96 protein-coding genes and 3 pseudogenes (2 of these 99 cut by a window edge) are annotated in these 115,343 nt (G+C 60.2%); 53 read left to right on the top strand and 46 right to left on the bottom strand.

What is annotated here, in order from left to right:
- A protein-coding gene (locus CKW21_RS23070) for an aldehyde dehydrogenase family protein (protein ID WP_095196205.1) crosses the window boundary here: on the top strand, positions 1-1,129 show its 3' portion. The gene continues 278 nt to the left of window position 1, outside the view; 1,129 of the gene's 1,407 nt are visible here — the last part of the coding sequence; the start codon falls outside the window, past its left edge; the stop codon is at positions 1,127-1,129.
- Between the two features lie 48 nt (positions 1,130-1,177).
- Here the strand turns inward: CKW21_RS23070 and CKW21_RS23065 are convergent, their stop codons facing one another.
- Both CKW21_RS23065 and CKW21_RS23060 read right to left on the bottom strand, forming a co-directional pair.
- Positions 1,178-2,479 carry an Nramp family divalent metal transporter gene (locus CKW21_RS23065; protein ID WP_095196204.1) on the bottom strand — a complete coding sequence of 434 codons (1,302 nt, stop codon included), beginning with the start codon at positions 2,477-2,479 and terminating at the stop codon, positions 1,178-1,180.
- Positions 2,480-2,784: 305 nt separating this feature from the next.
- Positions 2,785-3,645, bottom strand: coding sequence for a hypothetical protein (locus tag CKW21_RS23060; RefSeq protein WP_095196203.1), 861 nt, complete (start codon positions 3,643-3,645; stop codon positions 2,785-2,787).
- Between the two features lie 448 nt (positions 3,646-4,093).
- Between CKW21_RS23060 and CKW21_RS23055 the strand changes: the two genes are divergently transcribed.
- From CKW21_RS23055 to CKW21_RS23045, 3 genes are read left to right on the top strand one after another with little or no spacing between them, the layout of a single operon-like run.
- Positions 4,094-4,912, top strand: coding sequence for an alpha/beta fold hydrolase (locus CKW21_RS23055; RefSeq protein ID WP_256590325.1), 819 nt, complete (start codon positions 4,094-4,096; stop codon positions 4,910-4,912).
- A 40-nt stretch (positions 4,913-4,952) separates the two neighbouring features.
- Complete coding sequence (locus CKW21_RS23050) at positions 4,953-6,077, top strand: sensor histidine kinase (protein ID WP_256590323.1); 1,125 nt, start codon at positions 4,953-4,955, stop codon at positions 6,075-6,077.
- Positions 6,068-6,571 carry an HIT domain-containing protein gene (locus CKW21_RS23045; protein WP_095196201.1) on the top strand — a complete coding sequence of 168 codons (504 nt, stop codon included), beginning with the start codon at positions 6,068-6,070 and terminating at the stop codon, positions 6,569-6,571. The genes CKW21_RS23050 and CKW21_RS23045 overlap by 10 nt, the downstream gene beginning before the upstream one ends.
- 6 nt (positions 6,572-6,577) lie before the next feature.
- Here CKW21_RS23045 and CKW21_RS23040 read toward each other — a convergent pair whose 3' ends face one another.
- Complete coding sequence (locus CKW21_RS23040; protein WP_095196200.1) at positions 6,578-6,901, bottom strand: carboxymuconolactone decarboxylase family protein; 324 nt, start codon at positions 6,899-6,901, stop codon at positions 6,578-6,580.
- Between the two features lie 234 nt (positions 6,902-7,135).
- Between CKW21_RS23040 and CKW21_RS23035 the strand changes: the two genes are divergently transcribed.
- From CKW21_RS23035 to CKW21_RS23020, 4 genes are all read left to right on the top strand, one after another.
- The gene (locus tag CKW21_RS23035; protein WP_095196199.1) at positions 7,136-8,509 is read left to right on the top strand and encodes a glutamine synthetase family protein; all 1,374 of its coding nucleotides are present in this window, start codon (positions 7,136-7,138) and stop codon (positions 8,507-8,509) included.
- Between the two features lie 7 nt (positions 8,510-8,516).
- On the top strand, positions 8,517-9,914 hold the full coding sequence (locus tag CKW21_RS23030; protein ID WP_095196198.1) for an aldehyde dehydrogenase family protein: 1,398 nt from the start codon (positions 8,517-8,519) through the stop codon (positions 9,912-9,914).
- Positions 9,911-11,071 (top strand): iron-containing alcohol dehydrogenase, encoded by a 1,161-nt coding sequence (locus CKW21_RS23025; RefSeq protein ID WP_095196197.1) that lies wholly within the window; start codon positions 9,911-9,913, stop codon positions 11,069-11,071. Before CKW21_RS23030 ends, CKW21_RS23025 begins: the two co-directional genes overlap by 4 nt.
- A gap of 261 nt (positions 11,072-11,332) precedes the next feature.
- On the top strand, positions 11,333-12,889 hold the full coding sequence (locus CKW21_RS23020; RefSeq protein WP_095196196.1) for an amino acid permease: 1,557 nt from the start codon (positions 11,333-11,335) through the stop codon (positions 12,887-12,889).
- Positions 12,890-13,018: 129 nt separating this feature from the next.
- On the opposite strand, the gene CKW21_RS23015 is transcribed toward CKW21_RS23020, so the two are convergent.
- From CKW21_RS23015 to CKW21_RS22985, 7 genes are all read right to left on the bottom strand, one after another.
- Positions 13,019-14,335 carry an MFS transporter gene (locus tag CKW21_RS23015; RefSeq protein ID WP_095196195.1) on the bottom strand — a complete coding sequence of 439 codons (1,317 nt, stop codon included), beginning with the start codon at positions 14,333-14,335 and terminating at the stop codon, positions 13,019-13,021.
- Positions 14,336-14,390: 55 nt separating this feature from the next.
- Positions 14,391-15,608, bottom strand: coding sequence for a fumarylacetoacetate hydrolase family protein (locus CKW21_RS23010; protein ID WP_095196194.1), 1,218 nt, complete (start codon positions 15,606-15,608; stop codon positions 14,391-14,393).
- Between the two features lie 166 nt (positions 15,609-15,774).
- Positions 15,775-16,830, bottom strand: coding sequence for an Ldh family oxidoreductase (locus CKW21_RS23005; protein ID WP_095196193.1), 1,056 nt, complete (start codon positions 16,828-16,830; stop codon positions 15,775-15,777).
- A gap of 16 nt (positions 16,831-16,846) precedes the next feature.
- The gene (locus CKW21_RS23000) at positions 16,847-18,427 is read right to left on the bottom strand and encodes an aldehyde dehydrogenase (NADP(+)) (RefSeq protein WP_095196192.1); all 1,581 of its coding nucleotides are present in this window, start codon (positions 18,425-18,427) and stop codon (positions 16,847-16,849) included.
- A gap of 36 nt (positions 18,428-18,463) precedes the next feature.
- Positions 18,464-20,011: a UxaA family hydrolase gene (locus tag CKW21_RS22995; protein WP_095196191.1), complete on the bottom strand. Its 1,548-nt coding sequence runs from the start codon at positions 20,009-20,011 to the stop codon at positions 18,464-18,466.
- A gap of 164 nt (positions 20,012-20,175) precedes the next feature.
- Positions 20,176-21,138 carry a LysR family transcriptional regulator gene (locus tag CKW21_RS22990; protein ID WP_095196190.1) on the bottom strand — a complete coding sequence of 321 codons (963 nt, stop codon included), beginning with the start codon at positions 21,136-21,138 and terminating at the stop codon, positions 20,176-20,178.
- Between the two features lie 611 nt (positions 21,139-21,749).
- Positions 21,750-22,691 (bottom strand): LysR family transcriptional regulator, encoded by a 942-nt coding sequence (locus CKW21_RS22985; protein ID WP_095196189.1) that lies wholly within the window; start codon positions 22,689-22,691, stop codon positions 21,750-21,752.
- Positions 22,692-22,789: 98 nt separating this feature from the next.
- Between CKW21_RS22985 and CKW21_RS22980 the strand changes: the two genes are divergently transcribed.
- Positions 22,790-24,103 (top strand): L-fuconate dehydratase, encoded by a 1,314-nt coding sequence (locus CKW21_RS22980; protein WP_095196188.1) that lies wholly within the window; start codon positions 22,790-22,792, stop codon positions 24,101-24,103.
- A gap of 4 nt (positions 24,104-24,107) precedes the next feature.
- Here CKW21_RS22980 and CKW21_RS22975 read toward each other — a convergent pair whose 3' ends face one another.
- Positions 24,108-26,945: an AMP-binding protein gene (locus CKW21_RS22975; protein WP_256590322.1), complete on the bottom strand. Its 2,838-nt coding sequence runs from the start codon at positions 26,943-26,945 to the stop codon at positions 24,108-24,110.
- Between the two features lie 321 nt (positions 26,946-27,266).
- On the opposite strand from CKW21_RS22975, the gene CKW21_RS22970 reads away from it, so the two are divergent.
- The 3 genes from CKW21_RS22970 (at position 27,267) to CKW21_RS22960 (ending at position 30,376) form a co-directional block, all read left to right on the top strand.
- The gene (locus CKW21_RS22970) at positions 27,267-28,568 is read left to right on the top strand and encodes an MFS transporter (protein WP_095196187.1); all 1,302 of its coding nucleotides are present in this window, start codon (positions 27,267-27,269) and stop codon (positions 28,566-28,568) included.
- A gap of 150 nt (positions 28,569-28,718) precedes the next feature.
- A complete protein-coding gene (locus CKW21_RS22965) occupies positions 28,719-29,627 on the top strand; it encodes a universal stress protein (protein ID WP_095196186.1) in 909 nt (302 codons plus the stop codon).
- An 8-nt stretch (positions 29,628-29,635) separates the two neighbouring features.
- Positions 29,636-30,376, top strand: a complete 741-nt coding sequence (locus CKW21_RS22960) for a Mut7-C RNAse domain-containing protein (protein ID WP_095196185.1) — start codon at positions 29,636-29,638, stop codon at positions 30,374-30,376.
- A gap of 40 nt (positions 30,377-30,416) precedes the next feature.
- On the opposite strand, the gene CKW21_RS22955 is transcribed toward CKW21_RS22960, so the two are convergent.
- Positions 30,417-31,220, bottom strand: a complete 804-nt coding sequence (locus tag CKW21_RS22955) for an alpha/beta fold hydrolase (protein WP_095196184.1) — start codon at positions 31,218-31,220, stop codon at positions 30,417-30,419.
- Positions 31,221-31,495: 275 nt separating this feature from the next.
- Between CKW21_RS22955 and CKW21_RS22950 the strand changes: the two genes are divergently transcribed.
- From CKW21_RS22950 to CKW21_RS22940, 4 genes and pseudogenes are all read left to right on the top strand, one after another.
- Positions 31,496-31,786 carry a hypothetical protein gene (locus CKW21_RS22950; RefSeq protein WP_095196183.1) on the top strand — a complete coding sequence of 97 codons (291 nt, stop codon included), beginning with the start codon at positions 31,496-31,498 and terminating at the stop codon, positions 31,784-31,786.
- 232 nt (positions 31,787-32,018) lie between these two features.
- On the top strand, positions 32,019-32,192 hold the full coding sequence (locus CKW21_RS31550; protein WP_170948708.1) for a hypothetical protein: 174 nt from the start codon (positions 32,019-32,021) through the stop codon (positions 32,190-32,192).
- 118 nt (positions 32,193-32,310) lie between these two features.
- A pseudogene (locus CKW21_RS22945) lies at positions 32,311-32,793 on the top strand (DoxX family protein); the annotation flags it as partial.
- A 255-nt stretch (positions 32,794-33,048) separates the two neighbouring features.
- Positions 33,049-33,495, top strand: a complete 447-nt coding sequence (locus tag CKW21_RS22940; RefSeq protein WP_095196181.1) for a hypothetical protein — start codon at positions 33,049-33,051, stop codon at positions 33,493-33,495.
- 45 nt (positions 33,496-33,540) lie between these two features.
- On the opposite strand, the gene CKW21_RS22935 is transcribed toward CKW21_RS22940, so the two are convergent.
- Positions 33,541-34,482, bottom strand: coding sequence for a GlxA family transcriptional regulator (locus tag CKW21_RS22935; protein ID WP_095196180.1), 942 nt, complete (start codon positions 34,480-34,482; stop codon positions 33,541-33,543).
- A 226-nt stretch (positions 34,483-34,708) separates the two neighbouring features.
- On the opposite strand from CKW21_RS22935, the gene CKW21_RS22930 reads away from it, so the two are divergent.
- Positions 34,709-35,107 carry a hypothetical protein gene (locus CKW21_RS22930; protein WP_095196216.1) on the top strand — a complete coding sequence of 133 codons (399 nt, stop codon included), beginning with the start codon at positions 34,709-34,711 and terminating at the stop codon, positions 35,105-35,107.
- Between the two features lie 33 nt (positions 35,108-35,140).
- On the top strand, positions 35,141-35,461 hold the full coding sequence (locus CKW21_RS22925; RefSeq protein ID WP_256590321.1) for a hypothetical protein: 321 nt from the start codon (positions 35,141-35,143) through the stop codon (positions 35,459-35,461).
- 93 nt (positions 35,462-35,554) lie between these two features.
- On the opposite strand, the gene hchA is transcribed toward CKW21_RS22925, so the two are convergent.
- Entirely contained in the window at positions 35,555-36,433 is an 879-nt protein-coding gene (hchA, locus tag CKW21_RS22920) for a glyoxalase III HchA (protein ID WP_095196178.1), read from the bottom strand.
- A gap of 416 nt (positions 36,434-36,849) precedes the next feature.
- Here hchA and CKW21_RS22915 point away from each other — a divergent pair, with 416 nt between their 5' ends.
- Both CKW21_RS22915 and CKW21_RS22910 read left to right on the top strand, forming a co-directional pair.
- Positions 36,850-37,854 carry an SLAC1 anion channel family protein gene (locus CKW21_RS22915; RefSeq protein WP_095196177.1) on the top strand — a complete coding sequence of 335 codons (1,005 nt, stop codon included), beginning with the start codon at positions 36,850-36,852 and terminating at the stop codon, positions 37,852-37,854.
- A 263-nt stretch (positions 37,855-38,117) separates the two neighbouring features.
- Positions 38,118-39,308: pseudogene (locus CKW21_RS22910) on the top strand (patatin-like phospholipase family protein); the annotation flags it as partial.
- Positions 39,309-39,815: 507 nt separating this feature from the next.
- Here CKW21_RS22910 and CKW21_RS22905 read toward each other — a convergent pair.
- Positions 39,816-40,268, bottom strand: coding sequence for an Lrp/AsnC family transcriptional regulator (locus tag CKW21_RS22905; RefSeq protein WP_095196175.1), 453 nt, complete (start codon positions 40,266-40,268; stop codon positions 39,816-39,818).
- Between the two features lie 184 nt (positions 40,269-40,452).
- On the opposite strand from CKW21_RS22905, the gene CKW21_RS22900 reads away from it, so the two are divergent.
- Positions 40,453-41,070, top strand: coding sequence for a LysE family translocator (locus CKW21_RS22900; protein ID WP_095196174.1), 618 nt, complete (start codon positions 40,453-40,455; stop codon positions 41,068-41,070).
- Positions 41,071-41,161: 91 nt separating this feature from the next.
- Entirely contained in the window at positions 41,162-41,515 is a 354-nt protein-coding gene (locus CKW21_RS22895) for a hypothetical protein (RefSeq protein WP_095196173.1), read from the top strand.
- A 272-nt stretch (positions 41,516-41,787) separates the two neighbouring features.
- Here the strand turns inward: CKW21_RS22895 and CKW21_RS22890 are convergent, their stop codons facing one another.
- Positions 41,788-42,246 (bottom strand): VOC family protein, encoded by a 459-nt coding sequence (locus CKW21_RS22890; protein WP_095196172.1) that lies wholly within the window; start codon positions 42,244-42,246, stop codon positions 41,788-41,790.
- A gap of 59 nt (positions 42,247-42,305) precedes the next feature.
- Here CKW21_RS22890 and CKW21_RS22885 point away from each other — a divergent pair, with 59 nt between their 5' ends.
- Both CKW21_RS22885 and CKW21_RS22880 read left to right on the top strand, forming a co-directional pair.
- On the top strand, positions 42,306-42,812 hold the full coding sequence (locus CKW21_RS22885; protein WP_095196171.1) for a GNAT family N-acetyltransferase: 507 nt from the start codon (positions 42,306-42,308) through the stop codon (positions 42,810-42,812).
- A gap of 246 nt (positions 42,813-43,058) precedes the next feature.
- Positions 43,059-44,510 carry a HAMP domain-containing sensor histidine kinase gene (locus CKW21_RS22880; protein WP_095196170.1) on the top strand — a complete coding sequence of 484 codons (1,452 nt, stop codon included), beginning with the start codon at positions 43,059-43,061 and terminating at the stop codon, positions 44,508-44,510.
- Positions 44,511-44,531: 21 nt separating this feature from the next.
- On the opposite strand, the gene CKW21_RS22875 is transcribed toward CKW21_RS22880, so the two are convergent.
- Together CKW21_RS22875 and CKW21_RS22870 are read right to left on the bottom strand one after the other, a co-directional pair.
- A complete protein-coding gene (locus CKW21_RS22875; protein ID WP_095196169.1) occupies positions 44,532-46,154 on the bottom strand; it encodes a mechanosensitive ion channel family protein in 1,623 nt (540 codons plus the stop codon).
- Positions 46,155-46,264: 110 nt separating this feature from the next.
- Positions 46,265-47,296, bottom strand: coding sequence for a GlxA family transcriptional regulator (locus tag CKW21_RS22870; protein ID WP_218274053.1), 1,032 nt, complete (start codon positions 47,294-47,296; stop codon positions 46,265-46,267).
- A 117-nt stretch (positions 47,297-47,413) separates the two neighbouring features.
- Between CKW21_RS22870 and CKW21_RS22865 the strand changes: the two genes are divergently transcribed.
- The 7 genes from CKW21_RS22865 (at position 47,414) to CKW21_RS22830 (ending at position 53,978) form a co-directional block, all read left to right on the top strand.
- Positions 47,414-48,463, top strand: coding sequence for an ABC transporter substrate-binding protein (locus CKW21_RS22865; RefSeq protein WP_095196167.1), 1,050 nt, complete (start codon positions 47,414-47,416; stop codon positions 48,461-48,463).
- Between the two features lie 15 nt (positions 48,464-48,478).
- Positions 48,479-49,546 carry an ABC transporter ATP-binding protein gene (locus CKW21_RS22860; RefSeq protein ID WP_095196166.1) on the top strand — a complete coding sequence of 356 codons (1,068 nt, stop codon included), beginning with the start codon at positions 48,479-48,481 and terminating at the stop codon, positions 49,544-49,546.
- Positions 49,543-50,385 (top strand): ABC transporter permease, encoded by an 843-nt coding sequence (locus tag CKW21_RS22855; protein WP_095196165.1) that lies wholly within the window; start codon positions 49,543-49,545, stop codon positions 50,383-50,385. The genes CKW21_RS22860 and CKW21_RS22855 overlap by 4 nt, the downstream gene beginning before the upstream one ends.
- A complete protein-coding gene (locus tag CKW21_RS22850) occupies positions 50,382-51,170 on the top strand; it encodes an ABC transporter permease (RefSeq protein ID WP_095196164.1) in 789 nt (262 codons plus the stop codon). Before CKW21_RS22855 ends, CKW21_RS22850 begins: the two co-directional genes overlap by 4 nt.
- Before the next feature lie 37 nt (positions 51,171-51,207).
- On the top strand, positions 51,208-52,221 hold the full coding sequence (locus CKW21_RS22845; RefSeq protein WP_095196163.1) for a proline racemase family protein: 1,014 nt from the start codon (positions 51,208-51,210) through the stop codon (positions 52,219-52,221).
- 699 nt (positions 52,222-52,920) lie between these two features.
- On the top strand, positions 52,921-53,595 hold the full coding sequence (locus tag CKW21_RS22835) for an NADPH-dependent F420 reductase (RefSeq protein WP_095196161.1): 675 nt from the start codon (positions 52,921-52,923) through the stop codon (positions 53,593-53,595).
- A gap of 122 nt (positions 53,596-53,717) precedes the next feature.
- Positions 53,718-53,978, top strand: coding sequence for a hypothetical protein (locus CKW21_RS22830; RefSeq protein ID WP_095196160.1), 261 nt, complete (start codon positions 53,718-53,720; stop codon positions 53,976-53,978).
- Between the two features lie 42 nt (positions 53,979-54,020).
- Here the strand turns inward: CKW21_RS22830 and CKW21_RS22825 are convergent, their stop codons facing one another.
- Both CKW21_RS22825 and CKW21_RS22820 read right to left on the bottom strand, forming a co-directional pair.
- Entirely contained in the window at positions 54,021-54,671 is a 651-nt protein-coding gene (locus CKW21_RS22825) for a DUF2459 domain-containing protein (protein ID WP_095196159.1), read from the bottom strand.
- A gap of 11 nt (positions 54,672-54,682) precedes the next feature.
- Positions 54,683-55,606, bottom strand: coding sequence for a LysR substrate-binding domain-containing protein (locus CKW21_RS22820; protein ID WP_095196158.1), 924 nt, complete (start codon positions 55,604-55,606; stop codon positions 54,683-54,685).
- A gap of 514 nt (positions 55,607-56,120) precedes the next feature.
- Here CKW21_RS22820 and CKW21_RS22815 point away from each other — a divergent pair.
- A complete protein-coding gene (locus CKW21_RS22815; RefSeq protein ID WP_095196215.1) occupies positions 56,121-57,497 on the top strand; it encodes an MFS family transporter in 1,377 nt (458 codons plus the stop codon).
- A 61-nt stretch (positions 57,498-57,558) separates the two neighbouring features.
- On the opposite strand, the gene CKW21_RS22810 is transcribed toward CKW21_RS22815, so the two are convergent.
- Complete coding sequence (locus CKW21_RS22810) at positions 57,559-59,685, bottom strand: TonB-dependent siderophore receptor (RefSeq protein ID WP_095196157.1); 2,127 nt, start codon at positions 59,683-59,685, stop codon at positions 57,559-57,561.
- A gap of 329 nt (positions 59,686-60,014) precedes the next feature.
- Here CKW21_RS22810 and CKW21_RS22805 point away from each other — a divergent pair, with 329 nt between their 5' ends.
- The 9 genes from CKW21_RS22805 to CKW21_RS22765 all read left to right on the top strand — a co-directional run bounded on the left by CKW21_RS22805 (position 60,015) and on the right by CKW21_RS22765 (position 68,521).
- Positions 60,015-60,554: a thiamine pyrophosphate-binding protein gene (locus tag CKW21_RS22805; protein WP_095196156.1), complete on the top strand. Its 540-nt coding sequence runs from the start codon at positions 60,015-60,017 to the stop codon at positions 60,552-60,554.
- Positions 60,542-61,138: a thiamine pyrophosphate-dependent enzyme gene (locus CKW21_RS22800; protein ID WP_095196155.1), complete on the top strand. Its 597-nt coding sequence runs from the start codon at positions 60,542-60,544 to the stop codon at positions 61,136-61,138. Before CKW21_RS22805 ends, CKW21_RS22800 begins: the two co-directional genes overlap by 13 nt.
- Positions 61,139-61,203: 65 nt before the next feature.
- On the top strand, positions 61,204-62,367 hold the full coding sequence (locus tag CKW21_RS22795) for an acyl-CoA dehydrogenase family protein (RefSeq protein ID WP_095196154.1): 1,164 nt from the start codon (positions 61,204-61,206) through the stop codon (positions 62,365-62,367).
- Positions 62,368-62,440: 73 nt separating this feature from the next.
- The gene (locus tag CKW21_RS22790; RefSeq protein ID WP_170948707.1) at positions 62,441-63,643 is read left to right on the top strand and encodes a CaiB/BaiF CoA-transferase family protein; all 1,203 of its coding nucleotides are present in this window, start codon (positions 62,441-62,443) and stop codon (positions 63,641-63,643) included.
- A gap of 37 nt (positions 63,644-63,680) precedes the next feature.
- Positions 63,681-64,430 (top strand): electron transfer flavoprotein subunit beta/FixA family protein, encoded by a 750-nt coding sequence (locus CKW21_RS22785; protein WP_095196152.1) that lies wholly within the window; start codon positions 63,681-63,683, stop codon positions 64,428-64,430.
- The gene (locus CKW21_RS22780) at positions 64,431-65,390 is read left to right on the top strand and encodes an electron transfer flavoprotein subunit alpha/FixB family protein (RefSeq protein WP_095196151.1); all 960 of its coding nucleotides are present in this window, start codon (positions 64,431-64,433) and stop codon (positions 65,388-65,390) included. It abuts the gene before it with no gap.
- A gap of 25 nt (positions 65,391-65,415) precedes the next feature.
- On the top strand, positions 65,416-66,258 hold the full coding sequence (locus CKW21_RS22775; RefSeq protein WP_095196150.1) for a MaoC family dehydratase N-terminal domain-containing protein: 843 nt from the start codon (positions 65,416-65,418) through the stop codon (positions 66,256-66,258).
- Positions 66,255-67,070, top strand: coding sequence for a CoA ester lyase (locus CKW21_RS22770; protein ID WP_095196149.1), 816 nt, complete (start codon positions 66,255-66,257; stop codon positions 67,068-67,070). The genes CKW21_RS22775 and CKW21_RS22770 overlap by 4 nt, the downstream gene beginning before the upstream one ends.
- Before the next feature lie 59 nt (positions 67,071-67,129).
- Complete coding sequence (locus CKW21_RS22765) at positions 67,130-68,521, top strand: aldehyde dehydrogenase family protein (protein WP_095196148.1); 1,392 nt, start codon at positions 67,130-67,132, stop codon at positions 68,519-68,521.
- A gap of 39 nt (positions 68,522-68,560) precedes the next feature.
- Here the strand turns inward: CKW21_RS22765 and CKW21_RS22760 are convergent, their stop codons facing one another.
- Positions 68,561-69,517, bottom strand: a complete 957-nt coding sequence (locus CKW21_RS22760; RefSeq protein ID WP_095196147.1) for a LysR family transcriptional regulator — start codon at positions 69,515-69,517, stop codon at positions 68,561-68,563.
- 146 nt (positions 69,518-69,663) lie between these two features.
- Between CKW21_RS22760 and CKW21_RS22755 the strand changes: the two genes are divergently transcribed.
- Complete coding sequence (locus CKW21_RS22755; RefSeq protein WP_095196146.1) at positions 69,664-71,685, top strand: alkyl/aryl-sulfatase; 2,022 nt, start codon at positions 69,664-69,666, stop codon at positions 71,683-71,685.
- A gap of 365 nt (positions 71,686-72,050) precedes the next feature.
- Positions 72,051-74,306 (top strand): TonB-dependent siderophore receptor, encoded by a 2,256-nt coding sequence (locus tag CKW21_RS22750; protein ID WP_095196145.1) that lies wholly within the window; start codon positions 72,051-72,053, stop codon positions 74,304-74,306.
- Positions 74,307-74,713: 407 nt separating this feature from the next.
- On the opposite strand, the gene CKW21_RS22745 is transcribed toward CKW21_RS22750, so the two are convergent.
- The 5 genes from CKW21_RS22745 to CKW21_RS22725 form a co-directional block, all read right to left on the bottom strand.
- Entirely contained in the window at positions 74,714-75,538 is an 825-nt protein-coding gene (locus tag CKW21_RS22745) for a DUF3618 domain-containing protein (RefSeq protein ID WP_095196144.1), read from the bottom strand.
- Positions 75,535-75,963, bottom strand: coding sequence for a phage holin family protein (locus CKW21_RS22740; RefSeq protein WP_095196143.1), 429 nt, complete (start codon positions 75,961-75,963; stop codon positions 75,535-75,537). Before CKW21_RS22740 ends, CKW21_RS22745 begins: the two co-directional genes overlap by 4 nt.
- Positions 75,963-76,613 carry a hypothetical protein gene (locus tag CKW21_RS22735; protein ID WP_095196142.1) on the bottom strand — a complete coding sequence of 217 codons (651 nt, stop codon included), beginning with the start codon at positions 76,611-76,613 and terminating at the stop codon, positions 75,963-75,965. Before CKW21_RS22735 ends, CKW21_RS22740 begins: the two co-directional genes overlap by 1 nt.
- Positions 76,614-77,019: 406 nt before the next feature.
- Positions 77,020-78,138: a carboxylate-amine ligase gene (locus tag CKW21_RS22730; protein ID WP_095196141.1), complete on the bottom strand. Its 1,119-nt coding sequence runs from the start codon at positions 78,136-78,138 to the stop codon at positions 77,020-77,022.
- Positions 78,139-78,150: 12 nt separating this feature from the next.
- Positions 78,151-78,441 (bottom strand): hypothetical protein, encoded by a 291-nt coding sequence (locus CKW21_RS22725; RefSeq protein ID WP_095196140.1) that lies wholly within the window; start codon positions 78,439-78,441, stop codon positions 78,151-78,153.
- Between the two features lie 434 nt (positions 78,442-78,875).
- Between CKW21_RS22725 and CKW21_RS22720 the strand changes: the two genes are divergently transcribed.
- Positions 78,876-79,172: a DUF1652 domain-containing protein gene (locus tag CKW21_RS22720; protein ID WP_095196139.1), complete on the top strand. Its 297-nt coding sequence runs from the start codon at positions 78,876-78,878 to the stop codon at positions 79,170-79,172.
- On the opposite strand, the gene CKW21_RS22715 is transcribed toward CKW21_RS22720, so the two are convergent.
- Positions 79,129-79,362: a hypothetical protein gene (locus tag CKW21_RS22715; RefSeq protein WP_095196214.1), complete on the bottom strand. Its 234-nt coding sequence runs from the start codon at positions 79,360-79,362 to the stop codon at positions 79,129-79,131. The genes CKW21_RS22720 and CKW21_RS22715 overlap by 44 nt on opposite strands.
- A gap of 250 nt (positions 79,363-79,612) precedes the next feature.
- On the opposite strand from CKW21_RS22715, the gene CKW21_RS31185 reads away from it, so the two are divergent.
- Positions 79,613-80,026, top strand: coding sequence for a YgjV family protein (locus CKW21_RS31185; RefSeq protein ID WP_141233009.1), 414 nt, complete (start codon positions 79,613-79,615; stop codon positions 80,024-80,026).
- Positions 80,027-80,072: 46 nt separating this feature from the next.
- On the opposite strand, the gene CKW21_RS22705 is transcribed toward CKW21_RS31185, so the two are convergent.
- Positions 80,073-83,096 carry an FAD-binding and (Fe-S)-binding domain-containing protein gene (locus CKW21_RS22705; RefSeq protein WP_095196138.1) on the bottom strand — a complete coding sequence of 1,008 codons (3,024 nt, stop codon included), beginning with the start codon at positions 83,094-83,096 and terminating at the stop codon, positions 80,073-80,075.
- Positions 83,097-83,253: 157 nt separating this feature from the next.
- On the opposite strand from CKW21_RS22705, the gene CKW21_RS22700 reads away from it, so the two are divergent.
- Complete coding sequence (locus CKW21_RS22700) at positions 83,254-84,138, top strand: LysR substrate-binding domain-containing protein (protein WP_095196137.1); 885 nt, start codon at positions 83,254-83,256, stop codon at positions 84,136-84,138.
- Between the two features lie 177 nt (positions 84,139-84,315).
- Here the strand turns inward: CKW21_RS22700 and CKW21_RS22695 are convergent, their stop codons facing one another.
- The 8 genes from CKW21_RS22695 to CKW21_RS22660 form a co-directional block, all read right to left on the bottom strand.
- On the bottom strand, positions 84,316-85,860 hold the full coding sequence (locus CKW21_RS22695; RefSeq protein ID WP_095196136.1) for an amidase family protein: 1,545 nt from the start codon (positions 85,858-85,860) through the stop codon (positions 84,316-84,318).
- Positions 85,861-86,018: 158 nt separating this feature from the next.
- A complete protein-coding gene (locus tag CKW21_RS22690; protein WP_256590319.1) occupies positions 86,019-86,855 on the bottom strand; it encodes a glycine betaine ABC transporter substrate-binding protein in 837 nt (278 codons plus the stop codon).
- A 98-nt stretch (positions 86,856-86,953) separates the two neighbouring features.
- Positions 86,954-87,610, bottom strand: coding sequence for an ABC transporter permease (locus tag CKW21_RS22685; protein WP_256590318.1), 657 nt, complete (start codon positions 87,608-87,610; stop codon positions 86,954-86,956).
- A gap of 14 nt (positions 87,611-87,624) precedes the next feature.
- Positions 87,625-88,623, bottom strand: a complete 999-nt coding sequence (locus CKW21_RS22680; RefSeq protein ID WP_095196133.1) for an ABC transporter ATP-binding protein — start codon at positions 88,621-88,623, stop codon at positions 87,625-87,627.
- Positions 88,620-89,309: an ABC transporter permease gene (locus CKW21_RS22675; protein WP_095196132.1), complete on the bottom strand. Its 690-nt coding sequence runs from the start codon at positions 89,307-89,309 to the stop codon at positions 88,620-88,622. Before CKW21_RS22675 ends, CKW21_RS22680 begins: the two co-directional genes overlap by 4 nt.
- A 335-nt stretch (positions 89,310-89,644) precedes the next feature.
- Complete coding sequence (locus tag CKW21_RS22670; protein ID WP_095196131.1) at positions 89,645-90,640, bottom strand: GlxA family transcriptional regulator; 996 nt, start codon at positions 90,638-90,640, stop codon at positions 89,645-89,647.
- A gap of 166 nt (positions 90,641-90,806) precedes the next feature.
- On the bottom strand, positions 90,807-91,772 hold the full coding sequence (locus CKW21_RS22665; RefSeq protein ID WP_095196130.1) for an alpha/beta fold hydrolase: 966 nt from the start codon (positions 91,770-91,772) through the stop codon (positions 90,807-90,809).
- A gap of 35 nt (positions 91,773-91,807) precedes the next feature.
- On the bottom strand, positions 91,808-92,701 hold the full coding sequence (locus CKW21_RS22660; RefSeq protein ID WP_095196129.1) for an amidohydrolase family protein: 894 nt from the start codon (positions 92,699-92,701) through the stop codon (positions 91,808-91,810).
- Positions 92,702-93,163: 462 nt separating this feature from the next.
- Between CKW21_RS22660 and CKW21_RS22655 the strand changes: the two genes are divergently transcribed.
- Together CKW21_RS22655 and CKW21_RS22650 are read left to right on the top strand one after the other, a co-directional pair.
- Entirely contained in the window at positions 93,164-95,104 is a 1,941-nt protein-coding gene (locus CKW21_RS22655; RefSeq protein WP_095196212.1) for an acyltransferase family protein, read from the top strand.
- A gap of 326 nt (positions 95,105-95,430) precedes the next feature.
- Entirely contained in the window at positions 95,431-98,307 is a 2,877-nt protein-coding gene (locus tag CKW21_RS22650; RefSeq protein ID WP_095196128.1) for a C1 family peptidase, read from the top strand.
- A gap of 153 nt (positions 98,308-98,460) precedes the next feature.
- Here CKW21_RS22650 and CKW21_RS22645 read toward each other — a convergent pair whose 3' ends face one another.
- Together CKW21_RS22645 and CKW21_RS22640 are read right to left on the bottom strand one after the other, a co-directional pair.
- Complete coding sequence (locus CKW21_RS22645) at positions 98,461-98,991, bottom strand: carboxymuconolactone decarboxylase family protein (RefSeq protein WP_256590317.1); 531 nt, start codon at positions 98,989-98,991, stop codon at positions 98,461-98,463.
- A gap of 49 nt (positions 98,992-99,040) precedes the next feature.
- A complete protein-coding gene (locus CKW21_RS22640) occupies positions 99,041-99,658 on the bottom strand; it encodes a nitroreductase family protein (protein WP_095196126.1) in 618 nt (205 codons plus the stop codon).
- 151 nt (positions 99,659-99,809) lie between these two features.
- On the opposite strand from CKW21_RS22640, the gene CKW21_RS22635 reads away from it, so the two are divergent.
- Both CKW21_RS22635 and lldD read left to right on the top strand, forming a co-directional pair.
- On the top strand, positions 99,810-101,264 hold the full coding sequence (locus CKW21_RS22635) for a PLP-dependent aminotransferase family protein (RefSeq protein WP_095196125.1): 1,455 nt from the start codon (positions 99,810-99,812) through the stop codon (positions 101,262-101,264).
- Between the two features lie 88 nt (positions 101,265-101,352).
- Positions 101,353-102,498: an FMN-dependent L-lactate dehydrogenase LldD gene (gene lldD / locus CKW21_RS22630; protein WP_095196124.1), complete on the top strand. Its 1,146-nt coding sequence runs from the start codon at positions 101,353-101,355 to the stop codon at positions 102,496-102,498.
- Positions 102,499-102,678: 180 nt separating this feature from the next.
- On the opposite strand, the gene msrA is transcribed toward lldD, so the two are convergent.
- Genes msrA through CKW21_RS22610 form a run of 4 tightly spaced genes read right to left on the bottom strand, consistent with a single transcriptional unit; the run spans position 102,679 to position 107,184 of the window.
- Positions 102,679-103,146 carry a peptide-methionine (S)-S-oxide reductase MsrA gene (gene msrA / locus CKW21_RS22625; RefSeq protein WP_095196123.1) on the bottom strand — a complete coding sequence of 156 codons (468 nt, stop codon included), beginning with the start codon at positions 103,144-103,146 and terminating at the stop codon, positions 102,679-102,681.
- The gene (locus CKW21_RS22620; RefSeq protein WP_095196122.1) at positions 103,143-104,066 is read right to left on the bottom strand and encodes a homocysteine S-methyltransferase family protein; all 924 of its coding nucleotides are present in this window, start codon (positions 104,064-104,066) and stop codon (positions 103,143-103,145) included. The genes msrA and CKW21_RS22620 overlap by 4 nt, the downstream gene beginning before the upstream one ends.
- The gene (locus CKW21_RS22615) at positions 104,063-105,112 is read right to left on the bottom strand and encodes a glycine betaine ABC transporter substrate-binding protein (protein WP_371917537.1); all 1,050 of its coding nucleotides are present in this window, start codon (positions 105,110-105,112) and stop codon (positions 104,063-104,065) included. Before CKW21_RS22615 ends, CKW21_RS22620 begins: the two co-directional genes overlap by 4 nt.
- Positions 105,113-105,120: 8 nt before the next feature.
- Positions 105,121-107,184 (bottom strand): ATP-binding cassette domain-containing protein, encoded by a 2,064-nt coding sequence (locus tag CKW21_RS22610; RefSeq protein ID WP_371917540.1) that lies wholly within the window; start codon positions 107,182-107,184, stop codon positions 105,121-105,123.
- A gap of 263 nt (positions 107,185-107,447) precedes the next feature.
- Between CKW21_RS22610 and CKW21_RS22605 the strand changes: the two genes are divergently transcribed.
- Entirely contained in the window at positions 107,448-108,224 is a 777-nt protein-coding gene (locus CKW21_RS22605; protein ID WP_095196119.1) for a metallophosphoesterase, read from the top strand.
- Here CKW21_RS22605 and CKW21_RS22600 read toward each other — a convergent pair.
- Positions 108,217-108,990: a helix-turn-helix domain-containing protein gene (locus tag CKW21_RS22600; protein ID WP_095196118.1), complete on the bottom strand. Its 774-nt coding sequence runs from the start codon at positions 108,988-108,990 to the stop codon at positions 108,217-108,219. The genes CKW21_RS22605 and CKW21_RS22600 overlap by 8 nt on opposite strands.
- A gap of 115 nt (positions 108,991-109,105) precedes the next feature.
- On the opposite strand from CKW21_RS22600, the gene CKW21_RS22595 reads away from it, so the two are divergent.
- Together CKW21_RS22595 and CKW21_RS22585 are read left to right on the top strand one after the other, a co-directional pair.
- Entirely contained in the window at positions 109,106-110,317 is a 1,212-nt protein-coding gene (locus CKW21_RS22595; RefSeq protein ID WP_095196117.1) for an MFS transporter, read from the top strand.
- A 1,336-nt stretch (positions 110,318-111,653) separates the two neighbouring features.
- Complete coding sequence (locus tag CKW21_RS22585; protein WP_095196115.1) at positions 111,654-113,393, top strand: dipeptidase; 1,740 nt, start codon at positions 111,654-111,656, stop codon at positions 113,391-113,393.
- Positions 113,394-113,430: 37 nt separating this feature from the next.
- On the opposite strand, the pseudogene CKW21_RS22580 reads toward CKW21_RS22585, so the two are convergent.
- Together CKW21_RS22580 and CKW21_RS22575 are read right to left on the bottom strand one after the other, a co-directional pair.
- Positions 113,431-113,805: pseudogene (locus tag CKW21_RS22580) on the bottom strand (fe2+ zn2+ uptake regulation protein).
- 66 nt (positions 113,806-113,871) lie between these two features.
- Positions 113,872-115,343, bottom strand: partial view of a TonB-dependent siderophore receptor gene (locus tag CKW21_RS22575; RefSeq protein ID WP_095196114.1) — the 3' portion only. 766 nt of this gene lie beyond the right edge of the window; 1,472 of the gene's 2,238 nt are visible here — the last part of the coding sequence; its start codon lies off the right edge, out of view — the gene reads right to left on this strand; it ends in the stop codon at positions 113,872-113,874.

Below are 115,343 nucleotides of genomic sequence, written 5' to 3'. Positions count from 1 at the left end.
TGGCATCCTCAACAGCATCGAGGTGTTGCGCTCCGAGGGCGGCCATGTGATCCCCATGGGCCTGAATGCCGCTTCGGCGAACCGCGTGGCGTTCACCCAATTCGAGCCGATCGGCGTGGTCGTGGCCGTCTCCGCGTTCAACCATCCGTTCAACCTGATCGTGCACCAGGTGATACCGGCCATCGCCGTCGGCGCACCGGTGATCGTCAAGCCGGCAACCAACACCCCGCTCAGTTGCCAGACGCTGGTCGATATCCTGATCGAGGCGGGTCTGCCCCAGGGTTGGGCGCAGAGGGTGCTGCCGACCGACAATGCCATTACCGGCAAACTGGTGTCCGATCCACGGGTGGGCTTCTTCAGTTTCATCGGCTCGGCGGCGGTGGGCTGGATGTTGCGCTCAACCCTGGCACCGGGCACCCGCTGCGCGCTGGAGCACGGCGGTGCGGCGCCGGTGGTGTTGGCGGCTGATGCCGATCTTGAAGACGCACTGCCACGCATCGCCCGCGGTGGTTTCTTCCATGCCGGCCAAGTCTGTGTGAGTGTGCAACGGGTGTTCTGCCACAGCAGCATCGCCGAGCAGGTCGCCGAGCGTCTGGGCCAGCTGGGCGACGCCATGGTGGTCGGTGATCCGACCGATCCGTATACCGATGTCGGTCCATTGATCACTGAACGGGAAATGAACCGCGTGGGCCAGTGGGTCAATGAAGCTGTCGCCAGTGGCGCCCGCCTCATCTCGGGCGGTCGCACATTGGGCAACAACTGCTATGCGCCTACCGTGCTGCTGAATCCGTCCATCAATTCGAGCGTGATGCAAAAGGAAGTGTTTGGCCCGGTGGTGGCGGTATACGCCTACGATGAACTGGCAGAGGCGATCCAGTTGGCCAATGCCCTGCCCTATGCCTTCCAGGCCGCGGTATTCACACAAGACCTGGACACCGCCATGCAGTGCTACCAGGACCTGAACGCCACGGCGGTGATGGTCAACGAAAGCACCACGTTCCGCGTCGACTGGATGCCGTTCGCCGGGGCGAGTCTGTCCGGGCATGGCGTGGGCGGGATTGCGCACACCATGAAGGACATGCAGGTCGAGAAGATGATGGTCTGGCGCTCTCGGGCTGTGCGGGGTTGAAGCACCGCGGTGATCGAACACCGCGGTGGTTGAACTAGCAGCCGGATGTCAGGCGAACAGATCGACGCCCAATTGGAACGCGACCCACAGCGCCAGGCCCGTGGCGAAAAGCAGTGCGATGTTCTCAAACAGGTTGTTGCGGTATTGCTTGCCGAGCAATGACTTCTGGTTGGACATGATCAGCAAGCCCAGGGAGATGACCGGCAAGCCGATGATGTTCAGTGCACTCACACCGATGGTCAGCGTCACGAAATCCGGCATGCCCGGGAGCGACCAGATCAGCGGGGTCACCAGAATGAACAGCATGAACCACTTGTGCATCGGGTCATGGTGGAACTCTTTGCCGTAACGTTCGCGGCGCTTGGGGCTGACGTGTTGCAACGCATCGGTAATGAGCATCGGGAAAGCTGTGGTCTTGCCCGAAATACTGGCGAACAGGGTCGCGAATACGCCGATGAAAAAGACGTACCAACCGATCGGGCCAAAGAAGATTTCCAGCGCTTTGCCCAGGTCGCCCAGGGTTTTGACTTCAATGCCGTTCGGTCGCAGGATCTCCGCGCCAACGATCCAGATGGCCAGGTTGATGACGATCCCGACAAACACCGCAAACAGCAGGTCGTTACGCTGAATACGCTTGTGTTCAGGCCCGACCCAACCCTTTTGACGCATGACGTAGGGGTGAACAAAGTTGGCGATCGAACCGGCAACCGCGCCGATGACCGACACCGCGACCAGCAGTGCACCATGCACACCTTCATCGGGCGGAATGCTGAAACCGATGGTGCCTTTGACGATGCCGGCGACATCGGGACCGGACATCACGGCCAGGGCAATGAACGCCAGGGTCATGATCGCCAGCAACACCTTCATGACGCCTTCGATCATCGAATAGATATTGCGACCGACCAGCAACCAGACCGCCAGCACCACCGCCACGGAACAAAGCAGCGGATAGTCGACCTTCAGCAACATGGCCAGGGACTCGCCCGCCCCCTTGATCATGTAGGCGTTCATCAAGTGCCCCATCAGCAAGGCATAACCGAGCATGAACCAGGCAAAAACCGGATGGAGCTGGGCATAGCCTTGCAGGATCGTCATGCCCTGGTTATTGCACAGCTGGAAGCGCGCAATGATGTTGACGATCAAATATCTCAAGAGCAGAGAGACTGCCAGCACCCACATCATCGCGTAGCCGTAATTGGCTCCGGCTACCGAGGACGTGATCAGGTCACCTGCACCCAGCCAGGACAGTACGGCAATGATGCCCGGGCCAAGCAGCTTGAGTGTTCGGGCGAGACGGCTTTGGGTGGGTGCCGCAGATTGGGGAACAGCGGATGGGACGCTGGTCATAGACGGTATCTCCATTATTGTATTTTTGAGAACCGGCGCAGTCGACCATAATTGATACGACGTCGTACAACTAAAAATATGTTGAAGTATTTAAAAATGTTTCAAGGTCTGGGGTCGGTAATCTTGGCATCGTGAGGATCGCCGGCCCGGGTCCCCCCTCCTTCCCTGACTGACCGGCGTGTTGCATACCTGTGGGAGCGAGCCCTGCTCGCGAAAAACGTCCGGACAACGCGGTCATTCAGGCAGCACGCGTTATCGTTGACGACCATCGCGAGCAGAGCTCGCTCCTACAGGTATTTAATGCGTTATCGTTCGGATTGAACCACCGCCTGAAGCCTGTTCAGCAACTCACTGGACTTGTTTTCGTCCGACTCTTTCTTGTCGAACCAATTGGTGCCGTTCTGCAGAATCTCGGCCAGGATCGGGAAGTACAGTTGTTTTTTCTTCGCCAGTTCTACCGGGTCGGCGGCGGTGGCCTGGTCCAGTGCGGTCTGGATGGTCGCGCGCTGGGACAACCATTGCGGCGTTGATTTCTCTTCGGGACTCATGTTGTCCAGGAAGTTCAGGGCCGCCTTGGCGCGACCGACCGGGTCGTTGGCGAACGGATCTCGCCAATTCTTCTTTTGATCCTCCGGCCCGACGTAGTAACCGGTGGCCAGTTGCGCCTGCTGGCGCATCAGGTCTTGCGCCGCGGTCTGCTCTTCCTTGGTGAACGTGCCGCCTTCGTTGGTGGCGACGGCGTACAGCGAACGTCGATCCAGATCGCCCATCAGCGCATTGCGATCCTGAATGCTGTTGTCGTACGGCTTACCGCTGTCCTTCATCAGCGCGTATTTTTCATCCATGCGCTTGCGGGCATCGATGGCAACGTCGGCAAAGGTCTTGTCCCTGGAACTGGAAATCGCCCCGGGTTTGGCGACACCCAGAATAAGCGCGTCGGCGTTCATCCCCGGCCGCACCGGAAAATACGGCGCGTTGCTGGCGATCGAATCACTGTAATCGGTGGCCGTGCCGGACAAACTCACCGAATCCTCATTCTGCGTTTTGTCCGTCGGCTGATCGCTGTCGGCGACATTGCCCCTGCCATCGGCACCCCTGGTGTTGGCGGCAGAGGAATAGGCGGCGATCAAGGCGCTGGATGAGGACGAGGATGAGTTGACGTTCATGATTCTTCCTTGTTGTGAGGCTGGGGGGTCGGCAAACCGCTGCCTAATCTACTGCCGTTGGTCCTGTAAATAAACCATCGTCTGTGAGAGCGAGCGTGCTCGCTCTCACAGGGGATCTGTGTATCGCGTCTATACCAAAGCGTTAATGGCAGACACCCATGTCTGGTGGTCAGCGCGCGTCTTTGTCCATAAATTCCCCACGACAAGGGAATCGGTGCCGTCGCCGGACTGAGTGCCCTGGACCGCGCCAAGCGCTAACCACAGCACGCACATGAGTATTGAAAAAATGACTGATGAGACAAGCGGAACCACCCGTCGCGCCTTGATGACCAGCGGTGCCATGGTAGCCGCGGCACTGGCCGTGACGGTCCCGGCGCTGGCAGCACAGCAGTCACCCGCGGCCACGCCTGCGGTTGGCAAGACCAGCGGCAAGGGCAAAGGCTCGGGCATGATCACAGTCAAGGACGGCACGCGAATTTTCTACAAGGACTGGGGCAGCGGACAACCGATCGTATTCCACCATGGCTGGCCGCTGTCCAGCGACGACTGGGATACGCAAATGCTGTTTTTCCTCAGCCAGGGCTTCCGCGTCATCGCCCATGATCGCCGTGGTCACGGTCGCTCGACCCAAACCGCCAGCGGCAACGAAATGGACACTTACGCCGCCGACGTCGCCGAGCTGATGGCGTACCTCGACATCAGGAATGCCGTGCATGTCGGCCACTCCACCGGTGGCGGTGAAGTGGCCCGCTATGTAGCCAAACATGGCCGGGGTCGCGTAGCCAAAGCGGTGCTGATCGGGGCCGTGCCGCCGATCATGCTGCGCACCACGAACAATCCGGGAGGCCTGCCTCTGGAAGTCTTCGACGGTTTGCGAAAAGCCGTGGCCGACAATCGCGCACAGTTTTACCGGGATTTTCCCACCGGGCCGTTCTATGGCTTCAATCGCACCAACGCCCATGTCTCCGAAGCCGTCATCGACAACTGGTGGCGCCAGGGCATGAACGGTGGGATCAAGGCGCAGTACGACTGCATCAAAGCCTTCTCGGAAACCGACTTCACCGATAACCTGAAGAACATCGATGTGCCGACCCTGGTACTGCACGGCGAAGACGACCAGATCGTACCGATCGCCGACTCGGCACACTTGTCGATCAAGCTGCTCAAGCATGGCACGCTGAAAACCTATCCCGGCCTGCCCCACGGCATGTGCACCACCCATGCCGAGGTCATTAACCGCGACCTTCTGGCGTTCATCAAGGGTTGACCTTGTTATCGCGACGCGACCCAATCGCAGGTACCGGATCATGGTGAACGTCATGTCCGGCGCCTTGCGTTCCAGAGCCAAGTGCCTGGGACTGTGGGCAACCACGCTCGCGATTTTCGTCGTCGACACCCTCACAGAACTGGATATCGCGGTGGCGGTCCTGTACGTCCTGGTCATCATGATCGCCATGGGCTCATGCTCCATTGGCGGTTTGCGCCGGGTTGCCCTGACTTGCGGTGCGCTGACACTGGCGGGCTTCTTCCTGTCCCACCTCGATCATCCATTCAGCACCGCCCTGGCGCGTTGCCTGGTCAGCTTGACGGCGATCGGCATGGCGACCTGGCTGGCCTTGAAGAACCGGCGTACCAGTGATGAATTACAGGAACAATTGAGCTTGTTAGCCCATACACATGATGTCGAAGCGCAGTTGCATCGCGCGCAAATCGAACTGGCGCACATCAGCCGAAATACCACCCTGGGCGAGATGGCAGCCTCCATCGCCCACGAGGTGAATCAGCCGCTGGCCGCGATCACCTCCAGTGCCGAAGCGGCCCACCGCTGGCTCGATCGCCCGTTACCCGACCTCGATGAAGCCCGTGCCGCCATTCACCGGGCAGCCAGCAATGCACGTCGGGCGAGCGAGGTCATCAGGCGAATTCGCGACCTTACCCGCAAAAGCGATTCGCACTACGAAGAACTGGATCTAGAATCGGTAGTAGCAGACTCACTTGCCCTGCTTGACCGGGAAATCCAGAGCCATCAGGTGCAATTGTCGCGCAAGGTCGAAAGCTGTTCGCCCAAGGTGTCGGGCGATCGAATCCAGCTCCAGCAGGTGGTGATCAACCTGATCATGAACAGCCTGCAGGCCATGATTGGCCACAAGGATTTGCCCAGGGAGCTGCACGTGCGCATTCATGCGAAAGAGAGTCTTGCGGTGGTGGAGGTGCACGATAACGGCCCAGGGATTGACCAAAAACACCTTGCGTTGCTGTTTGATGCGTTTTTCACGACCAAAGAAGAGGGTATGGGAATCGGTTTATCCATCTGCCGCTCAATAATAGAGTTGCATGGTGGACGCATCTGGGCAGACAGTCAGCCAAACGGCGGCGCGACTTTCTCATTCTCCCTACCCGCTTCGACAACGGACACCCAACGATGGACATAGCACCACGCTTCATCATCCATGAAACCACTCACTGGATACTCAATCATCACATGTCGTCCAAGCTCCCGGGCTATCTGGTGCTGGGGACGAGGCACCCTGTCCGTTCATTGTCCGACCTTCCCGACAACGCACTGGGCGAGATGGGGACTCTGCTCGCCCGAGTCCAGAAAACCATGCAATCGGAGCTGCAACCGAAGTGGCTCTACATCAGCCGATTCGGCCATGACCCACGCTTCCCCATCCATTTCCACTTCATCCCGGTGTATCACTGGGTCGAGGATCTGTTCTGCCAGGATGAGCGGTACCGGGTGCTGAAGAACTTCGGCGCGGGTGTCGACGCTCATACCTTGACCGATGGCGCGGAATTGACCCTGTTCATCTGGCGCGAATTTGGCGAGAGCCCGGAGCCACCCAGCATTCAGGGGCCTTCGATCGAGCAGATTATCGAGCAATTGCGGGTGGCGTTCAGGCAGGAGAATCGAATCACCTGCTGAAGGTCGTTACAGCCCCTCCCCCATCACATCGTCCGCCCAACTGATCGCCGCTACCACCGTCGGGAAACCGATGGTGCTGGTCAGCGAAATCAGTGCGTGACGGATCTGCTCCGGCGTGGCACCGGCCTCCAGTGCCCGTCGGGTATGGCTGTGCACGGCGCCTTCGGAGCGGATGGCCGCCGCGGCGCCGAGCTGGATCAACTGGACCATCTTTTCTTTCAAGGGCCCGGCATGACGTACCGCCGTCCCCAGGGCCTCCACCGCGTCCAGATAATTCGGGTACTGACCTTTGAGGTTTCCGTAGGTTTTGTACGCTCTTTTCTTCGCCATTTTCGTTCCTCCGCAAGCCTGCACCGGCCGGCGCCCGTGGGCACTTTCCCGGTCCCGTTCTGCCCGACCCGCAAGGCCTCGATGCGCGAAAACTTGCGAAAAGCGACAGTAGGCTAAGCTTAGTGCAGCTTATTGCTCACGATGCTCGCATCTGCAGGTTTTGGGTGGTTTCTGGAGAGCGTCTGCAACAGCTATTTCAGACAGGCCCACACAAATTGCGCAGGACTTGCCGTGATGCCCGAGCCTTTCCTCAGTTTTGACGAACTCAAGCGTGCCGCCGCTTCCGGCGAAATCGATACAGTCCTGGTGTGCATGGTCGACATGCAGGGGCGATTGGTCGGCAAGCGATTCCAGGTCGAGTTTTTCATCGACAGCGGCCATGAAGAAACCCACTGCTGCAACTACCTGTTGGCCGACGACATCGACATGGAGCCGGTGCCGGGCTACGCCGCCGCCAGCTGGAGCAAGGGCTACGGCGACTTTGTCCTCAAACCCGACATGCGCACCTTGCGCAAGGTGCCCTGGCTTGAGTGCACGGCCCTGGTGCTGTGCGATGTACTCGACCATCACCATCGCCGGGACTTGCCCCACAGTCCGAGGGCGATCCTGAAAAAACAGGTCGAGCGCCTGCGTGAACGTGGCTACACCGGCATGTTCGCCTCGGAACTGGAGTTCTACCTGTTCGACGAGAGTTACGAGGCCATTCACAAGCGCAATTACCACAAGCCGAAAACCGCCGGTCACTACATCGAGGACTACAACATCCTGCAGACCACCCGCGAAGAGCCGGTGCTGCGGGCGATCCGCAAGCATCTGCAGGCCAGCGGCATCCCGGTGGAGAACTCCAAGGGCGAATGGGGGCCGGGCCAGGAAGAGATCAACATCCGCTACGCCGATGCCATGACCATGGCCGACCACCACGTCATCATCAAGCATGCCTGCAAGGAGATCGCGCAACTGCAAGGCAAGGCGATCACCTTCATGGCCAAGTGGCGATACGACGCCGCCGGTTCCAGCAGCCATATCCACAATTCGCTGTGGGACAAAAACGCAAAAAAGCCGCTGTTTTTCGACGCCAAGGCCGAGTTCGGCATGTCGAAACTGATGCGTTCCTGGGTGGCCGGACAGCTCAAGTACGCCAACGACATCACCTGTTTTCTCGCGCCCTATATCAACTCCTACAAGCGCTTCCAGGCCGGCACCTTCGCCCCGACCCGCGCGGTGTGGAGCCGCGACAACCGCACCGCCGGCTTCCGTTTGTGCGCCGAAGAAAGCAAGTCGATCCGCATTGAATGCCGCATTGGCGGCGCCGACCTCAACCCCTATCTGGCCTTCGCCGCGCTGATCGCCGCGGGGCTGGCGGGGATCGACGAAAAGCTCAGCCTCGACCCGCCTTACGAGGGCGATGCCTACGTCGACGAGCACTTGCCCGAAGTGTCCAAGACCCTGCGTGATGCCTGCGCCGCGCTCAAGGGTTCAAGCATGTTGCGCGAGGCGTTCGGTGATGAAGTCATCGACCACTACGTGCACACCGCCGAGTGGGAACAGAAAGAGTACGACCGGCGGATCACCGATTGGGAACTGCAGCGCGGCTTCGAGCGCTACTGAGAGCACCATGACCTCGACGATTCAACTCATTTCTCCGGTCGATGGCCGGGTCTACGCCGAACGCCCTTGTGCCGATGCGGCCCAGCTCGACAAGGCACTTGAGGCGGCCGCAACCGCCCAGGCGCAATGGAAACGCCGACCACTGGGCGAACGCGCGGCTTTTTGCAATGCCGCAGCGGACGCGATGCTGGCCATGAAGGATGAAATAGCCCCGGAACTGGCTTGGCAGATGGGCCGCCCGGTGCGCTATGGCACCGGTGAACTGCGTGGTTTTGACGAACGTGCGCGGCACATGATCGCCATTGCGCCTGAGGCATTGGCCGCCGTCGAACCGGCGCCCATCTACGGTTTTCGCCGGCATATCAAACGCGAACCGCTGGGCACGGTGCTGGTGATCGCCCCGTGGAACTACCCCTATCTGACCGCCGTCAACACGATCATTCCGGCGCTGATGGCCGGCAACAGCGTCATCCTCAAGCACGCTTCGCAAACGCTGCTGGTGGGCGAACGTTTCGCCGAGGCCTTTCGCCGCGCCCATCTGCCTGAAGGGCTGTTTCAGAACCTGGTACTCGACCATGAGCAGACGGGCAGAATCATTGCTTCTGCGCGCGTACAGCAGGTGAATTTCACCGGTTCGGTGGGCGGCGGCAGAACCATGGAAAGCGCTGCCACCGGACGCTTTCTCGGCATGGGCCTGGAACTCGGCGGCAAGGATCCGGCTTACGTTCGCGCCGACGCCAACCTCGAGCACGCGGTGGAAAACCTGGTGGACGGCAGCTTCTTCAACTCCGGGCAGAGCTGCTGCGCGGTGGAGCGCATCTATGTCGATCAAGGCCTCTACCCGGCGTTTGTCGAGCGTTTCGCCGCCCTCACCCGCCAGTACGTGTTGGGCAACCCGCTGGACGAAGCCACCACCCTCGGTCCGCTGGTGAGTCCGCAGGCTGCTGATTTTGTCCGTGACCAGATCGCCGCCGCACTGAGCCAGGGCGCCAAGGCACTGATCGGTCCACAAGACTTTGCCGCTGATGTACCGGGCAGCGCCTACCTCGCACCACAAGTGTTGGTCGACGTGACCCATCAAATGTCGGTCATGCGCGATGAAAGCTTCGGCCCGGTGGTCGGCATCATGCCGGTGACCAGCGATGAGGAAGCCATCGCCTTGATGAACGACAGTGAGTTCGGGCTCAGCGCCTCGATCTGGACCCGGGATCTCGCCGCCGCCGAACGCCTGGGCAACGAGATCGAGACCGGCACCGTGTTCATGAATCGCTGCGATTACCTCGACCCGGCCCTGGCCTGGACCGGCGTGAAGAACAGCGGGCGCGGCGTGACGCTGTCGCGTCTGGGTTACGAACACCTGACCCGAGCCAAATCCTTCCATTTGCGCCACGAGATTGAGCCATGAGCCTGACGGGAAACTGGAACTACCCCACGAGCATTCGCTTCGGTGTCGGCCGCATCAGCGAACTGGCCGAGGTCTGTCGCAACCAGGGTATCCAGCGACCGCTGCTGGTGACCGACAGTGGCCTGGCGCGCGCACCGATCACCACCGCGGCGCTGGATGCCTTGCGCAACGCGGGGCTGGGCGCAGCGCTGTTTTGCGACCTCAAACCCAACCCGGTCGAAGCCAACCTGGCCGGCGGGCTCGAGGCCTGGCGCGCGGGCAACCATGACGGTGTGGTGGCCTTTGGCGGCGGCAGTGGCCTGGACATGGGCAAGCTCATTGCGTTCATGAGCGGACAGACCCGGCCGGTGTGGGATTTCGAGGACATCGGCGACTACTGGACCCGTGCCGATGAAAGCCGCATCGCCCCGGTCATCGCGGTGCCGACCACTGCCGGCACCGGCTCCGAAGTGGGCCGCGCGGCGGTGATCATCGACGATCGCACCCACACCAAACGCATCATCTTCCACCCGAAAATGATGCCACGGGTGGTCATCAGCGATCCGGCCCTGACCGTCGGCATGCCGGCAAAAGTCACTGCCGGAACCGGCATGGATGCGTTATCGCACTGCCTGGAATCGTACTGTGCTCCCGGGTTTCATCCCATGGCCGATGGCATCGCGGTCGAGGGCATGCGCCTGGTAGCCAATGCACTGGTGCGCGCGGTGCACACCCCGTCCGACCTCGATGCGCGCGGGCAGATGCTCGCCGCCGCGGCGATGGGCGCCACCGCTTTCCAGAAAGGCCTGGGCGGCATGCACGCCCTGGCGCATCCGATCGGCGCGCTGTACGACACCCACCACGGCATGACCAACGCCACCCTGATGCCCTATGTCCTGAAATTCAATCGCCCGGCCATCGAGGAACGCATCACGCGCCTGGCGGCTTACTTGCATCTGCCCTCCCCGGGCTTCGACAGCTTCCTGGCCTTCGTCCTCAAATTGCGCAAGGACATCGCCGTGCCGCATACGCTGTTTGAACTGGGGGTGGATGACAAGCAGGCAGACCTGATCGCCGACATGGCGATTGTCGACCCGTCCGCCGGTGGCAACCCGCTGCCGCTGACCCGGGCCGGCGTGGCGGAAATATTCGAAGCGGCGTATCACGGCCGCTTGTAGAACCGCGATGATTACATTGTGGCGAGGGGATTTATCCCCGTTGGGTTGCGAAGCGACCCCAAAAAAATGGGACTGCTGCGCAGTCCAACGGGGATAAATCCCCTCGCCACAAGTATGTGCCCGGGCTAATGGACTGGCATCAGGATTAGTCCGGGCAAGTTTCACCGGTTGGAAACAGGAGCAGTACGACAAGGGGTTGAAGGCCAGGCCGTCCGGGCGTCCCGGATGGATGCGTATCAAAACCTGAAGGGGCACACAACGATGAACCCAGCAAGCCAGCCCGGCACCGACGCGCACGACGAGGACGTCAAGGTGCTGCACAGCATGGGCTATGCCCAGCAGCTCTCGCGACGAATGGGCGTTTTTTCCAACTTCGCGATTTCCTTTTCGATCATCTGCATCCTCTCCGGCGGCATCAACTCACTCGCCCAGGGCACCTCCGGCGCGGGCGGTGCCTCGATCGGCATCGGCTGGCCGATCGGCTGCCTGATATCCGGGGTGTTCGCCCTGGCCATGGCGCAGATCTCCTCGGCCTACCCCACCGCCGGCGGGCTGTATCACTGGGGCTCGATCCTCGGCAACCGGTTCACCGGCTGGCTCACGGCCTGGTTCAACCTGCTGGGGCTGGTGACAGTGCTCGGTGCGATCAACGTCGGCACCTATTACTTCTTTTTCGGTGCCTTCGGGCCGACGCTGGGCATGGAAGACACCACCACGACACGGGTGATTTTCCTGGCGATCCTCACCGGTCTCCAGGCCCTTTGTAACCACTTGGGGATCGGCCTGACCGCGAAACTCACCGACTTCTCCGGCTATCTGATCTTCGCCACGGCACTGGCGCTGACCGTGGTCTGCCTGATTTCGGCCCCCAGTTACGAGTTCTCCCGGCTGGTGACCTTCGGCAACTATTCCGGCGAGGCCGGCGGCAGCGTCTGGCCCCAGGTCTCCAACGGCTGGATCTTCATGCTCGGCCTGCTGTTGCCGATCTACACCATCACCGGCTACGACGCCTCCGCGCATACGTCCGAGGAAACCCGCAATGCCGCCATGTCGGTGCCACGCGGGATGGTCATGTCGGTGGTCTGGTCGCTGCTGTTCGGCTGGGTCATGCTCAGCGCCTTCGTGCTGATGCTGCCGAGCATGGACGAAGCGGCCAAGCAAGGCTGGAGCGTGTTTTTCTGGGCCATGAACACCCAGGTGAACCCGTTGCTCAAAGACGCGTTGTTCGTGGCGATTTTCGTCTCGCAGGTGCTCTGCGGCCTGGCCACCGTGACCTCGGTTTCACGCATGATCTTCGCGTTTTCCCGCGATGGCGGCCTGCCGTGTTCCAAGGCACTGGCCTCGGTTTCGCCGACCTTTCGCAGCCCGGTGGCGGCCATCTGGACCGGCGCCACGCTGGCGGTATTGTTTGTGTGGGGATCGTCCGTGATATCGATCGGTGAAACGCCGGTCTACACCATCGTGGTGTCCTGCACGGTGATCTTCCTGTTCTTCTCGTTCGTCATTCCCATCGTGCTGGGCCTGTTTGCCTACGGCACCTCGAAATGGCCGACCATGGGCCCCTGGAACATGGGGCGCTTCTGGTACACGGTGTTTGCCCTGCTCTCGGTGTTGTCGATGGTGATCATCTTCGTGATCGGCATTCAGCCACCGAACGATTGGGCGTTGTACATCACCATCGGCTTCCTGGTGTTGACGGCGATTGTCTGGTTCGGGTTTGAGGCCCGGCGCTTCCAGGGGCCGCCGGTGGGGGACATGATTGTCAAGCGCCAGGCCGATATTGCAGCGGCCGAGGCGGCTTTGGAGAAGCGCTCTTGAGGCGATTGCGCCTGTAGGAGCGAAGCTTGCTCGCGAAAAACGCTGGACAACGCATTCATTCAGACTGCACGCGTTATCGTTGACGTCCATCGCGAGCAGAGCTCGCTCCTACAGGTGTTTGTACATCCCTTACTCAGTCACGCCAACGATGTGCTCAGGCGCAGGCTCGGCACTGCCGATCGGCGCGTTGAGCAGCAGGAAGTACGCCAGGGCCGAGCACAGCGCCACCACCGCACTGATCATGAACGCGGTGTTGAACGAACCCGAGTACTGGATGCTGAAGCCGGTGACGATCGGTGCGACGGAGCCGGCGATGTAGCCGCCGAAGTTCTGGATCGATCCGAACGAGGCGACCCGGCGGCTGTCGACGATGGTGTTGACGATCATCCAGGCCGTGGCGCTGGCCATGTTGATGCTGAACAGCGCCAGGCACAGCAGGATGATGCAACCGGTCAGGCCGCTGACATACGACAGCGGCAAGGTGAACAGCGCCGCCAGCACCAGGCCGGTGATCACGCCGAACTTGCGGCTGGCCAGGATGCTCATGCCACGGCGTACCAGCATGTCGCAGAAGCGCCCGGCGACAATGGTGCCCACCGCGCCGAAGCCATAGGCCAGCGACACCAGCCATGCGGTCTTGTACAGGTTCATGCCGTGCTCGCGCTCGAAGTAACCGGGCAGCCAGGTCAGGTGCAGCCACAGCATGTAGATCACGCCCATGAAGCCCAGGACCGCACCCCAGGTGCTGCGGTGCTTGAACAGGTCGAGCCAGCCGGCGAAGTACGACACCTTCGGTGCCTGCGGATCGGCCGCTTGCACGTGCGCTGTCTTTTCGGTCGGCAAGGGTTTGCCTTCAGCCGCGAGTTCGGCCAGGTACTGCGCCTTGCTCTTGTAGAAGGTCAACCAGCACAGGGCCAGGACGATGCCGATCACACCGGTGATGATGAACATGCCACGCCAGCCGAAGTTGACCATGAACAGGGTCAGCAAGGGCGGCGCCAGGCATGGGCCCAGACAGGTCGACGACCAGACGATGCCGGTCGGCGTACCGCGCTCGTTGGCATCGAACCATTCGGACAGGGCCTTGGCCGCCGAGGGGAACATCGGCGCCTCGCCAATCCCCAGCAGCACGCGCAGGCCCATGAAGCCGGCGAAGCTGTTGACCATGCCGAACGCCGACTGCGCCACCGACCAGGCCATCAACGAGGCACCCAGGGCGATCTTGCTGCCCAGGCGGTCGATGATCAGGCCCATCGGCAACTGCGCAAAGGCGTAGGCAATGGAGAACGCCGACAACAGAATGCCCATCTGCGAAGGGCTGATCATCATGTCCTTCTGAATCGAAGTATTGGCGATCGACAGCGCACTACGGTCCAGGTAATTGACGATGCCGATCAATAGCAGGAAGACAACGGTGATGCTTTGATACTTCTTCAGTTTGTTCATCTGGTGGCCTTTATTATTGTTATTGCAGCGGTTTCAATGCCGGGAGAAACAAAAATCAGGGTTGGCGCGCCGTCACCGCCGCTTCGAGCAGACCGCGCCGGCTCAGGCTGTCGAGCAGCGAGCGCAGGCCGAAGTCCCATTGCGGCGCCTGGTCGCTGGTGGTCACACGGTTGCACAAGGTACCCAGCTGCGGGTTGCTGATCGCCACCACATCGCCCAATTTGTGGGTGAAACCGCTGCCCGGCTGGTCGCGATCCTGCTTGGGGGCGAACAGGGTACCGAGAAACAGCACCAGGCCGTCGGGATATTGATGGTTTTCATTGAGCGTCTGCTGGACCAGGTCAGCCGGGTCGCGGCTGATCTGGCTCATCGAACTGCGGCCTTCGAGGATGAAACCGTCCTGGCCTTCGACACGCAGATCCACTTGCGCGCTACGCACGTCATCCAGGCTGAAGGTCTCGTCGAACAAGCGCAGCAACGGCCCCAGCGAAGTGGAGGCGTTGTTGTCCTTGGCCTTGGACAGCAGCAAGGCACTGCGCCCTTCGAAGTCACGCAGGTTGACGTCGTTGCCGAGCATGGCGCCTTGAATAGTGCCGTTGCTCGACACCGCCAGCACCACTTCCGGCTCCGGGTTGTTCCAGCTCGACTTGGGATGAATGCCGATGTCGGCACCGTGACCGACCGCCGACAGCGGCTGGGCCTTGGTGAAGATTTCAGCGTCCGGGCCGATGCCCACTTCCAGATACTGCGACCACAGGCCCTGCTCTACCAGGACCTTGCGCAAGGCTTCGGCCTGGGCCGAGCCCGGGACGATTTGCGACAGGTCGGCACCGATGCGGCTGGCCAGGGTGTCGCGGATCGCGTCGGCCTTGGCCGGATCACCCTTGGCCTGCTCTTCCACCACACGCTCCAGCAAACTGGCAGCGAAGGTCACGCCAGCGGCCTTGACCGCCTGCAGGTCGATCGGCGCGAGCAACCATGGCAGGTTCTCGTCGCGCCGGCTCGGGTCGCTGTTGTCCAGCAGCGCGGGCAATTCGATCAAGGCCTCGGCCAAGGGCAAGGCACGCAAGTACGCCACCGGGTCAGCCACTTCAAGCAAGGCCGAGACGGTCGCCACATGGGCGCTGATATCGTACGCGGCACCGTCTTTGACCAGTACCACGGCGGGCCCCTGGCCGGGCAGCCAGACGCGTCCGACCCAACTGCCGGTGTTGAAAACGGCGGCATTTTTGCTCAGTTGCAGGGGTGCCCGGGTTTTCGATTCGTTGGTCATGTCTGCACTCTTGTTGTCGTTGTATGTCATGTCGGTACTCGCGCTCGCGACCTGTAGGAGCGAGCTTGATCGCGATGGACTTGAGGGCGCCGCGTCTAATCAGGACGCCAGCGTTATCGTTGACCTCCATCGCGAGCGAGCTCGCTCCTACAGGGGTATAAGGGCGTTAAGAAAGGGCTGGCAATTGCAACTGCCCGGCAGTCTTGTTGAGCTCATCGACCACCTTCGGCGCCAGGCTCACGCCTTCGCGCAGGGCCTGCTCACGCAGCTTCAGGCCGGCCTGGCCAGGCAAGCGCACCGGGCGCTCAGGGTCGACCGGCCGACTTGCCAGGATCAGTTTGCTCAGGAACGAGCTTTCGTCGGTGAAGGCCTCCAGACCGCCGAAGAAACGCGGGTCGATCACCACCGCCGTGGCCGAGGCGCCCCATTGGTCCGGGGCGTCCTTGCGTCCGTGGCCGGCCAGGCCCGAGGTCAGCGCCTCGACCAGAATTGCCAGGGCAAAGCCCTTGTGGCCGAAGGCCTGGCCACCCAAGGGCAGAATGCTGCCCGGCGGTGTGGTGAAGAAGTCGGCCGGGTCGTCGCTCAACCGGCCCTCATTGCTCATCAGCACCGGGTGCGGCAGCGTGCTGCCGGCATCGCGGCACTGGCCGACCAGGCCCAGGGTCACGGTGGACATGCTGACATCCAGCAGGATCGGCTCGCCCCGGGTCGGGATGCCGGCGGCAATCGGGTTGGGCGTATAGATCGGATCGATTCCGCCGTGGGCGCACACCAGCCCCGCCGATGGGTCCGAGGAATACACCATGGCCACCAGGCCACGATCCGTGAAGGGCTTCAGATAAGCAGCCAGACAACCGATGTGCGAGGCTCGGCGCACCACGGCGATACCGATGCCCTGCTGTGTGGCACCTTGCGCCGCGCTGTCCAGCGCCCGGCTGACACAATAAGGGCCGAGCACATAGTGGCCATCGAACAGCGATGAAATGCCGCTATCGGAAACCTGTTCGAGCATCCCGGCACGGGCCTTGACCTGTCCTGTGAGCATGCCGCCGATATAGCGGCTCACCAGATTGAGGCCGTGGGTACGATGACCCAGCAGCTCACCTTCGAGCAGTACCCGGGTCACCGCCTGGGCGACCTCGGTGTCGGCCCCGGCTTTTTCGAACAGTTGCTCGACGAACGTGGTGAGCGTTTGTGCGTCGTAGCGTTTGGCTTCAGTCATGCTTGTTGCTCCGTGATCAATTCAACGCCGCTGTACTGTGCTTGCCATCGACCAGGCGCTGTATGCCCAGTGGATTGGCGTTCTTCAAGGCATCGGGCAACAACGCATCGGGCACGTTCTGGTAGCACACCGGACGCAGGAAGCGATCGATCGCCAAAGTGCCGACCGACGTGCCGCGGGCATCCGAGGTGGCCGGGTACGGGCCGCCGTGGACCATGGCATCGCACACCTCGACACCGGTCGGGTAGCCGTTGAGCAGCACGCGACCGACCTTCACCTCCAGCACCCCGAACAGTTGACTGAAGGCGATGAGGTCATCGTTGTCGGCCAGCAACGTGGCCGTAAGTTGACCGCGCAAGGCGCCGACAGCGCGCAACAACTCAGCCTCGTCCGCCGCCTGGACCACTACCGTGCAAGGGCCGAAGACCTCTTCCTGCAGCAGCTCGTCCTGGTCCAGCAACAGGCTGATATCGGCCTCGAACAGCTGCGGCTGCGCCTGGTTCCCCTTCTGCGCCAGACCGCTCAAGTGTTTGATGCGCGGGTGACCCAGCAAGGCCTGCAAGCCTTTGCCGTAGCTGTTCAAGGTGCCGGCATTGAGCATGGTCTGCGGCGCCTGCTCGGCCATGTGCCCGGTCAGGCGCTCGATGAAACTGCTGAACGCCGGCGAGCGAATACCCAATACAAGACCCGGGTTGGTGCAGAACTGGCCACAGCCCTGCACCACCGAGGCGGTCAGTTCCCTGGCCAGCTGCGCGCCACGATTGGCCAGCGCCTGTGGCAAGACCAGCACCGGGTTGATGCTCGACATCTCGGCGAACACCGGGATCGGTTGCGGCCTGGCCGCCGCCATGTCGCACAGGGCACGGCCGCCCTTGAGCGAGCCGGTAAAGCCCACGGCCTGGATGCCCGGGTGTTTGACCAGTGCCTCGCCAACGCCGGCACCGAAAATCATGTTGAACACGCCAACCGGCATGCCGGTGCGTTCGGCGGCGCGGATCAGCGCTTCGGCCACCTGCTCCGCCGTGGCCATGTGGCCGCTGTGCGCCTTGAACACCACCGGGCAACCGGCGGCCAGGGCGGCAGCGGTGTCACCGCCGGCGGTAGAGAACGCCAGGGGAAAGTTGCTGGCACCGAACACCGCCACCGGACCGACCCCGATACGATACTGACGCAAGTCCGGGCGCGGTAATGGCGAGCGATCCGGCAGGGCCTGATCAATGCGCGCACCATAGAAATCACCACGACGCAGCACCCGGGCGAACAAACGCATCTGGCCGCTGGTACGCCCGCGCTCTCCCTGGATGCGAGCGCTCGGCAATGCCGTTTCCCGGCAGGTCAAGGCGATGAAATCCTCGCCCAGGCCGTCGAGTTCGTCGGCGATGGCTTCCAGAAATTCCGCCCGGCGTACCGCCGGCAGGTTGCGAAACAGCGGGAACGCCGTACTCGCCGCCGCTACCGCATGGTCAACTTCGGCCAGGGTGGCCTGATGAAAAGCGCCCGGCAGGCGTTCGCCGGTATGGGCGTCGACGCTGTAGACCAGGGTGTCGCCCAGCGCACTGCGCTGGCCCGCGACAAAGTTATGTCCGGAAACTTGCATGTCATTTTCGCCTTGTGAAGGTTGCAGGGCTGTCAATCAGGTCACGGCACCGATCTGCCAGGGCACGAACTCGTTCTGTCCGTACCCGTGTTGTTCGCTCTTGCTGAGCTCGCCGGAAGCGATGCGCAGCATCTGTTCGAAGATGTAGGCGCCGCGTTCTTCAATGCTGGTGGAACCGTCGGCGATGCCGCCGCAGTTCACGTCCATGTCTTCTTCCTGGTGCTCGAACACCCGGTTGTTGGTCGCCAGCTTGATCGAAGGCACCGGCGCACAGCCGTAGGCCGAACCCCGGCCCGTGGTGAAGGCGATCAGGTTGGCACCGCCGGCGACTTGCCCCGTGGCCGAGACCGGGTCGTACCCCGGGGTGTCCATGAACACCAGGCCCTTGGCCCGAACCGCTTCAGCGTACTGGTACACATCCACCAGGTTGCTGGAGCCGGCCTTGGCCACCGCGCCCAGGGATTTCTCGAGGATGGTGGTCAGGCCACCGGCCTTGTTGCCGGCCGAGGGGTTGTTGTTCAGTTCGGCGTTCATGCGCTGGCAGTAGTCTTCCCACCAGTGGATGCGCGCGATGAGTTTTTCCCCCACCTCGCGGCTCACCGCGCGGCGCGTCAGCAAATGTTCGGCGCCATAGATCTCCGGGGTTTCCGAGAGGATTGCGGTGCCACCGGCCGCCACCAGGCGGTCAACGGCATTGCCCAGCGCCGGGTTGGCGGTGATGCCTGAGTAACCGTCCGAGCCACCGCATTGCAGACCGACGATCAAGTGGCGGGCGCTGACCGGCTCGCGCTGCACCCGGTTGGCCTGGGGCAACAATGCCTTGACCTGCTCGATACCGCTGGCGATGGTTTTCGAGGTGCCGCCCGCGCCCTGGATGGTGAAGGCACGCAACTGGTCGCTGGCCTGCAGACCCTGGGTCTCGAGCAGGCTCTCGATCTGGTTGGTTTCACAGCCCAGGCCGATGATCAGCACCGCAGCGAAATTAGGGTGTACGGCGTAGCCGCCGAGGGTGCGGCGCAACAGGCCCAAGGCCTCGCCGCCGGGGTCCACTGCGCAGCCGGCGCCGTGGGTCAGCGCCACCACGCCATCGATATTCGGGAAGGCCGCCAGCGCCTCGGGGTGGATATCCCGGCGAAAGTGATCGGCCACGGCCCGGGCCACGGTCGCCGAGCAGTTCACCGAGGTGAGAATGCCGACGTAGTTGCGGGTCGCGACACGGCCATCGGCACGCACGATGCCCTGGAACACGGCTTCGGTACTCGGCGTGGCGTGGGCATCGACGCCAAAGGCGTAGTCACGGGCAAAGTCGCCCATCTCCACATTGTGCACATGCACGTGATCGCCGGCTTCGATAGGTTGCGAAGCAAAACCGATGATTTGTCCATAACGGCGCAGGGGCTGGCCCTGCTCGACGCGTTGGGTCGCGACTTTGTGCCCGGAAGGAATCGGCTGGCGCACAGTGATCGCCTCGGCTTCCAGGCCAAGCCCCTCAGGCAGGGCCTGCCGTGCAATCACTACGTTGTCCAGGGGATTGAGACGGATCACGGCAGGGTCGCCGGTCCGGGTTCTGGCAATCAGTTGCATGGGACCTCACAGGGCAGTACGGCTGACTTCTTGTTATGGCGTCGCCCGTTGCGTGACGGGCGAATCTGCGACAACTGTAGGGAGCCGGCGTCAACATTCCCAATGAGATGATCCGATCAATCGATAACCTGACGTTATCGAATTGGCTTATCGAGTGGCTCTAATCAATCGTTCGCCCTACCCTCTTCCCGGCGCTGCCGCGCGAAATCGAGCAGGATCCCGGCGAATTCCAGGGCTGAACCGGTGAGCGGCTCGTCCTTGCGGGTGATGATGCCGTACTCCAGCGCCGCCAGGCGCAGCGGGGTCTGCAGCTCCCTGAGCTGGCCACTGTCCAGCTGCGCCGCCACCATGGACCTGGGCAGCATCGCGATCATCGGCCCTGATTGCAGCAGTTGCAGGAACATCTGCATCGAGATGGTATCGACGCTGTCTGCCGGCGACGCGATACCGGCGGCCTTGAACGCCAGCTCCAGGCGATCGCGAATCGGCGTCCCCACCGGGTACAGCACCCACGGCCACTGGCCCAGCGCCTCAAGCGGCGTACTGTCCAGCGCGTTCAGCGGATGGCGGCTGTTGACCACCAGGCTGAAGGGCTCAGGCTCCAGCGGCTGGAAGTCGAAGACCTGGCGGTAACGCTCTTCGGTAAAACGGCCGATCATCAGGTCGAGCTTTTTTTGTTCAAGCATGTCCAGCAGGTGATCGCTGGACTGCTCCACCACTTCAATCGACAACAACGGACTGCGCGCCTTGATCGCGGCAATGGCCTGGGGCAGCACTACCGAGGTTGCCGCAAAAATCCCGCCCACCTTGAGAAATCCATGGCCGCCCTTGCGCAGCCGGTTGACCTGATCGACGAACGTGTGGGAATCGGCCAGCGCCCCCTGCGCATAACGCACCACGTACTCGCCAAGCTCCGTGGGCGGCATGCTGCGCGGCAGGCGCTGGAACAGGGCAAAACCGAATTGCTCCTCCAGGTCACGCAGCATTTTGCTCAAGGCGGGCTGGCTGAGGTTCATCTGCAGGGCGGTGGCGTGCATGTTGCGCGTGCGTGCCAGGGTGTCGATCAGCACCAGGTGCTTGAAGCGCACCCAGTTGCAGAAGCTGGAATGGGTAATGTCCGACGGCATCGGAGGTAGTGCCTCTTCTTTTGGTGGTGTTCATGATCCAGTGTACATATCCATTGCTGCGGCAACGGCCACTAATGGTTCCGCTCTTTCATCAGCCGGACACTTGGAAGAGCCTGTAGGAGCTAAGCTTGCTCGAGGGGGCGGGCATCGCGCAAAACCGAAGCGAGGCGGCCTGACAGCCGACCTCATTTCGGCCCGGTCCGCGATCCTCTGTGGGAGCGAGCCTGCTCGCGAAGACGGAGTTTCAGACGAAGACTATTTGACTGTCACACCGCCTTCGCGAGCAGGCTCGCTCCCACAGTGGGTCGGCGTACACCCACTGCATTTCACCACTCATCAGGCCAAGCGTTAGCTCGCCTTCAGCTTTTGATTTTGATCCACCCGCCCCTTCCGCGATCCTCTGTGGGAGCGAGCCTGCTCGCGAAGACGGAGTTTCAGACGAAGACTATTTGACTGTCACACCGCCTTCGCGAGCAGGCTCGCTCCCACAGTGGGTCGGCGTACACCCACTGCATTTCACCACTCATCAGGCCAAGCGTTAGCTCGCCTTCAGCTTTTGATCTTGATCCACCCGCCCCTCGGGAGGCTGAGCGCAGGTATTCATCCGGGGATTATTCAGCGATCGGACCTGAACACTCGCGCAAATACCGCAACAGCCTCTCCAACGCCACCGACCTCGGTCGCGAACGCAAGGTCAGCAGGCCAATGTTGACCATCGAAATCGGTAGCTCGACCGGCAGGATCGCAACCATCCCGTAGCCCGCATAATGTTCGGCCACGTCATTGGGTACCACCGCGATCATGTCCGACGCTTCAAGCATCGCCGTGGTCGCGAGAATCGAAGCGGTTTCGACGATGTCCAGCGACTGCACCATGCCGCCGGCTTGCAGGGCACTTTCCACCCGGCGGCGCATGGGGCTGCCAATGGGGTGCAGGATCCAGGTCAAGGTGACCAGGTCGGCCAACTGCAATGGCGAGTCACCCGCCAACGGATGGCCGGCCCGGCCGATCACGCGCATCTGCTCGCCGTTGTCGAACAGCTCGATGTCCAGGTCCTGGCTGTCGCTCTGGTCCGGCAGCCGCCCCAGCACCACATCGAGATCGCCGCGCAGCAAGGCCGGCAGCAAGGTATCGCTGGTACCGACCTCAATGGAAATCCGCACCTTGGGGTGATCGCGCTTGTACGCCAGCACCGCCGTGGTCAGCAGCCGGGGCACCGGCCCCATCACGCTGCCGACCCGCACCAGGCCCATGGCCCCGCGCGCCAGTTCGGCGATCTGCGCCTGGGCATGCTCGAACTCATGCAACGCGCCCTGGGCGTAACGAATCATCACCTCGCCATACAGCGTCGGCTGCATGCCCCGTGGCAAGCGCTCGAACAGGCGCACGCCAAGACGCTCCTCCAGTTGCTGCAACAGCAGGCTGGCGGCCGGTTGCGTGGTGTGCATCGCCGTGGCTGCCCGCCGCAGGTTGCCGAACTCCCCCAGGGCATTGAGCAAGGTGATCTGTCGGCTGGAGATTTTCAGGGTGCCGAGGTTGCGGGGCTGCGACATATCAAATCCGATATACCTGCTTAGGGAATCGCGATTATGCCTGTATCGCTCGGCGACCTACAGTCGAGTCTCCAACGGTTTACCGAGAACAAGAATCCATGAGCATTCGAATCACTTACCTGAGCGTGCGCGACATTCGCTTCCCCACGTCCCTGTCCCTGGACGGCTCCGATGCGATGAACAGCGCACCGGATTACTCCGCGTCCTATGTCGTGCTGCACACTGACACCCCGGCCCTGGAAGGCCATGGCCTGACCTTCACCATCGGCCGCGGCAACGAAATCTGCGTGGCCGCCGTGCAATCCCTGGCACCGATGGTGGTCGGCCTGACCCTGGAAGAAATCGTCGCCGACATGGGCGCCTTCTGGCACAACATCACCGTGGGCGACAGCCAATTGCGCTGGCTGGGACCGGAAAAAGGCGTAATCCACCTGGCCACCGCGGCCATCGTCAACGCCGTCTGGGACCTGTGGGCCAAGCACGAAGGCAAGCCGGTGTGGAAGCTGTTGGCCGACATGACGCCGGAACAATTGGTGCGCTGCCTGGACTTCAGCTACGTCACCGACGTCCTCACTCCCGAGGAAGCCATCACCCTGCTGCGCCGCCAGGTGTCGGGCAAGGCCCAACGCGAGGCGCACATGCTGCGCGAAGGCTACCCCGGCTACACCACCGCGCCGGGCTGGCTCGGCTACAGCGAAGAAAAAATGCGTCAACTGGCCCGCGAAGCGGTTGCGGATGGCTGGACCCACATCAAGCAGAAAATCGGCGCCAACCTGGAAGAAGACATCCGCCGCGCCACGATCCTGCGCGAAGAAATCGGCTGGGAACGCACCCTGATGATGGACGCCAACCAGGTCTGGGACGTCGAAGAAGCCGTCGCCAACATGCGCCGCCTGGCAGCGTTCGAACCCCTGTGGATCGAAGAGCCGACCAGCCCCGACGACATCCTCGGCCATGCCAGCATCCGCCGGCGCATCGCCCCGATCGGCGTCGCCACCGGCGAGCATTGCCACAACCGGGTGATGTTCAAGCAGATGTTCCAGGCCGGCGCGCTGGACTTCTGCCAGCTGGACGCGGCACGCCTGGGTGGTCTCAACGAAGTGCTGATCGTGCTGCTGATGGCGGCTAAATTCGACGTGCCGGTCTGCCCCCATGGCGGAGGTGTCGGTTTGTGCGAGTACGTGCAACATATCGCCCTGTTCGATTACATCGCCGTCTCGGCTTCGCTGCACAACCGGGTACTCGAATACGTCGACCACCTGCACGAGCATTTCCTCGACCCGGTGGTGATCCGCCGCGGCCGCTACATGCCGCCGCAACGTCCGGGCTACAGCATCGAAATGAGCACTGAAACCCTGGAGCGTTACCCGTTTCCCGACGGCCCGGTGTGGGTCGATATCGCAGCCCGGTAGTCGCCTAACCTGCGCGCTGGGCGCGTTCCGATTCATCCAGGTGCTCCAGCAGCACCGCTATCGTCGCGTCCCGCAACTTGATGGCCGCCATCCAGTCCGGCCCTTGCGCCAACAGCGCAGGGCCGATGTTGACGTGGATTGCACCGTGGCGTGGGAACCACTGACCGTCGCGCAACACCTTGCGCGTGCCGCCAATGGCGACCGGCACCAGCGGCACGCCGACACGGGCGGCGAGCACGAAAGCACCCATGTGGAATGTCCGCAAGCCTGGCTCGCGGGTGAAGGTTCCCTCAGGGAAGAACACCAGCGGCTGGCCGGCTTGCAACACCTCGGCCAGGGACTCGGTGTCTGCGGCGCTGCGCTGCAGATCGAAACGTTCGACGAAGCAGGCACCGAGCTTGCGCAGGAACCGGCCGGCGATCCACTGGCCAGCCAATTCGCGCTTGGCCACGAAGCTGAACTGCGGTGGCAGGGCTGCGCTGAGAATGACGCCATCGAGGTAGCTGGCATGGTTGGCGGCCAGCACGCTCACCCCGGACGCAGGCAGGCGTTCCAGCCCCGCGACACTGAGCGGTATACCCGCCAAGCGCAGGAACAGCCGGGCAGCCGCTCGAGTGAAGCTGCGGCACCAACGCTGTTGCGGCAGGATCGCGACACCGAGCCAGGTCAATGGTGTGACCAGCCAGAACAGCAGCCAGATGTAAGCGGCATACAGCGCCGCGCGGCAGGTCCGCCAGCTGCGGCCGAGATGGGCGCGCACGGCCTGCACCACCAGGCGCAGCAACTGGCGCCACACGGCCAGGTGCGGCCGCCCCACTTCGCCGCGCTCATACAGTTCGCGACTGGCCGCACGGCGAATCTTCCCGCTGGAGGTCTTCAGCACGCTATGCGGTGGCGCCAGAACGATATCGTCGGGCGACACACCGGTGAGGTCGACCACGATGCGGTTGACCTCCTGCTGCAACTGTTGCCGGGCAGCCGCTTCCTTTTCGAGGCTTTCGGCCAACACCACCAGGCGTTCGGTACCGGTGGCCGGGTCCGGACTGCCGAACACCGCGATGCAGCCTTTGCGCAGACCGGGCAAATTGCCGACCGCCGCTTCGACATCGTAGGGGTAGATGTTGCGTCCGGCACGAATGATCAGGTCCTTGGCGCGACCGGTCAGGTAGACCTCACCGCCCGCCATGTAGGCAAAATCGAGCGAGTCCATCCAGCCATCGCGCAGCACCCGGCGGGTTTCTTCGGGGTTACGGTAGTAGCCACGGGTGGTGGACGGTCCACTGAATTGCAGGTGACCTTCGCTGCGCTCGGGGAGTTCGCCCCCGCGCCCATCGACGATTCGAATCTGGTGACCCGGCAACGGCCGGCCGCTGGAAACAAAACATAACGTCGCGCCGGTGTCCGCTTCGGCGGGCAATGCATTGCCTCTGGCCTGGAACGCCTCTCGCTGTACCCGGTCGATCAGCGGCCCCCGGCCCAAGGGCGGAAACGCTACGCCCAACGTGGCCTCAGCCAACCCATAGACGGGTGCCAGCGCAGTGGGCGCCAGGCCGTAGCGAGCGAAACGTTCGGCGAAGCGTTGCAAGGTCTGCGGGTTGACCGGTTCGGCACCGTTGAAGGCCAGGCGCCAACTGCTCAGGTCCAGGCCCTTGAGGTCATCGTCAGCCAGTTTGTTCAGGCACAGTTCATAGGCGAAGTTGGGCGCTGCCGACATCGTGCCGCGGTAACGGTCCATGGCCCATAGCCAACGCGCCGGCCGTGCGAGGAAAGCCAGCGGCGACATCAGCACCAGGTTGTAGCCGTAATACAGGCTGCCCAGCCAGGCACCGATCAACCCCATGTCGTGGTACATGGGCAGCCAGCTGACGAACACGTCCTGCGGTCCCACCTTCAGCGTCCTGCCCATGGCGCGCAGATTGGCCAGCAGGTTGGCGTGGCTGACCATCACCCCTTTGGGCTGGCCAGTACTGCCCGAGGTGTACTGCAGGAAAGCGATGTCATCCGTTCGCCGCGGCGGTGTGATGCACTCGCCCCCCTCCTCCGTCAGATCGGCCACGCTGGCAATGCGGGTCAGGCTGGGGACCTGCGGCAGGAGCAGCCGGGCGAGCAGCTTCGCTTGCGTCACGGTGATCAGCACTTTGGCCTCGGCGTTACACAGGATGCCGGCCTGGCGGCGCAAGTGATCCTCGATCTGCGACAGGCGCAGCGGTGGGTAGATGGGCACCGGCACCCCACCGGCCAACAGGATGCCGAAAAAGCCATGGAGAAAGTCGCGGCTGGTGGGCAGCATCAGGGCCACGGTCTGACCGGCGTGCAAGCCACTGCGTTGCAGCCCTGCGGCAACGGCCAGGGCGCCCTGGTGCAAGGCGCCATAGCTGACCTCTTCCTGTTGGTCCCCTTCACCGAGCAGGCGCACGTGCAGATGCTGTGGCTGATGGCGCACATGCCACTCCAGTACCTCGATCAAGGTCCGCGCGGCGTCGGGCGTCTGCCCGGTGGCTGCCAGGATTTCGCTGGAGGCGCTGGAGGGCAATGGACTGACGGCTTCAGCGCCCTGTCTGCTGTGCAGCACACGCAGTATGTCTTGGGGGGTGTCAGCCGAGGCGAACAGGTTTTCTGGCAGGTGCACACCGAACGCGTGCTCGATACGTGACCAGAGCTCGACCCGAGCCAGGCTGTCCAGGCCCAGATCCCGATCCAGCACGCTGTGCAAGGTGATTTGCAAACCTTCTGCTGCCTGCGGGCGCAACTCGGCCACGGTGCGTCGGACAATTTCGAGCAGCTTTTGCGCGTCCCCATCGAAACGGGGCTCGGCGCGGGTTTCTGGAAGCGGACGAGACATCGACGGCCCCTCACGACAGGACACTCGGTGTGTAAATCCTTACCCACGACCATTATGCGCCTATGGCGGCGACTGGGAATGCCGTCCTGCAGCGCTCGCGGGATGGCTGGGCCAGGGCTAGGCTCATTACCAGTCAGCCGATCAACTGTGGCGAGGGAGCTTGCTCCCGCTCGGCCGCGAAGCGGTCGTAAAGTCTGCTCAAGCGGCGTGCCAGGCAGAACCGGCTTGCAGATTTCAGGGCCGCTGCGCGACCCAACGGGAGCAAGCTCCCTCGCCACAGGGTGTGCTATTCATCTGAATTGCGCTTAAAGAGAGACCGCCATGTCAGCCAGCCTTGCCCCCGGAGTGACACGCCGAGAAATCTGGGCCTGGGCGATGTTCGATTTCGCCAACTCCGGCTACACGACTGTCGTGATCACCGCCGTGTTCAATGCCTACTTTGTCGCGGTGGTTGCCCAGGGCGCAGCCTGGGGTACGCTGGCCTGGACCAGCGCCACCGCCCTCTCCTATGTCCTGATCATCCTGACCGCGCCGCTGATCGGCGCCTACGCCGACGCCTTCGCCTGCAAGAAACGCCTGCTGCTGTTCAGCACGATCGGTTGCGTCATCTTTACCGCTGGACTGGCACTGGCCGGACCGGGAGAGCTCGGCGTGGCGATCCTGTTCATCGTGCTATCGAACTTCTGCTTCGGCAGCGGCGAGAACCTGATTGCCGCCTTCCTGCCCCAACTCGCCCGTGCGGATGCGTTGGGCAAGGTGTCCGGCTGGGGCTGGGGGTGGGGCTATATCGGCGGCCTGGTCAGCCTGGGCGCCTGCCTGGCCTTTGTCAGCTGGGCCCAGGCGCAGGGCCAGACGGCGGCGCAATTCGTGCCGGTGTGCATGCTGATTACCGCGGTCCTGTTTGCCCTGGCCAGCGTACCGACCTTCCTGTTCTTGCGTGAACGCAGCCAGCCGCAGCCAGGCAGCGACAAACCTATTGCGAAAGCGGCGCTGGCGCGCTTCGCGCAGACGCTGCGTGAAGCGGAGCACTATCGCGACTTGCTGCGCTTTCTTGCCTGCACCGTCTGCTACCAGGCCGGCATCTCGGCGGTGATCACCCTGGCAGCCATCTATGCCAATCAGGTCATGGGCTTCAGTACACAGGACACGTTGCTGCTGATCTTCGTGGTGAATATCACGGCCTCCATTGGTGCCGTACTGTTCGGTTGGCTGCAGGATCGCCTCGGCCATCGCGCCACGCTGGCGCTGACACTGCTGGGCTGGCTCGGCATGGTCGGTCTGGTCTGGGTGGCGCACGGTCCCGGGCTGTTCTGGCTGGCAGCGAACCTCGCCGGTCTGTGCATGGGCGCCAGCCAATCGGCTGGACGGGCGATCGTCGGCCTGCTCGCGCCACCGACGCGGCTGGCGGAATTTTTCGGCCTCTGGGGGCTGGCGGTCAAACTGTCGGCCATCCTCGGTCCCATGACGTACGGTCTGACAAGTTGGCTGTCCGGCGGCGATCACCGCCTGGCCATGCTGATTACCGGCAGCTATTTCGTGATCGGCCTGCTGATCCTGGCCGGCGTCGACCTCGAGCGCGGACGACAGGCAGCTGTCGGCGGTACCGGGCGTCTCGAACAGTGAGGGCGACTATCAGGGCGACGTCCCGCGCGCGTTCACTGAATGCAGGCGTATATTGGTGGTGACGATCCGGGAAGTTGAGGCGCCAGGCGCTCGCCAATGGCGGGGCGAACAAGAGAACCAACCGATAACCCACAATGCTGGAGGTGCGACATGAGCCAATATCAACGCCTCTTTCTGATTGCCGGTCCTGCCATGCGCCACACGCCGGCGCTGGAGCGGGCCGTCGCACTGGCCAAAGCCACTGGCGCAGTGCTGCATATCGCGGTATTTATCGAAGACGCCGACATCTTGGGATTGATGAGCGGAAACAAGAAGTTTCGCGAGATCTGCCAGCAAGAGAACCAGAAGTGGCTGCAGGATGAAGCCCAGCTGATACGCGGCAATGGCGTTACGGTGACCACCGAAGTGGTATTGGCTCGGGACGTACTGAAGGAAATCCTTCAGCATGTAAAGGACTTGCAACCGGACCTGGTGATCAAGGACGTACACCACGAATCAACACTCAAACGCGTATTCGTCACCCCTCTGGATTGGCATCTGGTACGCGATTGCCCGGTTGCTGTTCATCTGGTCAGCGAAGTCAGGTGTCCACTGCCACGGGTGGTCGTGGCGGCAGTGGATCTGTCGCACCCGGAGCACCAGATCACTGACCTCAACGATCGCATCATCCTGGCGGCGAAGAGGATGGCATCGCAGTGCAACGCAGAGCTGCACCTGCTGCACGCCTTCGATCCATCGCAAACCCATATCTCCGACGCCGGCGCCGGTGCGGTGACGATGCCAGGCTTCAGCGCCGACGTGCGTCGGGCACTGCACAAGTCCTTCAATACGCTGGCTGACAGCTGTCACGTACCCTCTGAACGACAACACTTCATTGAAGGGTCGCCAGCCAAAGTGATGTCCGACTTCGCAGCCCACAGCCGGGCCGATGTGTTCATCATGGGAGATACCCATCGAAAAGGCCTGCACAAGCTGCTTGGCAGTACGACAGAGCACGTGCTCTACAAGGTGCCCTGCAATGTCCTGGCAATAAAGGGGCAAGTCGATCAGTTGGGATAGCCTGAAGCATGACAAGTGCAACTTTCCGCTTCTACGAGGAGCTCAACGATTTCCTGCCGCCCGAACGGCGGCGGCAGTCCTTCACCTGCGAGTGCGCGCAAGGGGCGACGGTCAAGCACATGATCGAGGCGCTCGGAGTACCGCACACGGAGGTCGAACTGGTGCTGCTCAACGGCGAGTCGGTGGGCTTCGGGCGGGTGATCTTCGACGATGACCGGCTGGCGGTGTATCCCAAGTTCGAAACGCTGGACATCAGCCCGCAGCTCAAGGTTCGTGCGCACCCGCTACGGGTGCTGCGCTTCGTCGCTGATGCGCACCTTGGCGGGCTGGCCAGCCTGCTGCGCATGAGTGGCTTCGACACCCTCTATGATAATGGCTTCGAGGATGGCGAGATCGCCGAGATCGCTGCGCAGCAAGGACGCATCGTATTGACCCGCGACCGCGAACTGCTCAAGCGCCGCATCATCAGCCACGGCTGTTACGTGCATGCCCTCAAACCGTCACTGCAACTGCGCGAACTGTACGAGCGCCTCGACCTGGCGCGCAGCGCGCGGCCCTTCAGCCTGTGCCTTCATTGCAACCTGGCGCTGCACGAAATCAGCCCGGAACTGGCCCGGCCGCTGGTACCGCCACGGGTTGGCGCCCTCTATTCGCACTTCCTGCGCTGCGACGGCTGCCAACGGATTTACTGGGAGGGTTCGCACTGGCGCGGCATGTGTGCCCTGCTGGCACCTTTACTGGACCGATAGCGCAGCGCGGGTCGAATAAATGGCCCGGTGTAGTCATTCATCAATGGCTGATATGAAGCAGGCGGCCGACCGCATCCAGCACCACATCGGGGGCCTCTCGATGGGGGACATGATGACAATTTTCCAGTATCAGGTATTCCCCGGACACCTTCGCCAGCCTGGCGATACGCATGGGATGCAGCACGGACCCGTACTCGTCTTGCTCACCATGAATCGCCAGCAGTGGGCAGTGAATCGAGTCAACGGTGTCTTCAATCGTCCAGCCGCTGAATGCCTGCGACAACCAGGTCTGCGTCCAGGCTGACAGCACCCAGGGCGCTTTATCACCATGATATTTTTCAAGACGCTCCCTTTGCCCCGGCGCCTCGAACTGCGCCTTGGCGTCTCGAATACCGCGCAGCGTTTGCTCTTCAACGAACGCTTGTGCCGAGACGGTGATCAATGCAACGCAGCTCTGCGGGTACAGGGCGGCGCAGCACGTAGCCATCGCGCCGCCCACACTATGGCCCATGGCGACAAACCGATCGAATTGCAATTGGGCCCTGACCAGCGCGAAGAAACGCTCGGCTTCGTCACGGATGAAATCCATGGGCAGACTCTCCGGGTACGGGTCCGACTGCCCGAAGCCGAGCCGGTCATAGGCAATCACCTCGCGCCCTGTGGTCTGACAAAGTCGTTCAGGAAAGTCGCGCCACAATTCGACGCACCCAAGGGAATCATGAAAAAGAATGATCGGCGGTTTTGCCTGGCTGTGTTCCACGCCCGCCGGAAACCAGCGTCGAGTAAACAGTCGCCCATGGGGCGTATCGATCCAAAGCGACTCGGTACAGACAAACGATGACATTGGAATCCTCAGCTGATCATTGATGCGAATAAGAGAAAACGAAGTGCTGCGGTCGCGAGGACAGCGATCAGCATGCAGTCTGGCGCGCGCCCGGCACGAGCGCAACCGGGGTTAATCCAGCAGCCATCGGCCGAACGCAGCCGACGGTCGTTGCATTTCGCGAGTCGCCGGCCTGTGGCTAAGCTTAATAAATCGGGACGAACTGAAACCTGAGTGATACCGGCCATCAGTGGACCTGGACCGGCATCAAGGCGGTGTTCCCAAAGGAGACGACTATGTACGCGGTGATAAGAACCTACCTGGGTACTGGCGCAAAGCAGCTTTTCGAGCTGTTGGAAGAGCGCGGGACCGACGTCGAAGCTGCCCTGCGGACAGTGCCGGGCCTTGTCAGCTACACCCTGCTCAATACCGGTGATGGTGGTACGTCGATAACCGTTTGCACGGACAAGGCCGGCAGCGATGCGAGCTTGAAAGTCGCACGTGAGTGGATTCAGAAAAACGCATCGAATATCCGAGCGAACCCGCCGATCGTGACGGAAGGTCCGGTCATTGTGCAGATCAAATAGCGCGTCCTCGGGATTGAGCTCACGACGCTGTCGCTGACCAGGGTTTTGTCTCGACAAGTAGAAATCGGCCCATGGCTGCCGGTGCGAGCCGGCAGAAAACGGGCAGATTCAAAGACCTGAATTTTGCCCATGTGACGGCGCAAAAGGAGGTATATACGTCATTTAGGTCGAAAGCCTTTTTGCGTAGATTTATTCCTGAGCCCGGTACCCCCGCCGGTTAAAGGAAACTGCCATGAACACCCGCATCCACCAAGGTTCCGCGCTGGCTGGTCGCGCGCGGGAAGAGATTGTCACCCTCCCGGCGCCGGCTGAGCTGGATCACTGGACTACGTTCGAAAACGCGCGCAAGGCGCGCTCACCGCAGCTGTCCCGCTCTGTCCCGGCACTGCGATATCTCGAAGCCTGATTGAGGGCTTCTCCCTCTACGAACCTTACAAACAGCGGCACGAATGACATTCCAGCGACGCGTTTAGTCGTTGGCATGGCCCTTCGTAACAGGGCGCGCATTGCCCGAGGAAAAGCAGATGTCGAACCGAAACCAACACGTCGAGCAGTCGCTGACATCCCGTATTGATGTTGTCGGGCTTTGGTTGGCGCCCTTTGGGCTGCGCCTTTTGCTCGCATGGGAATTCTTCGAAGCCGGACTTGAGAAGCTGCAAGGGGCGAACTGGTTCGCCGACCTTGGCGACAAGTTCCCGATGCCGTTCTCGTTGCTGAGCTCGAATATCAATTGGACCCTGGCAACCTGGTTCGAACTGGTCGGCAGCCTCGCTTTACTGCTCGGCTTGGGCACCCGCTTTTTCGCACTGTCGCTGTGGGTGCTGACAATAGTGGCCACCTACACCATTCACTGGCCGTCGGATTGGTCGAGCTTGAGCGCGCTTTGGCAGGGCTACGCAATCAGCAACGACGGCTACGGCAACTACAAGCTGCCGTTGATCTACCTTGTGATGCTTTTGCCGCTCATCCTCAATGGATCCGGTCGCCTGAGCCTCGATCATCTCATCGACGTCCTCCGCGACTCGGCAAGCAGGCGCTCTGCCGGTCCGAGCGCCTGGGGGCTTGTGCTCCTGACGTTGGGGATGACGGTTTCGATTCTGTTGCCATGGGTGGGAGGAACGTTGGCGGGCATCGCAATGATCCTGCTGGCTCTTCCCCGCAGACCTGGCTTCGTTCACATGCCGCTTTCCAAATCTTGATTTGCTACTGCATTTGGCAGTGCTACCCAGCGGCTTCGCCGCACCCCACCTGGAGAAAATGTAATGTCTGATACAACCATCCGTAACAAGCGTATTGGTCTGATGAGCGTCGCGCTGGCCGGGATCGTTCTGAGTGGATCGGCTTTTGCCGTACAACAATTGCCGCAAGGCTACACGCTTGCCGCGGCGCACACTGCCGCTGAGGGCAAGTGTGGTGAAGGTAAGTGCGGTGGCACGGAGTCCCGGTCACAGGCCAAGACTTCCGAAGGAAAGTGCGGTGAAGGCCAATGCGGTGATGCAATCTTCAATGAGATCGATACTGATGATGATGCGCGAATCTCGCGCGCCGAGTTCCTCAAGGTTGAGCCGAAGGGGCAAGCCGTGTTCGCGAAGAAGGACACCAACACGGACGGCTACATTGATGAAATGGAGTCGTACCTGAGCGTCAAGGCGGCCTATAACGAGAACGGCAAGGAACTGCCCAATGGCCTGTTCTCTACCAAGGAGTGAGCCATGCGCCCCCGCTTTACGCGGGGGCGTTTTTTTTAGTCCTTCCTAAGCTTGCGCCAAACGCGCATTGCGTCGCAGAACCTGCGGGGGCTGCCCGAATGCACGCAAGAATGCGCGGCGCATTCGCTCTGTATCGATAAAACCGGTTTCGCAGGCGACTTCGTCCATTGAATGACGGCTCTGCTCTACCATCACCCTCGCTGCTTCCAAACGAAGGTGTTCGACCGCTTTGGCGGGCGATTGTCCGGTTTCGGCTCGAAACGCTCGACTGAACTGCCTTGGACTCAGATGGGCTGCCGTTGCCAGTTCTTCTACTGTAAGGGGGGCGCACAGGTTCTGGCGGGCGTGTGTCAATGCACGCTGGATGCGATCGGATTTGGCGTCCAACTCCAACAGCGCCGAGTGCTGAGACTGTCCGCCGCCACGTCGATGATAGACGACCAGGTCTTGGGCAACCTTGCGGGACAGTTCCGGGCCGAAATCCTTCTCAATCATGCCAAGCGCCAAGTCTATGCTGGCGCTCATCCCGGCAGAGGTCCAGATAGGTCCGTCGATGATGAAAATTCGATCGTCTTCTACGTGTGCTTTCGGAAACTGTTTCTGAAGATCGCGCGCATGAAACCAGTGCGTGGTGACGCGTCGACCATCAAGCAATCCCGCTTCACCCAGTATAAAGGCCCCGGTGCAGACCGATGCGATGCGCCGTGTGGACTCGGATGCCTTACGCAGTTGAATGATCAAGTCAGCCGGAGAGGGGGTCGGATCCATCCAGCCAGTGACGATCAGCGTATCCACATTGCTGCTCGACAGCGGACTCGTCTCAACAGGCGCACCAAACGAGTTGGGAACACCGCCACCGTTCTGCGAGAGGAGTCGGATGCCATACAACGGCTCATCCGCCGCACCGTTAGCGAGTTCAAATGCGGAAACTGCCGCCAAACCCATGATTTGGAAGCCGTGCGGCAGAACAAAGCCAATCGTGATCATAGGACAAACCTCCGTGGCCTGACACGAGCTATACGGGCATTTCAGGCCATCGTCAATCTGCTTGCATCGCACTCGGCATCAGTTATTTAAGCAGCGGCTCCCTAGAACTTTTCTCTATTTATCGGTCTATGTGGATAGGCACATCCGCCCGGTAAGCGCGACCTCACAGGCTTCCCGCAGCCAGATGGCCACACGCCCAATTGTCAATCAGAGGTTGTTTTCGCTCATGAAAATCCTTGACCCACGGATGGTGCTCTTCGGCCTGTTCGCGTTCGCGGCATTGGGCTCGGCATCAGCCACACAGATGAAGACCTCAACCCCTGCTTTAACAACAGAAGTCACAGCCGTTCAGGCGCCTGTCCAGGCCGCCGGCAACCCTTGGCCGACCCTGAGCAGCATGGCCGACAACCAGTCGGGCCCGTTGCTTGCCCATGACGACCGATACTGGCATGACGGTCGTTGGCACGATCGTCGGGACAATTGGCGCCGAGACGACTGGCGTCGAGACCAGTGGCGTAGAGAGCAAGCCCGCCGGGAAGCTGAACGCCGTCGTGATTGGGAGCGCCACCATGATCGGGCCATGCGCCACCGCTACGAGCACGATCATCGCTACTACCGTCGCTAGTGAGGCGTCACGAGGCTAGTCAGAGGTACCGAGATGAATGTGAGACTCATGCTCGCCAGGTGGGTGATGGTTGCGATTGGCTCAGTCTTGTTGATGCCAGCGTCGGCGGATTATCGGCGAGGCGGACACGAGGGTGGCGAGTGGAAGGACGAGTACCGGGACGGGCCATGCAACGTAAAGATCGAGTCCAAGGACGACGAATACAAGGAAGAGATCAAATGCCCGAATGGTCGCGGCGCCACCTGGCGTCGTGGCGAGTGGAAAGACGAGTTTTGGGAGCGTGGGTGCAAGGTCAAAATCGAAGCCAAGCGAGATGAGTATAAAAAAGAGGTCAAGTGTGATCGCGGTAATTGACCTGGGTGCCAGATCTGGCACCCAGTGACGACCTTGTCCCTCTGTGCAGCCGGCGCCCAGGCAGCACCAAGATTGCCTGGGCCAAAGCGGGGATCATTGCCCCGCAGTCTCTTTCAACAGTGCAGCCGCCGCCAGCTTACCTAACGCGTTACCCGCCAACGGGCTGTCGCCGGTCAGCATCTTGCGGTCCTGATGGACCGCACCGGAGATGTCCTTGTTGATGATCTCAATCCCCAGTGCTGTCAATTGCTCACCGAACTTCCAGGTCAGGTGACCCGGCATGTAGCCGATGTCGGGCGTCTTGGCGTCGAGGTCGTCGGGGAACGCGCAGATCTTGTAACCGTTGAAGATGCAAGAGTCTTTGTTTGCCCCCCTCCCCGCCGCAAGCAACGCCGCCGGTCCGTGGCACAACGAGATCACAAACTTGTCCTTGGCGACCGCCCACTCAAGCACCTTCTTCACATCGGCACTCTGGGGTAAACCAATCAATGCGCCGTGGCCACCCGGGATGAAAACACCGATGTAGTCGGAGTCATCGCCCAGTGCCTTGTCGGCAACCTCAGCCAGTTTCATGGGTTGCTTGAATTGATCGCGATATTTGGCGTACAGCCCCTTCACCTCCGCATCTTCAGATGGCATCGCCCAGAACTCGAACTTGACGGGGTTACCCGACAACGTTGCGATGTCGAACGCGAATCCGGCTTTGTCCAGGTGGTACATGGGCAGCAACGTTTCCACAGGATGGTTTCCTGTCGAGAACATCGTGCCGTTGTCGGTCAACAGGTAACGCTCATCCGCCCCGATCACCAGCACCTTCCAGCGCCCGCCTCTGTAAGGATCGGGATAGTCGGCGCCACTGAGATCGGACGTTGGAGAAGTGAACTGGCTGAGTGAATAGGGCGAGGGGAAAAACGCATTGTCCTCGGCTGGATCCTCGGTTGGACGCTTGTCGTCGACTTGTGTATTGGTCATGACTGACTCCCTCGTGCTGGGCGAATACGGAAGGCATTCCAGAGGTTGTCATACCAGCAGCAATACGGGTTTTCCCTCACTCGAACAGGCTGCCGGCACCACTCTGGCTTCAACGTCAGACCAAAAGTCTAGTCCAACAGAAATCGGGTTGGCCGAATCCGACCAGCAGCCTCAACTGCTCGGATTGATGGCCATCCTTCTGCCACCGACTACTCGATCAACTGGCCACTGACTGACTTTACGATCGTCAGATTGACTGTGGTTTGTGCCGACCTCCGCTGCCAGGAGAGTAAAATTCACGCATGTCCGTCCTCGTCGAATCATTGGCTGAATATGTCGCCACAAGACTATATCAGCCACTGGCTGTTGGGCTGAAAATAGCCCCGACAGCAAATTCAGTCAAACGGGAGCCCGTCATGAACACTGCATATCCCCCCACCGTCGCTGCAGTTCAATCGGTACCTGCCTGCACGACCTCCATCAAAAACCTGCCCATCAATTTGTTTGGTTCGGTCATGGGCTTGGCCGGGCTTGGTCTGGCCTGGCGCTTGAGTGATCAGTATTACGGCATCGGCGGCATGTTGGGTGAAGCGATTGGCGCACTGGCCGGACTGATATTCGTGCTGCTGACCCTGGGTTACCTGACCAAGTGGGTAAAACATCCTGAAGCGGTCCGGGCGGATTTCAACCACCCGATCATCAGCAACTTCTTCGGCACCGTCACTATTGCTCTGCTGTTGCTTTCGGCGGTGGCAACGCCCCACCACCCGGTGCTCGGACAGGCATTGTGGATACTGGGTAGCGTATTGACTGTATTACTCGCCGGCCTGGTTGTTTTCCGCCTTTTCTCCGGCAGTCAGGATCCAATGAATGCCGTACCCGCCTGGTTGATTCCAGGAGTCGCCACCCTCGATATCGCCGTCACAGGCGCGCATATGCCCATGGCCTGGGCCGCTGAGTTCAACCTGTTTGCCCTCGCCGTGGGTGCGGTAGTGGCGCTGGTTTTCTTCTCGCAGATTTTTTCGAGATTGGTGCATCAACCCGCCATGGCCAAAGGCATGGTGCCTTCGTTGATGGTCTTGATTGCACCGTTTGAAGTCGGTTTCCTGGCATACACCAATGTGTTCGGTGAAATCGACCAGTTTGCCAGTGTGTTGTTCTACTTCGGCCTGTTCCTGTTCGTGGTTTTGAGCTTCAAAGTGTTCCGTCGCGATGTGCCTTTTGCCCCATCGTGGTGGGCAATCAGCTTCCCTATCGCAGCCCTGAGCAATGCGGCGCTGAAATACGCATACGCTCACCAGGACAATACACTGCTGATGGTCATCGCGGCGGTGATCCTGCTGTTCCTCACGGTGGCGCTGACCGTGTTATTGGTGAAAACCCTGATCAGTCTGTTCAGCGGAAGGCTGTTGGCGGGTTGACCTTTTACCTCCCTTTGGCGAGCCTTTATCGGCTCGCTTTTTTTTGCCATTAAAGGTCTTGTCGGATGGCCGGTTTTCGTCTGGTACCTGGAACGCGACCCATACGTTTTTTTATCCTGTAAAGGAGCGCAGAATGAGCTGCCTGGCGTTCGAATTGACGCGTCGCAATTGGCTGGCGTGAGTCATCCCGGGCACCATGGGTAAGGCTTTCTCGCGGACGATGAGCGCGCCTGCCGTCGACTGCAGGGGCCGGAGGAGGCGTTTTGAAATCATTCCCGCTCAGACCTGGCGCCTCAACCCTGGACATGTTGCTTCAAGCGTGGCTGCCGCGCCGTGACGCTGTTCCGCCAACCTTGACGGAAAAAGCCGTCATTCCAGGCATTCCCGATGCTCGCTACAGGCTGGATCACGACCTGACTCCGTTCATTCAGGATGCGGTTCTGTCCAACAAACGTGAGAGCGAGGTGCTTGCCAGGGCCGGGATGCCGAACGATATCCTGCCGCTGGCAAGCATGCTGGCAATCTCGGGCGGCGGCGATGCCGGCGCATTTGCAGCGGGACTCATAGCCGGGTGGACCACCCATGGGACTCGCCCCCTGTTCAAGGTCGTCACGGGCATCAGCGCGGGCGCCCTGGTCGCCCCTTTCGCGTACCTGGGGTCGGAGTACGACGGCGTGATTCGGTATGTCTCCAACGCAATCGGACCCAAAGACATTTTCCATTCGCGAAGCGTGCTGACCCGTCTTGCCAGCGACGGTATAGCGGACAGCAAGCCGCTGTCGCGACTCATCGCAAAATACGTCACTGCGCAGATTCTTGCGGCGATTGCCGCGCAATACGCCAAAGGACGAATTCTGCTGATCGGCACCACTGACCTTGATTCAGGGCGGCCAGTCACCTGGAACATGGGCGCCATTGCCGCCAGCAAAGCACCGGGCGCGCTCGACCTCTTTCGCAACATCATGCTCGCGTCCATGAGTATTCCCGGGGCTGTCTCACCCGTCATGATCGATGTGGACGTTGACGGCGAACAGTTCCAGGAAATGCACGTGGACGGCGGGGTCATCACTCAAGTGTTTCTTTATCCGCCCAGCACTGTGATTGCGCTGAGCAAAGCCACCGGCGCACCTTTGCGACTCGAACGTCATTTCTATGTCATTCGTAATGGAACACTGGAGCCGCAGTGGTCGGGGACCAAGCGCCGTACATTGAGCATCGGCGGTCGAGCCATCAGTGCTTTGATTCAAACCCAGGGAATCAGCGACCTGGAGCGAATCTACCGCATGGCGCAGCAGGATGGAGCGGATTTCAATCTTGCGTACATCGGCTCCGACTTTTCCTGTGCGCACAGTCGCAAATTCGATGGCGAGTACATGAAGCGTTTATTCGATTACGCCTTTCAACTCAGCGCGAAAGGTTATCCGTGGCATAAATCGCCGCCCTCGGAAAACACTCAACGACCAAACACCCGCTGATCGATTGAGCCAGTCTGTTGCATCGACCGGTGGAGTCCCCTGCCAAATGCGCACATCCAGATAGCAAATCTCAAAAAGGCCGCACCCTGAGGTCACCCGCTTGCCGAGCAACGTGGCCAAGGGCGGGCGGCTCGCTCGCCCCTTCTGAAGTTCGGATAGACAAGGGTGCCGGTCAGATCAATGCAACCAGCCAGGGAAGCACGCCTGCGACTATGCAAATCCGAGGAATGACAGGACAACTGCAATGACCACGACCAACCCAATGATGTAGATGATGTTGTTCAAGGTATTCACCTCTCTGTCTGAAGGAGCGCGATGCGATGGCACTGTTGCGCACTATTCTTGCCTCGCTATTTGAATCGACCACAACGAAGCTCAATAGCTCCTTCGTTTATGGGTGGGCCAGGCCTTTGTTTTTCGCGAAGTGCACAAATCGGCCAAAAACCAAAGATCTTTGGCGAGGGAGCTCGCTCCCGCCCACACCTGTCACAAAGGAAGCGGCCTGTCCTGTATGACCCGTTTCATCACCAGGGTTGAGGTCAGCCGCTGCACGTTAGGCAGTGTCGATAAACGCTCATCATAGAGTCGTTGAAACGCAGGCAGATCCTGGGCAACGACGTGCAACAGGTAATCCGGCTCCCCGAACAACCGCTGGGCATCGACCACTTGCGGGATATCAATGAGCGCCGTTTCGAACGCCTCGACAGCTTGCCGGTCACCTTCACGAAGCGTGGCAAATACCATGGCGGAAAAGTTCAGGCCCAATGCACCGGGATCGAGTAGCGCGCGATAGCCCAGCAATACGCCGGCTTCTTCCAGTGCGCGTACGCGCCGATGGCACGGCGAGAGGCTCAAGCCTACGCGCTCGGCAAGCTCGGTCACCGAAAGACGGCCATCCTTTTGCAGTTCAGCAAGAATCTTTCGATCAGTCCTGTCCAAGTAGAAATATCTCCCTATTTTTGACCAAGCAACGATTATCTTTAAAAGTAAATTCTAACCTTTTTTCATTAATCTTCCCCTCACCATTAACGACCGGACGTCCTTCAACAAGAGGACGAAGGTCCTGGCTTTCGAGGCGGATGATGAATAAAGCGTTTTGTGAACGGCTGACACAGGTGGCGCCATGACCCTCAGTGTTTTTACTGCGTTCTGGGGGGTGTCGATTCTGTTTGTCATCACGCCCGGGGCCGATTGGGCGTACGCCATATCGGCGGGCTTGAAGCATCGAGTCGTGGTGCCTGCCGTGGGCGGATTGTTATCCGGACATTTGCTGGTCACGATGGTGGTTGCCGGCGGTGTGGGTACACTGATCGCCGGCCATCCGGTAATCATGTCGGTACTCACCGTGGCCGGCGCGGGCTATCTGCTTTGGCTGGGCGCCAATATGCTTGCGCGCCCTTCCACCCCTCGTGCGGATGAAATCCAGGTGTCCGGTTCATGGGTGCGCTGGGCGTTCAGGGGGCTTTGCGTCAGCGGGCTCAATCCCAAAGTGTTCCTGCTGTTCCTGGCGCTCTTGCCTCAATTTGCCGACGCTACCGCGCCCTGGCCTGTACCGATGCAGATGATTGCGCTCGGCCTGGTCCACACGTTCAGCTGCGGCGTGATCTACCTGCTGGTCGGATTCGGTTCGCAAGCTGTGCTTCGGGCACGCCCTGGTGCCGCTCGACGGGTCAGCCGTTTCTCGGGAGCCGTCATGATCGTCATTGCGCTGGTGCTGTTGATTGAGCAGCTGCGTGGTTAATCCTCCGTAACCACAAAGCCCGCGGATTTCCGGTTTTGCGGCTAAGGTCAATGCAAGATACCGACTCAAGCAGTCCACTGTCTGCACCCAATTGAGCATTGAAAGAAACCTGAACTTCACCACCAAGGGCACGCTCGTGAACAATGTGAAATTGATGCTGGTGCTTGCCTGCGCAGCCGCTGCGGGCTGCAACGCAAGTCAGGAACAAGAAGTAAAGCTGAACTGCAAATACAGCCGTGTGACTACCGTGGAAAAAGCAGGCACCAAGACCACGGTTCAAGAGTGTTTGCCAGACCCCGCCGAAACGCTTGCCTTGCTTGAACAGGCAGAAGCGAAAAAGCAGCCGACGCTTGAGGAGATGGCCCCCGAACCTCTGTGTGTACAAGAAGTTAACGGGGAAACGCAGATACTTCCGCTGGCTGAATGTGAAAATGATGCTCCCTGAGCAGAGGAAGTCATATCGCCCTTAAGAGGTGTCCGGTCAGTCGACATCGACGTGGAATGTGCCGGCCTCTTCGCGGTCCGCTCCCACAGCTTTTGTGCAGATTGCATTTTGCGTGAACGACACAAATCCTGTGGGAGCGCGGCTTGCCCGCGAAGGCGTCAGGTCAGTCGACATCAATGTTGAATGTGCCGCCCTCTTCGCGAGCAAGTCGAATCGTCGCACCGCCGCTCCCACGGTTTTTTGGCTGCCGCCATCGCGAGCAAGCTTTGCTCCTACAAGGAGAACGCAGCCTCGACAAACGCCTCCAGCGCCTTGTCTTCCAGGATCTCGATAGAAAAGTGCCCGAAGCGCTTGGGCAACCAAATGATACGTGCCCCGGACGGGGATTGCAGGTTCGCGCGGGCTAATGGCTTGCCGTTTTCGTCCTCAGGCTGAACACCGGCGAGTATCAATTCGTCATAGGCCTTCTCGATGTCCGGTGTCGAGTAGCAGTGACGGTAAATCATGCCCTCGCCCGCGCTGTCCATCAGTTCCTTCAGGTTCCCCGCCAACGGTTGTACCAACATGAAACGCTCTTGACCGACCAGCGCAATCGCGTAGCGTACGTGCAGGCCACCGCGCTCCCACACAAGTGTTTTGGAGATCCTGGCTTTCAGGATCTGCGCGTAGTACGCACAAGCTTCGTCGAGGTTTTTCACCAGTACATCTACGTGACTGAACTTCAGCTCCATTGCATGCCTCCTGCCGAAACGGCGACCATGGTAACCACGCCCCCTCAAGAAAAATCAACATGACCATCACGATCCGCCATGAAAAACCCGCCGACATCGACACCATCGCGCGACTGACCAAAGCGGCGTTCGAAAACGCAGAACATTCAAGTCACACTGAACACTTCATCGTCGATGCGCTGCGACGCGCCAATCAACTGAGCGTCTCTTCAGTCGCGCTGGAAAACGCCGCAATCGTCGGCCATGTGGCGATTTCCCCCGTCACCCTTTCGTCTGGCGCAACCGGGTGGTACGGCCTCGGGCCGATCTCGGTGTGGCCGGAGCATCAGGGCCGGGGCATCGGCTCGATGTTGATGAACGCCGCATTGACCGACTTGCAACGCCTTGGCGCTGCGGGCTGCGTCGTGCTGGGCGAACCTGGCTACTATGGTCGTTTCGGATTCAAGGCTCATCCGGGCCTTGAGCTGCCCGGTGTTCCAGCCGAGTACTTTCAGGCGACTGCCTTTGCGAGTGAGCTTCCCGTCGGCATCGTCAAGTACCACGAGGCTTTTGACGCCAGCGAGTAAACCAGGCAAACGAGCCGACACCCCAATTCCCCACAAATGGGTCTTGCTACCCGTTTCCTGCAACTGCCTGCTGTGCTTGCGGATAGGCCATGAAATTGCCCTGCATCGCTCAAGCACCCGGTCTATCGGCCACAACCCGGATCGTCGTCAAACCCTTGGCATAGAGAATGCTACTTGTTCATCCACGCACCATTGGGCGGTTGAAGCTGCGACAACAAGATCAGCAGCACACCTGGGGCAATCCCTATGCACGCCACTGCCGCATTGTTCCGACGCTTGCGCCGAAGAACGGCTGACTCGATTGCACCCACCCGGCAATTCAATCTCATGCGCTGGTTTTCGGTGGTCAGTTTCCTGCTCATTGGCGTGATTGCTTTTGGGCTCGGCTCCGTGTCAACGCGGTTCCTGGTCACCGAAAGTCTCGAACGCGATGCGCTGATGTCCGCGCAATTCATCCAGACCATCGCCAAAGGCGAGATACGCCATCACGGACTGGCCGGCCTGCAGATCGCAGCGCCTGTGCAACACGCACAAGATGAGGCGCTGTCAAAAAACGGACAGCGTGTCAGATCCGAGTTCCTGGATTACCTTTCACGCCTCCCGGATTCGCTCCTGATCTCTATCTACTCTCCCCTGCGGACGGTGGTCTGGTCGACCAACCCGCAACTGGTGGGAAAGCACATTTTGAATGACGAGCTTGAAGAGGCATTCAACGCCAAGGATCGGGTTTCAACCAAATACAACGAGGTGGATAAGGACCGCAAGGAGCAGAAATTTTTTCGCGCCCCCAAAATGTTCTTCGTCGAGAGTTACATCCCGATTGTGGATGACGGCGGGAACATCCAGGCGGTGGTTGAAATTTACCGGGAGCCGCTCGACCTGATTGCAAGCCTCAATCGCGGACACTGGATCATCTGGCTGTCGACGATGGGCGGCCTGCTGTTTTACTTCGGGGTTTATTGGATAGCCCGACGCGCATCAATTGTGCTGGCCTTGCAAGAGGATCAGGTTGTTGCCAACAAGACCTACGGTGGCCTGGTCGAAATGTCCACGGCGGTTGCCCATAGCCTTCGCAACCCCCTGGCCTGCATTCGCTCAAGCGCAGAGTTGGCCAGAGACATGGACGGCCAACCCGCGCGGAAGAACATCGACGATATCGTCAGTCAGGTGGATCGGATGTCGCGGTGGGTGCATGAGTTACTGCTGTGTTTGAGCCCGATCCGTGGCGAGGTCGAACTGGTGGAGCCGATGGCAATGGTGCAGGCCACACTCAACGGCTTCAGCCAGCAGCTGGCTCAATCAAGAATCCAGGTCGAGTTCAACAATGAACCGACGCCAAGGATCATCAGTAATCCGCTGTTGCTTTCGCAGATTCTCAAGAGTGTCGTTGCCAATGCCATAGAGGCGATGCCGGCAGGCGGGCGGTTAACCTTCCAGGCCAACGTGGACCAAGCCCATCAATGGTTGCATCTCACCATTGCGGACACCGGGGATGGAACGTCACGGCAACAAGAAATGATGGCATTCAAATCCTTCTACACCACCCGGCAAGGCCGGCTGGGTATAGGGCTGACCATGGTGAAGCAGATCATGCAAAGCTTTGGCGGAGAAGCGAGCCTGACAAACCATGAACAACAGGGTGCGGCAGTGCAATTGAGTTTCAGGGTCCTGGATAGAAGAGCCGGCGCATTGCACTGACCTTGCAGAACATTCCGCGTTTCAACGCTGTCGCACCTCCCCGGGTGCCTGGGCCGGTGCCGTGAACCATTGGTCTCTGGGCACGCGCTTTTCTTCTTCGGGATCGCCCAGGTAGTGCGGCGACATGATCTGCACGCCGTATTCGTTGAAGACGTCCTGGATATTGGCGTGCAGCATGCTCAGCAGCACGGCGCGGGGCCGGGGTTGGCTGGGGATGGCCTGCGCCACCAGGCGATACTCGGGATAAAAATCCGACAGCGCGGTCTGGAACACTTGCGCCGGTGGATCTTCGAGCACGCCCGGTGTACGCCTGGCGGCTTCCAGCAACATGGCCTCGACCTGACGCCATGGTGTGTCGTAGCCGATGGTCACCACCGTATCCACCACATAGCCCGGGCCTTGCACCGTGCGGGAATAGTTCTTGGTCACCGTGCCGGTGATCATCGAATTGGGCAAGGTCAGCACTTCCCCCAGGCCGGTGCGGATGCTGGTGGTGAACATGCCCAGTTCGGTCACCGTGCCTTCGTATTCGCCGATGCGCACGAACTCACCGGGGCGCAAGGTTCGGGTGTACGTCAGGATCAACCCGGCGGCCGCCTGCCCTACCACGCTGGTGGCCCCCAGCGAAATCATCAGGCCGATCAACACGGACAAGCCTTTGAAGGCATCGGTGCCCGCTCCGGGCAGATACGGATACGCCATGGCCAGCGCAAACAGCCAGATCGCCAGCGACGTCAGGCGCTGGGTAGGCTGCAGGGTTTCAATGTTCAGCCAGCTGAAGGTGCCCGGTGTCGCCATGCGCCTGAGCACACGCCGACTGAACGCCGTCGCACCACGGGCGATGAAGAAAATCGCCACGGCCACACCCAGCCCGGGGATGGCGCCGACGATGGCCTGAAACAGGTAGCTGGCCACCTCGAACAGGTAATTGTTGAGGCTTTCCCCCCAGGGCCGGGTGTAGGGAAACCGCGACAGGACAAATCCCAACCATTCATAGGTGAGCAGCAGCAAGACCAGCCAGCGCAGCAGCCAGAACAAGCGGATGACCAAGGGGTACAGGTAATTGGCTTCAATGACCTGGACCCGCCCCACTTTCAACGCCCGGGTGTGGCGATCCATCAACTCGGGCAGCCGCTTGAGCAATCGGCGTCGCAGATATGCCACGCCCCAGAGCAGCGCAAAATACACAGCCGTGGCGATGGCCGCCGTACCGAGCGAGCGAAGAATCAATTGCAGGTTGCGCGCTTCCCGGGTTTCAGCCACCACCTGACGCAGCTTTTGCGCCGCGCCCTCCGCGGCCTGCTGGACAGAGGCGTAGGCAAGGCTGTCGACATCCTGGGGCGCCACGATAAAGGCACGCCGGGTGCCCAACAGCACCAGATAACTGTCGTGGATCGGGTCAAGGGTGACGACAGGCTCGTCAGACTCATCCAGGGCTTCACCGATCACTGCTTTGGCCCGCTTGACCCGCGAAGCCGGTGTTTCGCCCAGGACCGTGGCGCGGAACACCATGATGCTGCGATTGGCCACTTTCAATTCGACGGCATCTTGCGCCGACTCCACGGCGTCCCCGGCCCATAGCTGCATTGACCAGAACACACCGAAAACGACCATCAACAAGGCAGGCAACCTGCTGCTCCGCATGTGTCAGTTCCTTACGCCACAGGTTGGGGACAGGGTTCAGAACGCAGCGTAGTCCAGCGATGCAAGGTTGTCAGATGGCCGTTACTGGATAAAGGGTGATGGGCACGCAATCACTCTGTCCGCTCCAGGCGCTGGTACTCCCGCGGACATACGCCAAACCGGGCGCGAAACTCGCGGGAGAAATGAGCGCCGTCGGAGAAGCCACAGTCCATGGCGATCTGGGTGATGCTGCTGTGGCTGTTTACCAGCAGCCAGCCGCCGTACTCGACCCGCAGCGAGCGCTGGAATTCCATGGGTGAAAGCCCCAGCGACTGCTGGAATGCCCGTGTCAGCTGGCGCCGCCCGAGCCCGACATAACGCGCGATGGCATCCAGGGTCGGCAGGCTGTCCATGCGCTGCTCGATATAATGCGCGGCCTGCCGCACGCGCTCATCCTTGATGTCTGCCAGGTTGGCGTAGAAGTGCGCCTGGGGCTGACGTCCCTGGCGAATACCCTGCAGCATCATGTGCCGCACCGCCTGCTGGGCTTTTTCCCGTCCGCAATGCCGGGCCACCAGGTACAACCCCAGGTCGATGGCTGCCGTCGAGCCGGCGCAGGTGATCAGATCGCCCTCATCGATGAACAGGTGATCCACCGCCGCCGGGGTCTTGGGAAAACGCGCCCGAAACGCATCCAGCACATTCCAGTGCACGCACACCGACCGACTACCGACCACATCCGCCTGCGCCAGGGCGAACGTGCCGGTGCAGATGCCCAGCAACCGCGTGCGACTCTTCGCTACGCGCTGCAGCCAGTCGCGAAAATGGGCCGGCAGATGGGTGTTGAGATAGTCGTTGCCACCGCAGATGGCCACGTAATCGAACGCGTCCAGGTCTTGCGCCAGGCCTCCGGACACCTCCAGGGCGATCCCGGCGCTGGAGGTTCGCGGCAAACCGTCGACGCTCATCACACGCCACGCCGTATGGATCTGCCGACTGCCACCCCCCAGGTCGGCGGACAAGCGCAACACATCGATAAAACCGGAAAACGCCGCCAGCGTGAATTGATCCAGCAGGACCAGCCCCACTGACAGCTGCGGACGGTTTCCCGCCCCGAGTCCGGGGGAGTCAGGCAGATGGCATTCGCGGTGTATCTGAGTCATTTTTGGCATGACCTAACTATTCAACTTTAAGACCCTGAAGTGCAAGCGCTCGCCTCAACGATACGAGCAAGATGCAGGCAAGGGGAAAAAGTCCAACAACGCCCCAGAGGACACACGATGAAACTGAAGACAGGTAAGAAAATCACCGTCGCTCTTTTAGTTACCGGCTGCATATCCTCACAGGCCGCCCTGGCTGAACAGCAAAAGCTGACCGTTGCGTTGTATGGCGGTAACTGGGGTGAAGCCTTCCTCAAATGTGTTGCAGAACCTTTCACGAAAGCAACCGGCATCGCCGTTGCACCGGAGGTCGGCACCTCGACCACCACCCTGGCCAAACTCCAGCAACAGAAGTCCAGCCCGACCATTGATGTGGCCTGGATGGACGGAGGCATCAGTGAAATGGCCTATGCCGCCGGCGTCGTCGCCGATCTTGATCCCGCAGCCATTACGAACCTCAAGAACGTGCAGGAAAAAGCCGTATACACCAAAGATGGCCACACTTTCGCCGTCAGCAGCGGCTTCTACTCCCTTGGCCTGACCTACAACACCAAGGAAATCAAAGAGGCGCCCGCCAGCTGGAAAGATCTGTGGAAGCCGGAATATGCCGGCGCCATCGCCCTGCCCTCGCCCGCCAACTCTTCCGGGGTGCCGTTCGTGTTTTTCATGGCGGACGTCTGGGGTATCGACCGGGCCAACCTGGAGCAGGTCTACACCAAGCTGGGCGCGCTGGACACCGCACTGTTCTTCGATAGTTCGGGTGCCGCGACCAATGCCTTTCAGAGTGGCGAAGCGATCATTGGCGCGCATTTCAACGTGGGTGCCTGGGACCTGATCGACAAGGGCGCCCCCATTGGTTTCACCATTCCCAAGGAAGGCGCCTGGGCCACCGATGCACGCCTGCACCTGATCAAGGGGGCGAAAAACAGCAAGGCCGGCGAGCAGTTCATCAACACCGCGCTGACCAGGGAAGCCGCATCCTGCCTGGCCGGCAAGCTGTACCTGGGCCCGGCGGTCAAGGATGTCGAGGTGGCGCAAGACGTGGCCCGCAAGCTGCCATGGGGCGTGGGCGGTTCGATCGAGAGTCTGCGGCTGTTCGACTGGAGCCAGATCAACGCGCAACGCGCCAGCGTTACCAACGACTGGAACCGCAAAGTCACCGCCAACTAGCTCAAGAGGTCTGCAATGTCAGTTTTGTTGAGCATCGACAGCGTCTGTAAAAACTTCGGGCCGTTCCAGGCGCTGGACAACATTCAGCTGGACATCGAGCAGGGCGAATTCATCGTGCTGCTCGGCCCCAGCGGTTGTGGCAAGACCACTTTGCTGCGTTCGATCGCCGGTTTCATGCAGCCCGATTCCGGCACCATCGCCATCGACGGCCAGGATGTGAGTCGTTTGCCGCCTTACCGTCGGCCCCTCAATACCGTGTTCCAGAACTACGCGCTGTTTCCGCACATGACCGTCCTGGAAAACGTCGCCTACGGACCGCGACGCCAGGGTGTCAATCGCACCGAAGCACGGCTCAAGGCCCGGGAAGCCTTGGCGATGGTCGGCCTCGAAGCCCTGGAAGACCGTTATCCGCGCGGCATGTCCGGTGGACAGCAGCAGCGCGTGGCCCTGGCTCGCGCCATCGTCAACCAACCGAAACTGCTGCTGCTCGACGAGCCGCTCTCGGCGCTGGACATGAAACTGCGCAAGCGCATGCAGCTTGAACTCAAGCATCTGCAGGCCAAGCTGGGCATTGCATTCATCTTCGTCACCCACGATCAGGAAGAGGCGATGACCATCGCCGACCGCATCGTGGTGATGAATGCCGGACGCATCGAACAGGTCGGGACCAGCAGCGAGATTTACAGTAAACCCGCTTCGCGTTTCGTCGCGGACTTCATCGGCGAGGCCAACCTGATCGGCTATCAGGCCAACGATAACGGCGAAATTCGCCTGGCGATCCGGCATGAACCGATCTCACGCATTGAAAAAAACCTGTTGCCGCGCGGAGTGGCCGTGCTGCGCCCCGAGCATGTGCAGGTGCTTGATGCATCAGCTCCGGAAATTACCGGTTGCCATGAAATCCGCGGCACTGTGACCGATGTCGTCAGTGTCGGCAGCCACACCCTGGTCCATTCCATGATCGACGGGCAGCCCATCGTGGCGCGCACCATGGGCTTGCCCCGGGCCGAGCTGATCGCCGGCAGCGCCGTGCGCCTGGGCTTCAATCCCGAGCATCTGCACCTGATCGGAGAGTCGGTATGAAACGCACGGCGCTCGCTCCGTGGCTGATGCTCTTCGCCGCCCTGGCCTTCTTCACGGCGTTCTTTCTCGCGCCTTTCGCGGTGGTGATCTTCGCCAGCCTGACCCAGAGCGCGGATCAAACCTTCACCCTGGATCACTACATCCGGGTGCTGGGTGACCAGTACCACTGGGATGTGATTCTGGTGACGTTCCGAATCGCCGCGCTGACCACCCTGATCTCATTGCTGCTCGGTTATCCGCTGGCCTGGTATCTGGTGCGCGTCGTGAAATGGCGTGCCTGGCGCCGAGCCTGCGTCATCCTGTTGGTCGTGCCGATGTTCACCAGCAACATCGTCCGCTCGTTCGGCTGGATGGTCCTGCTGGGCCGCAAGGGCCTGGTCAACCAGAGCCTGCTGGAGACCGGCCTGATCGATACGCCGGTACGTTTCCTGGGCACCGAACTCGGGATCCTGATCGGCATGGTGTATATCCTGCTGCCGTTCATTGTGCTCGCGGCCGGCAATGCCCTGGCCCAAGTCGACCCGGCCTACGAACAGGCATCCGGTGACCTGGGTGCCAGCCCCCGCGCCACGTTTTTCCATGTGGTGCTGCCGCTGACCATGCCCGGCATCATTTCCGGTTCGATCATGGTGTTCACACTGGCGGCAAGCGCCTACGTCACCCCGGCGCTGCTCTCCGGAGGACGGATTTCCGTGCTCTCGATGCTGATCTTCCAGCAATACAGTTCGGTCTTCGACTTCAACTATGGCGGGGCGCTGAGCGTCGTGCTGCTGATCTTTACCCTGGTAATGGTCGGGCTTGCCGGGCGTGTCGGGAATATCCGGGGGAACAACCCATGATCACTCAACTGTTGGTCAGGCTGGTGGCCTGGGCCGTGCTGGGCTACCTGCTGCTGCCCCTGGTCGTCATTCTTGGCGTCTCCGTGACCGCCACCTCTTTCCTGGCATTCCCGCCCCAGGGCTGGACGCTGGACTGGTACGCCAAAATGCTCAGCGACCCAAGCTATGTCGCGTCCTTTGCCACCAGCACCGTGCTGGCCCTGGTCGCCACCTTTGTCGCGGTGCTGCTCAGCGTGCCGGCGGCCCTGGCGATGGCCCGCTACGACTTCCCCGGCAAAGGCACGATCCTCGCCGCCCTGACTTCACCGCTGGTGTTTCCGCACATCGTGCTCGGCGCGGCGCTCTTGCAGTTCGGCGGCTACTTCGGATTGACCCGCAGCTTCCTGGCGTTGCTGATCGGCCACACCATCATCATCTCGCCTTTCGTCCTGCGTTCGGTGCTGTCGATGCTGACGCCCGAGCAACGCGCCCTGGAAGAAGCGTCGAGCGATCTGGGCGGCACACCCTGGGCCACGTTCTTCCTGGTGGTGCTGCCACAGATCCGGCCGGGGCTCGTGACCGGGTCGATCTTTGCCTTCATCTCGTCATGGATCAACGTGGAGCTGTCGATCTTCAACACCACGCCGGACCTCAACACCATACCGGTCAAGCTCTTCAACTACGTGCAGTACACCGTCGACCCGACCATTGCCGCCGCCTCCGGGGCCACCATCATCGTCGTCGTTGTCGCCGTGATCATTCTGGACCTGTGCATCGGTCTCGACCTTTTGTCAGAACGCAAATAACCCTCTCTCATACATCCCGTAAGCCAGGAGTTCCGTCATGCGCATGCAAGACACGTTCGATGTCATCTACACCCATACCGAAGGCGAACCACTGTGCATCGTCCACAGCGGCATTCCCTACCCCGCCGGCTCCAGCATTCTGGCCAAGCGTGCCTTTCTCGAGCAGAACTATGACTGGCTGCGCAAGGCGTTGATGCAGGAACCGCGCGGGCACAAAGACATGTTCGGGGTTTTCCTCACCCCGCCTTCAAGCAGTGAGTTCGACGCCGGGCTGATCTACATGGACGGCAGCGTGTACTCGCACATGTGCGGCCATGGCACGATCGCCGTGAGCATGGCCATGGTCGCCCTCGGCCTGGTGCCGCGCGGTGAAAACGGCATCACCAAAATCCGCTTTGAAACCACCGCCGGCCTGGTCGTGGCCGAAGTGGCGTCGGAAGGTGACACCGTGCTCTGGACCCGCTTCGAAAACGTGCCGGCCTACGTTGCCGCCCAGGACATCCCGATCCATCTGCCGGGCTATGGCGACCTCAAGGCGGACCTGGTCTGGGGCGGCAACTACTTCGGCATCGTCGACCTGACCCACTGCGACTTGCGCATCAGCCCGGACAACGGCAGCGAACTGTCGCGCCTTGGCCTGCTGGCCCGTGACCAGATCAACAAACAACTGAAGATCCAGCACCCCACCGAGGCCCATATCAACGACCTCAACTTCATCACCTTCTGGCACCCGGCGACCATCGAAGGCGCGTTCTACAAAAACGTCCACGTCTTCAGCGCCGGCCAGCTCGACCGCTCCCCCGGTGGCACGGGCACCAGCGCGATGATGGCCATGTTCGAAGCCCGGGGAAAACTGGGCCTGAACCAGCCCATTCTGTCCGAAGGCCTGTTGGGCAGCGGCACCTTCGAAGGCTGCCTGCTGGGCGAAGTCGACCTCAACGGCACCCGCGCAGTGCGGCCGACCGTCAAGGGCACGGCCAGCATCCTGGGCACTTCGCGCTGGGTGATCGAGCGCAACGACCCGGTCGGAGCTGGCTTCGTCGTCAACTGACACCCTCCTCCCACGCCAGAACCGTAACACTGCCCTGTGGGAGCGAGCCTGCTCGCGAAAAACGTCCAGACAACGCGGTCAGTCAGACAGCCCGGGCCATCGTTCACGTCCATCGCGGGCAAGCCACGCTCCCACAGGTTCGCGCAGATCCCTGTGGGAGCGAGCCTGCTTGCGAAAAACGTCCAGACGACGCGGTCAGTCAGACAGCCCGCGCCATCGTTCACGTCCATCGCGGGCAAGCATCGCTCCCAAAGGTTTGGCGTAGGTCCCTGTGGGAGCGAGCCTGCTCGCGAAAAACGTCCAGACAACGCGGTCAGTCAGACAACCCGGGCCATCGTTCACGTCCATCGCGGGCAAGCCACGCTCCCACAGGTTCGCGCAGATCCCTGTGGGAGCGAGCCTGCTTGCGAAAAACGTCCAGACGACGCGGTCAGTCAGACAGCCCGCGCCATCGTTCACGTCCATCGCGAGCAAGCATCGCTCCCAAAGGTTTGGCGTAGGTCCCTGTGGGAGCGAGCCTGCTCGCGAAAAACGTCCAGACAACGCGGTCAGTCAGACAGCCCGCGCCATCGTTCACGTCCATCGCGAGCAAGCATCGCACCTACGGGGAATCGGATAAGCGTGCCCCCCAACTTTCGTTTATGCGCAGCCTCTACTACGGTGGTTAAGGGACCGCTTTCCCACACAGGAGCGCTGCGCATGTCCAGAATCCTCTTTTTGATCTTTGCCGCCATGGTGCTGTGCACCAGCCCGGCCATGGCGGACACCCTCAAGATCAGCGTGATCGGTGCCGGCAAGGTCGGCGGTACGCTGGGCACCCTTTGGGCGAAAGCCGGGCACGCGGTGATGTTTTCCTCACGCCACCCCGAGGCGCTGACAGGCCTGGTCAACGCCGCCGGTCCCAACGCGCGGGCGGGCTCCGTAAGCGATGCCGCGACATGGGGCGATGTGATCGTGTTGAGTGTTCCCTACGGCGCCATGCCGGAGCTGTCCGAACAGCTCAAAGGCAAGCTCGACGGCAAGGTACTGTTCAGCACCAGCAACCCGTTCAGCGGCCGCGACGGTGACGTCGGGCGCAAGGCGCTGGAGGCAGGCGTCGCCCTGGCAGACCGGCAGTATCTGCCCGGGGTGCACCTGGCGCGGGCGTTCAACGCCGTAGGCTATGCCGCCATGAAAGACCAGTCCGGCCAAAACAAGGCAATTCCGCTTTTCGCCGACGATACCCAGGCTCGGGAAATGGGTGCGCGGTTGGTGCGCGACGCAGGTTTCGTGCCGGTGCTGTTCCCGCTGGCGCGAGCCCATGAAGGTCTGCCGGGCGGCCCGCTCAGCGGCCTTTGGAGCGAGGCCGAACTCAAGCGCAAGCTGGATCCTTAGCGAGCATCGCCGAATTATTGAGCACTGGAAAATGACAGCTAAGCTTCCTTCTATTGTCGGGCTTATCGAGCAGATTGCATTTTGCTTCGATCGCCCTTCACATCAGTCTCGGAGGGGAGCCCATGAAACGCATCGTCACGCTCATCGCGATCTCTTTGCTGACCACTGCTTGTCAGAGCACAAATGACGGCATCACCCGGCTGGACAATTGTGTCTGCTACAAATCGCCCGAGGGGCAACATCTGCAGGCATCGCAAATAGCCTGGAAAGACCCCGATACGTTGCAGAAACAATTCTCGCATTGCGTTTGCCGAGCCCTGGTCGACCTGAAGGAGGTCGATGACCCCAGCAAATTGTTCGTGCCCGGAACCCAAATAAAATAATGCGTACGACGATCACTGCCGTCTGAGAAACTTCAACACAGGCTACCGACTGGCCATGCAGGTCGCACCACCTGCTGTCGCCCGGCGTAGCTGCGACATGACGTTCCCCGCCGTAATCACCGATGCAGGCGACATTGGGCAGCTGCTCGCGGCCAGCGCTTCTGCGACCCAGGTATTGCAGGTATGGGACAGCGAATAGCTACCCTCGGCCTGGTAGAACCGGCTCTCTTCATACAGGCCAGGCCCGAGCGCCGCCAAAGTACCCGCCGCCGAGTGGGTGAAGGTCTTGGCCAAGAAGGCCAGCAGTCGCCGGTAACCGTCCTCCGTCACCCGCACCTCGATGACCTCGCTTGCGGCGAAACGCCGTTTGGGGTCGCCGTCAATCCTGACCACATGCAGCACGGTGCCCGTCGACCTGAACAAAGCCCGCAGGGCGAGGCCCAAGGTGGCCTGTGGGGCTCGGTAAAAGTCCTCGTCCCCCCAGCCGAACTCAATGAAGTCGCCGTCGCCGAACGCTTCGGCCAGGGCGGGAAGCACTTGAAGCACATCGGCGCGCGTAATCACCAACCCGGTATGCAGGCCATGATTCACGACATAGAAAGACCGCCAATCGCCACCCTCGCCCCTCGGCGGGTCGGGTGTGGTAGCGCAGCCGAACAGCATCAGGATCAGGACCAGCACGACAATGCGCATGCACAAGGTCCTCAGAGCATATGCCCAGCCCAGATCTTGCGATCGACCAGATCGGCCGCAATCTCGATGAATGCCTCACCGACGAATTTCGCCGCAGGGCTGACCCGCCTGTCGGCGGGAAACACCTGGACCAGTTTGCGCATGGGAACCGGATCGACCAGAGGGGCTGCCGATAGCACGCCGGATTCGACTTGCGCATAGATCGATGCCAGGGGCAGCGCGGTCAAACCGAAGCCGTTGCGAACCAGATCGATCATCGCCCCGAAAGAGTCCGCTTCAACACTGGTCTTGAGCTTGATCCCGACTTCACGGGCGCAGTCGTCGAGGATCGTGCGCAGGCTGTGGCGCGTGCTGGGCAATACGAGTGGCTGCTCGGCCAAGGACTCGAAGGACACTGGCCTATCGAGCCGCAGGTCGGCACTGGCGGGACCGACCAGCAGCAGGTTTTCCATCATCACCGGCAGGATTCGCAGGGTGTGCAGGGGTTGCGGATCGTAGGAAATGGCCAGTTCCAGCTCACCGCGCTGAACCCAGTCCAGCAGATACCCGCTGAAAGCCGAAGAGAACCGGATGGCGAGATTGGGATGCGCTTCCTTGATTTTGCGCACCAATGGGACCGTGACAATTTCCGCCACCGTCGGTGTGGTGCCGATAACGACTGTCCCGCGAAAGGAAGACTTTCCCCCCACCACGGAGCTTCGAATGGACTCCATTTCTTCCATGATTCGAGTGGCGTGTGCCAGTACCTCTCGACCGGCATCGGTGATTTCCATGCCCCGACCGTGTCGGTCAAACAGATAGGTGCCGAGCTCTTTCTCCAGCAATCGGATTTGTCGACTGAGGGCCGGTTGCGCAATGTGCAGCCGGTCGGAGGCCTTGCTGAGACTGCCAAGTTCGGCAACGTGAATCAGGGTCTTGAGTTGAACGACATCCATTACCAGGCCAGTCAGAGTCGGGCTCGGCGCGATATGCGTCGAAGGGTAGGGGGAGTGTAAACGCATTCACGCATTCAAGACTCGGCTGCGGGCCACGCGTCATGCGGTTCGAGGCCTTATGAGAGCGTGGTAACCCCGCGCGGGCCGGGGTTGCGGGGCGAGCTATAAAATTTAGGTATATCAGTTAGGCTGGCCTGCGGCTTATTACCTTCGACAGTCTGCGGTAGCTTGCAATCAACGTCGTCGCCCAGGGCGAACGACTCATTACAAGAATAAGATACGAGGGCTTCCGCCATGTTCTGCAATGCGTCTCTCTACCCGGCTTGTCCGATTTTTTCAGACCTCAAAGTGTCGGCGTCTCAAGCGCACCCTCCCAGCGCCCTCACCTCGGATGACCAGGTCATCGACGGGTTCACATTCCTGCGTTAAGCACATCAACCCATCGAGCCAGCAACGTCGCAAGCACCCGGGTGTGCTCTTCGTATCGCCTCGCCTTGAATAAAGGGTGAACACCATGTCCAGATCCCTCACAGACCCAAACGACCTCATCGCCGAAGACGCTGCGGCGAAAAGTCCCAATCGTGTCAAAGCCATCATGGGTGCCTGCTCGGGCAACCTGGTGGAATGGTATGACTTCTTCATTTATGCCTATACCGCCATCTATTTCGCCGCTTCGTTTTTCCCCAAGGGCGACACCACCAGCCAACTGCTCGCCACCGCCGGCGTTTTCGCCGTGGGCTTTTTCATGCGTCCCCTCGGTGGCTGGATTTTCGGCTGGATTGCCGATACTCGCGGTCGCAAGGTCTCGATGATTATCTCGGTGTTCATGATGTGCGCCGGTTCACTGCTGATCGCGGTCATGCCGACCTACGAGACGATCGGAGTTGCTGCCCCCGTGATGCTCGTGATCGCCCGATTGATTCAAGGACTGTCTGTCGGTGCGGAGTACGGCACCGGGGCCACCTACATCAGCGAAATCGCGACACCCGGCCGCCGCTGCTTTTATGGGTCGTTCCAATACTTCACCATCATTGCCGGCCAGCTGCTGGCCTTGATGACCGTGGTCATTCTTCAGCAAACCCTGACGGGCGAGGAGTTGCGCGAATGGGGCTGGAGGATTCCTTTCTTCATCGGCGCCCTGAGTTCGATTGTTGTGGTGTATCTGCGTCGTGCCATGCATGAAACCGCCAACAAGAAAGACATGAACCGCAAAGACGCCGGCTCCTTGCGCGGCATGTTCAAGCATAAACGTGCCGTCGCCCTGGTGGTGGCGTTCACCATCGGCGGGTCGCTCTACTTCTATACCTTCACCACGTACATGCAGAAATTCCTGGTGATCTCGGCAGGGATCAGCCCGGAAACGGTGAGTTTCATCATGACCGCGGCACTGGTCGGTTTCATGTTCTGCCAGCCGCTCTTCGGCTTGCTCGCCGACCGTATCGGGATCAAGGCACACATGCTGATGTTCTCCGGGTTGGCCATGCTGCTGGTGATCCCCCTGCTTTACTCGTTGCAATCGGTCAGCAGTCCGTTCATGGCGTTCCTGCTGGTGTTTGGCGGCCTGGCCATTGCGTCGCTCTACACCCCGATTGCCGGGATCGTCAAAGCTGAACTGTTCCCGCCTGCCGTACGCGCATTGGGTGTGGGATTTCCGTATGCCGTGGGCAATGCGGCTTTCGGCGGCACTGCTGAATACGTGGCATTGTCACTACGGTCACAGGGCATCGAGGAGTATTTCTTCTTTTACGTCGCAGCGGTCGTGACTGTGACCTTCATCGCCGCGATTCTCATGCCGAACCTGTCGCGGTATGGCTATATCAGTGGCTCCGGCGAGGTGGAAGAACGCACCGGTTTGAAGGGATGTGCCAGGTCGCAGGCGGCAAGAGTCTGATGGGTTGAGTATCAATAGCTGAACGCAAAGGGCCCATGAAGATTCATGGGCCCTTTTGCTATTACAGCGTGTAGGAAAACCCGACCTGGACAGTTCTCGGCGCGCCCGGGTAGGCATAGACATTACCGAAGGCTCCCTCCTCGTAGTCACGGTCGAACACGTTCTTCACATCGAGATTGAGCCTGAGCTTGTCATTGACCTTGTAGAAGCCCAGCAGATCGACGACGGTGTAACTGCCCATGGAAAACGCTGTGTTGGCGGTCTGGCCCGCTCGCTCATCGACGTATTTCCCCCCCACGCCCAACCCCAGCCCTTTCAGATGGCCGTCCTGGAATTCATAAACGTTGAGCAGACTGAAGCTGTTTTTCGGAATGTTCATCAGCCGGGTGCCCGACTGGATGACGTTGTCCTGGGTGACCTCGGCGTCGACATAGGCATAGCCGCCAATCACCCGCCACTGCGGGGTGACGTTGCCTGCCACGTTCAGATCAAAACCACGGCTGCGGACCTCGCCAGCTGCCACGCTGAACGTGGAGTCCACGGGGTCGGTGGTCAGGACGTTGCGTTTTTCAATCTGGTAGATCGCCGCGTCAACACTCAGCTGACGGTCAAGAGCTTCCCACTTGATACCCATCTCATAGGACTTGCCCTTTTCCGGATCAAAGCCGCCACCCTGACGGCTGGCCCCGGAATTGGGTTTGAATGAGCGCGCGGTATCGGCATACACCGCCACAGTATCGGTCAGGTCATACAGCACGCCGAGACGCGGCGTCACCGCATTGTCGCTCGCCTCCCAGCTTTTGCCACCCGGCACAAAGGTTTCATAGTCATGCTCGAAGCGCTCGAAACGGGCACCGGCCAAGACCTTCAAACGCTCAGTCAACGCCACTTGATCCTGGACGAAGGCCGCATAAGTCTTGAGGTTTTCCTTGTCGTGGGTCGGCGTGCGGGTCAGCGCCGGGCGAGGCTGGCCATACACCGGGTCGAAAATATCGATCGGGTAGGCACTGACCGCGCCACTGGAGCGCTGGATGATGGACGTGTAGTCGTAATCCTCGTACTCGATACCGGTCAACAAGGTGTGATCGAAACCTCCGGTGGAGAAATGTCCGGTGAGGTTCAGTTGCGTGTCCTTGTCCGTCCACTCCAGTTTGCGATAGTTGAAGTTGCGGCCCAGGGTGCGCCCGTCGGCAGCGACGCCATTGGCTTCAACGGCATTGCCCTGCAAAGTGCCGTCCAGCCACTGGAAACCACCGCCCAGTGTCCAGTTGTCGTTCAGGAAGTGTTCGAACCGCAGTTGGGCCATGTTGTTGTCGTTGTGCAACTTGCCGACATCTTTTTCACCGAAAAATGTGTCACGCGACGCGGTGCCAATCTGATTCGGATAGCGCGTCACACCCCGATCCAGCGGGTGATTGTTGCGCATGAAATCACCTTCGAAGATCACCTTGGTGTCATCAGTGACTTGCCAGGACAGAACCGGCGTCACGCCGTAGCGTTCGGTTTCAACATGATCGCGGAAGGTATCGCCACCCTCGCCCACCACGTTCAAGCGATACGCCAGACGCCCCTCTTCGTCGAGCGGGCCGGAGGCATCCAGCGTGCCGCGCTTCATGCCCTGGTCATTGAACTGACTGCCCACCGTGACCGTGCGCTGTGCCAGCGGCTGCTTGGAGACGACATTGAACGTGCCGCCAGGATCACCCCGGCCATACAGCGTCGTCGCGGGGCCGCGCAGCACTTCCAGCCGCTCGATGGTGTTTGCGTCGGGCATGTTCGGATAACCGCGATTGATCGGAAAACCATTGCGGTAAAACTCGCCGGTGGTAAATCCACGCACCGTGAAGGTGGTCAGTCCCTGCCCGCCGAAGTTGTTGGCCCGTCCTACCCCACCGGCGTAGTCGAGCGCGTCCTGAAGGCGAGTGGCGGCAATGTCCTCGACCACATCCTTGGTCACCACGCTGATGGACTGCGGCGTTTCATGAATCGAGGTGTCGGTACGGGTGGCGCTGGCAGAACGCGTTGCCCGGTAGCCCTTCACCGGCCCTTGGGCCGTTTCATATTCCGACGTGCCGACGATGTCGGTGGCTTGCAACTCCAGACTCTGCTTTTGCGCAGTCGCTTGTTCAGCCCATGACAATGGGGAAAACGCCTGCACGACACAGATTGAAAGCAGAGTTCGACGCACGGGGGTAAAACCTTTACGAATAAGCCAAATGGGACGGCATAACTGCCATGGATTTGCGCCGCATGGTATACCGCATGTTTAGCTTTTGATACGTATTCTCATTTGATCTTGCGTTATTTTTTCCTCCCGTCCTGGTTGGACGCTGCAATCCGAGCTGCGATGCCCGTTCCCATACAACGTGGCTATCGAAGCCGAGCGTTTGCCGGCGAAACCTCAGCCAAGCCATACAAAATGGGCATATCTCAAAGACAAAAACGGTAGTCGTCGTAAGCCTCCAGCACTCCCAGAATGTGTGAAAACACAAAAGCAGCACTGCTTGGGAGATGGGCATGTCAACAGAAGCTGAACAAACCGTGGGACAGGATTGGCAGGAGGACGTGTTCCGCGTGCTCAAGGCCCACAACGTCAAACACGTGGTCTTCGTACCGGATGCCGGCCACTCGGCAGCGATTCGCATGTCGTATGCCGACCCCGACATCAAGGCCGTCGTCCTCACCACCGAAGAAGAAGGCATCGGCTACCTGGCAGGTGCCTGGTTGGGCGGTGAACGCGGCGCCCTGTTGATGCAATCCAGCGGGGTCGGTAACTGCATCAACACCCTCGCCTTGCAAGTCTGTGCCGGTTTTCCGCTGTTGATGGTGGTCACCCTGCGCGGAGACTGGGCCGAGTTCAACGCCTGGCAAAACCCGATGGGCCAGGCCACCGAAGCCTCGCTGAATCTGATGAAGGTCATGACCTGGCGCGCGGATGCCCCTGAAGACGTCGCGCCGCTGCTGCACGGTGCCGCGACGATGGCGTTCAACGGTGATTCGTCCACTGCCCTGCTGCTCGGTCAGCGCCTGATTGGAGAAAAGAAATGGGTCAAGTAAGCGCAAACCACAGCTTGTGCCGCCGTGAAGTGGTCAAGACCTTGCTGGCCGACCGCAAGGACGTGCTGGTCGTGACCGGGCTGGGCTCGGCGTCCTATGACGTCATGGCCGCCGGTGACAATGACTTGAACTACTACCTCTGGGCCGCCATGGGCAGTGCCATCACCGTTGGTTTGGGCCTGGCCAATGCTCAACCGGACAAGTCGGTAGTGGTCGTCACGGGTGACGGCGAGTTGCTGATGGGTTTTGGTGCGCTGGCCACTGTGGCACTGCAAAAACCCGCCAACCTGACCATTGCCGTGCTCGATAACGGTCACTTCGGCGAAACGGGCATGCAAGTCAGCCACGCGGGCTTCGGCATTTCCCTGGACCAGGTCGCCAAGACCTGTGGTTTCAGCTGGACCGATGAAATCCGTGACATGGACGGCGTACACAACTTGCGCGAGCGCTTCGCCACTCGCGACGGCGTGAAGCTGGCGACGATCAAGATCAAGGCCGAGAACCCGCCACGGGTGCTGCCGCCACGTGACGGCCACTACATCAAGAATCGCTTTCGCGCCGCATTGGGTTTCAACCCGATCTGATCACCCCTGGCCGGACTTCGTCACGCAGGGCCGATGCCGTGCGTGACGCGTCGAGGAGAATAATAATGACTGACCACCACTCTGAAGAACTCAATGCCATCCGCGAGGGCGTGCGCGCCCTGTGCGCCGAATTCGATGCCGCCTACTGGCGCAGGATCGACGAAGAAAAAGGCTTCCCGGAATCCTTCGTCAAAGCCCTGACCGACGCCGGCTGGCTGGCGGCGATGATACCCACCGAATACGGTGGCTCCGGCCTGGGGCTGGCTGAAGCCTCGGTGATTCTCGAAGAGGTCAACCGTTGCGGCGGAAATTCAGGCACCGTCCACGGGCAGATGTACAATATGTTCACCCTGTTGCGTAACGGTAGCGAGGCACAGAAAAGCTACTACCTGCCGAAACTGGCCAGCGGTGAGTTGCGCCTGCAATCGATGGGCGTGACCGAGCCCACCACCGGCACCGACACCACCAAGATCAAGACCACCGCCATCAAGCGCGGCGACAAATACGTGATCAACGGCCAAAAGGTGTGGATCTCGCGCGTCCAGCATTCCGACCTGATGATCCTGCTGGCGCGTACTACGCCACTGGCCGAGGTGACGAAGAAATCCGAAGGCATGTCGATTTTCCTGGTGGATCTGCGTGAAGCCATCGGCAACGGCCTGACCGTGCAACCGATCGCCAACATGGTCAATCACGAGACCAATGAGCTGTTCTTCGACAACCTGGAGATTCCGGCGGACAGCTTGATTGGCGAGGAAGGCAAAGGCTTTCGCTACATCCTCGATGGCCTGAATGCCGAGCGCACGCTGATCGCCGCCGAATGCATCGGCGATGGTCGCTGGTTCATCGAAAAGTCCGCCGCCTATGCCCGTGATCGCGTGGTGTTCGGCCGCCCCATCGGGCAGAACCAGGGCGTACAGTTTCCGATTGCCGAAGCGCACATCGAGATCGAAGCGGCCGACCTGATGCGCTGGCGTGCCTGCGAGGAATACGACAGCGGGATCAACGCCGGCGCCAGCGCCAACATGGCCAAGTACCTGGCGGCGAAAGCTTCGTGGGAAGCGGCCAATGCCTGCCTGCAAACCCACGGTGGATTTGGTTTTGCCTGTGAGTACGACGTTGAGCGCAAATTCCGCGAAACCCGGCTGTATCAGGTCGCGCCGATCTCCACCAACCTGATCCTGTCGTACGTCGCCGAACACCTGCTCGAGCTGCCGCGCTCCTTCTGAGTGATCACTGCAAAGTCCGGTGCGACGGCTTCGGTCGACGCATCGGGAAGCCATGACAAAAGAGATAACAATCATGAGCCAGCCCAAAGACATTCGTCCCCTCGACGGCATCACCGTGGTCAGTCTCGAACACGCCATCGCTGCTCCGTTCTGTACCCGTCAACTGGCCGACCTCGGTGCCCGGGTGATCAAGGTCGAACGTCCGGGCGTCGGCGATTTTGCCCGAGGCTACGATCAACGCGTCAACGGCCTGGCCTCGCATTTCGTCTGGACCAATCGTTCGAAAGAAAGCCTGACCCTCGATTTGAAACAGGAGCCCGCCACCGACGTCCTGGACAGTCTGTTGGCCACCGCCGATGTGCTGGTGCAGAACCTGGCACCGGGTGCGGCCGCACGGATGGGCCTGTCGTTCGAGGTCCTGCACCAGCGATTTCCGCAACTCATTGTGTGTGACATTTCAGGCTATGGCGTGGGTGGTCCCTATGAAAAAAAGAAAGCCTACGATCTGTTGATTCAGAGCGAAGGCGGATTTCTCTCGGTGACCGGTGGCTCGGGCGAATCAGAAATGGCCAAGGCCGGGTGCTCGATCGCCGACATAGCCGCCGGCATGTACGCTTACACCGGCATCCTGTCCGCACTGCTGTTGCGTGGACGCACCGGCGAAGGCAGCCACATCGATGTATCGATGCTCGAAAGCCTGGTCGAGTGGATGAACTATCCGATGTACTACGCCTACGAGGGCGCGCCGCCCCCCCCTCGTGCCGGCGCCGCCCACGCCACGATTTACCCTTACGGCCCCTTCCCGATCGGCGACGGCACGACCGTGATGCTTGGTCTGCAGAATGAGCGCGAATGGCAGCTGTTCTGCGAGCACGTGCTGTTGATGCCCGAACTGGCCAGGGACGAGCGCTTTTCTGCCAATTTCAAACGCGTCGAAAACCGTCATGCACTGCGGGATTTGATCGTCGAGTCCTTCGCCGCCCTGGACTTCGATGCCGTGATCGCTCGACTGGATCACGCGCAGATTGCCAACGCCCGGGTCAATGACATGCAAGGGGTTTGGGAGCATCCGCAACTCAAGGCCCGTAACCGCTGGCGGCAAGTCGAGACATCCACCGGTACCGTGCCGAGCCTCATACCGCCGGGCAACAACAGCGCTTTCGAGCCGCGAATGGACGCCGTGCCAGGCCTTGGCCAACACACCGATCAGGTACTCAGAGAACTGGGATTGTCCGCAGGGCGCATCGAAGCAATGCGTGCTGCTGGCGCTATCTGACGGCACCCATCAATGACTTCAGAGTGAAGACTCCCCAATGAAGATCCTCGTAGCTGTGAAACGCGTGGTCGACTACAACGTCAAGGTCCGCGTCAAGGCGGACAACTCCGGCGTCGACCTCGCCAACGTCAAGATGTCGATGAACCCGTTCTGCGAAATCGCCGTGGAAGAGGCGGTCCGTCTCAAGGAACAAGGCATTGCCACCGAGGTTGTGGTGGTCACTGTGGGCCCGTCCACCGCCCAAGAGCAACTGCGCACCGCGCTGGCTCTGGGTGCCGACCGCGCCATCCTCGTCGAATCCGCCGAAGATCTGACTTCCCTGGCCGTTGCCAAACTGTTGAAAGCTGTTGTCGACAAGGAACAGCCTCTGCTGGTGATCCTGGGCAAGCAAGCCATCGACAGCGACAACAACCAGACGGGTCAGATGCTTGCTGCATTGAGCGGTTACGGTCAGGGCACGTTTGCTTCGAAAGTCGAAATCAGCGGCGACAAGGTTGCCGTGACTCGCGAAATCGACGGCGGCGCACAGACGGTTTCCCTGAAACTGCCGGCCATCGTCACCACCGACCTGCGTTTGAACGAGCCGCGCTACGCGTCCCTGCCAAACATCATGAAAGCCAAGAAGAAGCCTCTCGAAGTAGTGACTGCGGACGCTTTGGGCGTTTCCACTGCCTCCACCAACACAACCCTGGAAGTCGAAGCGCCTGCTGCACGCAGCGCGGGTATCAAGGTCAAGTCGGTGGCTGAGCTGGTCGAGAAACTCAAGAACGAAGCGAAGGTGATCTGAATGCCAATCCTGGTTATTGCTGACTATTCAACCGACCGGCAGGACAACAAAGTGCTGGCCCCGGCCACGCTGAACACCGTGGCTGCCGCTGCCAAAATCGGCGGCGACATCCACGTTCTGGTTGCTGGCCAGGGCGCTGGCGCCGTGGCTGAAGCCGCTGCGAAAATCGCTGGCGTGAGCAAGGTCCTGTCCGCTGACAATGCCGCTTACGCGCATCAGCTGCCGGAAAACGTTGCGCCACTGGTTGCTGCTCTCGTTCAAGAAGCAGGGGCTGCGGGTTACAGCCACATCCTGGCTGCCGCCACGTCCAATGGCAAAAACATCCTGCCACGCGTTGCCGCGCAGCTGGACGTTGACCAGATCTCCGAGATCATCTCGGTAGAAAGCGCTGACACCTTCAAGCGTCCGATCTATGCCGGTAACGCCATCGCTACCGTTCAATCGAACGCTGCGGTCAAAGTGATCACCGTGCGTGCCACCGGTTTCGACCCGGTTGCCGCAGAAGGTGGTTCAGCTGCCGTTGAAGCCGTTGCTGCTGCTCACGACGCGGGTACTTCCAGCTTCGTCTTTGAGGCGCTGGCCAAATCTGATCGTCCGGAATTGACCGCTGCCAAGATCGTCGTTTCCGGCGGCCGTGGCATGCAGAACGGCGACAACTTCAAACACCTGTACGCCCTGGCCGACAAGCTGGGCGCTGCCGTCGGTGCTTCGCGCGCCGCGGTCGACGCAGGTTTCGTACCCAACGACATGCAGGTCGGCCAGACCGGCAAGATCGTTGCGCCACAGCTGTACATCGCCGTCGGTATCTCCGGCGCGATCCAGCACCTGGCCGGCATGAAAGACTCCAAAGTGATCGTGGCGATCAACAAGGACGAAGAGGCGCCGATCTTCCAGGTGGCCGATTACGGCCTGGTGGCGGACCTGTTTGAAGCGATTCCAGAAATGGCCGCCCTGGCCTGACCACTGACCGACGGGAGCGATGACTATGAGCAATTCCGATTTTTCAGCCTGGATTGGACGTCGCCAGGAAAGCCAGGACCGGATCAGTTTCACCCTGGTCAAACGCATCGCCGCGACGTTTGGCGAGCCGGCACCACAACCCGGAGAACCGCTGCCGCCTTTGTGGCACTGGGCTTTTTTTCAGGAACCGGTCACTGCCGAGGAGTTGGGTCCGGACGGTCACCCGGCGCTCGGGGGATTCCTGCCTCCAGCCCACAATCGCAATCGCATGTGGGCGGGCAGCCGAATCGATTTTTACCAACCGTTGAAGGTGGAAGCTGACGTGACCTGTGTCTCGACCATTCTCAACGTCGAAGAAAAGCACGGTCGTACTGGCTCCTTGCTGTTTGTCACGGTTCGCCATGAGTACTTCCAGGACGGCCAGCGCGTTCTGCAAGACGAACAGGACATCGTCTATCGAGAACCCACCCCGCCTAAATCGAACAGCACCGAAGCGCCGCCGCAAAGCCAATGGCAGGCGCGGGTCGAACCCTCCCCGACCCTGCTGTTTCGCTATTCCGCCGTCACCTTCAACGGCCATCGAATTCACTACGACTGGCCCTACGTCACCGAGGCCGAAGGCTATCCGGGACTGGTGGTGCATGGTCCATTGATCGCCACCCTCAACTTGCGAGCTTTTACCAAGGCACATCCAAAAGCACGCCTGGAGCGCTTCACCTTTCGTGGTGTCCGTCCCTTGATTTCGCCTCAACCTTTCGAGGTGGGTGGACGCTTGATCGACAGCGGCAAGGCGCAAGTCTGGGCAGGCAATCAGGACGGTATTGCACAGCTTGGCGAAGTCCGGTTCAGTGAGGGAGATACACCATGAATACAACCATCGTTCGCTCCGCGCTGTTCGTACCGGCGACTCGCCCGGAGCGTATCCCGAAAGCCATCGCCACCGGTGCGGACCGGGTGATTGTCGACCTGGAAGATGCCGTGCAGGAAAACCTCAAGGAACAGGCCAGGGATAACCTTGACCACTTTTTGAGTGAACATCCGGATGCCCGGATTCTGGTACGAGTGAACGCGCCGGACCACTGGGCACACGCTTGGGATCTGGCGCTGTGCCAACGGCACGCCGGTGTGATCGGCATCCTGCTGCCCAAAACCGAAAACGCGGCGCAAGTGCTCACTGCCGCCGATACCGGTAAACCGATCTGGCCCATCATCGAGAGTGCCAGGGGCCTGGCGCAGATCCGCGACGTTGCCCGGACAAAGGGGGTTGAGCGTTTGTCGTTCGGCAGCCTCGATCTGGGCCTGGATCTGAACCTGACCACTGGCAGCCGGGCCGCCGAAGAGATCCTGAGTCATGCCCGCTACGCGGTTCTGCTGGCAACCCGGGTAGCCGGCCTCGCGCCTGCGCTGGACGGGGTGTTTCCTTCCATACAGGACAGCGCCGGTTTGCACTGCGCCATTCAATTTGCTCGTGACATGGGTTTTGGCGGTGCGCTGTGCATTCACCCAAGCCAGGTAGCAATCATCCATCAAGCACTGAAGCCCAGTCTTGAGGAGCTGCATTGGGCGCAACGCATTATGGATGCCGCGAGTACGGGCGAAGGTGTCTTCGTCCTCGATGGGCAAATGATCGATGCGCCGGTCATTGGTCGTGCACAAACCATCCTGGCGCGCGCGACCTGAATAACTCCGGCTCTTTGGCTTCGAGCAATACATCCTTCCCTATCACGCAGGACGGTGTCATGACCAACGTATCCAGCCTCACCCATGCCATCTCGATCAATCCCGCCAACGGTGAGCAGATCGCCTTCTACCCGTTCGAGTCCGATTCGGCACTGCAAGCCGTACTGTCGCGTGCTGCGGCCGGGTTCCACGTCTGGCGCCATGTGCCCATTGCGCAACGTTCGCAACTGTTGATCGCTCTGGCCAAGACCTTGCGTGAAAACGCAGCAGTCACGGCGAACAGGATCACCCTGGAAATGGGCAAGCCGATCACCCAGGCACGCGGTGAAATCGAGAAATGCGCGCAACTCTGTGAGTGGTACGCCGAACACGGACCGGCCATGCTGACGGCCGAGCCGACCTTGGTCGAGGGTGGCAAGGCGCGCATAGAATATCGTCCACTGGGGCCGATTCTCGCGGTGATGCCGTGGAACTTCCCGATCTGGCAGGTGCTGCGCGGTGCCATTCCAGCGCTGATCGCGGGTAACACTTACGTGCTCAAACATGCACCCAATGTGATGGGGTGCGCGTATTGGCTTCTCGAAGCCTTCAAGCAAGCCGGCTTTCCCGAAGGTACGTTCGAAGTCATCAACGTCACGCCGGACGGCGTTTCCAAGGCAATCGCAGATCCACGCATCGCCGCGGTCACCCTCACCGGTAGCGTCAGGGCCGGTATGGCCATCGGCGCACAGGCGGGTGCAGCGCTGAAAAAATGCGTGCTGGAACTGGGCGGTTCCGATCCGTTCATTGTGCTTGATGATGCAGACCTCGACGCCGCTGTGAAAGCCGCGGTGATCGGCCGATATCAGAACACCGGGCAAGTCTGCGCCGCCGCCAAACGCCTGATCGTCGAGCAAGGCGTTGTAGAGCAATTCACGCGCAAATTCGTCGAAGCCACGCGCCAACTGAGCGTCGGCGATCCGCTGTCCCCCGAAACGTATATTGGGCCGATGGCGCGCTGTGATTTGCGTGATGAACTGGATCAACAAGTGCGCAACACGCTGGAAGAAGGCGCAACGCTGTTGTTGGGCGGGAAGATGGCTGAAGGTTGCGGCAATTTCTACGAGCCCACGGTCCTGGCAAACGTCACCAATCAAATGACCTCGTTCAAACAGGAGCTGTTTGGCCCGGTCGCATCGATCATCACCGCGCGCGATGCGACCCATGCGCTGGAACTGGCCAATGACAGCGAATTCGGCCTGGCTTCCACCATTTACACTGGCAACGTTGAACTCGCCCAGCAAATGGCCGGCAGGCTGGAAACTGGCGGTGTTTTCATCAATGGCTACTGCGCTACCGATCCACGCGTCACTTTCGGCGGTGTGAAAAAAAGCGGCTTCGGTCGAGAGTTATCGCATTTTGGCGTGCGCGAATTCTGCAATGCGCAGACTGTCTGGCTGGACCGTCACTGACAGAGAAGCTGACTCCTTGTAGAAACCGGCCCCTTTGCGCTATTTCATCATCAAGTCGGCCAGCTCATGTTCGCGCCGGGCAACGTCCTCTTCCACCGCACGCACTTCGCGCATGTAAGCCTCCACGGCGGGAGGCAGCGAACGCTCCTTGAGAGAGATAAAACCGTAACGGGTGTACGACGCCTGATCGTGGAGCGGCAGCGGTACGATTTCACCCGCCAGCAGCTCCCGCTCGAAGGCCGACAAAGTACCCACCGCCAGTGCATTGCTGTTTGCCACGAATTGAACAATCTGCATGGGGACGTCAATTTCAATCGCAGGCACGAAATCGCCAGTCACTGTGTCATAGGCGCCGGCGCAGCCTAACGTCGCGGGCAGCAAAACGCCGGCCAGACGGAACGGAATACGCGACGCCACCCAAGGATAATCGAGGGTTTGCGCTCGCTTCAAAGAACGTTGCGAAAGCAGCGGATGGCCGGGCCGGCAAAACAGTCGCCCCTCATGTTCACCCAATAGCTCACAATTGAATTCCTCACCACCTTGCAAGGCGCTGATTTCAGCAATCCCCAGATCCACTGCGCCGCTGGCGACCTGCTGCGCAACCTCTCGCCACCCGGCGACATGGGCCGTCACATTGAGGTGCGGATGTCGGGCGTGCAACCGGGCAATGGCCGGATAGCCGCTGATGACACTGGGGTACGGCCCCAATGCCACTTTGAGTGTGCCAATGTCGCCAACCGCCAGCAGAGCAATGTCCCGCCGAAGGTCCTCTTCGGCCATCAATAAGCGCTGGCTCTTTCTCTGCAGCACTTGACCAAACGCCGTCAGGGTCACGCCGTCGGTGCGTCGATCGAACAGCGTGACGCCGAGCTCCTGCTCCAGCAGCTGAATACTTTTACTGAGCGCTGGTTGCGAAACGCCCAACGCTTTGGCTGCATGACCAAAATGGGCATGTTCAATCAGTGCCAGAAACTGGCGTAAGCGGCGCGGGGTCATGCCATAACCTTTATGCTATCGAAATCGAATAAAACGGAATTTTTCGTAATCAAATGAATATGCTATTCCTTGCCGGGCGGGTCAAGACAAGCAAGAACAAGCCAGTGCCATCAACGGCATCGACACTCCTGGCGAAGGAACACTTCATGAATAACAAGACCCTCAGTTGCGCTCTGGCCATCGCACTGTCTACGGGCTTCAGCCCCACCCTTTTTGCTGCTCAGACAACTGCCGTGCCGGCCGCGATCGAGCATTTCGATAACAAAGGAAAATCGCCGTCGACGTACACCATTGAATTTCAGAAAGGTGTGCGCGAAACGCTTCCTTTTGCAGACAAGCGCGATTTTGAAGAAGCCAAAAAAGGCTTCATCGCAGCACCGCCCTACAACAAGATCATGGCCGAAGCGGGGAACGTCGCCTGGAATATGGGCAGCTACAACTTCCTGTTGGACGGCAAGGACTTCGACACGGTCAATCCGTCGCTGCAGCGCCAGGCCTTGCTCAACATGGCCTACGGTCTGTACGAGGTGGTGCCGGACAGGATCTACCAGATACGCGGCTTTGACCTGGCCAATATCACGTTTATCAAGGGCGAAACCGGCTGGATAGTTTTCGACACCCTGACCTCAAAGGAAACCGCCTGGGCGGCGCTGGAATTCATCAATGAAAAACTGGGCAAGCGCCCGGTAGTGGCTGTGGTGATTTCTCACTCCCACGCGGACCACTTCGGCGGTGTCCGTGGCGTTATCGAGGAAGCGGACGTGCGCAGCGGCAAGGTCGCGCTGATCGCCCCCGTGGGCTTCATGGAACATGCGGTGGCTGAAAACGTTTACGCCGGCAATGCCATGACCCGACGGGCGTTCTTTCAATACGGCCTGCTTTTGCCGCGCAGCCCCTACGGTCATGTCGACATGGCCATCGGAAAAAACGCCGCCGCCGGCAACATGGGCCTGATCGAACCCAATCGATACATCGAAAAGGATTTCGAAAGCCTGACAATCGACGGGGTACAAATGGAGTTCCAGAACACGCCTGGCACCGAAGCACCGTCGGAAATGAATACCTGGTTCCCGCAATTCAAAACGTTCTGGGCGGCCGAGAACATCACCGGCACCATTCACAACATCTACACCCTGCGCGGTGCTTTGGTTCGTGATCCGCTGGTGTGGTCAAAGCACATCAACAACGCCCTGTATCGCTACGGCCAGCAGGCTGATGTGATGCTCGCCGCGCACAACTGGCCGCGCTGGGGCAATGAACGGATCCAGGAAGTGATGCGCGCACAGCGCGATGCCTATGCCAACCTGAATAACGCCGTCCTGCACGCGGCGAACCAGGGCGTCACCATCAACGAGATCCAGAATGTCTACAAGTTGCCCGAGAGCTTGAAGAAGAACTGGGCGACCCATAGCTATCACGGTTCGGAAGAACACAACAGCCGCGCGGTGATCAACCGATACCTGGGTTATTGGGATGCCAATCCTGCCACGCTGATGCCGCTGTCACCGAAGGATTCGGCACCGCTGTACGTCGAAATGATGGGTGGCGCAGCAAAGATCATGACCAAGGGCAAAGCCTTGTTCGATGAGGGAAAATACCGCGAAGCTTATGAAATTCTCAATAAGCTGGTGTATGCCGAACCGCAAAACGTCCAGGCCAAGGACCTGCTGGCGGATGTCTATGAGCAAGTGGGCTATCAGAAGGAAAGTGCCGGCGTACGCAACAGCTTCCTTGCGGCTGCCTATGAATTGCGCCACGGCATGCCCAAGGGCCTGCCGCCAAAATCCGGCGGCCCCGACACGATCCGCGCCATGAGCACAGAGTTGTGGCTCGAATATCTCGGCATCGCCCTGGACGGCAGCAAGGTTGCGGACTTGCACTTCGTCCTGAACCTCAAGACGCCGGACAATGGTGAACAATTCGTGGTGGAGCTGAGCAATTCAACGCTGACCAGTCTCAAGGGCCAGCAGGCAAAAAACGCCGACCTGACCCTCACCCTCGATCGCTCGGCGCTTGAAGGCGTGATGGCGAAGCAGACCAGCCTCGATCAGCTGGTCGCGCAAGGCAAGGCGACCTTTGAAGGCGATCCCAAACCGTTCGCCCGGCTGATGGCCGCCATGACCCCGTTCACCCCGGACTTTGAACTTCTACCGGGTACAAAGCAGTAACGCCAATTGTGCGGTTAACTCTGCCAATGGACAGGCAACCTGGCGCGTCTGCGGCTTGGACGCGCCCACTCAACACCTGGTTTCGCCAGGGTTTTATTGAACCCCGCACAAATCTATCGACGGTCAAGTCAGCTAAACGCGCTTGCAACGTAGCCCCGTGCCAGGGTGAATCCTTCGCAACGCGACAGCAGAAACACTACGCGGTACTTCTCCGGCAGATCCCCAAGCGCAGTGGCCCGGGAAATGTGCCCGGGCGCCATCTCATTTGATAAATAATCTCAAATGCGTACAAACCACATTACAGATTAATTCACATATGCGTATGATATAGATTCTCAATAACAGCAAACCAAATGTGAGTCCGCATGACCGCTCTCCTCTCCCTGTGTTCACAAAATCCCGTTACGCCGCGTTCGCCTTCGACCGTGCGCCCGTTGGCTCTCGCCGTGCACATGCTGGCAGCCGGCATCGCCATCACTGCGCCTTATGTGCAGGCGGCGGAACAGACTGAGCAGACCGAGACGGGAGGTGCCTTGAACCTGGCGCCTATCGCTATCACAGAGACTGCCGCCCGTGTACGCAGCGCCGTGACCGAAGACACCCACTCGTACACGACAGAGGCTGCACGCACGGCCACGCCGTTGAATATGTCGCTGCGGGAGACGCCGCAGTCGGTCAGCGTCATCACCCAACAGCGCATCCAGGACCAGGATCTCAATACCATCCTCGACGTGGTCAACAATGCCACGGGGGTGTCGGTCAACCGCTACGAGACAAGCCGGGCGCAGTTCAACGCCCGGGGCTTTGAACTCAACTCGCTGATGATCGATGGCGTACCCACCATCTTCGAGCAGCCATGGAGTTCGGGGGAGATTTTCAGCAGCCTGGCCATGTATGACCGCGTTGAAATCGTGCGCGGTGCCAACGGGTTGATGACCGGTGCCGGCGATCCTTCGGCGACCATCAACATGGTGCGCAAACGCGCCAACAGTAGAGATCTGAAAGGCTCGCTGGAACTGAGCGCCGGTACCTGGGACACCTATGGCGTCGAGGCCGATGTGTCCACCGCGCTGAATTCGGAAGGCACTGTGCGTGGGCGTCTGGTCGCGGAGACCAACGAAGGCGACACCTGGATCGATATGAATTCGAACAAGCGCCAGACCCTGTACGGCACCATGGATATCGACCTGACCCCCGACACCACGCTGTGGTTCGGCTTGAGCCGGCAGGAAAGCAATGCCGACTCGCCGATGTGGGGTGGCCTGCCCGTCTGGTACGCCGACGGCAGCCGCACCCACTGGAGCCGCTCGAAGACCACCTCCGCCAAGTGGAGCAAGTGGGACACCACCTTCGAGACCTACTTCGTCAACCTCGACCACAGGTTCGCCAACGACTGGCAAATGAACCTCAGCTACAACCGTGGCGAGCGAAACGGCGACTCTTCCCTGCTCTACCTCTCTGGCAATCCTGGCCAGAATGGCAGCTCCGGCATGTCTTCGTTCCCGGCGACCTACAAGACCGAGACCACCCAGGATGACTACGGCATCCGCTTCAGTGGCCCGTTCTCGATGTTGGGCCGTGAGCACGAATTGGCCTTTGGTTATGTGGACAGCAAACAGAAATTCGACGCCGATGCCCTCAACGCGCAAACCGGGTTTGACGGTGTTGCCGACTTCGATGCCTACAACGGCGATTTCCCCGAGCCGATCTGGGGTCCGAGGGAAGACTACGGCTACAGCGAGACCCGACAAAAAGGGCTGTATGCGGCAACACGCTTGAACGTGACCGACGATTTGAAAGTGATTCTTGGCGCACGTGAGAGCTGGTACGAAAAGACCAGTGATGACATCTATTCGGAAGTGAGCAAGATCGATGTCGATCATGAGCTGACCCCTTATGCAGGTGTGGTCTATGACCTCACCGACAACCTCTCGGCCTATGCCAGCTACACGGAAATCTTCCTGCCGCAGTCGGTGCGTGACAGCAGTGGCCAGCAACTGGAGCCCATCGTTGGCGAGAGCAGTGAAATCGGCCTGAAAGGTGAGTACTTCGGGGGCCGCTTGAACGCCTCCGCGGCCATCTTCCAGATCAAACAGGATAACCTGGGCCAGAGCACCGGCGTGCTGATCGATCCGTCGAACCCTGTCGGCGGCTACGCCTACGAGGCCAGCGAAGGCGCGACCAGCAAGGGCTTCGAGCTGGAAGTCTCCGGCGAACTGGCGACCGACTGGAATGCCTCGGTGGGCTACACCCAGTTCACCGCCGAAGATGCCAACGGCGACGATGTGAACACGCTATACCCAACCAAACTGTTGCGTACGTTCACCACCTATCGCCTGCCCGGCATGTTCAACAAGCTGACCATTGGCGGCGGCGTCAACTGGCAGGATTCGATCTACACCTACGCCACCAACCCGGCAGGCAACTCCGAGAAGATTCAGCAGGATGCCTACGCGCTGGTCAACCTGATGGCGCGCTACGAGATCACCGATAACCTCTCGGCGCAGGTCAATGCCAACAACGTCACCGATGAGAAGTACTTCGACATTTTCGATGCCTACGGTGCGCTGACATACGGTGCGCCCCGCAGCATTACCGCGTCCGCGAAGTACCGTTTCTGAGTTACCCAGCGCAGCGGCGAGGTACTCTGTTACCTGGATGAACCCGACGCGATGACACAACACCGGCCTTGCGCCGGTGTTGTACTTATTGCGGTCCATGGCATCGAGGAACTTCCATCCGGCGCTATCCGGTCGCCGTCAGTCACGGCCAGGACGAACCTTCCCGCTAAAGACGCTGAAGCCGAAGGTGTTGTAGGAATGGCCGGTCATATGCTCTGCAGTCAATGCGCGGGGAACCATACAGCCGCCAATACCGCATGCCCAGCGCACCGCCTGGCGACGCGCCGGTGCTCAATTGTGACATCGGATCAATGGAACACCCAGTCTATGAATCCAGCTATCCGCAGCGTTTGATAACCGCTCCCTTACGGAAGGCCCATTGCAGGCCTTCCGTGGGAGCCGCAGTGTCAGGACGTCCCCAGCCCCTTGGTAAGATCGGCTGAAGCATTGGCTGCAGTCGTGGGCCCTGACTCCCGGTTGGCCCGATTTTCCGAATGCTCGGTTGTCTTGGTGACGGTATCGCGCACCGCCTCGTAGCCTTCTTGTGCCTGCTTCTTCACCTTATCCACCAGGCCGGCGCTTTTACGCCCCAGATAGCGCTGCTCAGTGCTGGTCGTCGGCAACGCCGCACCCAGCAACGCGCCCAAAGCGATACCCGCCGCGGCAACCATCAGCGGTTGCTCCTTGAGCAAATGATTGAATTGCTGACCCAAGACCTGAGTGTTGCGCGCAATCCGGTCACTGGCGTCATGCGCCGCGTGGCTGATGCTTTCGGCAGCAGCACCGACGTTGTCGCCTGCCCTCGCAGCCTTGCTTTTGAGTGACTGATATCCCCCCTTCAGTGAATCGGCGGTTTGATGCAGATGCTCGCGTGCGCCGTCGATGCCGTCCGCCAGATCATCGGCCCACTCGCCGACCCTGCCCTGGTCGGGCCCGGTTCGATACCCGGGATAAGCGACCGGGGGACGATTTTGGCCCATCATCAGCCACAGCAAACCGACCGAGGTCAGCACGGCGGGAACTGGGTTGTTACGCACACTGGTGCCCAGATTGCTCATGAACGTTGTGCCATTGTTCTGCATCATGCCCCAGGCCTGGTCGAACATTTGCCCGGGGGTGAATTTGCTTTCCAGCGCATCGACGATATTGCCGATGCTGGCCCGCTGCGCATCGATCTCACGCTCGATCTGTTCGGGGCTTTTTTCCGATTCGATGTCCAATTCGCTTTTCATGTGACTTTCCTCCGCAGCGCTTCCTGATCTTTATTCAAAGCGTCCAGGGTCCGGTCGGGCTTGAAGTGGGACGGCTCGAATTGTTTTTTTCCCGATTGCAGCATGGCGAACCCGACGATCATCACCACCACACCGACTATCAGTGCAGCCAGCCAGGGCGCCATGACGGTGCTCAACCCGTACACCGCTGACATCAACAGAATGATAAAACCCGCCAACAGCACAATTGCACCGCCGGCCACGGCGGCGATCCCTGCCTTGAGGGTGGTCAGGCTGGCTTGCAGTTCGGCCTTGGCCAGCGCCAGCTCCTTCGTAAACAGGGCAGGCACTTCCCGGGATAATTGCCGCAGCAAGCCGATCATCGAAGCATCGTCAGACGCCGATATAGGTCTTGAGCCGGGCAGCTCGGTATCTTCTCTGTTCATCACACGTCTCCTTTAAAGATTGGCGCACCCGTTGCCGATGAGGTGGCGAAGTCCGACCGATGATCCTGTTCATGGGGCGAAGCGGGTGTGATGCCGGTGGCCAGACCCGGATTCGGATCAGTGTGCGGGGCGATGGGTGACTCATAAGGTCGATGAGCACCAAATCCGCCTGCGGGAGGCGTCGAGCTGCTCGCAGATGAATCGCTTGCCGCATCAAGGGGCGCAGTCGACGCACTGCCTGCCTTCAAGAATCGCGACAGACCGAAGCCCAACGCAATGCTGCCGGCGATGAACAGCGTCGGGTTGCTCCGCGCCAGTTCGGCGGCGTCATGCAGGAGCTGTTCAGCACTTTTGCCGCGTAGACTCCCGGCGAGTCCGCTCATCGACTCCGCCATGTCGCTGAGGTAATCGGACATGCCGAGCGTGTCCTTTTCCTCGAGTTCGGAAACAAAGGATTTTGCCCCTTTTGCCAAGGCCTCGATCTGATCCGCGGCAGTGTCACGGTACTCACCGAACTGAGCATCGGCTTGCTCACGCACGCCCCCCAGCGCCTCGGTGACATCCTCTTTAAGATCCTGAAAAGCGTGCTCAGGCTTGCCGGGATCCGGGTTATTTGCCTGAGTTCCCGCCCTGCTATCTGAAGTATTCATGTCGTCCCTCGCCTTCTGTTTGAGAAGCGTTGCGGGAGTTCACAGCGAGATGCCCTGAGCCCCCTCATAGCAGAGGACGGAGCAGCCGTGTCGGGAGTTCAAAGCGGATGATGAGCGCGATGTTTATGTCGGAGCGAGCCTGCTCGGAATGCTGTTCATTTAAGAGAATCTTGAGTCTTACCAAACCTTGTGGCGAGCGAGCTTGGTCCGGGCGGCGTTCCGACGTTGGGCTGCGCAGCGGCCCCAAAAAATCTGACATCATCGCGATTTTCGTGAGTGCTGCGCACTCAAGCGGGACGATGCGGCGCCCCGACAAGCTCCCTCGCCACAGACTTCTCACTGACTCAAGATCCGCCTAAGTGAACAGCATTATCCAATAGATCGGACTTTGCGTGATGCCTTGTACTCACGCTGTTTCCAGCAACAACTGGTCAACCACTCGTGAGAGTGCTGCCTGGACGCTCAAGCCGCTGCCGATGGCGCTTTCGTAGACGACACGTTGCCGTTCTGCGCTGGTACCGGAGTGGATCATTCGGCGAATCCGGGAAAATACGTTTTCGACGCCCAGTGTTCGAGCGGTATCTCCCAGGATTTGCTCTACCAGGAAAAGCCATTGATCGATCGTGCAAGGCCGCTCGAAACCCTCAACGAGAAACGATGCATGGATTCCGGACCTTTTTGCTCTCCAGCGGTTCTCCATCAGTATCCACCGGGATTGCTGCGAGTAAGCCGCTCCCGGATGAGGTTGCTCGATGGCGTAGGCAATCATCAATCGGAAAAAGCAGGCAATAGTCAAAGCATCATCCAAACGCGGACAGGCGTCCGTCATTCGCAATTCCAGCGTCGGGAACCTTGCTGAAGGCCGTACCCCCCACCAGCAGTCACTTGGGGTTCTCATCGAGCCGGTTGAAACCAAAAAGGCAACGTAGGCTTTATAGGCAGGTTCATCTTCAAGGAATTCCGGAATGCCCATCCGGGGCCATTCATCACAGGCTGTCTGCCGATAACTGGCAAATCCGCTATCGCAACCGTCCCAAAATGGAGAGGAGCTGCTCAAGGCCAATAGCATGGGTGTCCACGCAAGCACCTCGTTCATGACCTGAATTCGATCCAGGTGATGCGCAATTTCTACATGCACGTGCAGACCCGAGAGCAGACTGCGTCGAGCTACACGTTGATAATCGTTGAACAGCTGCTGAAAATGATACTGGTCTGTGGGGTGCTGAATACGCCAGTCCGCCAAGGGATGACTACCGGCACACAGCAATCCCAGGTCAAAAGCCTGGAGAGCATGCTTCAATGTGCCTCGGGCGTTAGCGAGAAATTCCGCTGCCTGCGCCAGGTCGGTGAACACAGGTGAAGCCACTTCGATCTGCGCCTGGAACATCTCGTACGCGAAACTTTGGCCCAGTTCGGTTTTGCATTTGTCACTCACCGCGTGGACGAGCGTTCCAGGCATGTGTCGAGTGACCAGATCGGTAATGAAATATTCCTCTTCAATACCGAACTTTAGCTGGCGGTTCATTGCTTCCATTCCCTAAACGGCATCCGGATCAATCGACAGCATTGACGCTTGAACCGGGTGATAGTCTTCGCCTGCGACTGCACGCAAGTAAGCCTGATCTGCTTCTACGCGCAAGTCCCGCCACTCCTCCCAATCAATGATGCCCTGACGATCCATCTCATCCGCCTGGCGAAGCAATTCTTCGTGATAGGTATCTGGACGATCCATACGCAGGGCGCTGGCCTCGAACACGCGATACCACAATGCCAGGGCGTTTAGTCTTTTCTCCTGAGCGGGCGTCAGCTGATTCTCGAAAGAGTTCATGACCGCATTCATTCCACAGGTGTTTTCGAATGGATCCGCAGAACTCGACACACGTTCATGACCGCCGACCAGAGGTGCTCAAACCTCATAAAGTGATGCGATTCATTCGGTTACTGAATGACCCAATGCCCCGGGATTCAACCTGGGAAATGAATCGTTACGAATGAGGGTAAAAACGCGGCGGCAATCAAGCCGACGTCACCGCCAACGACGTCGTCCGCCGCAAAGAATCTTCGGGGCGGCAGATGAGGTGTCGCTGCGAGCCATCACTCAGATTGAAAGGATCTAATGTCCTGAAGGATCGGATCTAGAATTAATAGTGAGCCTCCAGCCAACGATTCAGGCGAAGCCCAATCAAGCCCGTTACTTCGCGGCGCTTGCTCAATACCCCTCAGACAAAAGTCATTTGGCTGGCTCTCGTCGAGGCAAGACAGATGCTATCGACTTTAGAAATCCGGCACTTGATAGAGCAAAGCTTTTTACCCGTGCGCTGTGAATGCACAGTTGATTCGGGGGCTGCTTTGACGGTGCGATTTTTCCAGGACAATTCCAATCAGGAAATGCTTGTCGTTACCGGTATCGCGGTAGATCAACTGGCAAATGGACAAGCCATCACGAGCCTGGTGACAGGATTACGACAGGATCTCGCGCACGCCGCTTATGTCCCTCGTTCGGACAGGGCAAGCGCTATGGCAGCAACAAGGCTTCATGGATTTCAATCGAAGGGGTAGCACCGCCTTTGCGTCGGCTTTGCAGCCAGTCTCTGGTTTTGCCGACATCGAAGATCTGGCCCTGATCCATCAAGGTCAAAAGGAGCTCGTCGGAAACCCGATAGCGCCCGCAATCCGGACAATCCCTCTCCTCCCACGGGCCGTGGCAATGAATGCGCTTCGCCACGCCGACACAGATAAGACAATTCATCGCTATCACCATTTTTGTTATTGAACCTCCACGCTTCGGCAGTCGAGATGCCTCGACGTCAGGCATTGGGCTACGCTGATGAGGCTGGAAATTTGTCGACCTGAATCAACCGGAGAAAGTTCGGGGCGCTGACGCTTTCAGTACAAACAGGTCGTATCTGCCACTCTGACTGATCGAAGATGGGGTGTAGCGAAGTCATTCTCGCAGTGGAAAAGCGCAATGTTGCCGCTACGCCACCGCATCTGCCGCTATGGAAAAAATCCTGCGCCAGTCGTCTATTCTTGCCGCTATCGCAGCCTGCACAGATTTCTGTTTCGAGCACACTTGTGATCGGACATGCCGGAAAAAGTGCATCTCACTTCCAACTGTTGAAGATCGCGATTTCGAAGAGGTGCTCCCCTTGGCCTACGTTGACTGGGTTCAATGGCCTGCGATGTTGGTAACGGTACTCGCCGCGTGGCTGATTGGGTCGCAACGACCAACCCGGAGAATGACAGGATTCATCTGCTTCATCCTGAGCAACATCTTGTGGGTGGTTTGGGGGGCCTACGCACAAGCGTATGCCCTGATCGTCCTGCAGATCTGCCTCTGCGTCATGAATCTTCGGGGATTCAAAAAGAACCGGAAGGACCAGACGCAAGAGTGCAACCCTAAGCAGCCGTGACTGAAGAAACGGATGTCTCCCTGCGTCTTGAGTCAACAGCATGTCCCTACAACGGCAGCGCATGCTCCAACAGCACTTCCAGTGGGTGACGCAGTTGCCTGTCGGCCATGCGCTTGACCTGGCTGCGGCAGGAGTATCCGGTCGCCAACGCCTCCCCCTGTTTATCCAGCTTACCGGCCCATGACTGCTCGAAGATGATTCTCGAAGTGTCCTGATTGCGCGCTTCGTGGCCGTAGGTACCCGACATGCCACAGCAGCCGGTCGCCTCGGTCACCAGTTTGAGCCCAAGCCGGGAAAACAGTTTTTCCCACTGTGAAGTACTGGCCGGGACATTGGTCTTCTCAGTGCAATGCGCCAGCAAACGAAACGTCTGCGCAACAGGCTGCGGCTTTTCCGGCAGCACATCAAACAGCCACTCCTGCGGCAGCAAGACCTTCGGGCAATCATTGAGCCCCGGTACTTTCAGGTATTCCTGGCGGTAGACCAGCGTCATGGCTGGATCCAGGCCCACCAGCGGCACGCCGCAGTCTGCGAGGGCCTTGAGCTGATGGGCGTTGCGAATCGCCGCCTTGGCGAATGCACCGAGGAAACCGTGTACGTGCAAGGGTTTGCCGTTGACACTGAAAGGCGCCAGGAATACGCGGTAGCCCAGCCCGTGCGCCAACTGGATGAAGGACGCCAGCAAGGGGGTCTCGAAGTAGCGGGTGAACGCGTCCTGCACCAGCACCACGCTGCGTGAACGCTGTTGCGGGGTCAGCTCACGCAGCGCCGCGACACTGGCGACGCCCACCTTGCATCCGGCCAAGGTGGCTTGCAGGTTGTAGCGGCTGATCAGTGGGCTGTCGAGCATGCCGACATGGCGTTCGAGCAGGCGACTTATCCATTTCGAGCCCATCACCGCGTTGTACAGCCTCGGAGCGTACGCCACGTACGGCAGGGTGAATTCCAGCGAGCCGATCAGGTATTCGCGTACCGGGCGCTGGTAGCGACCGTGATACAGCTGCAGAAAACGCGAACGGAATTCCGGCACGTTGACCTTGACCGGGCATTGTCCCGCACAGGATTTACACGCCAGGCAACCGGCCATCGCGTCGTAGACCTCATGGGAAAAATCCTCCTCGCCCCGTGAACGCGCAAGATTGTTGCGCAATCGCTTCGGCAACCCGCGCAGCCACGACCATTGGCCTGCGACCGCTTCAAGCACATCAATATTGGCCGCACCTTGCAGACGCAACCACTCGCGAATCAAGGAGGCCCTGCCCTTCGGCGAATGCTGGCGTTCACGGGTGGCTTTCCACGACGGGCACATCGCATCGTCGGGATCGTAGTTGTAGCAAGCGCCGTTACCGTTGCAGTGCACGGCAGTGCCGAAGCTTTGCCAGACGCGCTCATCGATTTGCCGATCCAGATCACCGCGCAGCGTCACTTCGTTGACCTTGAGCAAGCCTTGGGCGGCATCCGGCGGGGCACAGATCTTGCCGGGGTTGAGCTGATTGTGGGGATCGAACGCGCCCTTGAGCGATTGCAGCGCCGGGTACAGCTCACCGAAAAATTCCGGGACATATTCGGACCGCAAACCCTTGCCGTGTTCGCCCCACAGCAAGCCGCCATAGCGCCGTGTCAGTTCGGCCACGGCATCGGAAATCGGTTTGACCAGCGCCGCCTGGGCCGGGTCTTTCATATCCAGCGCCGGGCGCACATGCAACACACCGGCATCGACATGACCGAACATGCCATAAGCCAGGCCATGGCTGTCCAGCAGTGCGCGGAACTCGGTGATGTAGTCGGCCAACCGCTCCGGCGGCACCGCGGTGTCTTCAACGAAAGGCTGCGGACGAATCTCGCCTTCGACGTTGCCCAGCAACCCGACTGAGCGTTTACGCATAGCGTAGACGCGGGTCACCGCTTCGGCTCCTTCGGCCAGCGTGTGCCCCAGTCGCTCGATGCTCGTGTCAGCCTGCAGATGCGCCACGAACGCCGCCACGCGCGCGTTGACTTGCGCGGCGTCTTCCCCGCTGAACTCCACCAGATTGATGCCCAGTGTCGGGCGCTCGGCGTCAGCGGGAAAATACTCGGCGACGCTGTGCCAGACGATGTCTTTCATCGCCAGCATCAACACTTTGGAGTCTACGGTTTCGATGGACAGGGGCTTGTGCGCCAGCAACGCGTTGGCGTCGCGCAGCGCATCCATGAAGCTGCTGTAGCGCACGTTCACCAACACCGAATACTTGGGGATCGGCAGTACGTTGAGCTTGGCCTCGACGATGTAGCCCAGCGAACCCTCCGCACCGCACAACACGCTATTGAGGTTGAAACGCCCCTGCTCGTCGCGCAGGTGGGCCAGGTCGTAACCGGTCAGGCAGCGGTTGAGCTTGGGGAACACGGACTCGATCAGCTCGGCCTGGGTTTCCTGGATCTGCCGCGCGGTACGGTACACCTCGCCGAGGCGGCCGGGTTGCGTGCACGCCGCATCAAGCTGCGCGTCGGTCAGCGGCTGGCTGTGCAGGCGCTCGCCACCGAGCAATACGCTGTGCAGTTCCAGCACATGATCGCGGGTCTTGCCATAGGTGCAACTGCCCTGCCCGCTGGCGTCCGTGTTGATCATTCCGCCAACGGTGGCACGGTTGGAGGTCGACAGCTCCGGGGCGAAGAACAGCCCGTGGGGCTTGAGCGCGACATTGAGCTGGTCCTTGACCACGCCCGCCTGCACCCGCACCCAACGCTCGGCGACGTTGATTTCGAGGATGCTGTTCATGTGCCGCGACAAGTCGACCACGATGCCGTCGGTCAATGACTGGCCATTGGTGCCGGTGCCGCCACCCCGCGGGGTCAGCTTGATCTGGCGAAAGCGCTGCTCGGCCATCAAGGTGGCGATGCGCACGATGTCGTCCGCGTCCAGGGGGAATACCGCTGCTTGCGGCAGGCGCTGGTAAATCGAGTTGTCGGTCGCCAGCACGGTTCGGGTGGCGTAGTCAGTACCGAGCTGACCGCGAAAGCCGCTGGCCCGCAGGGCTTGAAGAAATTCCGGGTACTGTGGCGCGGGTGCAACGGTAGACAGCTGGGCGATCATCTCGGGATGGTCTCTTGTCGGTCGAATCACGGAAAAATCAAAACACTTGTCGCCAGGGCATTAATCGGTCAGCCTCAGGTTGTCAGCGTGCCAATGATCCTGCAGGCTCCGGCGCCGGACAAACGGATAATCCTGCCGCTATCGATGACTTTTACGAATGAATTACCGCCACCTCACCCCTTCCATGTCGTTGCTGCTGGCGTTTGAAGCCGCCGCTCGCCATGAAAGCTACACACGCGCCGCGGTGGAACTCTCGCTGACTCAAAGCGCGGTCAGCCGACAGGTCCAGGCGCTGGAGCAGCAACTGGGCCTGACGCTGTTTCGCCGGGAAGGCCGGCAGGTGCAGTTGACCGATGTCGGCCGCCTTTATCAGCGGGAACTGAGCGAAGCGCTCGGACGCATACGCAGCGCCACCTTGCAGGCCATGGCTTATCAGTCGGGCAGCGGAACCTTGCGCCTGGCCACCTTGCCGACGTTCGGCTCGAAGTGGTTATTGCCACGCCTTCACGACTTCTACAAAACCCATCCCGGCATGCTGGTGCACATCAATTCCCGGATCGACGCCATCGACTTCGAGACCAGTGGCATCGATGCCGCGATCGTCGTCGGTAACGCCGACATGCCGGGTCTGATCAGCCATCGCCTGCACACCGAAGAATTGATGGTGATCATGTCGGCACAAGCGGCGGCGGCCCATGACACCTGGACACCGGAGCGCATTGGCACACAGACGCTGCTCAACGTCGCGAACAACGCCAACGTCTGGGGCGAGTGGTTCAGCCACCACGGCCTGCCCCATCGGATGATGCGGCTGGGGCCGAGTTTCGAACTCACCTCGCACTTGATCCAGGCCGTGAGGGCCGGCATCGGCATCGGCCTGGTACCGCGGATCCTGGTCGCCGATGAGTTGGCCAACGCAGAACTGATCAGCCTCGGCCAGCCCTTCGCCAGTCAGCGCAGTTACTACCTGACGTATCCGCCACGCAACGAAAGGCTGCCATCACTCATCGCGTTCCGTACCTGGTTGCTGGAACAAATCTGACCGATGCCGCTGATCTGAATCTGTGGGCATCCAGGTACCCCGCGTTATCGTTGACCACCATCGCGAGCAAGCTCGGCTCCTACAAAGTCTTGCGCTGAATCTGTGGGAGCGAGCCTGCTCGCGAAGAACGTATGGGCGACGCAGGCACGCGTTTTCATAGACGACCCATCTGCGCAATCACCGCCCCAGGAATGCGTAGCCGTAGCTCACGACCTTGGCGTCTTCACCGTAACCGCCCAGGAACGAAACACCCACCGGCAGATTGCCCTTGATGGTGCCTGCCGGAACCGTGATTTCGGGAAACCCGGTGGCGGAGGCAATGTACGACGAGGCGTAGGTATCACCGGCGTTGCACAGGTAACTGTCATCCGTCACGCCGTGAACCACCGAGGCCGGGCAGTTGATCGTCGCAAAGAACAGACTGTCCACTTGGTTCTTCTTCATGATGTCCATCAGTTGCGCGCGCAACTGCGGGATCTTTCTGGAGAGGATGGAGATGTACTGCGGCGAATCGGTGCCGGTGGTGTTCGATACCGCTTCCAGTCCGGCCAGGCGCGCCGGATTCATGCCATGCGCTGCGTTGTCAGCCTGATTCTTTTTCGCCAGATCAAGGAACCGGGCCAGCGTTCGCGGTTGGCTCGGGCCAAGGGTGGCCAGGTATCGCTCGAACTGCGGCTTGAATTCGCTCTCTCCCACCGGGCCGAGCACATCGCTCCAAAGGGTTTCAAATGCCTTCGGCAGCTCGATGGAAACGACATGCGCCCCACGCTGGCCAAGGGTTTGCTGTGCGGTTCTGAAAACCGCGTCCACCTCCGGGTTGGCGCCTTTGAAGTTGGTGATCACCCCGATGGTCTTGCCTTGAAGCGAGGAACGGTTCAGGGCTGGCTCGAACTGAATGGTGTCGGCGGCAAGGTCGAGGGTCGCCGGGTCGCTTTTGTCCTGTCCCTTGATCGCATCCAGCACGATGGCCTGATCCAGCACGCTGTTGGTAATGACGCCACCGGTATCGAACGTCAGCGAGAGCGGAATAATGCCGCTGCGACTGATCAGCCCCAGCGAAGGTCGAAAACCCACCGTGCCGGTGACGCTGGCCGGCGCGCGGATCGACCCGCTGGTATCCGACCCCAGCGCAAAGGGTGCGAACGCCGCGGCCACCGAGGCGGCAGAGCCGCTGCTGGAGCCGGAAGCATCGCGCCGGGTATTTCTCGGATTGAGCGTCTGCCCGCCAAACGAGCTGTAGCCGAACCAGCCGAAAGACGCGGCCAGTTCCGACAGGTTGGCTTTGCCGAGCAGAATCGCCTGTCCATCGATCAGCTTCTTGACGGTGAAGGCATCCTGGCTCGGCACCGATGAACGCAATACGTAAGATCCACCGGAGGTGACCAGGCCGGCGGTGTCAAAGTTGTCCTTCACCACGAACGGAATGCCGGCCAGCGGTGGATATTTGGCCTCGGGATTTTTAGCCCGTTCGGCATCCCACTGGCGGGCCTGTTCGATCGCCTGCTCATTGAGCGTCACCAGCGCATTGATGTTCCGGCCCTGATGGTTGTTCGCGCGAATGTTGTCCAGGTAGTGCCGGACCAATTGCTCGGAAGTGATGTCCCCTTTATTCAAGGCAAGACGCATGTCGGCAAGGGTCATGCGGTCAATACCGTCATCCGCTTGAGCCCTTGCCGCCAGTAGCAAAAACGAGCACGTCACCAACGTTTTATTTAACTGCATGGGTATTCTCCTCATCAGTACAGGCGAACGGAATGAGCTCATGCCCAAGTGATCGGGATGAGCGCTACCAATAAGCGGGATAAAAAGAGGCCAGCGGTCTTCAGCTGGCCTGGACAATCAAGACGAAACCGGGCGACTTCAACGCCACGGCGCAACCACTAGATCAACTTGTTCTTTTCCAGGAATTCCCTGGACACACTCTCGATTGACTCACGGCCGACATCGACCCGGGAGTTCAGACCGGCAATCGAGTCGTCGTCCAGTTTGGAAGAGAGTGCGTTGAGCAATTCGCCAATCTTCGGATTCTCTTTGAAGACTTCGGTACGAATCACCGGCGTCAATGCGTAGCTGGGGAAAAACCCTTTATCGTCCTTGAGCACGACAAAGCCGAATGCCGGAATCCTCCCATCGGTCGACAGCACCAACGCCACATTCACCTGACCGTCCCTGAGTGCCTGGTAGGTCAGGCCTCCGTCCATGCGCACGACGTTCTTGCGCTCGAACTCAAACTGGTACATGTCCTGGAGAGGACGCAGGCCATCGGAGCGTGAAAAGAACTCCGCGTTGGAAGCGAATTTATAGGTTTTGCCTTCGCCGACGTTTTTCGCCAGATCGCTGATCGAAACGATGCCCTCCTTATCGGCCTCGTCCTTGCGCATGGCAAACGCGTAGGTATTGTTGGCTTTCGATGGGTTCAACCAGGTAATGCCTTTCTCTGCGTCGAGGGCGCTGATCTTCTTGTACGTTTGCTCGGCGTCCAGTTTATCCGTCACCTTGTTGTAAATGACCAGGGAGGTCCCGGTGTATTCCCAATACACATCGACCTGACCGTTCTCTTGTGCCGCGCGCAATACAGACGAGCCCAGGTCCGGACGTTTATCGACGCTGTATCCATTGGCGCGCAGTAATTGTGTGGTCATTTCCGCCACCAGTTGCTGCTCGGTAAACTTCTTGCCGCCGACCACGATGGTGCTGTTGGCAGAAGCAGTCCCCATGGAACCTGAAACAAGGCCAAGCGTTAGGATCAGACTGGTTAGCATGCGATGAATCATGATGCACCTCGTATTATTGGTTTTTATCCTGGGTCTTCTAATCATTCGCGCCCGGCCAACCTCAAGCCCCGCGACACGGCGACGGTCTGGACCAGTCCGCACGCCAGATCGACGGCGATGGCCAACAGCGCGGTCGACGCCGCACCCGCCAGCATCATGCCGAAGTCGTTCAGGTCGATACCGGTAAAGATCAACTCGCCCAGCCCTCCTCCACCGACCAGGAAGGCCAGCGGCGCAGTCCCGACGTTGATGGCGAGCGCCGTGCGAATGCCGGCGAAAATCACGTTCATCGCATTCGGGATCTCGACTTTCCACAGGGTTTCCCGTGGCGTCATGCCCATGGCCTCGGCCGCTTCGACCAAATGCGCCGGCACCGCGCGCAAGCCTTCATAGGTGTTGACCGCCACCGGCAACAAGGTCGCGACAAACAATCCGATGATGGCGGCGCCGCTGCCCACGCCAATAAAACTCATGGCCAGCGCCAATAGTGCAAGCTTGGGTATCGCCTGCCCCACATTGAGAAACTGCATGCTGGCCATGGCGTAACGCTGGTTCGCGGGCCGGCTCATCCAGACGCCCAATGGCAGCGCGACAACCAGGGCCAGGACCCCACTGATGGCAACTATCTGCAGATGCTGAACCGTCAGATAGCTGATATCGCCCCAGTAATACTGGAGCCCTTCCCAAAATCTGATCATCAAGTCAGGCATCGTCAATGCACCGCCGGAGTAATGTTTTCAACCAGTCGCGCCAGGATATCGGTCTGGTGCACATAGCCGATGAAGCGACCGTCACTGTCGTTGCACAACGCCCAGTCCTGGCCGCGACCCAGTAGCTGCGAGAGCACCTGGCGCAGGTCGTCTCCAGGTTTGACGACCAGTTGCGAGCGCGTGGAGATGCCGCTATTGCCGCCAACGACTTGCATGTGTTCCCGTGGCGGGATCTTGCTGGCGATATCAGCCGCCCGCAGCAGACACAGGCGTTTCATGATCCGGTCGCTGCCCATGAAGTTCGCCACGAATTCGCTGTCGGGCCGCGCCAGCAGATCATCCGGGCTGCCGAACTGCTCGATTTTGCCGTTGTGGAACAGCGCAACGCAGTCCGCCATTTTCACGGCTTCGTCGATGTCATGACTGACAAACAGCACGGTCTTGTTGACCTGGCGCTGGATGCGCATGAACTCGTCCTGGATCACTTCCCGGTTGATGGGGTCGATCGCGCCGAAGGGCTCGTCCATCAACATCACCGGCGGGTCCGCAGCCAACGCCCGGGCCACGCCCACGCGCTGCTGTTGACCACCGGACAGTTCGCACGGGTAGCGCTTGAGAAATCTGGACGGCTCCAGCGCGACCACTTCCAGCAACTCCGCCGCGCGCTTGCGGCTTTTGTTTTTGTCCCACCCCAGCAGATTGGGGACGACACAGATGTTTTCCTCGACGGTCATGTTCGGGAACAGGCCGACTTGCTGAATCACGTAGCCAATGGATCGCTTGAGGGTGACGCTGTCCAGTTCGGACGTGTCGCGCCCACCGATTCTGATCGTTCCCGACGTCGGCGTGATCAGGCGATTGATCATTTTCAACGTCGTGGTTTTACCGCAGCCCGACGGCCCGAGCAGAACGCAGATTTGCCCCTCTTCAACGTTGAATGAGACATCTTCTACCGCCGTGGTTGAGCCGAATTTCTTGTTCAGGTTTTCGATCTGGATCACGTCGTCGCTTCCTTCATTGGGCCAGTGGCCGCTTTGTTCTTGTTCAGGCCTTTGGGCGTGAGGAGGCGCTGCAAGGCGTACAGCGCATAATCGGCTGCAATGGCAATGACGCTGATGACGATGGCGCCGGCCAGCAGCTGGCGGGTATCGGATTGGGCGATGCCGCGAATGATCAGACTGCCCAGGCCGCCCGCGCCGATGTAGGCCGCGATGGCCGCGATGCCGATGTTGATGACGGTTGCCATCCTCACTCCGGCCATGATGAGCGGCACTGCAATCGGCAGCTCGACCTTGCGCAGCCGCTGCCAGGTGGACATGCCCATCCCGATTGCCGCTTCGCGCAAGGCAGGATCGATGTTGGAGATCGCGGTGGTGGTGTTGCGGATGATGGGCAGTTGGGAATAGAGAAACAGTGCAATGACCGCCGGCACTACGCCGATCCCGTAGCCGATCAGGGAAAGGGCCGGAATCATGAGCCCGAACAGCGCGGCCGAAGGAATGGTCATCAGCACGGCGGCAAAGGCCAGGACCCAACGGCGCGTTCTGGGGTGCTGGGAGATTGCGATCCCGACAGGCACGCCGGTCAGGATCGCCAGGCCCACCGCGACCGCGACGATGAGAAGGTGCTGCCCGAGTAGCAGGCTGATCAGCCCGCCGTTTTCCAGAATGAAACTCAAGGTTTCCATGGTTGTGATGCCTTCTGTACGTCATTGTTGTTTTTGCCGGCTGTGCATCTGGAAGTGGACGCCGGATTTGTAATGAACCTTACCGCGCTCCCGAACGCTGCCTGCGCTTTGAGTTCGACGATTTCTATCAAAAAACCGACGTCGCGAAGCCTTACGGCGTGCAGCGCAGTGTGAAGGGGCGAGTTCGGCAGGAAGAATACAGGATCGCCAAATCACCAGGCCCTGCCCGCGCGCACCAGCGGTCGGACCAAGTCATTAGCTAGCTATGCGGTTTTGCAGAGAAGTTTGCACCTGAGGATTAGCGCCGGATTGACCAGGGCGCCCGGGACGCCCGGTCAGGAATGCGCATCATCAAATTTCCGCCGCTCCTCTCCGGGCGTGCAGCCCCAGACACGACGGTAGGCGGCACCCAGATGTGATGCCGAGACAAACCCGCAGCTGTAGGCAATCGACGCAATGGGCTGGGTGCTTTCACGAAGCAATCGGCGTGCTTCGTTGAGCCTGAGCTCCAGATAGAACTTCTTCGGCGTCATGCCGAAATGTTGATGCCACAGGCGCTCCAGTTGACGATGCGACAGATTGCAGCGATCGGCGATCTCTTCGATGCCGATAATGTTCTCCAGGCTGTTTTCCATGAAGGCAATCGCGGCCGTGAGTCGCCTGTCATGAATCCCGAACCGCCACTGGATCGACATCCGCTGATGTTCTTCCGGCGCTCTGATCCTTGCGTGCAGAAATTGCTCTGCGATGTTCGCAGCCAGCTGATTACCGTAATCCAGCGCGATTTGCGCCAGCATGAGGTCGATGGCCGCCGTTCCACCCGCACAGGTCCAGCGGTTTCCATGGTTGACGTACAACTCTTTGGTGACTTCGATCGTGGGAAATTCTTCGGAAAACTGTCCAATGGACTCCCAGTGCAAGGTGCAGCGCTTGCCTTCCAGCAAGCCGGCGCGGGCGAGGATGAACGTGCCGGTGCTCAATGCGCCGACGGTTATCCCACGGGCTGCGGCACGTTGCAGAAACCGCAGCATTTTCGGTGGTTTCTGATGTTCGATGTCCAGGCTGGCCAGGACGAAAATGCGATCGACCTCGGGCGCCTGGTCGATCGGTACGGTCTGGATTTCGAAACCACTGCTGGAGCTGACCGGTCCACCGGATTCCGTGAGCACTGTCCACTCATACAGGGTTTTGCCGGCAAGCCGATTCGCCGCCCGCAAAGGCTCGCTGGCTCCGGCCAACGCCATCATGGAAAACTGAGGGAGAATGAGCAGGCCGATTCGCTTGGTCGTGCAACCGTTCACAGCCGTCGCGGCTTCACTGGGGCTCGTCATCGCCAGATCCTTGTCATAGGGGGTTCCAGCCGTTCGCAGAACACGGCTCAGGCCAGCCCGTGGGAGTGGCTTTGGACACGCTATGTTAGGACCTGGGCACGTATTGAGCCAGATTGAATCGCTGCGAGACCTCCTTGCGAGGTCTCACAGGGTATTGGCGATTGAATCAGCCGCGGGTGCGAATGGCCTCGTCGATGCTCTGGATCATCGACTTGAACACCGGACTGTCCACCTGATTCTGCTGACCGTGCTGCATGTGCGGGATGATCAGCGCGTTCGAACCGGCATCGCCGGGATAGTGCCGGTGCAGGCGCTCGGACTCTGATGGCATGTGCAAGGTGTTGTCGGCACCGTGGATGATCAGCGCCGGCGGGAAGCCTTTTGCACCTTCAATGGATTGCTCCGGGTCATAGGCCACATACGACTTGTAGGACTTCGCCGTCACGTGGGTGCAGCCAGGCCAGCGGTCGGCACCACCGGCTTCGGTATAGCCACCCAGTTGCTGATCGACATACGCCTGGGTGTCAGGATCCAGTGGATAGTAGCCAAGACGGGTCGCTGCGGTTCCGGTGTCGAATGGAGGAATGGCGGCGTCATCCGCCAGCTGGAGGATCGCCGCGTCAGCGGCTTTGCTATCGGCACGCAAGGCCTGCAGCTTGCGGATGTTGGTGTAGCTCATCGGCACCCAGAACCGGATCTGTTCACCCCCCGCAGCCGCCAGTTCCGCCACTGCGCCCAGGCTCGCCACAGAACCCATCGCCCAGGACGCCACCACCGGCATCTCGCCAAAGTTGTCACGCGCCCAGGCAACGGCACCCAGAACTTCGTCCTTCTGGTCTTGCAGGCTGACGTTGGTGATCTCGATGTCCCCGGCGCGGATCGTGTTGCGGATGTGCTTGTTGGAAAAGAAACCCGCCACGTCGTAGGTCATGACGCGATACCCCCTGGCTGCCAGGGCGCGGCCGAACAGCTGGCCGTACATCGTGACGCCACCGGTGAAACCGGAGTTGAAAACCACGGGTGGGAGTTTGGCGTCGATGTGTCCCGGCTCGAATACCGTCCCTTTGATACTCAGGGTTTCGTTGCCATATTTGACGGCAAAGTTGATTTCTCTGGCAGTAATGTTCGTCATCGCTTTATATCTCGGAGTTGTAGCGTGGGCGTAGATCAACGGTCCAACTGACCAACTGCTCCTCGGAGAAGTTGGTCAACCGGAATTCGGGTTTCTGTGGAAACGTGATGGGCAACGGCATCGACAAAACTGAACGCCTTGTTCAAATCGAACAGTCCGGAATACGGCACGCCGTTGTTGGCGGTTCCAACATGGGGGGCATCGGTGGCTTCCAGGAGAATCTTGTCGGCGCCGACTGCGCCAACAATCTGCATGACGAAACGAGCGGCCTCCTCGGGATAGACAGAGGTGCGATAACCGGGTCCTTTGAACCACACATTGCCGCGTCGTCTGGCTTCATTGAGCAGCGCGACATAGGCCGGCTCGGTGGTGCCACGCTCGCTGTGGCAGCTGCCCAGATGATCGATGATGACCCGCACATTTTCAGGCACCTGGCGCAACACGCGCAGGTTGGTCTGGGCTTCCTTGGCGTAAATGTGAAGGTGTTGGTGCGGCAGCAGGCGAGCGTAAAACGCGGCCCATTGCCCGTCACTGAAGCGAGTATCGGCAACCGTTTCGGGCCTGGCATCGTGCAGGACGATCCGGGCGCCAACGACCTGCGGATGCGCGAGGCGCTCCCGGGTGGCGTAAGCAGGTTCGGCCTTGATCGTCCCCACCAGTTTCACTTCGCCGTAGCGCAACGGATCGGATGCCTGGAGGTTCTTGAGCTCCTCGAACGAAGCAAACACATTTTCAGAGTCCGGCAGGATACTCAGATGGACATTGTTGATGACCGTCGGAGCAATGCCGGCATCGATCAGTTGATCCAGCCAGGTGGTCAGCGGATGCGGCTCGGGTAAGGCATAGGGCAGCGAGCCGGCGACCCGGTGAAGATCGTCCGATGTGTAAAAGTGAACGTGGCTATCAATTCTTTTCTTCGACGGCAGCATGATTATTGTTTCCTGCTTTTGTGCGAAAACAATAATCGTCGTCAGCGCTTCATCGCTCCTGCCAACTCGACGTCTAGTATCAAAATTTCGCCATGTGCGATGGAGTGGCGAAAAGTATCCGGACATGACCGATCGGTTCGGCCCCTCCCCGTTGGGTCATGGAGGCCGCTCTGCTGCCGTGCCGGTAGAATTCGTCTGCTGCCGGAGTGATGTTTCTGCCAACCGAGGTGCCCGGGCTTCGTTTGAGACATGGCGATATTTTGTTGTCGCCATCAGTACATCCGCCGGTGTTTCAAATGCTTGGGACACCTCGTGAACCGGTGCCGTTATTTCCTATTAATTTTGCCAACCGTCAATTTCCCAACTACAAGTGATAGATAAGGCGGGAAGTGTCCAAATATTGACAGTGGCTGTCATGAGCGGACATCCGAAACACGGGACAATTCTGGGATGGTCAGGCTCATGGCTCAAGGCAAGTACCGCTCCGACATCGATGGGCTGCGGGCCGTGGCGGTGATCGCGGTACTGCTGCATCACCTCAACACCAACCTGCTGCCAGGTGGTTTCGTCGGTGTCGACATCTTCTTTGTCATCTCCGGGTTCCTGATCACTTCCCAAGTGTTTTCCGAGGTCAAGCGCAACACCTTCTCACTGAAGGGTTTTTATCAGCGACGCATCAATCGCATCGTGCCTGCATTGGTTACGGTGTTGGTGGCGACGGCGATCGTCGGGGCATTTATCCTTTCTCCGGTCGACCTGATCCGGCTCAACGTCAGCACCCTGCTCTCTTTGTTGGGCGTGTCGAACGTCTACATCTGGGTCAAATACGGCAATTACTTCGCCGCTGACGCCAGTGAGGCGCCCCTGCTGCATACTTGGTCGCTGGGTATCGAAGAACAGTTTTATCTGCTGTGGCCGCTGTTCATTGTGGTGCTCTATCGCCTGGCGCCGCGTTACGTGCTGCCGATTTTGGCCTTGGGCATGGTGGCCGCGGTCGGCGCTTCTGAATACGCGACCGGGGTCTTCGCGACGGCCGCCTACTACCTGCTGCCCACGCGCTTTTTCGAATTGATGCTGGGCGGGGTGCTGGCGATCTATTTGCATCAACCGCGCGTCATCGCAAAGCTGACCGCCCATGGCCTGGCTCTGGCGGGTTTGCTGCTGATCGGTTTTTCGCTGTTTGCCTTGAACGCCAACTCGACCTTCCCCGGGGTCAACGCGCTGGTCCCGTGCCTGGGTGCCGCGTTGCTGATCCTGGCCGGCAGCGGCGACACGCGCTCGCGCTTGCTCACCAGCCGGCCCATGGTGTTCATCGGCTTGATTTCCTATTCGCTGTATTTGTGGCACTGGCCGTTGATTGCCTATCTGAGTTACCTGGAAATCCCCATCGATCTGCCTGTGGGGGCGATGCTGATCGCGGTCTCGATCACCCTCGCGTGGCTATCCTGGCGTTATGTCGAGGTGCCCTTTCGCCGCAGTGGAGCCACTTGGGATTTTTCCCGGGTCTTCTTCCGGCGATTCGCCCTTCCGGCACTGGGGCTGGCCACGCTGGCGGTGCTGAGCGTGCAATTCAACGGCTTTGCGCAACGCTTCAGCCCTGATGTTTCGCGACTGGAAGCCATGACCCTGCAGAAGCCGAGCGAGATCCGCAAGGGCTGCCACGTGACCAATGCGCTGTACAAAACAGAACCCGATGACGCCTGTCGCCTGGGAGCTGAAAAGGAACAACTGGACGGCATCATGATCGGTGATTCGTTTGCCAATCACTTCACCGGCATGGTCGATCTGCTGGCCAAGCCGGATAACCTCTCGATCATGGACTACACCATGGACTCGTGCCCGCCGATCATCGGCTACACCGTCGACATGTCCGCGACCTATGCCGAACATTGTGCAAAACGCAACGAACGGGCGTTCAACCTGATCGAACAGAACCATTACCGCTATGTGGTACTGGCGGCGATCTGGCCCAGGGAGGCGATCGCCAAGGACATCGTCGAAGCGAGTATCAAGCGGGCGGTGGAGCACAGCGACCAGGTCATCGTTATCTTGAGGAATCAACACATCGAAAAAGCCGCCAGTTGCCCGATTCGTCACTTGATGTTCGATACCGACCACAGTTGCACAGTCAGCCGCAGTGGTGCGGCGCCCTATTGGGCCGACATAAAGGTGAAGTTCCCGCAGGTGCACTTTATCGACCCCAATCAAGTGATTTGTACGGCAGGCGTGTGCAGCCCGATGATCAAGGGTCATCTGCTGTACCTGGATGATTCGCACCTCAATGAAGTGGGATCGCGCTTTATCGGCCGCACATTACTGGACCGAGGCTATTCGTTGCTGCACGACCCGGTGGCTGACCCAAGTAATGCCGTGACGAAGCTTGATGCCTCCGTTCACCGATAGGAAAACGTCGACGGGCCGCGTTTACATCCTCAGGACCCGATAGCAACCACGCACCGTGACTGATGGGCATTGAGGATAGATCGCCCAGTGTCCTGGTGGACCTCCGAGGACTGGGTCATCACGTACTCTTCAGCATGGCTATACTCCAAAAACGCTTTGCACCAGACCTCAAAAAGTCGCTCCGTGGTGTTGTTCCCGTCGTCTCAGCGCCGTTGATCTCAACCGCTCCGCTTTTGGGCCAGGGGCGGTCACATCTACCCGTCAGGTGCCCGGCAAGGGCTGCATTCAATGCAGCACAAGGAAAACGGACAACGGGAGGTAGAGTCATGAATATGCTGCTGGCACGGAACCAGAGTGGCGATGACGTAGCGCAACTTCGCCAGAAACTGGCCAAGGCATTGGCCGCCGACGAGCAAGGATTCCCCGGACTTGCAAGTGGACGTGATTTCGACGCATTGACGGAATCGGCGGTCCGTCACTGGCAATCGGGCATCGGCATCGTCGCGGACGCAGTGGTCGGTCCTTACTGCCAGAGCCTGCTGGGTTTGCGCGAACTCAAATCGCTGGCCATGGCGCTCAGCGTGGATACGGTAAAGCTCCTGTTCCCCGCCACCAAAGCTTCAAACATTCAGCGCTACCTTCCCTATGTCGCGGCGGCCCTGGCAGCGGCCGACCTGACGGACAGACCGATGATACTGGCTGCGTTGGGCACCATTCGCGCCGAGACCGAAGGCTTCGTGCCCATTTCGGAGTTTCCCTCGAAGTTCAATACCAGCCCGGGCATGGCACCGTTCAGCGCCTACGACGGCAGAAAGGACCTGGGCAACACCGTACCCGGTGATGGCGCAAACTTCCGCGGCCGTGGCTTCGTACAACTGACCGGGCGCCACAACTATCACGTCTATTCAGAGAAGATTGGCGTGGATATCGAAGCACAACCGGACCTTGCCAATGCTCCCGAAGTGGCGGCCATCCTCCTGGCGCGATTCCTGGGCGACCGGGCGTCCAAAATTCGTACCGCCCTGGCCAGTGACAACTACCGCGCGGCCCGCAAGGAGGTCAACGGCGGCTCCCACGGCCTGGACCGCTTCAGCGATGTCTTCAGACTTGCAGCGCTGATACCGCAGCCGACTCGCGCCCGTCAGGTCAAGGGCGCGGCGGCGAAAAAGGCTGCAGCGAAGCCAACGCCAGTCGCGCGTCAGCTCAATGCCAGCAAGGACCCGGTGGACCTGCGTGACCGCGCCTACATGCCACCCCCTTCAAACCTGCCCGATGCCTGTCCCGGTGACGATAAGATCAAGGAATATCTGCCGCGCTATACCCAATCGGGGTTGATCCTCGACCAGGGACGGGAAGGTGCCTGCACCGGTTTCGGGCTGGCTTGCGTGATTAACTACCTGCGCTGGCGCAAGAACGGCAACGGTGAAGTTCCGGAATCGGTCAGCCCACGGATGCTTTACAACTTCGCGCGACGCTACGACGAGTACGACGGCGAGAACTACGAAGGCTCCAGTTGCCGTGGCGCCCTGAAGGGCTGGCACCACCACGGCGTGTGCCCGGAGTCCGACTGGCCCTACGATGACCAGGACACCCTGCCGCCGAAGTTCGGTTATGCAACCCGTGCAACCGACAATACATTGGGCGTCTACTATCGGATCGACATCGGCTCAATCACCGATCTGCAGGCTGCCATCTGCCAGGTCGGTGCGATCTATGTGTCCGCTTTCACTCACGACGGCTGGAACAACGTGGCAAAACCCAAGGGCAAACTCAACGGACATGCTGCCCTGCCGGCCATTGCGTTCGACGGCAGGCCGTCGCAGAGCGGCGGCCACGCCTTCGCCCTGGTCGGTTTCAATGCCCGCGGCTTCATCGTGCAGAACTCCTGGGGTACCGACTGGGGCGGGGGCGGTTTTGCCCTGCTGACCTATGCCGACTGGCTCGCCAATGCCATGGACGCCTGGGTTGCAGCCCTGGGCGTACCGGGGGTGATGCTCGGTCAACTGGCCTCAGGCCGCGGTACGGCAATCGCTGCGGCCGCTGTCGACAGCTCCCGGTGGTGGGATGAACCCAAGGCCTATGAGCACAGCGTGATCTTCGGCAACAACGGACGAATCGATCGCCACCTCACCCAGGACGAGCTGAACCGTTCATTGCTGCACCAGGCCTGCGGGCTGCCGGACCAGTGGTTCCGATCCCAGCCGGGCAAGACCAAGCGCCTGGTGCTCTACACCCACGGAGGACTGAACGACCAGGCCGCCGCCATCGAGCGCGCGAGGGCGATGGGACGCTACTTCCTGGGCAACGGCTGCTATCCGCTGTTCATCGTCTGGAAGACCGGTGTACTCGAATCCATCACGAACATCATCACCGACATGTTCCAACGCGAACCACCCCGTGCCGGCGGTTTGCGCGAGGCGCTGCAGGACGGCGCCGACATCCTCCTCGAACGGGGAATCGGCCGCCCCTTCGCCCGTCCGATCTGGAGCGAGATGAAAGAAAACGCCGAGTTCGCCAACCTGCCCACCCGTGGCGGCGACAAACTGGTGACAGCCCTGCAGAACCTGGCCAGGACCTGGGGCGACGACCTGGAAATCCACCTGGTGGGACATTCGGCCGGTGCGATCTTCCTTGGCCATGTCATCGACCTGTTGGCCGCACGCGGCCTCGAAACGAACGTCCGCTCGCTGCACCTCTACGCGCCAGCCTGCACGGTGCAGTTTGCCAATCGCCACTTCGCTCCCCACGAAACGCTGATGCAGAACCTTTACCTGGACATCCTTTCCGATCGCAATGAGCGTGACGACAGCATCGGCCCCTATGGCAAGTCACTGCTCTATCTGGTGTCCAACGCGCTGGAAGGCGACCTGCGTATGCCGATCCTTGGCCAGGCCAACGTGCTCGACCCTGGATACAACGGCTGGGACGGCTCCTCCAGCACCGGCGAAGCACTGGGCAAATGGCGCCAGGCCGTCCAGGCGGCGGGACTGGCCAGGCGCAAGCAAATCGACATCCTCGACGCAGGCACGGTGTTCAGCTTCCGATCGGACAGCCCCGACAACCGCCCCGATGTCACCATCAAGGCGACCCACGGCTGCTTCGACAATAGCGTGGATGTGGTGAGCCGAACGCTCAAGCGCATCACCGGAACCGAGCCGAAGCAGGCACTCAAGTTGCCGGTGGATGATCTGCGGGGCTTCTGACAAAAGCCCCGCATGCGCCCTTGGTCCGATGCGGGAGACACCAACGGTGTCTCCCGTTGAGCCATCCATGGGCGCGTGCAGCATGGCCCGGTGGTTGACCGATGCTCGAATCAGAGACACCTCCTGGCGAGGGTCGATGCGAGCGAATCGAGATCAGATCGAGCCCGCCGGCGTAACGGCAGGGAAATCCTTCTCGGGATCAAACACGTTATTGAAAAAGTTCGTCAGGGAGTACATGGCCACCAGCGCGACAATCTCCATGACATTCGCATCCGTATAGCCCGCGTCGCGGACGGTTTTGAGATCGGCATCACTGACCTTGCCGCGAGTCTCGATGACCTTGTGCGCGAACTGCAGGGCAGCGTTGCGCTTGGGGTCAGTGGCCTGGCCCTTGCGGGCGAGAATGATTTCATCGGCCTGCAGCTTGGCCATGTGCTCGGCGGTAAAACTGTGAACCGCCAGGCAGTAGTTGCAGCCATTCGCTTCGGAGACGGCGAGGCCGATGCTGTCACGCGTCTTCACATCGAGCGCTTTGCTCAAGGAACCGAGCAACGTAGCCCATGCGTTGAACGCGATCGGGCTTTGCGCGAAGGTCACCATCATGTTTGGCGTGAACCCGATGTTTCGGGTGAACGCATCGAGTGTCGGCTTCGAATCGGCCGGTACTTGTTCCGGGTTAAACACTGCACTTCTAGGCATCGTAGTCTCCGTAACTCACTGGTTTATTGAACAATCAAACGAGATCCAACACTTCGGCCAACGGACGGCGCGGCTTCTGCGCCCAGTTTCCCGGACGCTCCGCGCCTATGGACAACAGCATCACCGGCACTTCGTTTTCAGCCAGGCCGAACTCACGGGCCACCGCTTCGGCATCGAAACCGATCATCGGTGTAGAACCCAGGCCTAACGAGCGGGCGGCATAGATCATCGCCGACGCACCGAAGGTGGCCGTGCGCACTGCTTCGTCGCGCTGGCGCTGCGGGTGCTGCAAATACAAATCGCGTGCGGGGATTTCCCAATCCGGCACCATCGAGGCCGGCATCACGCCCGCTTCAACCAACGGCGCAAGGCGTTGCGGTATGACGCTGGAATCGGCCAATTGGCCGCAGATGATGAAAGTAACGGCGGCTTCAATGATCGGCGGCTGACTCCAGGCAATCGGACTCAACCGGGCTTTGGCTTCAGGGGTGCGTACGGCGATGAAGCGCCAGTTCTGTATGTGGAAGGAAGTCGGTGCGGTGGTGCCGATTCGCACCAGCTCACGAATTTGCTCGTCGCTCAACGTGGCGGCGGGATCGTAGTACTTGGCGGCACTGCGACTCACGATGCATTCGATGACGGCGTTGGTCATGATGGTTCCTGTCGTTGAAGGGAAGTTGAAGTACCAGAGCGCATTCACTCGATGCGTCGCGGTGGTAGCTGCGTCCTGGTCTTTGCATCTTCCACCGTCAATGGTATGAATTGAAGAACCAAGAATCCCCACTTTTGTGTGTACCAAGAATATGAATTCAGACCTGCAGATTCAGCTCGACCGGACAGCGAAGCTGTCTCTGACAGAACAGATTCGTATGAGTATCAGCAGGGCCATAGAATCAGGCCTGCTCGCCCCCGGCACTCGATTGCCTTCATGGCAGGACCTTGCCGCGCACCTGGGTGTGGCGCGCGGAACCGTTCAAACGGCGTATGAACGGTTATCAGACGCCCAGTTGATCGAAACCTTCGGCGCGAAGGGCACACGCGTGGCGCCGCGCCCTCGTGTGGCGGTGGCTCAACCGCAACCGCCGGACCCCGGCGCGTTTATGAAAGCCTATCAACGGATGAACACCGGGCCGGCGATCTTTCAGCTCGGCATTCCAGCGTCCGGAGGCTTGCCGGAAAAGCTTTTCGCACGCGCGCGCTCCTCCAATCTCCTGAAGGCAGGATCCTTTTCGTCATTGATTTATCCCGATCCTCGGGGGGAACTGGAGCTGCGCCGAGAAATTGCAGGCTACCTCTCCCTCTCCAGAAACCTGCACTGCTTCCCCGAGCAGGTGTTCATCACGTCGGGATACAGCTCCGGCCTGGGGCTTGCACTGCGAGTACTGGGTCTGGACGGTAAGAAAGTCTGGATGGAAGATCCCGGTTTCTTTCTGACCCGCAAGGGGCTGGAGCTCGCTCGTTTGCAGGTCATTCCGGTGCCGGTGGATGATGAAGGTCTCAACGTAGGCTACGCCATCGAGAACGCCGCGGACGCTGCGTTAGCCGTCCTGACGCCCGGTCAACAAGCGCCCCTGGGTTCGACGCTGTCGTTGAGGCGACGGCTTCAACTGCTGGATTGGGCGGTCTCGAACGACGCCTGGATCATCGAAGACGACTACCTCAGCGAGTTGCAACTGGAAGGCAGGGCGGCCCCTGCCCTGGCGTCGTTGGACGAGGGCAAACGTGTCATCCACATCGGTACATTCAGCAAGACCATCAGCCCGGGACTGCGCCTTGGATTTGTCGTAGCGCCAGCCGAACTGGTTGTCGCGTTCTCCGAGGTCGCCGCAACGCTTGCCCCCGCCCCCTCCCCCCTCATCCAACTCGCCACGGCTCAGTTCATGCACGAGGGCCACTACATCCGGCGTGTCCGTCGGCTCAAGCGACTCTATTGTGCCCAGCGTGACGCGCTATGCGAGCAGTTGCGCATGCGCAATGCAGAGTGGGTCAAGGCAGGCCTGGCAGTCCTGCTCAGACTCCCCGACGGCGCGCCCGACGTGCAGATCGTTCAGGACGCGATGACCGTTGGCATTGCACCGTCGCCTTTGTCAGCCTGGTTCGCCACTCCGTCCGGTAGCTCATCTGGCCTATTGCTCGGGGTTGCCACAGCGCCTGAAGCTCAGCTCGCCACATCGTGTCATCGACTGTTCGAAATCATCGAGCGATATTGCCAGCCCCATGTTCGAGGCAGCAAAAAGAGTACGAAGGACCGGGTTTGAAACGAGCGCAACACCGTTCGCATACGCTAACCTGACGCCTGGACTCGACGGCTCAGCCCTCACTCATCAGATCAAGGCCTTGCACACTATGATCATCTCTTCTGCATCGGACTACCGCGAAGCGGCACGCCGCAAACTCCCCCGTTTTTTGTTCGACTACATCGACGGAGGCGCTTATGCAGAGCATACGTTGAGGGCCAACAGCGCCGACTTGAGTGACGTCAGCCTGCGCCAGCGCATCCTGAAAAATGTCGAAAGCCTGAGCCTGGACACCACCCTCTTCAACCAAAAACTGGCAATGCCCATCGTGCTGGCGCCGGTAGGGCTGACCGGCATGTTCGCCCGCCGTGGCGAGGTGCAGGCGGTCAAGGCGGCGCAAAACAAAGGCATCCCGTTGTGCCTGTCGACCGTGTCGGTGTGTTCGATCGAGGAAGTCACGGCAAACGCTCAGCAGCCGATCTGGTTTCAGCTGTATGTACTGAAAGATCGCGGCTTCATGCGCAACGCACTGGAGCGTGCGCAAGCCGCCGGGGTGCAGAACCTGGTGTTCACGGTCGACATGCCCACGCCCGGTGCCCGGTACAGAGATGCCCACTCGGGCATGTCGGGTCCATTCGCCTCGTCGCGTCGCATGCTCCAGGCCATGACCCGCCCCGACTGGGCCTTCAACGTCGGCGTGATGGGGCGTCCACACGATCTGGGGAATATCTCCAAGTACCTGGGCAAAGCCGTCACACTTGAGGACTACATGGGCTGGCTGGCCAACAATTTCGACCCGTCGATTAGCTGGAGCGATCTGGAGTGGATTCGTGAGTTCTGGAAAGGCCCGATGATCATCAAGGGCATTCTCGATCCCCAGGATGCCCGCGATGCGGTGAGTTTCGGTGCTGACGGGATTGTCGTTTCGAACCATGGCGGCCGACAGCTCGACGGCGTGCTCTCCACCGCCAACGCCTTGCCACCGATCATGCAGGCGATTGGCAATGATCTGAGCGTGCTGGTCGACTCGGGCATCCGCTCAGGGCTGGATGTGGTGCGCATGTTGGCCCTGGGGGCAAAAGGGGTTTTGCTGGGACGTTCGATGGCCTACGCGCTGGCCGCCGACGGGCAACGCGGGGTGGAAAACATGCTGGATATTTTTGCCAAGGAGATGCGTGTGGCGATGACGCTGACCGGGGTGACGTCCATTGATCAGATCGACGAATCGATTTTGGTGCGCTCCTACAACGCTTGATCTGCCTCGCCTGCAGGTGTACTCGATCCCTGTGGGAGCTGGCTTGCCTGCGATGGCGGTGTGTCAGGCAACATCAAAATTTGATGTACCGCCCCCATCGCTGGCAAGCCAGCTCCCACAGGTTCAGAGGTAAATAGATGGATATGTACTCAACCAAAAACAGCCTTGTCCTCCACACAATCAGATCGAACAGCTACTCCCCCCATGCTTCTCCAGATAACGCTGCTGCTCCTCACCCGCCAGCTCAAACTCACCCAGCGGCACAATCACCGTGGCCACCGGCTTGGCCAATCGCCCCGAAGCCTCCAGCGCCCGCCTGGCGACCCACGCCAACTGCTCTTGCTCGGCAGAACCAAAAAACAACGCCGACCGATATTTCACCCCGACATCAGCGCCCTGCCGATCAACCGAAGTCGGATCATGCAGCGTCCAGAAATGCTCGATCAGGCGACTGTAAGCAATCACCCGCGCATCGAAATCAACCTGCACCACTTCGATCGACACCGGCTCGCCACTGGCCGGTCGTGCAAACCCGACCCGCGTATCCTGCACCCCCGGCAATGCCCGAAATGACGCTTCAGCGCCCCAGAAACAACCGGCGCCAAATGTCGCCTGTTCAACAACCGCGTCTTGCTGAATATCCGTCATGCGCGGACACCCTCCTGTTGTGGCAGCAGATGCAAGTGCAACTGTGCGATATGTTCAGGCCCGATGCCGCAGCATCCGCCAACGATACTGGCTCCGACGGCGACCCACGACCGCGACCAGTGCAGGTAGGCTTCAGGGCCCAGGTCACGACGAATCTCCAGCAAGGTGCTATTGGCTTTGGCCTCGGTGCTGACCGGCGGGAAGGCATTGGCGTAAACCCCCAGCTCGATCGCTTGGCCGAGACGCTCAATAACCTCGCGAGCCTCGGCAAGTGCCGCCGCCATGACTTCCGGCTGGCTGCAATTGAACAGCACCACCGTTGCCCCCAATTCGACTGCCACACGCACCGCCTCGGCGACCGGTTCGCCGGAACGTAACCGAGGCGGTTCGCCCGTTTCATCCAGCAGCGTGAAGGACACCCATAGCGGCTTGGTTTCTATATCGGCATCGAGCGCCTCGACCACCGCCCGCACTTCAGCGATGGAACTTTGGGTTTCCGCCAGCCAGACATCCACGTGAGCCTGCAACCCGGCAATAAGCTCGCGATGGATCGCCACCGAACGTTGGTGATCAAAGAGATCCGGTCGATACGACCCCAGCGCCGGAGGCAGCGAACCGGCCACGGTGACCGGTTCACGACCGACCGCCGCCTGACGGGCCAGACGCCCTGCCCGGTCGGCAAGTGTTCGCCCCTGCTCGGCAAAGCGCTCTTCGCCGATGTGGAAAGGCACCACCGCGTAGCTGTTTGTTGTAATGATTCGGGAACCGGCATCCACGAATGCCTGATGCGCCTGGAGCACAAACTCCGGCGCCTCGATCAGCGCGAGGGCTGACCATTCAGGCTGTCGAAATGGCGCGCCGATGCGCTGTAATTCGCGTCCCATGCCACCGTCGAGCAAGCGCAAGGAGCGGTCACTCATTGCGCTGCACTCACTTTCGGCGCCGAGGCGGCCAGCCATTGATCAACGGTGGCGCCATTCGCCTGGACCCACGCCTTGGCAGCGACGTCAGCCGGTTGTTTTTCCTTTTCGATCTTCAGGATCAGGTCATTGAGCTGCGCCGGCGCAATGGCAAAGTTATGCAAGAAATCGGCGATTTTCGGTGCGCGTTTTTGCAGGGCCGCAGAGGCCAGCACATACACCTTGGCATCCGGGAAGGCGCAGGTGATCCGGCTCTTGTTCAACCAGTCCGGATCGACCGTCGGGCTGATGAATTTCCAGCAACCGTCGGCCTTGTACAGCGGATCGCCTTTCTTGTTGTCCTGGGCATAGCCGTCGAACGCCGGCTCTTCCAGGCGACGCAGGTCAAAGGCCGAGAAGATCCAGTCCGGGGTGTAGGCGTAGAACACCACACCGCGCTGTGCCTTGTAGGCCGTGGCCAGCTTGGCGTAAGTCACCGAGGCTTCCGTGGACACCGATTCGAATTTATCGGCGAAGCCATAATCCTTGGCCTTGATCTGGCCGATGTAGGTCGACTCCCAGCCTGCCGGGCCGACCAGCAGCTGCGCCTTGCCGCCGCCCAGGGGTTCGAAGAGCTTGGCGATTTCCGGTTTCTTCAGGTCATAGATGGACTTGACCCCGTACTTGTCCTGCAGATAGCCCGGGATATAAAACCCTTGCTCCCCGGCATAGGGTTGAACGTTTGCAACCAGCGACTTGCTGCCGCCAGTGACGTATTTGGCCCAGGCCGCCGACTGATTCGGTAACCAGATGTCGGTCAGCACGTCGACCGAGCCATCGCCTTTGGCGGCGGCGCTGAACAGTACCGGGACATCCCCGGCCAGGTACGAGACGTCGCCATCGAGCCGGGTTTTGATCACCTCGCCCAGAATGTGTTGAATGGCGATGGCGCCCGTCCAGTTCTGCTCGCCGATGACGATTTTGTCCTTGGCCATGGCGGTTGCCGGGAGAATTAAAGAGGCCAGCAACGCGGCCGCGCCAAGCGTACGAGAAAAATGTGTGTTCACGATAAGTCTCACTGTGGGTTGTGCAGGTGATCTTGCTTGCGCAAGCTCGATTGAATGATTCGATCCGGTATCAGCGCGCACAGCACGATCGCCACGCCGGCAAGCATGCCCTCGCCGCCCTTGATGTTGCGCAGTGCCGTCATGACGTCATACCCCAGGCCACCGGCGCCGATCAGCGCGGCCACCACCACCATCGACAGGCTCATGACGATGGTCTGGTTGATCCCCAGCAGCAGTGAGCGGCGCGCCAGTGGCAGTTGCACCTTGACCAGGGTTTGCCAGGGGCTGGCACCGTGGGCGACCGCTGCCTCGACCGCATCTTTCGGTACTTCCTGGATACCCAGCGAAGTCAGGCGGATCATCGGCGCCAGGGCGAAAATCACCGTGGCGATCACGGCCGGGGTCTTGCCGACAGAGAAGAACGCCACGGCGGGAATCAGGTACACGAAGGTCGGCAGTGTCTGCATGACATCCAGCAAGGGTGTGAACAGGCGCCGCACCAGCGGCCGCTTCGCCAGCAGGATGCCGGTCGGCACGCCGATGACCAGGGCGATCAACACCGAAGAACCCACCAGCGCCAGGGTGGCGATGGTGTGCTCCCAGAAGCCGAACAGGCCGATGTACAACAATGCAACGCCGCTGGTCAGCGCCAGTGCCAGTCCGGCCGAGCGCCAGGCGAGGAACACCACGGCCAGCGCCGACAGCGGCCAGGGCAGCCAGCCGAGCAGATTTTCAATGCCTTCGATGACAGTGCGCACGGCAACGATCACGCCGACGAACGCACCTTCAAACGTCACCTGGGACCAGCCGATAAACTGGTCGATACTCTCCGCCGCCAGCAACAGCCATTGGCGGTTTTCGGGAAACTGCAACAGGGCATGGGGGGTATCGGGGGTGATGACGCGCCAGATCACCAGGGCCTGACTGACCAGCAGCAATGCCAAAGGCAGCCACCAGCCCGTCGTCTGCCGCACAGTTTGGCGGCTGAGCGAGATCGCGCTGAAGCGGCTGGCACCGAACACGGCCACGGCCGCGAGCACCGCAAGCCATGACGCGCTGGCCAGGCCTTGGCCCGCAACCGCCAATGCGGCGAGTTCGGCGGCAAACGTCAACCAGAACCACCCGCCCCTACCCCGCGCCGCCAGGGCTGCCGGCCCCAGCAACAGCGCTTGCCAGCGGGGCAAACCGTGATCGACAGATGGCTCACGGGGTTGGCGTTGTGGCGTCGGGGTGCGAATGCTGTCCGGAGGTTGCAGCGCCGATGGCGTTGGCGTGCAATCGCGGAAAAAGTCTGCGACTTCGGCATCGGCGGGTTGCTCGAGCAATTGTTCGGGCGTGCCCAACTGCACCAGCCGGCCTTGCCGCAGCACGGCAATACGATCGGCCAGGCGTATGGCTTCCGCCGGATCGTGAGTGACCAGCAAAGTGCTGATTCCGCGCTCACGGGCCAGGGCCAGAAAGTGACTTTGCAGATCGCGGCGGATGGTCGGGTCCAGCGCGCTGAACGGCTCGTCCATCAGCAGGATATCGGGATTGGTCACCAGGGCCCGGGCAAACCCCACGCGCTGCTGCATGCCACCGGACAGTTCATGCGGGTAATGCTCGCCCCAACCGTCCAGGCCCACCGCCTGCAACTGTTCGATGGCCGCCGCATGGCGCACGGACTCGGGTTCGCCGCGCAGCTCCAGTGGCAGCGCCACGTTGTCCAGCACCGTGCGATGGGGCAGCAGGCCGAAGTGCTGGAACACCATGCCGATGCGTCGCGACCTGAGGTCACGCAAGGCCTGGTTGCTCAAGCCGCTGATGGCGTGTCCGTCGATCAAGACCTCGCCACTGCTGGGTTCGATCAAGCGGTTGATGTGTCGCAGTAACGTCGACTTGCCGCTGCCGGACGTGCCCATCAGGCACAGCACTTCACCGCGACGCACCTTCAGGCTGACGTTGCTGACCGCGGGCGCGACCGGCGCACCTTTGCGCAGATAGGCCTTGGTGACGTCGCGCAGTTCGAGTACGACATCACTGTCATTGGCGGGGCTGTCGGACGGTGGCGAAAATCTTTGAAAGGACTCAATGCGTGCAGTCGACAAAGACGTTTGAATGGTGGTCACAGGAGCTCCCGGCCCAAGGTAGAAAATCGGCCAAGCGCCAGGTGGTAAACGCAGCGCTCTCAAGAACGCATAAAGCTAATCGATCTTAAAAAAGTTAAATAAATATCTTTTTGGAATTAGCTTAGGCTTGGCAAGCGTCATGCCGGGGGCATCGAATGCAGACCTGCGTCGATGGGCGAGATACAGTTGGCCGAGGGGCCGACATTCAACACAGAGGGAATTGATCCATGCGCATCGCCTTGCTGTCCGATATCCACTTGTCCGTCAACGCCATACCGTTTCCCGACGTGGATGCCGATATCGTCGTGCTGGCAGGGGACATTGCCCGACCCGCCAGGGCCATTGAATGGGCCAGAACCTGCCCGGCTCCGATCCTGTACGTGGCCGGCAATCACGAGTTCTATGGCAGTGACCTGATCTCGACTTACGAACAGCTGAACAGCTTGTCCCAAGGCACAGGGATACAGGTTCTGGAGCGCTCGGAATATGTCCACGACGGCGTGCGTTTCCTGGGCTGCACCCTGTGGTCGGACTACCGTCTGTTCGACGATGCGCAGGCTCGGAGCCAGAGTATCGATCTGGCGACACAGCTCATTCGCGACTTCAGCCATATCAAAGTTTCGCCGGACTTTCCGGACCTGTTCACCCCCGCGGTTTCCCAGCTGATTTTTCTGCAGACCGTCGCCTGGCTGGACGACTGCTTCGCCCGGGACAGTACGACGCCCACGGTGGTGATCTCTCATTTCGCACCGACCCGGTCGAGCATCAGCCCGATGTTTGCCGGTTCGCCGATCAACCCGAGTTTCGTTTCGGACCTCGAAGAACGGATCAAACAATGGCAGCCGGCGCTGTGGTTGCATGGGCATACCCATGGCAGTTTTGACTATCGGGTGGGCAATACCCGCGTGGTGTGCAACCCCCGGGGCTATGCGAAAAATGGTGTGAACGAGAACCCCGCATTCAACGATGCATTGGTGATTGAGCTGGGTCCATCGCTCACCTGAAAAAATGACTCGGCGTCGTCCCGAACTGCTTTTTGAACATGGTGGTAAACGCGCTGGGGCTGTCGTAGCCCAAGGCGCCCGCCACGTCGATGATCTTCTCGCCGACCGCAATACGCTCCAGCGCCAACAGCAGGCGGGCCTGTTGGCGCCACTGGCCGAAGGTCATGCCGGTTTCCTTGTGAAACAGGCGCTGGATGGTCTTGGCATCCAGGCTCAGCCGAGCGCTCCAGTCCGCCAGCGTCGATCCATCCCCCGGGTCCTGTTGCAGGGCCGAACAGATCGCCTGGATTCGTTCATCCGCCGGTTGCGGCAGGTGCAGGGGCAAGGTCGGCAGGAGGGTGAGTTCGTCCACGATCAAACGCATGATCCTGGCTTCGCGCGAATCCTCGTCCATGGGTGCCGCGATGGTCACGGAGGTCTTGATCAACTCGCTCAGTAGCGCGGAAATGCTCACGGCCCGGGTTTCGTCCGGCAGCTCGGGAAATTGATCCGGCCGCACGAAGACGCTGCGCATCTTCAATGCGCCGACGCAGCGAATCGAGTGCACGTGCCCGCTGGGCATCCAGATCCCTCGGCTCGGTGGAACCGTCCACTGGCTCAGCCCCGAATGCACGACCATCACGCCCTCGATGGCGTAGATCAACTGGTGCTTGGCGTGGCTGTGAGGTTCGATGATCCAGTCTTCCGGGTAATCGGTCGCACTGGTGCAGACCGCCCAGGCGACTTCGTCCATTTCGACCAGAAATGTTTCCAGCGATTTGACCATGATGCCTCTTTTGCGAAAGTAGCCGCCCGAATTGCGCGAGACAGGCAATTTCGCGAAATCTAGCATAGCGCCAGGTTTACGCAATGCCCCTCTTTCCCAGCCTGGATGATGTGCGATGTCCTCAATGACGACCCCTTGCGCCACCGCCTCGGTGGCCGGCCAGACCAGCCCCCTGGTCATGCGCGTGATCGGTGCCTGCGCGTTGGCGCACCTGATCAATGACCTGATTCAGGCCGTGTTGCCTTCGATCTACCCGATGCTCAAGGCCAACTACGGCCTGACCTTCACCCAGGTAGGCCTGATCACATTGACCTTCCAGCTCACCGCTTCGCTGCTGCAACCCTGGGTCGGTTACCACACCGACCGGCACCCCAAACCCTGGCTGCTGCCCGCCGGGATGGTCTGCACCCTGATCGGCATCCTGATGCTGGCCTTTGTCGGCAGCTTCCCGGCGATTCTTGTGGCTTCGGCGCTGGTGGGCATTGGTTCCTCGACCTTTCACCCGGAAACCTCACGGGTGGCGCGTCTGGCCTCGGGCGGTCGCTTCGGCCTGGCACAGTCGACCTTCCAGGTCGGCGGCAACGCCGGCAGCGCCTTCGGCCCCTTGCTGGCGGCGGCGATCATCATTCCTTACGGTCAGGGGAATGTGGCCTGGTTCGGCCTGTTCGCAGTGTTCGCCATCCTGATCCTGTTTGGCCTCAGCCGCTGGTATCGCAGTCACCTGAACCTGTTCAAGCTCAAGCAAGGCAGCAAAGCCACCCATGGCCTTTCGAAGCAACGGGTGACCTTTGCCCTGGCGGTGCTGGCGCTGCTGGTGTTCTCCAAGTACTTCTACATGGCCAGCTTCACCAGCTACTTCACCTTCTACCTGATCGAAAAATTCGACCTGTCAGTCGCCAGCTCTCAGCTGTACCTGTTCCTGTTTCTCGGTTCTGTCGCCGCGGGTACGTTCTTCGGCGGCCCCATCGGCGACAGGATCGGACGCAAGAAGGTGATCTGGTTTTCCATCCTCGGCGCCGCCCCCTTCACCCTGGCCCTGCCCTACGTCGACCTGTTCTGGACCGGCGTGCTGAGCATGGTCATCGGCTTCATCCTCGCCTCGGCGTTCTCCGCCATCGTGGTCTTCGCCCAGGAACTGGTACCGGGCAACGTCGGCATGATCGCCGGCGTCTTCTTCGGGCTGATGTTCGGCTTTGGCGGTATTGGCGCTGCGTTGCTGGGGCATTTGGCGGATATTCACGGTATTGAGTATGTGTATGCGCTGTGCTCGTATCTGCCGTTGTTGGGGGTTTTGACGATTTTGTTGCCTTCTACCAAGGGGGTTTGAGCAGATGACTGTGGGAGCGAGCCACCGCCTTCGCGAGCAGGCTCGCTCCCACAATGGTCGGTGGTGGGAAACAAATGCCATAAGCCACGCCAATCCCCTGTGGGAGCGAGCCTGCTCGCGAAAGGGTCCTCACATCCAACATCTCTGCTGAATGACCCACCGCTTTCGCGAGCAGGCTCGCTCCCACAATGGTCGGTGATGGGACACAAATGTCATGAGCCACACAGATCCCTGTGGGAGCGAGCCTGCTCGCGAAAGGGTCCTCACATCCAACATCTCTACTGAATGACCCACCGCCTTCGCGAGCAGGCTCGCTCCCACAATGGACGGTGGTGGGACACAAATATCGTCAGCAACGCAAATCCCCTGTGGGAGCGAGCCTGCTCGCGAAGGGGCCATCACATCCAACATCCAAGCCGACTGACCCACCGCTTTCGCGAGCAGGCTCGCTCCCACAATGGTCGGTGGTGGGACACAAATATCGTCAGCAACGCAAATCCCCTGTGGGAGCGAGCCTGCTCGCGAAAGGGTCCTCACATCCAACATCTCTGCTGAATGACCCACCGCTTTCGCGAGCAGGCTCGCTCCCACAATGGTCGGTGGTGGGACACAAATATCGTCAGCAACGCAAATCCCCTGTGGGAGCGAGCCGGCTCGCGAAAGGGTCCTCACATCCAACATCTCTGCTGAATGACCCACCGCTTTCGCGAGCAGGCTCGCTCCCACAATGGACGGTGGTGGGACACAAATATCGTCAGCAACGCAAATCCCCTGTGGGAGCGAGCCGGCTCGCGAAGGGGCCATCACATCCAACATCCAAGCCGACTGACCCACCGCCTTCGCGAGCAGGCTCGCTCCCACAATGGTCGGTGGTGGGACACAAATATCGTCAGCAACGCAAATCCCCTGTGGGAGCGAGCCTGCTCGCGAAAGGGTCCTCACATCCAACATCTCTGCCGAATGACCCACCGCTTTCGCGAGCAGGCTCGCTCCCACAATGGTCGGTGATGGGACACAAATGTCATGAGCCACACAGATCCCTGTGGGAGCGAGCCGGCTCCGGGCGGCGTTCCGACGAAAGGGCCCTCACATCCAACATCTCTGCTGAATGACCCACCGCTTTCGCAAGCAGGCTCGCTCCCACAAGGGGATTGGCTACAGCCGCACGACCTGCGCCCTCCCCGGTTTTTCGTTTCTGCGCCCCTTTCGCATTTTTGTGCGACAAATCCCGCTTCAGGGGCTCCCGTATCCCCTCTTCGTTTGCTAGTTTGCAAACGTTTCTGATTAAACGATCAGATATTTCTCACAAACCGCCTGCAAAGGAATGCCCCCAACAATGGATTTTTCACTCAAGCACCTGGCTGCGGCCACCCTGATGCTCGCCGGCCTGTCGTCGTTCACCACCGCTGCGCACGCCAACATCACCCCGCAACAGAGCGCGATCATTCTCAAGACTTTCAGCGATGCGTCGGTCACGGATTTCAGGCAGTTCCTGCAGAGCCTGGCCAAGAGCGACGTCGCCAAAACCGGCGACATCGGCCCGGCCATCAGTGCCTTCCTCGACAACAAGACGCTTTCTCCCGATCAGCAAAACGAAATCCATCGCCTGCTGGGCCTTTATGCGCGAGTGAAATACGGCAGCGCCGCCACCGAGACCCTGCGCGAGCTGGTGGCCATCCCGACGTTCCGCGTGGACGGCGTTGCCCAACACGAGAATCCCGAGTTCATCAAGATCGCCGACAAGATCAAGGGCCTGGCCCAGGCGTTCAACCTGAATTTTCGCAACATCGACAACCGCGTCTATGAAATATCCCTCGAAGGCACTGGCGATGAAGTGGTCGGCATTCACGCCCATGCCGATGTGGTGCCTGTAACGCCGGAGAACTGGGTGCTGCAGGACGGCACCCAACTTGATCCGTTCAAAGTCACCCTGATCGGCGACCGCATGTATGGCCGGGGCACCGAGGATGACAAGAACGGCATCGTCGTTTCGCTCTACGCCATGAAGATCATTAAGGAAGAAAAGCTGCCGCTGGCCCGGAACTTCAAGCTGCTGGTCGACACCACCGAGGAAACCACGGGTGACGCCATCCCGTACTACTTCGAACGCAACCCGACCCCCAACTACAACCTGGCACTGGACGGTGGCTACCCGGTGGTGATCGCCGAGAAAGGCTACGGCACCGTCATGGCCAGCTTTGCCCGGCGTACCGCGCAAGGCCAGGGCGCAGAACTCATCTCGATGACCGGCGGCCTGGCCACCAACCAGATTCCATCGACATCAGTCGTTACCCTGGTGACTGACAAGCCTGCCGAACTGGCCGCCAGCCTGCAAAAGGCCGGTACCGATTACGCCAAGCGCAATGGCGGCAACTTCACCGTAGACGCCAAAGTCGACGGCAAGGACGTCAAACTGACGGTCACCGGCGTTTCCGCCCACTCCTCCGAGCCCGAGTCCGGCGTCAACCCGGTGGCCAGGATGCTGGATTTCATCAATAGCCTCGACGGCAAGGTCGCACTCAAGCAGAACGCGATCACTGACGCCGCCCGCTACGCCGCCGACAACTGGGGGCTGGATTACCTGGGAGGCAAACTGGGCGTCGGTTTTTCCGATGAATTCATGGGCCCGCTGACCACCTCCCTGACCTATGTCGGGATGGATGACAAAGCCTTCAAACTCGCGGTCAACCTGCGCGTGCCGAAGGGCAAGTCGCCGGAAACGCTCAAATCGCAAATCGCCACAAAGCTGGACGCCTGGAGCAAGAAGACCAGCATCACACCGACCTTCGACTACTCGATTGCCGAACCGATGTACCGCAACCCCGAAGGCGAATGGGTCAAGGCCCTGCTCGCCGTGGCCAGCGAAAACCTCGGCATGGAACACAAGTTCGGTACCTCCGCCGGCGCCACCTCGGTGCATGAACTGCCCAACGGTGTGCAATTCGGCCTGGCCATGCCCGACGTCAAATACACCGGCCACAACGACAACGAGTTCAAGACCACCGAGCAGTTCCTGCTGGACCTGCAGATCGTGACCGAGATGATGGGACGCATCGGGCAGTTGCCGAAACTCTGATCCCCTTCGGACCCGTCGTTCTGGCGGGTCCACTGCTCTAGTCATCCAGATGCGGGTGGAGCATTGCCCAGGCTTCAGTGGTGAAGCGATAGCTCTTGTCTTCCTGGAACTGAATCACACCCTCATCGCACAAACGCTTGAGCACTTCACGAACGCTGATGAACGCAAGCTCGGCAGAGAACGACTCCAGAGAGGCATGCACCCCGCGCACGCCAATGGAACGTCAGCCCAAAGTGGCAATGACCAACGCATTGATCACTTTGAAACGGATCAGACTGGCACGCAGTCCATAGCAGCGAAGCAACTCTCGAATATGTTCATTGGCCCTGCGATCGTGTTCCAAGGCGAGTTGATGGGTCGCCTGGAAGGGTTGAGGTGCGATGGCCGATACTGAGCCTGAGTTGTTCAACATGCGAATACTCCTTTTCAGAAATGTTCAATGGGGGCTCCCGTGGCCGTAGCCCCCTTCACGTCTGCGTCAGAAATCGACCGTGGCCGACAATTGCAGCGTGCGCGGATAACCCGGAGAGAACGCACCATAAGAGGCAACGCCCGACCAGTACTCGCGATCGAAGACGTTCTGCACCGTGGCCCGGAATGTCGTAGGCCTACCTTCGATCCTGGTAGCGTAGCGAGCCCCCGCGTCGAAGCGGGTCCAGGCATCCAGCTCCTGGGTATTGGCCTGATTGACGAATTGGCGGTCGGTGTAGATCGCACCGCCAGTGAGGGTAAAGCCCTCGATCCACGGGGTATCCCATTCAGCCCAGAGGTTGGCTTGTACGTCAGGCACCCCCACAGGCTTGTTGCCACGGTTCGCGGCGGTGGCCGAATCCGTCAGTTCGCCATCGAGTAGCGTCACACCGCCCATCAAGCGCGTGCCCGGTGCCACTTCACCGTAGATACTCAGCTCCACGCCGCGGTTACGTTGCTCAGCCTGTACCGAGAACACGTTGCCCGCGCCGATTTCGCCACTGGGCTTCTCGATCTGGAACAGCGCCAGCGTGGTCATGAACGTGCCGTGCTCATACTTGACGCCGATCTCATGCTGCTTCGACTCATAAGGTGCGAACGTCTCGCCGGCGTTGGCCGCCGTTCCCGGCGCGATATCACCTTTGCTCAAGCCTTCGACGTAGTTGTAGTAAAACGAGACGTCTTCCCAGGGCTTGACCACCACGCCGACCAGCGGGGTCGTGGCACTGTCGTCATATCGGGAACTCACCGAACCGGCCGCATTGTAGTTACGCGACTCGATGTCCTGGCGGCGCACGCCCAAGGTCAACTGCAGACGGTCATCCAGCACCGACAGCGTGTCGGTCAGTGCAACGCCGGACAAATCCGACTCGGAGATGCGCAGCACCTTTGGCGCGCTGATGAACTGCCTGGGCACATCCACCGGATGGTAAATGTTCGAGCGGATGTCCGTTCCGTTGGTGATTCCCCTCGACAGTTCGTCCTGATACCGGGTCGCCATCAGCGTGGTCGTGTGGGTAACGGGACCGGTGGCGAATACGCCGCGAACCCCTACATCGGCTGTCGAACGATCGACGTTGAATTTGTAGTAACCCGGAATGTTGCTGGTATCGCCTGCGTCGTTGAGGATTCTCGGCACCTGGTCGGACAGCCGCTTGACGTCTGATCGTCCGCCACCGGCATGGGCAAATACAGTGACCGCATCCGTCAGGTCATACTCGCCACCCAGCAACGCCGACTGCTCCCGGGTGTCCGACCATCCCCACTCCTGCGACACGTTGGTACGACCATTCGGGGCAGACGGGATGTCAATGCCGGGCGCGACGGTGAATGGCCGCGAGGCAGCATCAAAGCTTTCTTTCTGGCTGATGAAGTCGAGGTTCAGGCGCAACCGATCCCCTTGGTAATCGAGCGCGATGGCACCGATATTGAGATCTCGCTCCTGGTTGTCAACGGCGGTGTCTCCACCCTGCAGGCCGC

The organism is Pseudomonas sp. Irchel 3A7 (assembly GCF_900187565.1).
Lineage (GTDB): Bacteria > Pseudomonadota > Gammaproteobacteria > Pseudomonadales > Pseudomonadaceae > Aquipseudomonas.
Note: the sequence above shows the minus strand (reverse complement) of the source record. Positions and strands in the feature narration are given on the sequence as shown.

What these genes read in the sequence shown, in the direction of transcription:
- CKW21_RS23055 (WP_256590325.1), top strand. Translation starts at nt 4,094, where the DNA reads ATGATCACAGTCAAGGACGGCACGCGAATTTTCTACAAGGACTGGGGC.
- CKW21_RS22715 (WP_095196214.1), bottom strand. Translation starts at nt 79,362, where the DNA reads ATGAATTGTCTTATCTGTGTCGGCGTGGCGAAGCGCATTCATTGCCAC.
- CKW21_RS22665 (WP_095196130.1), bottom strand. Translation starts at nt 91,772, where the DNA reads ATGACGAACATTACTGCCAGAGAAATCAACTTTGCCGTCAAATATGGC.
- CKW21_RS22775 (WP_095196150.1), top strand. Translation starts at nt 65,416, where the DNA reads ATGAGCAATTCCGATTTTTCAGCCTGGATTGGACGTCGCCAGGAAAGC.
- CKW21_RS23035 (WP_095196199.1), top strand. Translation starts at nt 7,136, where the DNA reads ATGCCCGAGCCTTTCCTCAGTTTTGACGAACTCAAGCGTGCCGCCGCT.
- CKW21_RS22635 (WP_095196125.1), top strand. Translation starts at nt 99,810, where the DNA reads ATGAATTCAGACCTGCAGATTCAGCTCGACCGGACAGCGAAGCTGTCT.
- CKW21_RS22970 (WP_095196187.1), top strand. Translation starts at nt 27,267, where the DNA reads ATGTCAGCCAGCCTTGCCCCCGGAGTGACACGCCGAGAAATCTGGGCC.
- CKW21_RS22850 (WP_095196164.1), top strand. Translation starts at nt 50,382, where the DNA reads ATGATCACTCAACTGTTGGTCAGGCTGGTGGCCTGGGCCGTGCTGGGC.
- CKW21_RS22780 (WP_095196151.1), top strand. Translation starts at nt 64,431, where the DNA reads ATGCCAATCCTGGTTATTGCTGACTATTCAACCGACCGGCAGGACAAC.
- CKW21_RS22745 (WP_095196144.1), bottom strand. Translation starts at nt 75,538, where the DNA reads ATGAAAAGCGAATTGGACATCGAATCGGAAAAAAGCCCCGAACAGATC.
- CKW21_RS23045 (WP_095196201.1), top strand. Translation starts at nt 6,068, where the DNA reads ATGGACATAGCACCACGCTTCATCATCCATGAAACCACTCACTGGATA.
- CKW21_RS22640 (WP_095196126.1), bottom strand. Translation starts at nt 99,658, where the DNA reads ATGACCAACGCCGTCATCGAATGCATCGTGAGTCGCAGTGCCGCCAAG.
- CKW21_RS22755 (WP_095196146.1), top strand. Translation starts at nt 69,664, where the DNA reads ATGAATAACAAGACCCTCAGTTGCGCTCTGGCCATCGCACTGTCTACG.
- CKW21_RS22670 (WP_095196131.1), bottom strand. Translation starts at nt 90,640, where the DNA reads ATGACGAGCCCCAGTGAAGCCGCGACGGCTGTGAACGGTTGCACGACC.
- CKW21_RS22930 (WP_095196216.1), top strand. Translation starts at nt 34,709, where the DNA reads ATGAAAATCCTTGACCCACGGATGGTGCTCTTCGGCCTGTTCGCGTTC.
- CKW21_RS22825 (WP_095196159.1), bottom strand. Translation starts at nt 54,671, where the DNA reads ATGCGCATTGTCGTGCTGGTCCTGATCCTGATGCTGTTCGGCTGCGCT.
- CKW21_RS22690 (WP_256590319.1), bottom strand. Translation starts at nt 86,855, where the DNA reads ATGGGGACTGCTTCTGCCAACAGCACCATCGTGGTCGGCGGCAAGAAG.
- CKW21_RS22845 (WP_095196163.1), top strand. Translation starts at nt 51,208, where the DNA reads ATGCGCATGCAAGACACGTTCGATGTCATCTACACCCATACCGAAGGC.
- CKW21_RS22785 (WP_095196152.1), top strand. Translation starts at nt 63,681, where the DNA reads ATGAAGATCCTCGTAGCTGTGAAACGCGTGGTCGACTACAACGTCAAG.
- CKW21_RS22585 (WP_095196115.1), top strand. Translation starts at nt 111,654, where the DNA reads ATGGATTTTTCACTCAAGCACCTGGCTGCGGCCACCCTGATGCTCGCC.
- CKW21_RS23005 (WP_095196193.1), bottom strand. Translation starts at nt 16,830, where the DNA reads ATGACTGAAGCCAAACGCTACGACGCACAAACGCTCACCACGTTCGTC.
- CKW21_RS22770 (WP_095196149.1), top strand. Translation starts at nt 66,255, where the DNA reads ATGAATACAACCATCGTTCGCTCCGCGCTGTTCGTACCGGCGACTCGC.
- msrA (WP_095196123.1), bottom strand. Translation starts at nt 103,146, where the DNA reads ATGACGGATATTCAGCAAGACGCGGTTGTTGAACAGGCGACATTTGGC.
- CKW21_RS22685 (WP_256590318.1), bottom strand. Translation starts at nt 87,610, where the DNA reads ATGATCAGATTTTGGGAAGGGCTCCAGTATTACTGGGGCGATATCAGC.
- CKW21_RS22865 (WP_095196167.1), top strand. Translation starts at nt 47,414, where the DNA reads ATGAAACTGAAGACAGGTAAGAAAATCACCGTCGCTCTTTTAGTTACC.
- CKW21_RS22790 (WP_170948707.1), top strand. Translation starts at nt 62,441, where the DNA reads ATGAGCCAGCCCAAAGACATTCGTCCCCTCGACGGCATCACCGTGGTC.
- lldD (WP_095196124.1), top strand. Translation starts at nt 101,353, where the DNA reads ATGATCATCTCTTCTGCATCGGACTACCGCGAAGCGGCACGCCGCAAA.
- CKW21_RS31550 (WP_170948708.1), top strand. Translation starts at nt 32,019, where the DNA reads ATGAACACCCGCATCCACCAAGGTTCCGCGCTGGCTGGTCGCGCGCGG.
- CKW21_RS23065 (WP_095196204.1), bottom strand. Translation starts at nt 2,479, where the DNA reads ATGACCAGCGTCCCATCCGCTGTTCCCCAATCTGCGGCACCCACCCAA.
- CKW21_RS22860 (WP_095196166.1), top strand. Translation starts at nt 48,479, where the DNA reads ATGTCAGTTTTGTTGAGCATCGACAGCGTCTGTAAAAACTTCGGGCCG.
- CKW21_RS22620 (WP_095196122.1), bottom strand. Translation starts at nt 104,066, where the DNA reads ATGAGTGACCGCTCCTTGCGCTTGCTCGACGGTGGCATGGGACGCGAA.
- CKW21_RS22795 (WP_095196154.1), top strand. Translation starts at nt 61,204, where the DNA reads ATGACTGACCACCACTCTGAAGAACTCAATGCCATCCGCGAGGGCGTG.
- CKW21_RS22830 (WP_095196160.1), top strand. Translation starts at nt 53,718, where the DNA reads ATGAAACGCATCGTCACGCTCATCGCGATCTCTTTGCTGACCACTGCT.
- CKW21_RS22890 (WP_095196172.1), bottom strand. Translation starts at nt 42,246, where the DNA reads ATGGAGCTGAAGTTCAGTCACGTAGATGTACTGGTGAAAAACCTCGAC.
- CKW21_RS22815 (WP_095196215.1), top strand. Translation starts at nt 56,121, where the DNA reads ATGTCCAGATCCCTCACAGACCCAAACGACCTCATCGCCGAAGACGCT.
- CKW21_RS22705 (WP_095196138.1), bottom strand. Translation starts at nt 83,096, where the DNA reads ATGATCGCCCAGCTGTCTACCGTTGCACCCGCGCCACAGTACCCGGAA.
- CKW21_RS22995 (WP_095196191.1), bottom strand. Translation starts at nt 20,011, where the DNA reads ATGCAACTGATTGCCAGAACCCGGACCGGCGACCCTGCCGTGATCCGT.
- CKW21_RS22725 (WP_095196140.1), bottom strand. Translation starts at nt 78,441, where the DNA reads ATGAACTCTTTCGAGAATCAGCTGACGCCCGCTCAGGAGAAAAGACTA.
- CKW21_RS23050 (WP_256590323.1), top strand. Translation starts at nt 4,953, where the DNA reads ATGGTGAACGTCATGTCCGGCGCCTTGCGTTCCAGAGCCAAGTGCCTG.
- CKW21_RS22940 (WP_095196181.1), top strand. Translation starts at nt 33,049, where the DNA reads ATGTCTGATACAACCATCCGTAACAAGCGTATTGGTCTGATGAGCGTC.
- CKW21_RS22935 (WP_095196180.1), bottom strand. Translation starts at nt 34,482, where the DNA reads ATGATCACGATTGGCTTTGTTCTGCCGCACGGCTTCCAAATCATGGGT.
- CKW21_RS22655 (WP_095196212.1), top strand. Translation starts at nt 93,164, where the DNA reads ATGGCTCAAGGCAAGTACCGCTCCGACATCGATGGGCTGCGGGCCGTG.
- CKW21_RS22875 (WP_095196169.1), bottom strand. Translation starts at nt 46,154, where the DNA reads ATGCGGAGCAGCAGGTTGCCTGCCTTGTTGATGGTCGTTTTCGGTGTG.
- CKW21_RS23020 (WP_095196196.1), top strand. Translation starts at nt 11,333, where the DNA reads ATGAACCCAGCAAGCCAGCCCGGCACCGACGCGCACGACGAGGACGTC.
- CKW21_RS22760 (WP_095196147.1), bottom strand. Translation starts at nt 69,517, where the DNA reads ATGACCCCGCGCCGCTTACGCCAGTTTCTGGCACTGATTGAACATGCC.
- CKW21_RS23030 (WP_095196198.1), top strand. Translation starts at nt 8,517, where the DNA reads ATGACCTCGACGATTCAACTCATTTCTCCGGTCGATGGCCGGGTCTAC.
- CKW21_RS22605 (WP_095196119.1), top strand. Translation starts at nt 107,448, where the DNA reads ATGCGCATCGCCTTGCTGTCCGATATCCACTTGTCCGTCAACGCCATA.
- CKW21_RS23025 (WP_095196197.1), top strand. Translation starts at nt 9,911, where the DNA reads ATGAGCCTGACGGGAAACTGGAACTACCCCACGAGCATTCGCTTCGGT.
- CKW21_RS22990 (WP_095196190.1), bottom strand. Translation starts at nt 21,138, where the DNA reads ATGCCGTCGGACATTACCCATTCCAGCTTCTGCAACTGGGTGCGCTTC.
- CKW21_RS22820 (WP_095196158.1), bottom strand. Translation starts at nt 55,606, where the DNA reads ATGGATGTCGTTCAACTCAAGACCCTGATTCACGTTGCCGAACTTGGC.
- CKW21_RS22925 (WP_256590321.1), top strand. Translation starts at nt 35,141, where the DNA reads ATGAATGTGAGACTCATGCTCGCCAGGTGGGTGATGGTTGCGATTGGC.
- CKW21_RS22750 (WP_095196145.1), top strand. Translation starts at nt 72,051, where the DNA reads ATGACCGCTCTCCTCTCCCTGTGTTCACAAAATCCCGTTACGCCGCGT.
- CKW21_RS31185 (WP_141233009.1), top strand. Translation starts at nt 79,613, where the DNA reads ATGGAAAAAATCCTGCGCCAGTCGTCTATTCTTGCCGCTATCGCAGCC.
- CKW21_RS22675 (WP_095196132.1), bottom strand. Translation starts at nt 89,309, where the DNA reads ATGGAAACCTTGAGTTTCATTCTGGAAAACGGCGGGCTGATCAGCCTG.
- CKW21_RS23015 (WP_095196195.1), bottom strand. Translation starts at nt 14,335, where the DNA reads ATGAACAAACTGAAGAAGTATCAAAGCATCACCGTTGTCTTCCTGCTA.
- CKW21_RS22885 (WP_095196171.1), top strand. Translation starts at nt 42,306, where the DNA reads ATGACCATCACGATCCGCCATGAAAAACCCGCCGACATCGACACCATC.
- CKW21_RS22800 (WP_095196155.1), top strand. Translation starts at nt 60,542, where the DNA reads ATGGGTCAAGTAAGCGCAAACCACAGCTTGTGCCGCCGTGAAGTGGTC.
- CKW21_RS22595 (WP_095196117.1), top strand. Translation starts at nt 109,106, where the DNA reads ATGTCCTCAATGACGACCCCTTGCGCCACCGCCTCGGTGGCCGGCCAG.
- CKW21_RS22950 (WP_095196183.1), top strand. Translation starts at nt 31,496, where the DNA reads ATGTACGCGGTGATAAGAACCTACCTGGGTACTGGCGCAAAGCAGCTT.
- hchA (WP_095196178.1), bottom strand. Translation starts at nt 36,433, where the DNA reads ATGACCAATACACAAGTCGACGACAAGCGTCCAACCGAGGATCCAGCC.
- CKW21_RS22915 (WP_095196177.1), top strand. Translation starts at nt 36,850, where the DNA reads ATGAACACTGCATATCCCCCCACCGTCGCTGCAGTTCAATCGGTACCT.
- CKW21_RS22975 (WP_256590322.1), bottom strand. Translation starts at nt 26,945, where the DNA reads ATGTCTCGTCCGCTTCCAGAAACCCGCGCCGAGCCCCGTTTCGATGGG.
- CKW21_RS22730 (WP_095196141.1), bottom strand. Translation starts at nt 78,138, where the DNA reads ATGAACCGCCAGCTAAAGTTCGGTATTGAAGAGGAATATTTCATTACC.
- CKW21_RS22985 (WP_095196189.1), bottom strand. Translation starts at nt 22,691, where the DNA reads ATGTCGCAGCCCCGCAACCTCGGCACCCTGAAAATCTCCAGCCGACAG.
- CKW21_RS22880 (WP_095196170.1), top strand. Translation starts at nt 43,059, where the DNA reads ATGCACGCCACTGCCGCATTGTTCCGACGCTTGCGCCGAAGAACGGCT.
- CKW21_RS22900 (WP_095196174.1), top strand. Translation starts at nt 40,453, where the DNA reads ATGACCCTCAGTGTTTTTACTGCGTTCTGGGGGGTGTCGATTCTGTTT.
- CKW21_RS22965 (WP_095196186.1), top strand. Translation starts at nt 28,719, where the DNA reads ATGAGCCAATATCAACGCCTCTTTCTGATTGCCGGTCCTGCCATGCGC.
- CKW21_RS22740 (WP_095196143.1), bottom strand. Translation starts at nt 75,963, where the DNA reads ATGAACAGAGAAGATACCGAGCTGCCCGGCTCAAGACCTATATCGGCG.
- CKW21_RS22695 (WP_095196136.1), bottom strand. Translation starts at nt 85,860, where the DNA reads ATGCAGTTAAATAAAACGTTGGTGACGTGCTCGTTTTTGCTACTGGCG.
- CKW21_RS22735 (WP_095196142.1), bottom strand. Translation starts at nt 76,613, where the DNA reads ATGAATACTTCAGATAGCAGGGCGGGAACTCAGGCAAATAACCCGGAT.
- CKW21_RS23010 (WP_095196194.1), bottom strand. Translation starts at nt 15,608, where the DNA reads ATGACCAACGAATCGAAAACCCGGGCACCCCTGCAACTGAGCAAAAAT.
- CKW21_RS22980 (WP_095196188.1), top strand. Translation starts at nt 22,790, where the DNA reads ATGAGCATTCGAATCACTTACCTGAGCGTGCGCGACATTCGCTTCCCC.
- CKW21_RS23060 (WP_095196203.1), bottom strand. Translation starts at nt 3,645, where the DNA reads ATGAACGTCAACTCATCCTCGTCCTCATCCAGCGCCTTGATCGCCGCC.
- CKW21_RS22720 (WP_095196139.1), top strand. Translation starts at nt 78,876, where the DNA reads ATGCTATCGACTTTAGAAATCCGGCACTTGATAGAGCAAAGCTTTTTA.
- CKW21_RS22870 (WP_218274053.1), bottom strand. Translation starts at nt 47,296, where the DNA reads ATGACTCAGATACACCGCGAATGCCATCTGCCTGACTCCCCCGGACTC.
- CKW21_RS22855 (WP_095196165.1), top strand. Translation starts at nt 49,543, where the DNA reads ATGAAACGCACGGCGCTCGCTCCGTGGCTGATGCTCTTCGCCGCCCTG.
- CKW21_RS22955 (WP_095196184.1), bottom strand. Translation starts at nt 31,220, where the DNA reads ATGTCATCGTTTGTCTGTACCGAGTCGCTTTGGATCGATACGCCCCAT.
- CKW21_RS22805 (WP_095196156.1), top strand. Translation starts at nt 60,015, where the DNA reads ATGTCAACAGAAGCTGAACAAACCGTGGGACAGGATTGGCAGGAGGAC.
- CKW21_RS22700 (WP_095196137.1), top strand. Translation starts at nt 83,254, where the DNA reads ATGAATTACCGCCACCTCACCCCTTCCATGTCGTTGCTGCTGGCGTTT.
- CKW21_RS22835 (WP_095196161.1), top strand. Translation starts at nt 52,921, where the DNA reads ATGTCCAGAATCCTCTTTTTGATCTTTGCCGCCATGGTGCTGTGCACC.
- CKW21_RS22765 (WP_095196148.1), top strand. Translation starts at nt 67,130, where the DNA reads ATGACCAACGTATCCAGCCTCACCCATGCCATCTCGATCAATCCCGCC.
- CKW21_RS23040 (WP_095196200.1), bottom strand. Translation starts at nt 6,901, where the DNA reads ATGGCGAAGAAAAGAGCGTACAAAACCTACGGAAACCTCAAAGGTCAG.
- CKW21_RS22650 (WP_095196128.1), top strand. Translation starts at nt 95,431, where the DNA reads ATGAATATGCTGCTGGCACGGAACCAGAGTGGCGATGACGTAGCGCAA.
- CKW21_RS23000 (WP_095196192.1), bottom strand. Translation starts at nt 18,427, where the DNA reads ATGCAAGTTTCCGGACATAACTTTGTCGCGGGCCAGCGCAGTGCGCTG.
- CKW21_RS22660 (WP_095196129.1), bottom strand. Translation starts at nt 92,701, where the DNA reads ATGCTGCCGTCGAAGAAAAGAATTGATAGCCACGTTCACTTTTACACA.
- CKW21_RS22960 (WP_095196185.1), top strand. Translation starts at nt 29,636, where the DNA reads ATGACAAGTGCAACTTTCCGCTTCTACGAGGAGCTCAACGATTTCCTG.
- CKW21_RS22600 (WP_095196118.1), bottom strand. Translation starts at nt 108,990, where the DNA reads ATGGTCAAATCGCTGGAAACATTTCTGGTCGAAATGGACGAAGTCGCC.